The sequence below is a fragment of the Bradyrhizobium sp. AUGA SZCCT0431 genome (assembly GCF_018131065.1).
In the GTDB taxonomy this organism is placed as follows: Bacteria; Pseudomonadota; Alphaproteobacteria; order Rhizobiales; family Xanthobacteraceae; genus Bradyrhizobium.
Genome location: NZ_JAFCLR010000006.1, coordinates 173,015 through 266,404, shown reverse-complemented (window position 1 = coordinate 266,404; position 93,390 = coordinate 173,015). Strand labels below are relative to the sequence as shown.

Here is a 93,390-nt window from a genome sequence, read left to right as displayed (position 1 = left end):
CAGAGGCGTACGGCGAAGGCGCGTGGTCCTGACACCCCGTTGCTGGTGTCAAGTTCCTGAGAGGCCAAAAGCTGATCAGGGGCGACGGTGGCAAGAAAGCCCGTTCACCGGGGAGATCGCGTTATAAGTCGTAAAGCCATTGCGCAGGGAAGGCCGGGTGTTCTCCGCTGCCCTGTATGCTCGTGTGCACTTTGTTTTGTGCAGGCCGCACGCGAGACCGCGGGTGCAGCGCGCACCCGGTCTTCCCTGCGCCCTCTTACGAGAGGGCGGGAAGTTTCTGGCAAAGCTCGGGCGCAATGCGTCGCGAGAATGCGAAACTGTATCCTTGTCGTCCCGGCGAAGGCCGGGACCCATACGCCGCGGCTTCTCGATTTTGAAAGGTCGGAGTTGATACCTTGCGCGATGACTTTGGCCGGTGGTTATGGGTCCCGGCCTTCGCCGGGACGACGGATGGGCCTCATTGCGCCGAAACGCAATTCACCCACAGCACCACCGCCTTGGCCTTGTCGGACGGATTGCTGAAGCGGTGCGGGCGGCGGCTGGCGAAACGGAAACTGTCGCCGGTCTTGAGCGTCCAGCTCTCGGCATCGACGGTGAGTTTCATTTCGCCTTCGAGCACGAGACCGGCTTCCTCGCCGTCATGCGTATACAATTCGTCACCGGTGCTGCCGGCGGGCTCCATGTGGACCAGAAACAGATTGAGACGGCCTTCAGAACCCGACGGGCTGAGCAACTGCTTGGAGATGCCGGTGCGCCACAAATTCAACTCGGCGCGCTGCGGTTCGCGGGTGACGATGGCTTCCGAGCCGCTCCCGGCAGCTTCCTTGGCGCCGAACAGGCCGGCGATCCCGACGCCCAGCACGTCGGCGATGGTCGCCAGCACCCGCAACGAGGGCGAGGAGAGACCGCGTTCGATCTGGCTGAGAAAGCCGATCGACAGATCGGTGCGGGCGGCAATCGTTTCGAGCGACAGCTTGCGGCTTCGCCGCAGGTCGCGGAGGCGCTGCCCGACCGCGACGTCCACCGCCGGTTCGGCCTTGACGGCCTTCTTGCTCATGCGCTTGCCGCCGCTCACGTCAGATCGCGTCCTTCATGTGTATGAAAATCCCGCTTGCGCAATTTCGGGCAATGTGTCCATAATTTCATGGTTATGAAAATAGGCTTGGACGGCGAAACCTGCAACTGGCTTGTTGACGACGCCGCCCGGTGCCCAAACTCGTGAGAGGGTACGATGCTTTTCAAACGTCTCGTTCAGGCCGCGACCGCGGCGCTCGTCCTTGCCGCCGCCACGCCTCTATCGGCGCAGCAGGTGCTCAAGGTCGGCTCGACCCCGACCGGCGTGCCCTTCACCTTCCTCGAAACCAGGACCAACAGCATTCAGGGTGTGATGGTCGATCTGATCACGGAGATCGGCAAGGACGCCGGCTTCCAGGTCCAGATCGAACCGATGCAATTCTCCGCGCTGGTGCCGTCGCTGACGTCGAACAAGATCGACATCATCTCGGCGGCAATGTTCGCCACCGCAGCGCGCAAGGAAGTGATCGATTTCTCGGAGGCCGTCTACACCTATGGCGAGGGTCTCGTGGTGCCGAAGACCGACGCCAAGAACTATGCCTCGCAGGAAGATCTGAAGGGCGAGGTGGTCGGCGCCCAGGTCGGAACGGCCTTCGTCGATGCGTTGAAAAAGACGGGATTGTTCAGCGAGGTCAAGGTCTACGACACCATTCCTGATATTCTGCGTGATGTGAATGCGGGCCGCCTCAAGGCCGGCTTCGCCGACTTCCCGATCCTCGCCTACAATCTGAAGCAGGGCGCGTTTGGCGAAGTCCGTCTGGTGGATTCCTACAAGCCGGTCACGGTGGGCACGGTCTCGATCGGGGTCCGCAAGACCGACCAGGAACTGCTCGGCAAGATCAACGCCTCGCTCGCCAAGCTCAAGGCCAACGGCGCCCTCGACAAGATTCTCGACAAATGGGGTCTGAAGCCCAAAGCTTCCTGATCGAGCCCCTTGATGCAGCCTTAGCGTTTTCGAGCGAAGTGGATACCGGTTCGCGTAAAGAAAACGCGTCAAAAAATAAAGCCGGCAACGCGTGATCAACTGATGCAAAATTTCCTGCGCGATGCCGTCGAGTTCATGCCGATCCTGCTGCAGGGCGTCTGGCTGACGGTCGTCGTCACCATCGGCTCGCTGCTGCTGTCGACCGTTCTGGGCCTGCTATGGGCCCTGATGCGGGTCTCCGGCATTCGGGTCCTGACGGGCCTGAGCGCCGGCCTGATCAACGTGATCCGCGGCATCCCGATCATCGTGCTGCTGTTCTACCTCTATTTCGTGATGCCCGATTTCGGCGTCGCGCTGACGGCGCTGCAGGCCTCGATCATCGGGCTCGGCATCGCCTATTCGGCCTACCAGGCCGAGAATTTCCGTGCCGGCATCGAGGCGATCGACAAGGGGCAGATCGAGGCCGCGCAGACCATCGGGATGGGCTGGTGGCTGACCATGCGCCGCGTGGTGCTGCCGCAGGCGGTCAGGATCGTGCTGCCGCCCTACGGCAACGTCATGATCATGATGCTGAAGGATTCCTCGCAGGCCTCCACCATCACGGTCGCCGAACTGGCATTGCAGGGCAAATTGATCGCGTCCTCGACCTTCAAGAACACCAGCGTGTTCACGCTGGTCGCGCTGATGTACCTCACCATGAGCATCCCGCTGATCCTGCTGGTTCGCCATTTCGAGAACAAGGCGAACCGCAAATGATCGAGCTCAGCAACGTCCATAAGAGCTTTGGTTCCAACGAGGTACTCAAGGGCATTACAGCTTCGGTTGAAAAGAGCGAGGTGGTCTGCATCATCGGTCCGTCAGGCTCCGGCAAGTCGACCATCCTGCGCTGCATCAACGGCCTGGAAAGCTACGATTCCGGCGACATTCTGGTGGAAGGCGCGAAGGTCGATAACAAGGCGCCATCGATCGTGGCGATCCGAACCCAGGTGTCGATGGTGTTCCAGCGCTTCAACCTGTTTCCGCATCGGACCGCGCTGGAGAACGTCGTCGAAGGACCGATCTATGTGAAAAAGGAACCGCCGGCCGAGGCGCTTGAGCGCGGCCGCGCGCTGCTGGCGCAGGTCGGCCTTGCCGAGAAGGCCGACGCCCATCCGGGTCAGCTTTCCGGCGGTCAGCAGCAGCGCGTCGCCATTGCCCGCGCGCTTGCAATGCAGCCCAAGGCGATTCTGTTCGACGAGCCGACCTCCGCGCTCGATCCTGAACTGGTCGGCGAGGTACTCGGCGTCATGCGCAAGCTCGCCGATGACGGCATGACGATGGTCGTGGTCACCCATGAGATGGGCTTTGCCCGGGACGTCGCCGATCGCGTGCTGTTCATCGACGGCGGCGTCATCGTCGAGCAGGGGGCGGCGAAGTCCGTGCTTAACGCGCCGCAGCACGCGCGGACCCAGGATTTCCTGCACCGCGTGCTGCATCCTCTCTGACTCAGACCTGCCGGACCTGATGACCGTGACCCACCATCCCCTTGCCCTGCCGCCGAGCCTCTATGCGGACACCGCCGTTGCGCCGGTCGCGACGCCGCCGCTCGATGTCGACAAGACCGTATCGGTGGCGATCATCGGTGGCGGCTTTGCGGGGCTATCGACCGCGCTGCATCTTGCTGAAGCGGGAACCGACGCGATTGTGCTCGAAGCCCAGCAGCCCGGCTGGGGTGCATCGGGCAATAATGGCGGCCAGCTCAATCCGGGACTGAAACTCGACCCCGATACGATCGAGGCGACGTTCGGCGCGGATCTCGGCCGGCGCATGATCGCGTTCAGCTACAACACGCCGGTATTCACGCTCGATCTGATCCGCCGTCTCGGGATACCCTGCGAGGCGCGGCAGAACGGCACCTTGCGCGCCGCCTATCATCCGTCCAGCACCGCGGGGGTCGAAACCACCGCCGAGCAATGCATCCGGCGCGGCATGCCGGTCACGGTACTCGGCCGCGACGCCGTCCGCGAAGCGACCGGGACCGACCGATATCTGCTGGCGATGCGGGACGCGCGCGGCGGCGACGTGCAGCCGTTGAGCTACGCGCGCGGTCTTGCGCGGGCGGCGATGGCTGCCGGTGCTGCCGTTCACGGCGAGAGCCCGGCGACCTCGCTGCGGCGCGAGGGCGGACGATGGCGCATTGAAACCCCGCGCGCGGTGGTCCAGGCCGAAAAAGTCCTGATCGCCACCAACGGCTTTACCGATGATCTCTGGCCCGACCTGCGCCGCACCGTCGTGCCGGTGTTCAGCTCGATCGCCGCGACCGAGCCTTTGCCTGATGAGGTCGCGCGAAAAATCATGCCGACGCGGTCGGTGCTGTACGAAAGCGGGCATATCACCGTCTATTATCGCATCGATGCGTCGAACCGCCTGCTGATGGGTGGCCGCGGCCCGATGCAATGGATCAAGGATCCGGCGCCTGTCTCATACCTCATGCGTTACGCGGAACGGCTTTGGCCTGGAATCTGCGGCGCGCGCTGGACGCACGGCTGGAACAGCCGCCTCGCCATGACGCCGGATCACTACCCGCATGTGCACGAACCCGGTGCGGGCGCGCTGGCCTATCTCGGCTGCAATGGCCGCGGCGTCGCGCTTGCCACCGCGATGGGGCAACAATTGGCGAAACGGCTGATCGGCGGTGAGAAGGCCGAGATCGATATGCCGATTACCGGCTTGAAACCCATTCGTTTTCACGCATTGTGGCCGGTGGCGGTCAAGAGCGTGGTGATGACGGGCCGGATCCGCGATCGCCTGGGATTATAGCGAGATGAAGAATATCACGATCGGCGTGATCGGCGCCGGGCTGATCGGGCGCAAGCATCTGCGCAAGCTCGCCGAGCGGCACGACTACGAGCTCGTCGGCATCGCGGACGTGAATGTCGATGCGGTCTCCGCCGAGCACCCCAGGACGCGCATTTTCGCGGATTATCGTCAGCTGCTGGACGAAGCACGGCCGGAAGCCGTGATCATCGCTTCCCCCAACCAGCTTCATGCCGAGAACGGCATCGAATGCGCCCGGCGGGGCATTCACATCCTGATCGAGAAGCCGGTCACCGATACGCTCGAGACGGCGGCCACATTGATTACGGAAGTACGGAAGGGCGGTGTCAAATCGCTGGTCGGACATCACCGCCGCCATCATTTGCCGGTCAAGACGCTGCAAGCGCTGCTGCGGGATGGCCGGATCGGGGATGTCGTCGGCGTATCGGCGATCTGGGCGACGCATAAGCCGGCGGATTACTTCAAGATCGCGCCGTGGCGGAGTGAGGCCGGCGGCGGCCCGATCCTGATCAACCTGATCCATGAGATCGATTTCCTGCGCTACACCGTCGGCGAAATCGTTGCCGTCGAAGCCATCGCGTCGAATCGCCAGCGCGGCTTTGCGGTCGAGGATAGCGCCGCCGCGCTGATCGAATTCGCCAATGGCGCGCTCGGCACCTTTTTCATCAGCGACAGCGCCGTCTCTCCCTGGACGACGGAGCAGGGTCTGGGTGAGGCGCCGGAATTCCCGTTCAGCGGCGAAAGCAGCTACCGCTTCATGGGCCGTCGAGGTGCGATCGAGTTTCCGGAGCTCGTCCAATGGACGCAGGCGGGCGACGCGCAGGACTGGAACAAGCCGATCCAGGCCCAGCGCCTCCACGCGCCAACGATTGATCCCTATGTCGCCCAGCTCGATCATTTCCGCGACATTATCCGCGGCACCGCTTCCTCATTGCAGCCGGTCGAGGATGGCGCGCGGTCCTTGCTCGCAACGCTTGCGATCGCCGAGGCGGCCACCGCCGGGCGGCGCATCGACTTGCGGGACCGGTATGCGGCGCTTTCGCCATAGGTCCGCTGAGAATCAGTGAAAGTTATCGGAGACCAGAGATAACAATTGGTCCAAATGGTTGAAAAAGAAGATGCTTTAGCTCTATCGTGCGGCCCTCGGGACGCGCCTGGGACCTTCCGGAGCTAATCGCATGACCAAACGCTCGATCGCCACGGTTTCGCTGAGCGGCTCGCTCGACGAAAAGCTGCGCGCCATCGCCGGCGCCGGCTTCGATGCCGTCGAGATTTTCGAGAATGACCTGCTGACGTTCAACGGCAGCCCGCGCGACGTCGGGCAGCTCTGCCGCGACCTCGGCCTTTCAATTTGCGCGTTCCAGCCGTTCCGCGATTTCGAGGGCATGCCCGAACCGCAGCGCGCCCGCAACTTCGCGCGCGCGGCGCACAAGTTTGACCTGATGCAGGAATTGGGGACCGACTTGCTGCTGATCTGCAGCAATGTTTCACCCGCGTCCCTTGGGGGAATCGACCGCGCCGCCGCGGATTTCCGTGCGCTTGGCGAACTCGCGGCTTCGCACGGCCTGCGCGTCGGTTTCGAGGCGCTGGCCTGGGGGCGCCACGTCAATGACTATCGCGACGCCTGGGAAATCGTGCGCCGCGCCGATCACAAGTCGATCGGGATCATTCTCGACAGTTTCCACGCGCTGGCGCCGGGATTTCCGGTCAGCGCTATCCACTCGATCCCGGCGGACAGGATCTTCCTGGTGCAGCTTGCCGACGCGCCGAAGCTTGGTCTCGACGTATTGTCCTGGAGCCGGCACTTCCGTTGCTTCCCGGGGCAGGGCGACCTGCCGGTGGGGGCCTTCATGGACGCGGTGGCCGCGACCGGATACAGCGGCCCGCTGTCGCTGGAAATATTCAACGATCAGTTTCGTTCCGGCTCGCCGGTCCGCACTGCCACCGACGGGTTGCGTTCGCTGATCTTGCTGGAGGATGAGCTGGCCAAGAGTTCGCCCAAAGCATCGGCGCCGAGGCTGCAGCCCAAAGCGCAGAGCCGCGGCGTCGGCTTCGTCGAATTCGCCCTCGATGAAGCCAAAGCGAGGAACCTGTCGGCGCTGTTCGGCCAACTCGGCTTTCGCAAGACCGGTTCCCACCGCAGCAAGGATGTCGAACGCTGGTCACAGGGCCATATCGAGCTGGTCATCAATTGCGAACCGGACGGCTTTGCTCATTCGCATTACGTCACGCACGGCCCGGGCGTCTGCGCCATCGCGATCGACATCGATGACGCCGGGAAAACCATGGCCCGCGCGGAAGCGCTGAAGGCGCACACGTTCTACCAGCCGGTTGGGCCCGGTGAGCTCGAGATCCCCGCGATCCGGGGCGTCGGCGGCAGCCTGCTGTATTTTCTGGAGGCGGCGGGCAAGAACTGGGACACCGATTTCGAAGCGTTGCGCAGCGATGCCGCGAGCGACCGTCTCGACGCGGTCGACCATATCTCGCAGTCGATGCCTTATGACGAGATGCTGTCCTGGCTGTTGTTCTACACCGGCATACTCGATCTGCAGCGCCTGCCGCAGATGGAGATCGCCGATCCGGTCGGGCTGGTGCAGAGCCAGGCGCTGATCAACGGCAATCAGGGCTTGCGCGTGATCCTGAACGGCTCGTCGGCGACGCGGACGCTGTCGGCCCGATTCATCAACGAATTCTTCGGCTCCGGGGTTCAGCATATCGCATTTTCATGCCGCGATATTTTCACGGCTGTCGCGGACATGCGCTCGCGGGGCGCGGATTTCCTGAAGATTCCGGACAATTATTACGACGATATCGAAGCCAAATACGATCTCGATGCCGCGACGATGACAGCCCTGCGCGACAACCAGATTCTGTACGATCGCGAAGGCGACGGCGAATTCTTCCAGGTCTACACCCACACCTTCGATGACCGATTCTTCTTCGAGATCGTCCAGCGGCGGGATTATCAAGGATTTGGTGCCGCCAATGCCGCGGTTCGCCTTGCGGCGCAGACGCGGGAGTCGCGGCCCTTGACCATTCCCCGCGCGTGAAAAAATCTAGAGCGCGATTGATCCGATGCTGGCGCCACCGCAAACATAGAGCGCCTGGCCGGTGATGAAATCGGCATCGCGGCTCGAGAAGAACATCACGGCGCGCGCCACGTCGCTCGGCCGGCCGATGCGGCCGACCGGAATCGAGCGGGCGAGTTGATCGACCTTCGGGCTGCCCTGCGGAATGACTTCGTGGAACATGTCGGTCTCGACCGGTCCCGGAGCGACCACATTGACCGTGATGCCGTGCGCCGCGGTCTCCAGCGCCCAGGTCCGCGCCATGCCGAACATGCCGGATTTCGTAGCCGAATAGGCGGTACGCGTGGCGGCGCCAAGCGCGGCGCGCGAGGCGATCAGAACGATACGTCCGAAATGCCGTTGCTTCATGCCGGGCAATGCGGCCTGCACCAGCGTCAGCGCCGCGCCGAGATGAAGCTGACTGAGCGCTGCGATGTCGTCCACCGTCGCCTGCTCGATCAGGTTGGGCCGGATGATCCCGGCATTGTGAACGATGTGTGAAACTTCATGCCGTTCAGCTACAACCCGGGCAGCATCCGCCGTCGCCTTCGGATCGAACAGATCCACCAGAACCGGCTCCAGCCGTGCATGCGACCAATCCGGCAGGCGCCGGTCGAGCGAGATGATTTGGTGACCGGCCGCAAGCATCGCCTCGGCGATGGCCCGGCCGATGCCGCCGCTGGCGCCGGTGATGATGGCAACGTTGCGCTCGCTCATGATTCCCTCATCCGGCCTTCTGCACCGGCCGCTTCTTCAGCGCCCGTGTATCGATGCACTGATCAGAACCGATCGTCGCAGCAACCAACTCCTTGAGCGCGCCGCGCTGGATTTTCTGCGTCGAGGTCAGCGGCAGCGCCGGCACGAACGCGACATAGCCGGGCGCCTTGTAATAGGCGAGGCGGCTCAAGCTCCATGCGACGAGATCGGCCGCGATCTTGCTGCGCGATGCCGCGGAGTCCGGGGAGGCTCCCTCGCTCACCACGCAGGCGTAGACCTCGTCGCCGCGCACCGGGTCCGGGGCAGGCGCCACCGCAACCTGCCTCACAGCCGGGTGCTGCATCAGCACGCTCTCGACTTCGACCGCCGAGATATTTTCGCCGGAGCGGCGGATCACGTTCTTCTTGCGGTCGACGAAATGAAACGCCCCATCCGGCCCACGCCGCGCCACGTCGCCGGTGTGAAACCAGCCGCCATCCCAGGCCTCCGCGGTGGCTTCCGCGTCCTTGAGATATTCGCGGAAGAAACCGTAGCGCGGCGCTGCGCCGGCATGGCGCACCAGAAGTTCGCCGGGCTCGTCGACACCGGCGTCAGCGCCAGTATCGGTAACGATGCGAGCCTCGAGTTCGGATCCGAGGCGGCCGAAGCAGCTTGTGCCGGTGTGGCGCGGCTCCTGGGAGGCGACGACGACGGCGCCGGCTCCGGTTTCGGTCATGGCCCAGGCCTCGACCAGCGGAAAGCCGAACCGCGCTTCGAACGGATCGTGCAGCGCCTTGTCGACACCGGCGCCAAAACCGAAGCGCACGCCATGGCGCTTGTCGTCGGCGCCTTCGGGCGCGCCCATCAGCATCGGCGGCATCACGCCGAGATAATGCACGATGGTGGCGCGGCTGTCCCTGACGCTGGCCCACCAGCTCTTGGGGTGGAAACGGTCGAGCACGATCAGGCAGCCGCCGGTGGTCACCATCGCCATCGCGGAATAGGCCATCGCATTCATGTGGAACACCGGCAGCGGCGTCAGCATCCGCTCGGAGCCATGGTTCAGCGCGATCAAGCCGCCGACCGTGGCGTACCAATGTCCGGCATAGAGAAAATATTCGTTCGGCAGCACGCAGCCTTTGGGCCGGCCGGTGGTGCCTGATGTGTAGAGCAGGGCGCACTCGCTGTCGCGATCGGGTGCGCCGGGCTGCGGCGCCGGGGCGTGGATCGCCGCCGGTTCGTCATCCGGCCCGACGACAGGAATGTCGCGCCCGATCGCCTTGGCTGCGGCAGCGACATCGTCCTGACGCGATGCAATCACGACCGCCGCGACGATCTCGGAATGGCCGATCAGATATTCCAGTTCGGCTGCGCGCATGTCCGGATTGATGGGCACCAGCGACACGCCGAGCGCATTGAGCGCAAACCAATGCAGGAAGAAGCCGGTTCGATTCTCCATGAGGATGCCGACCCGATGACAGCGGCCATAGCCCTTGACACGATAGGCGTCGGTCAGCGCCGCTATCCGCGCGAACGCCTCGCCATAGCTGATCTCGCCGGCCGCGGTGCCATAGGCCCGCGCCGTCTCGGGCAGCACCGCGAGAAATGGGTTGTCGCCATGGCTCGCCGCGGCGCGCGCGAAAGCCTCAAAGACGGTTGCCGGAGCCTCGATCGGGAGCTGCATCACCGTCTCACATGAACAGCTGGATGTTGCCGAAGGCGGCATCGCAATTGACGATATCGACCCGCTTCAGCTTGATCTGGAGCGCGCCGTCGATCACGGCCAAGGTGTGAGTCGCCCAGGCGGCGTAAAGATCCTGCTGATCGAGGCGGGTCTCGATATAATGCATCGGCGTCCAGGTGACGTATTCGTTGGCTGCTTCGTTGCGGCTGTCGACCTGCGGCGTCTGCAGAACATGATGACAGCGGCTCTTGGGCTTCTGCGAAAAGGTGCGGTTGCCCTTGAGCCGCTCGACGCGGATCTTGAGCAGCAGTTTGTCCTCGTACATCAGCGACGTCGTCAGCCGCGGATCGGTCTGACCCCATTCGAGCGGCATCCAGTAGAAGCCGTCTTCGGCGAACAGATCGAGCCATTCCTCAAACCGGTGCTGGTCGATCAACCGGGTTTCGCGAATGACGAAATCGATCAGTTGCTGGTCGGTGGGCGCGGTCATGGCAGCACTCACATCGACATCGTCATGAACTTCGACCAGGCGCGGAACTGGTTCCGCATCTGCCATTCGGTGGTGCCGTTGGTGACGGCGGTCGTGTCCGGGATTTCGGAGGGGTCGTAGAGCCGCTGCAGGTTGACCCATTGGTTGGCGTCGACATGCAGGCCTTCCTGCGCGCGCTCGTACATTTCGAGGTCGTCATGGCCGACGACGGAGGTCGGCGCGTTGATCAGCCGGTTGTACATCAGGGTGCGTTCCAGCAGCATGTCGGGTGCGTCGACGAGGCGGAAGGTCCAGCTTTCCACCAGCGTCTTGTTGGCCGCGATCGGCTTGAACACGCGCACCAGCTGGATCGGTCCCTTGATCATGATGTTGGGGAAATACACCGTGTTGTGGCGGTTCTCGTTGAGGATCGCCTTGGCGCGTTCCTCGCCATGGGCTGCCGTCATCTTCTCGAAATAGCCGGGCACCGCCGAATAGTCGGAATGGATCGAGTGGTGCACGCCGGTATGGCCGTGACCATTGGGCCAGACGCGGATGCCCATGTTTTCGAAGAATTCGTAGGGCGCCATGAAGGGTGCGTAGATCTCCACCGCCATCGGCTTCTTGGCGCCGGGCGGGGCATTCTTCCATACCTCGATCGCGGTGCCGGCCGAAGATTCATGCGCGACCATGGGATGGCAGGTGTCGGTCTGGTTCTCGACCAGCATTTTCCAATTGCAATTGTGCATGTAGCGCAGCACGCCACCGGCGACTTCGAGCCGGCCGGCCGGTGAACGGTCGACCATGTTGTCAAAGCTCGACAGGCTGTCGCCGAAAAATTCCTCGAAGCCGGGGCCGACGTCGTTGAGCTTGGCGAATACGAAGCCGCGATAATTGTGCACGTGTTTGACGGGGCTCATGCCGCGGCCGGCGTGGCTCTGCTCGACGCCGGTGTTCTCATAGCCCTTCTTCAGGGGGATCGCGAGCAGCGAACCGTCGGTCTTGAAGCTCCAGGCGTGATAGGGACAGCGGAAGAATTTTCCGGTGTTGCCGCAGGATTCGGTGGTGATGCGGGTGCCTTTGTGAGGGCAGCGATTGTGCAGCACCTTCACGGTGTTGTCGGTGTGGCGCACCATCAGGATCGGCTGGGTGCCGATGGTCGTGCCGTAATAGTCGCCCGGTTTCGCCACCTGGCTGTCATGGCCGACATAGGCCCAGGTGTTGGCGAAGACATGCTCCATTTCGAGCTGGAACACCTCTTCGTCGATATAGACGTCGCGATGCACCTCGGTCTCGCGCACGAGGCCCTTGATTGCTTCGAGATTTCCGCGATATCTGGCCATCAACACCTCCTCAGGAATCAAAGATCGAGCACGAGCCGCGGGCTTTTCGACCGCGAGACGCAGATTTGCATGACCTTGCCATCGGCCTTTTCGGTATCGGTCAGGATATAGTCGCGATGGTCGGGCGTGCCTTCGATGACGCTGACCTGGCAGATGCCGCAATCGCCGCGCTGGCAATCATGCATGGGATCTTCACCCGCTTCGATCAGCACGGTGAGAATGGTCTTGTCCGGCGGAATAAGGAAGGTCTTGCCGGAATTGTTCAGCACTACTTCGAAGGGCTGGTCACCGGCGAGGGGGACGGCGGTGGCAAAAATCTCGAACCGCAGGCGGCCGCCGGACCAGCCGAGGTCTTTGGCGCTCTGGATCGCGGTATCGATCATCGGCTTGGGCCCGCAAACGTACAGTGGTTCATCATCGGTGAGCGAGATCATCAGGCGCTTCACGTCGAAGATGCCGCTGGCGTCATCGGTGTGAACGCTCAAATGTTCGCCGCACAGCGCCTCGCTTTCGCTGAGAAAGGCGAGCTGGTCGCGCGAGCGGCCGGCATAGATGAAGCGGTAGGGATGCTTGCTGGCGGTGAGCGTCGTTGCCATCGAGAGTACGGGCGTCACCCCGATGCCGCCGGCAAGAAGCACGATCGGTTTCGACGCCGGCTCCAGCGGAAAATTATTCCGGGGTGCGGTGACCGAAAGGACGTCGCCGACCTTGAGCGCATGCATGAATTGGGAGCCACCCTGGCTTGGTTGCTCCAGCCGCACGCCGAGACGGTAGGCGTGCGGGCGCGTGGTCGCTGCCGGATCGAGCGAGGTGTTGATCAGCGAGTAGGAGCGTTCGCTGCCGTCGGGCAGGCGTATTTTGACATGCGCGCCGGCCTCCCAGGAGGGCAGCGGCTCGGCGTGCGGACGGGCGAGCTTGATCGAGCGGATCAATGCGGTTTCCGCGTGGATATCGGTCACGGCGAGGTCGAACTGGTCCATCGTATCAATCACAGAAATGTTTCAACCGTGGCAAGCGCGCCGTCGAGCGCCTTACCCTCTTCATCGGCGAGGGCGGCCTTGCAAAGGCGGCGCAGCCATTGCGCACCATCCGCGCGACCGGCAAGACGCGGTGCAACCGCAATCACCCTGTCGAATTTCGAGGCGCCGCGCGCGTGGGTGTCGGAATAGCCCTTCACCAGCCGGCGTGTTTCAAGAATGGCGACGGCGAGTTCGTAATCTGTTGGCGCAGTGTTGCGGGCGAGATTGAGCCAGGCGTCGCGATGGGCGACTTCGCGCTTATGACGCAGCGTGCCGCGGCGAAAGCGTTTCAGGCCACCCAGCACATACAGCGGCAAGAACCAGCGCACCGTGCCGGTCTGCACGCGTCGCCCGCGATTGACCACGCGATCGAGCTTCTTGCACAGGCCAGACTTGCCTTCGAGCCACAGGCCAAGGCCCGCGGGAAGCGTACCCAAAACTTCCTCCATGCGCGGATGCATGAATTCGGTGGTGTAGACGAGCTGGTCGGGCTTTGCGAGAACCTCGCCGCGGACGCGTTCGAACCGGCTTGCGCGGGTCTTGAGGTCGGCAACGCGGATGACGTCGTCATAGGCCATGGCCACGGCGACATGTTTTGCCGCCGCCCGCGTCAACGCAGGACCGCTACCGCGTTCCAGACGCATAAAGCCTGCGACGAGATCGAGGTATTCCCGGCCATAGCCGACGTCCTGAAAATCGACGACCTTGCGCAAGCCTGCGGCGATGATGCCGTGCAGGGACGCGGGGAAGGTCGTGCTTGCGTCGGTGACGAGCGCATCGAAGGCGGTATCGCCGATCGGTGCGAGCGTTGGGTAGAGCTTGCCGGCCGAAGCCGGCTTGGGCGGCGCGGGCGGCGTCGCCGACGCGGCATCCGCCTGCGTGTGCTCAAAACCCGCCGCGAACGCGCGCAGGCTCGGTTCGATGCCGATGCCGGCGGCGCGGATGGTCGCTTCATAAGCTTCGCGGCCAAACGGCAGGGCGCCGCTGCCTGCGAGCGCACCGAACAGCACCGCCGAGATGGCGCTGCCGGTGCTGTCTGCGAGCACGGCCATGTCGAAGGCGACAAAACGTTTCGCGGCGGCCTCTGCGGCCTCATAGACCTTGCTGGAATCGCTGATGCCGTCGCCGGGCACCAGCTTCTCCTGGACCGCGAAGGAACGATGCGACGAGGCGATCAGTGTGGTCTTGTCGGGTGTGACGAGGCCGCGCTGGATGGCGCGGCCGGCTTCCATCAGTTCGGCGCCGACCACGACGTCGACTTCGCCGGGAACCGGCATCAGCGACAGCACCGGGTAGGCGGCATCCGGGCGGGCAGGGATCATCTCGACATAATAGATGGTTGCGCCGGTGCGCTGGGCGACACCGGGCACCGAGGTGGACTGCGCGATCCAGTTCTGGCTTTCCGCCAGCGCCACGATCCAGTCGACCAGCACGCCGCCGCCCTGGCCGCCCATCGCGAGCACGGCGATCGAAAGCGGTCGGGTCAGGTCGATGGCGGGGGGCTGCAGCATGATGTTCATCCGGTCATGCCCTCAAACCAACGCGAGACGGCGGCGGTCGCGGCGTCGCTGCAGGAAGCCGATGATGCCGCCGCGCAGCTTTGCCATGAACTGGTCGAAGCCGGTCGGGTTGTGGATGATGTCGGCGCGGTAGAATGACGGGCACAGTACGGCGGCCTCCGCCACCTCACCGCAATTGCCGCAGCCGACGCAGCTATTGTCGATCGCCGCGACCGGATCGTCCTTCAGGGGATCGTCGGTGTGCTTCACCGAAAGCGAGGGGCAGCCGGACAGCCGGATGCAGGCATGGTCGCCGGTGCAGACGTCCTCATCGACACCAAAGCGCTCGCGCACGACGCGCTCGCCACCCTTCACCGCCTTGTTGAACAGCGGCTTGATCCGGCGTTGCTTGTTCAGCATGCATTCGGACGAGGCGACGATGATCTTCGGTCCCTTGTCGGTGCTTGTGAGCGCTTCCTTCAACGTGTCGCGCATCTTGGCGACATCATAGGTCCGGTCGATCTGGCGCACCCATTTGGCGCCGATGCCTTTCACCGCCTCGGTGATCGGGTGGTTGGTCGAGCGCGATTTGTTGTCGGCGCGGGACGACAGGATGTCCTGGCCGCCGGTGGCCGCGGAGTAATGATTGTCGACAACAAGTATGACGCCGTCCTGCTGGTTGTAGACCGCATTGCCGATGCCGCTGGTCAGGCCGTTGTGCCAGAAGCCGCCGTCGCCCATGATAGCGATCGAACGCTTGTCTGCCTTCACGTTAAACGCGGACGCCGAGGCCGGGCCGAGGCCATAGCCCATCGTCGTCGCCCCGATGTTGAACGGCGGCAGGATCGAGAACAAATGGCAGCCGATATCGGCCGCGACATGATGCGGCCCAAGGTCCTTTTCCACGAGTTTCATCGCGGCGAAGATCGGCCGCTCCGGGCAGCCGGTGCAGAAGCCGGCGGGACGCGCCGGCACCACTTCGGCCAAGGCCTTGACCTTGTCGTGGGCGAGGATCGATGGGTCGTTCGGGGCGCGGATTCGATCCGGCAGCGCGCCGGGCGCGGCAGCGGTGAGAAAGTTGCGAAGCCCCGCCGCCATCACGGCTGCGGTATATTCGCCGCCGATCGGCAACTCGCCCTTGCCGTAGATCTTGGTCGGGACATCGGCCTTTCGCAGCACCTTGTGCAGGGCCTGTTCGATGTAATCAGGCTGGCCTTCTTCAACCATCAGCACCGCGCGCTTGGATTGGCAGAAGTCGATCAGCTCATCGTCGATCAAGGGATAGGTCACGTTCATGACGTAGAGCGGAATGCGGGTGTTGCCCCAGACGTCCGCCAGGCCAAGGCCTTGCAGCGCGCGGATCACGCCATTGTACATGCCGCCTTGCAGGATGATGCCGACGTCGTCGATGTCGCCCTCGAACACCTCGTTGAGCTTGCGCTCTTTTATGAAGGAAATCGCGGCCGGCCAGCGCTGTTCGATCTTTTCCTTCTCGTGCATGTAGGAGGCCGGCGGCAGCACGATGCGGTTGGTGTCGCGGCGCGGATTTTCCAGCGCCTGCGCCATCGTGAATGCCGGGCGCTTGTTGTCCTTGGCGGCGAAGCGGCCATGCACATGGCAGGAACGGATGCGCACTTCGAGCATCACGGGCGTGTTGGTCGCTTCCGACAGCTCAAATCCGTCCTCGACCGCTTTCACGATGGATTCGAGGTTGGGGCGGGGATCGAGCAGCCAGATCTGGGACTTCATCGCAAAGGCGTGGCTGCGTTCCTGCATGATGGAGGAGCCTTCGCCGTAATCTTCGCCGATCACGATCAATGCGCCGCCCGTGACGCCGCCGGAGGCGAGATTGGAGAGCGCGTCGGAGGCGACGTTGGTGCCGGCGGTCGATTTCCAGGTCACCGCGCCGCGGATCGGGTACATCACGGAGGCCGAAAGCATCGCGGCCGCCGCTGCCTCGTTCGCCGAGGTTTCGAAGTGCACGCCGAGGTCGCCGAGAATGTCCTGCGCATCGGCCAGCACGTCCATCAGATGCGAAATCGGCGCGCCCTGATAGCCGCCAACATAGCCGACGCCGGATTGCAGCAGCGCCTTGGTGATGGCCAGAATCCCTTCGCCGTGGAAGACATCCCCGTTGCCTAGTTTGAGGTCCTGGACCTCACGGGCGAAAGAGCGTTCAGCCATGACGCATTTCCTTCGGCTTGGGCGATGGCGGCGAGCCGCGCCATCCCGACGGGGCCTGGTGCCAATGACGGCCCGGTGTCGGATCGGCAAAAATGCTAAGCCGACATATTTTAAGTGTCAAATAATTATCCATTACACGGCACCCCGCTTCAGCCGGTAGCCGGCCGCTTCGCGATCCCAGGTCGATGCGGTCACGCCGCGCTCGCGCAGCTCGTATTTCCGGATCTTGCCGTTCTCCGTCCGTGGCAGGTCTGCGACAAAATCGATGAAGCGCGGCACTGCGAAATAGGGCAGCCGCAGCGCGCAGAATTGCATCAGTTCGATGGGCGTGATCGCCGCTCCCGGCCGCACCACCATCGCGGCCATCACTTCATCCTCGGCAAGTTCCGAGCGCACGGGAAAGACGGCCGTCATCTCGATGTCGGGGTGAGCCAGCAGCACCTGCTCGACCTCATAGGACGAGATGTTCTCGCCGCGCCGGCGGATCGCGTCCTTGAGCCGGTCCACGAAGCGGAAATAGCCGTTCTCGTCACGGATTACCCGATCGCCGGTATGGAACCAGAGATTCCGCCAGGCTTCCACGGTCTTCTCGGGCATGCCGAAATAGCCGCTCGCGAACGCAAACGGCTCGTCGGCGCGCAGTACGAGCTCACCAGCCTCGCCATCCGGAAGCTCAACGTCGTTGGCATCGACGACGCGCGCCTGAAAACCGTCGACGATACGGCCCATGGTTCCCGGCTTCTGCGTTTCCGGCGATGCGCCGATTACGAAATTGGTTTCGGTCGAGCCGTAACCTTCGAGCAGCGTAACGCCGGTGCGCGCAGCGAATGCCGCGCCAAGATTAGCGGGAACCCCCGGTCCGAGCCCAGTGCGGACTTGGTGTCGACGTTCGTCGGCGTGCGGTTCACCCGCCAGCAGGATCGGCACCATGGCGCCGAGCAGATAGATCACCGTTGCTTCGTTGCGGATCATGGCCGGCCAGAAGCCGGAGGCCGAGAACCGCGGTTCGAGGACCATGCGCGCGCCGCTAAGAAGCGCCTGCGCAAATGTATTGAGGGCATTGATATGGAACAGCGGCAGGGTTGTGCAAAGCACGTCGTTTGCCGTCAGGCCAAAAATCCGGCCGGAGTGGATGCCCCACCAATAATATTGCGCATGCGGGCACATCACGCCCTTGGATGGGCCGGTGGTGCCGCTGGTATAGATGATCGCGAACGTGTCGCCGGGACTGACGGGCGCCGCCGAAATCGCGGCGGCGCGTGGCGGCATGACCTCCATCGACGGCGCTGCAACCTTGGGCGGGGCATCGCCGCCGATCACCCAGATCGAACCAAGCGAGGCCATGCCTTCGGAGACATGGGCCAGGCGTTCGACGTATTGCGCCTCGATCGCGAACAGCCGCGCGCCGCTATTCGAAAGGTAATAGCCGATCTGCGGTCCCATCGCGGCGGTGTTGATCGGGACCGCGATGGCGCCGATCCAGCCGCAGCCCAAAACGATCTCCAGCATTTCGACGCGATTGGAGCAGAGGATCGCGACCCGGTCGCCGGCCGCAACGCCGGCCGCGCGTAACGTCGCGGCACGGCCGGCCGCGATGTCGCGCGCCTCGCGGAACGTCCATGAATCAGTTGCGCACGAGACCAGCGTCCGGTCGCCGTGGCTGCCGGCCTGAATCTCGAGCATGCGCGGCAGCGTCCGGTCTTCCGGTGGCAGCGGAATCATCCCGGGCGCATGGAGGCTCATGGGCGCGACGCTCCGGCCTGACTTGAAGGCACCAGTGCCAGCACGCGCAATGGGCTGCCGCTGCCCTGCTGGATCTTCAGCGGCGGCGCGATCAGCGAACTGCCGGTCGGCGGCAGCAGGTCGAGATTGGTCAGGCATTGCAGGCCATAGCGTCCGGCACCGTGCATGTAGTAGTGGCACGGATAGGGGGGCAAGAAATGCGCCGCCTGGCCCGCATCGGTGCCGATGGTTTCAGTGCCGAAGCCGAGCACGTCGCGCTTGTTGAGCAGGAAACGCACGGCGTCAGGATCGGGACCTGGCGTGTGCTGCCCGACGTCGTCGAAATTCTGATAGGCCGCCGGATCGCTCTTCTTCGACCAGTCGGTGCGCATCAGCACCCAGCATCGCGGCGGGATCTTGCCGTGCACGGCTTCCCATGCCTTGATGAAATCCGGCGTCAGCAGGAAGTCGGCATCCTGTGCGGATTCCTTCGAGCAGTCGATGACCACGGCGGGCGCAATGAAATCGCCAACCGGGATCGTATCGGTAGAGCTGTTGGGAAGGTCGCGGCCCGAGACCCAATGGATCGGGGCGTCGAAATGCGTGCCGGTATGTTCGCCAAAGGACAAATTGTTCCAGTACCAGGCGCCGCCGCGTTCGTCGTAACGCGAAATCTCTTCCATACGGAATGCGCGGCTCTGGCCTATTTCCGGCGGCATCACGATGCTTGGAAAATCGGGACCAAGCGTCTGCGTCAGATCGATGATGCGGATCGCGCCGGTCGCGAGTGCTGCGGTGAAGCCCGCCAGGATTTCAGGGCCGGGCGCTGGATCATGCGGTTTCATCGGCCAAGCTCCCGTTCCAGTGCCTTCGGATTGTCGCGGAAACGGGCGAGCCAGTCCTGCGCGATATCGCCGGGATAGACGTCCTCGACCGATCCCTTCAGCGCGCCGACGATGGCGCGGGCGACCGCCGATGGCGCCAATTTCGGCGGCAGCAGCAGCTGATTCCATTCGTCGTCGATCGGTCCCGGAAAGATGTTGACGACCCTGATGCCGGCGACACGCATTTCGGCGCGCAATGCCTGTGCGACCGAAAGGGCCGCGGCCATCGATGCCGAATAAGTCGCGTGCTGCGGAAAATTGGACAGCGCATAGATCGACAGCAGATTGACCCAGGCCACCGCGCTTGTTTCGCCATCGGCGCCGCGCGACTGCATCACCGGACCGAACGCCTGGGCCAGCCGCAACAGGCCGAAGCAGTTGGTCTCCATCTCCGCACGTGCGGTTTCGACGCCGGCGCGGCCGAAAATGCCAAACGTGCGATGATGCTCTGCAGTGTTGATCACGATGTCGACCTTGAAGCCGAGTTCGGCGGCAAGCTCATTGACCGACTTGGTGTCGGTGACATCGAGCGGGACCAGCGTCACCTTGGGCAGTTCGGCGATCGCTGGCCAGCCCGGCGGATTCTTCCAGGGTTCGCAATGGCCGGCCCAGACGAGGTCGGCGCCGGCCTCCAGCACCGCTTTCACGACAGCCTGGCCGACCGGTGACTTGGCGTCGGTGACCAGCACTTTGCGGAATCTCGGATCCGACGTGAAATTGCGCAGCTTCGGCTCGTCGGCGAGTGCGGTATTGCCACCATCCGGCTTGGCGACAAGCGCGGCCTGGCCGGCGCGGTCGAGCACGGCTTCCACGATGACCGGAGACGGTGCCGGACCACAGCGCGTATCGAGGTGGACGACGAGGCTGACGCCTTCGGCCAGACGGACCAGTCCAAGCCGCCAGGGCATGCGTTCGCGAAAGAACAGTTCCTGGGAATGATGCAACGTGGTCTCGCTGACGAGTTCGCCGCGTCCGCTCATCACGGTCCATTCGAGTTCGGCCGACAGACAGCGAACGCAGGCCTCGCGCGGCGGATATTGCACGGCGCCGCAGGCCGCGCAGCATTGCAGTTCGAGGTTACCAAGCGCCGCACCGCGAACGAGGCCGAGCGCAATCCGGCTGCGGCGGTCCGGCGGCAGTGTCGGCGCGCGCGTCTTCAGGATCGGGTTCTTGCGCTTCGGCCGTTTGATTGTTTCACTCATCATCAAGTCCCAATCATGTTGCGGCGAGAATGGCGGCGCCGGTGCATAGTCCCCGGTCGAAGTTGATCATGCCGAATCCGGAGACCAGCGCATGACGCGCGTTCTCGACCCGGGCGCCAAGCGACTGTCCCGTGACCTGCCGGAGCGCTTCGACGATCCCGAGCGTGCCGCCGGCGGCACCGGCCTGGCCGACAGATAGTTGGCCACCCGATGTGTTGAAGGGAAAGCTGCCGTTCGCTTCGAAAGTGTTGCGACGAATGAAGTCGGGCCCTTCGCCCTTGCCGCAGAAGCCGAGATCCTCGATCTGCAAGACGCAGATGACCGGATAATCGTCATAGGCCTCGAGCAGGTCGATGTCTTCAGGCCCGATGCCTGCGCTTTCGTACAGACGATCGCGGTCCATTGCCCAGCCGCCGCGGTGCTGCACCGGATCGTCAGGGAAGGCGTTGTGCCGCTCGATGGCGCCGGTCAGCCGCGCGTGCGGCAGGGCGAGGCGCCGTGCCCGGTCCTCGCTCATGACGAGAAAGGCCTCGGCGCCGGCGCAAGGCATCACGCAATCGAACAGCCGAAGCGGGTCGGCCACCGGCCGGGCGTTAAGATACTCGTCCAGGGTCAGCGGCTTTTTGAACAGCGCATGGGGGAACTGCAACGCGTTCGAGCGCTGCGCGACGCAGAGCTTGCCGAAATCCTCAGGCTTCGCCCCATAGGTTCGCATGTAATAGGCCGTGAGGAAGGCGAAACTGGTATTCGGCCCACCGGCGCCATAGGGATAAACCGCGTCCTGCGCGAACATGCTGAAGGTCGCCGTGCTGAGCCGGAAGCTGTCGACGTGGTTGGTGTCGCCGGCGATGCAGGCAACGATCTCGGCGTCACCGGCCTGAACCGCGCGCGCGGCGCGGCGGAGGCTGACTATGCCGGAAGCACCGCCCATCGGCACGTGATCGAGCCAGCGCGGCGAAAGGCCGAGATGCTGGGTCAGGCCGACGGCGCTGTCGGGCGCCAGCGTGAAGCTCCCCACGCACAGGCCGTCGACCTCGTCCTTGGAAATCCCGGCGCCATCAACCAGGGCCTTCAGCGCGCGGGCGATGAACCAGTGCGCGCCGCGGATGGAGAAGCGCTCATAGGGCACGGTGACGGGTACCGCGACGGCGACCCCGTCGTAACTTGCAATGCGGTTTGCCATGGCGGTCAATGCCCTCCGCCAAGATAAGTTGCCTGCACGCGGGCATCGCCGAGCAGGCTGGCGGCTTCACCGTCGAGCACGATCTCGCCGGTTTCCAGCACATAGCCGTAGTCGGCGATTTCGAGTGCCGCCTTCGCATTCTGCTCAACCAGCAGGATCGAGACGCCGGCGTCGCGCAGGCCAGCGACGATGCGCAGGATGTCGCGCACGATCAGCGGCGCGAGGCCGAGGCTGGGCTCGTCGAGCATCAGGAGCCGCGGCGCCGACATCAGCGCGCGGCCAAGCGCAAGCATCTGGCGTTCGCCGCCGGAAAGCGTGTCGGCGCGTTGCGCCCGCCGTTCGGCAAGACGCGGAAACCGCCCATACGTCTCGTCGAGCGCGCGGGCGACGAAGGCACGATCCGAACGGCGCGGGTAGGCTCCGAGCACGAGATTGTCGTAGACCGTTAACTCTCCGAACAGCTCCCGCGTCTCGGGCACCAGGCAGAAGCCGTGCTCGACGCGCGCCTCGACGTCGAGCTTCAACAGATCCTGGCCTTCGAAGATGAGCCGGCCGCGCGATGGCAACAGGCCGATGGTGGCGGCGAGCAGGGTGGTCTTGCCCGCGCCGTTCGGCCCGATCACCGTGACGATCTGGCCTCTCTGCAGCGATAGCGAAACGCCGCGCACGGCTTCGACCTTGCCGTAAGCCACATGAAGATCTGTTATTTCGAGCATCGCGCTCATAATACGCCTCCGAGATAGGCTTCCTGCACCTTCGGATCGGCGCGGACCGCTGCCGGATTTCCCTCGACCAGTTTGCAGCCGAACTCCATGACCACCAGCCGGTCGACCAGGCCCATGACGAAATCCATGTCATGCTCGACGATCAGGATCGTGACGCCCTCATCGCGGATCTGGCGCAAGACCTTGGCAAGGGCTTCCTTCTCCGGCGGCCGCAAGCCTGCGGCCGGCTCATCCAGCACCACCAGCACGGGATCGGCCGCCAGCGCGCGGGCGACTTCCAGAATGCGCTGTCCGCCGAGCGGAAGGTTGCCGGCGAGTTCGTAAGATTTGTCGCCGAGGCCGACGCGCTGCAATTGCCGCTGGGTCTCGTGCAGCGTCCGCCGCTCTTCGGCGCGATCGAGCCGAAGTGCGCTCTTCAGGAAGCCGGTCGCGGTGCGCGCATAGGCGCCGAGCGCGACGTTGTCGATCAGGCTCATGTTCGGCCGCAGCTTCACATGCTGGAACGTGCGCGCGATGCCCATGCGCGCGATTTCCATCTGTGGACGGTACGTGATGTCCTCGCCCAGAAAACTGATCCGGCCGGCGTTGGCCTGCAACGCGCCGGTCAAGAGGTTGAACATCGTGCTCTTGCCGGCGCCGTTCGGACCGATCAGGCCCAGGATCTCGCCGGCCTTGAGATCAAAACTCACTTTGTTGACGGCGGTCAGTCCACCGAACGTCCTCACGGCGTCTTCGACTTTCAGGATCAGCGTGCCATTTTCGGGCAGCGCGCGGCGTGCCATCGGCTCCGCCGCCGCAGGCGCCGGGCGCGTGCCCTTGGGCAGGCGCTTGGCGATGAACGCGATGAGGCCGCCCCGGGCGTTTTGCAGCAGCAGGACAAGGAGAACGCTGAAAGCGATGATCTCGAATTGCGCCGGGTTCTTCGTCACCAGCGGCAACACATCCTGCAACCAGTTCTTGAGCAGCGTGATCAAAGCGGAGCCGGCGACGGCGCCCGCGATATGGCCGGCACCGCCCGCCATCGCCATCAGCAGGTATTCGATGCCGGGCTTGACGTCGAACGGGGCCGGGCTGATGAACCGATTCATGTGCGCATAGAGCCAGCCGGCCAGTCCAGCGAGCAGGGCGGCAATCACGAAGGTGACAAGGCGAATTCGGAAGATGTTGACGCCAAGGCTCGCCAGCAGAATTCCGCCGCCGCGCAGGCTTCTGATGGCACGGCCCTCGCGGGAATTGAGCAGGTTGGCGCTCGCCAGCATGGCGAGCCCGACCATCAGCCAGATCAGATAGAAGATGGTTTGCGAGGAAATCAGTGGGACCGACGCGATGGTGATCGGCGGGATGCCGGCCATGCCGGTGTTCTGCCCGAGGCCCGCGACATTGCCGAACAGGAAATAGATCGAGATGCCCCAGGCGATCGTGCTGAGCGAGAGAAAATGCCCGCCGAGCCGCAGCGTCAGCGCGCCGATCGCCAGCGCCGCAAGCCCGGTCATCGCCAACGCCAGCAGCAATCCGAGCCACGGCGACAAATCGAGCGTCACGGTTGCCCAGGCCGTCGCATAGGCGGCGATGCCGACAAAGGCGGCTTGCCCGAACGACGTCATGCCGCCGATGCCGGTCAGCAACACCAGCCCGAGCGCGACCAGCGCGGAGATGCCGATATAGTTGAGAAGCGTAATGGCGAAGCTGCCGAGCAGTGCAGGTGCAATCAGCAGGGCGATGACGGCGGCGCTGATCAGGCCGATGCGAAGCGGCGCGCTCAGCGCGATCGCGTCGGGCATTTCCATTTCCTCGCCTTCCTCATCGGCATGCCCGGCCGATTTCCAGGATTGCCAGAGCAGCACCGGGATCAGTAGGCCGAACACGATCACTTCCTTGTAGGAACTGCTCCAGAACGAGGCGAAGCTTTCCATGATGCCGACAAACACGGCGCCGAGCGCTGCAATCGGATAGCTGGTGAAGCCGCCGATGATGGCGCCGATAAAGGCTTTCAGCCCGATCATGAAACCGGAATCGTAATAGATCGTCGTGGTCGGGCCGATCAGGATGGCGGAGACGCCGGCGAGCAGCGAGGCAATGAAATAGGCGATGGTGCCGGTGCGTGCCGGCCGGATACCGACGAGCCGCGCGCCGATGCGGTTGACCGCGGTGGCGCGCAGCGCCCGGCCCGACATCGAGCGCTCGAAGAACAGGAAGAAGAGCAAGCTGAGCAGGGCGGCGGTGACCAGCATCAGCAGTACCTGCGCCGATACGATGACGCCGCCGAAGCTGTAGATGCCATTGACCAATGGACGAATGCGGAATCCTTCGGCGCCAAAGGCCATCAGGCCCAGTCCGCTGATCGCGAAATGAACGGCCAGCGCGATGATGAGCAGGACCAGCACGGAAGCATCGGCGGCGGGCCGAAACGCAATACGGTCGAGCAGCGGGGCGATCGGCAGCACGAGCACCAGCGCAAGGACGATCTGCACCGCCTGGGGCAGGGCGTATGATGCGGCGACCCAGGCCAGCACGCAGGGAACAAGCGGCAGCAGGCCATACAAGAATACCGAACACGGGATCCGCGCGTGTTCGCCTGATCGGTAATGACCGGCCGCATCGACAACGGTTGCGATGATGGCCAGGATCGCGACCACCCAGATCGTGCCCGGCACCCGGCCAAGTTCGAACGCGGCGATCGAGAGCACACAGAACGCCGTGATATCGCCGAACGGCACGAACACGACGCGGGTGACCGAAAAGATCAGCACGAGGCCGAGGCCCGCCAGCAGATAGATCGCTCCATTGGCGATCCCATCGAGCAGCAGAATGATGGCGATTTCAGTCGTCATGCGATCCAGCACCTTGATTAGTCAGGTTAATACATTAAATTGCTGTTTGAAATTGATATTTGAGGAGGCGTTCTGTGGCCAAAAAACAAGCAGTTTCGGCGCAAATAGCGGCAGTAGTCACGGAGCCGGCCGCCGAAATTTCGCCGATCGAGCAGACCGTGAACGCGTTCGAATATGCCGCCTGGCATTTCGGTTCGGCGTTCGCCCGCTGGCGGCGCGACTGTCTGGGCGCCATGCCAACGAACGCGCTGGGCGGCACAGAGGCCTCGATCCTGCACGTGCTTCACCTGAATGGCACGCCGAAGGGCCTGAGCGACGTGGCGCGGCTTCTGCATCGCGATGATCTTGCCAATCTGCAATACGGGCTGAAAAAGCTGCTTTCGCTGGGCTTTATCGAGAAAGCGAGCAATGGCGCCTCGCGCCGCAACACCACTTACGTACCCACCGAGTCCGGCCGTGCGATCGTCGACGCTTATCTGCAGCACCGGCGCGACACCCTGGTCCGTCTGGTCGGCAGCATGTCGGGCACCCAGGACGCACTGCAGCAGGCGACGTCGATCCTGCATGTGATGACCGGACTCTACGATCAGGCCAGCACGATCCTTTCCAGCCAGATCGGCGACACCCTCGGCCTTCGGCCATAAGGCATGAATTGCAACTTTAATCGGTAAGTTGATCATGTGAATTGCCTCTTGACGGAGGCCATACTGCACGCTTTTATATTTTATGTCTAAAACAATTTTTGTCCGGAATGGCGGATGGCGCGGCTGTGAACAGTAAATCAAGCCACGACGCGGGGATGAGCCGGCGGCCATGCCGCCGTCGGCCCGCCATCGCTCCGGTCTCCCACTTCTTCAGTAGCCCGGCCCCCGTCGACTGACCGGCGGCCCAACAGGAGGTAGCGACGATGAGCAGACAGATGATTTCGCGCCGAAACGTTCTCGTCGGCGGTGCAGCACTCTCCGGTTTCGTCGCGGCTCCCGCGATCCTTCGGGCGCAGTCCGCTCCCATCTCCGTCGGTTTCGTGACCGGTCAGACCGGACCGGGCGCCTCCATCGGCATTCCCTATTCAAGGGGAATTGCCGCTGCCATGGCTTACCTCGACACGATCGAAGGCCATAAGATCAGGCTGGTCCAGATGGACGATGGCGGCGATCCATCGGCTTCCACGCGCAATGCCCGCAAGCTAGTCGAAGAAGAAAAGGTCGACCTGTTGATCGGGACGTCCGGCCTGCCGGGCTCGGTCGCGATGGCGGCGGTCGCCGGCGAGCAGAAGGTGCCGTTCGTTTCCATCTCGCCGCTTCCGCCGACAGCGGGCAAGGGTGACGGCGGCTTCTGGGCGATTTCGATTCCGCAACCGCCGCCGCTGATGGTCGCAGCCGTGGTCGCGCAAATGCAAAAAGCCGGCATCAAGAGCCTCGGCTATATCGGCTTCAGCGATGCCTGGGGCGATCTTGTCTTCAACGCGCTGTCCAAGACGGCCGCGCCCATTGGCATCAAGATCCTGACAGACGAGCGCTATGCGCGCCCCGATACCACGGTGACCGCACAAACGCTCAAGATCATCGCCGCTCAGCCTGATGCCGTCATGACCGGCGGTTCGGGAACGCCGGGGGCGCTGCCGTTTTTGGCGCTGCGCGAGCGCGGTTTTCGCGGCCCGATCTATGGCACGCATGCCCTGATCAACCCTGACTTCATCCGGGTCGGCGGCGCGGCGGTCGAAGGCGTTCTGGCGCCAACCGGGCCGGTGATCGTCGCCGAACAATTGCCCGACAGCAACCCGGTGAAGAAGGTCGGTCTGGAATTCCGGGCCGCTCACCTCAAGGCCAACAACGTCGCCTCGACCGATGCCTTCTCGGCCTATTCCTTCGACGGCTGGCTGGTTTTCGCCGCCGCGGCCAAGCGCGCGCTCGCGTCGACACCGCCCGGTACGCCGGCCTTCCGGGCGGCGTTGCGCGATGAGCTCTACCGCACCAAGGACGTGGTGGGCTCGCATGGCGTCTACAACTATACCCAGAACGACAATTCCGGTGTTGACGAACGCGCACGCGTCATCGTCACGCTCGAGAAAGGGGCGTGGAAGTTGCTGGCCTGAGCCACGGTCTCGACGATCGCGCCGCATTCATCAAACGCCGCGCCGTCCGCACGACGCGCGCGGAAGGAGACGCCTGCCATGAAGCCGATCCGCATCTGGTATCAGAGCTACGTCGATTACGAGAACGGCAAGACCTATTGGGATCGTTTGCGCAAACATCTCGATGACATTGTGGAGCCCGGCACCACGATCGACATCAAGGGCATTACGCCGCACGATTCCTATGCCCACGCGATTGTCGAATTTCGTTGCGCGCGCGAAGTGATCTGCAATGCGGTGCGGGCTGAGCGCGAGGGATACGATGCCTTCGTGATCGGCCACTTCCAGGATGCCGGTCTCTACGAAGCCCGCTCGGTGGTCGATATTCCGGTTCTGGCACTCGGCGAATCGTCGATGCTCCACGGCTGCCAGCTCGGCCAGCGCAGCGGCATCATCACGATCAATCCCCGCTACATACCCTGGTTCCATCACCAGATCACCAAATACGGGCTGGAGCGCCGGGTTGCGGGCACCCACGCCATGACATTCGAGCCAGGGCAGATCTTGAAGGCCTATGAATCGGAAGCGCTGGCGCGTGAGGTCGAAGAGCTGTTCGCCGAACAGGCGCGGCCGCTGGTGGCCAAGGGCGTCGAAGTGCTGATTCCGGGCGGCGGCATCCCGATGCTGCTGTTTGCCGCGCTCCGCAATCACGCGATCGACGGCGCGCCTGTTATCAACGGCATCCCGATCGTGGTGAAGATGGCTGAAATGGCGGTCAAACTTCGCCGTCTCACCGGCCTCGGCGTCAGCCGCGCGGGAGAATTCGTCAAGCCGCCAGTGGAGATCATCGAGGAATTCATGACGCATCCGAAGCTCGGCTAGCGATCACAACTCAGCAGGCTAGCCCGGAGTACGGGTCCCGCATATCGCTGCGCTCGTGCGGGCTACTTGCTAAAGCTCGGTTCTTACTTTCCAAAGTTCCGGGAAAAGTTCGACCTCGAGCATCTTGCGCAAATAGGATACGCCCGACGTGCCGCCGGTTCCGCGCTTCAGGCCGATAATGCGCTCGACCGTGGTGACGTGGTTGAAGCGCCAGCGGCGGAAGTAGTCTTCGAAATCGACCAGTTTTTCGGCCAGCTCGTACAGCATCCAGTGTTTCTCGGGAGATGCGTAGACGGTTTTCCAGGCATCCAGCACCTTGTCATTTGCGGTTCGCGTCAGGCGCCAATCCGGTCGATGCGCATCTTCGCCGATGTCGAAGCCGTTGCGCGCGAGCAGAAGCAACGCTTCGTCGTAGAGACTGGGCTGGCTCAAAATCTCCTCCAGCTTCGCGACGATGTCGCCGCGGTGGGCATGAGGACCGAGCATTGCAACATTGCGGTTGCCGGCGAGGAATTCGATCGCCCGGTACTGGTACGACTGGAAGCCTGACGACTGGCCGAGCTGGTCGCGAAATTCGGTATACTCGCTCGGCGTCATCGTCCGCAAAACATCCCAGGCGCCCGTGAGCTGCTCGAAGATCCGGGCGATGCGCGACAGCATCTTGAAGGCGGGTTGGAGCTTGTCGTTGCGGATGGCCTTGATGGTGGCGCGGATTTCATGGATCGCCAGCTTCATCCAGAGTTCGGAGGTCTGATGCTGGATGATGAACAGAAGTTCGTCGTGCGCATCTGAAAGCGGTTCCTGCGCGTCCAACACGCGTTCCAGATGCAGATAATCGCTGTAGGACATCCGCCCGTCGAACGACATCTGGGCTCCCTCGCGGGAGGGGTCGTAAGGTTTTTCGGTCATGTCACGACAGCCATTTTGCGATACTCCGCGGCATCCCAGCGGCGATTGTTCACGACGTTCTCGATCGCATCGACCGCCGCGCGAACCTCGGCCTCGCCGATGTAAAGCGGCGTGAAGCCGAAGCGTATCGCGTCGGGAGCGCGAAAATCGCCGATCACGCCGCGCGCGATCAGCGCCTGCATGATCGCGTAGCCGCTCGGGTGGCGAAACGACACCTGGCTGCCCCGCTTGTTGCCGTCCCGCGGCGAGGCCAGCGCCAGTTCCGGACAACGGGCTTCGACTTCGCGGATGAACAGGTCTGCCAGCGCGATCGACGCCTTGCGGACCTCGTTCATGCTGACGCCCTCCCAGACATCGAGCGCGGCGTCGAGCGCGGCCATCGCAATGACGGGAGGCGTTCCAACCCGCATTCGTTCGATGCCGGCGCCCGCCCGGTAATCAAGATCGAACGCAAACGGCGCCTGATGCCCCAGCCATCCGGAAAGCGCCGGCCGCGCCGTGTCGGCATGTCGAGGCGCGACATAGATGAAGGCCGGCGCGCCAGGACCGCCATTGAGATATTTGTAGGTGCAGCCGACCGCGAAGTCGGCTTTGGCGCCTGACAAATCGACCGGAATGGCGCCCGCGGAGTGGGCGAGGTCCCAAACCGTCAATGCGCCGGCGGCGTGCGCTTTCTGCGTCAATGCCTTCATGTCGTGAAGGCGGCCGGTGCGATAGTCGACTTCGGTCAGCATCAGCACCGCAATCGTTGCGTCGATGGCGTCTTCGACTTCCTCGGGGGCGACAATTTTGAGCTGATATCCCCGGTCGAGCGATCTGAGCAGACCCTCGGCCATGTAGAGATCGGTCGGAAAGTTGCCGTTGTCGGACAGGACCACCCGCCTGCTGGAATTGAGTTCGAGCGCTGCGGCAAGCGCCTGATAGACCTTGATCGACAGGGTGTCGCCGATCACCACGGTGCCCTCGGGCGCGCCGATCAGCCGGCCGACGCGGTCTCCGATGCGGCGCGGCTGGGCCATCCATCCGGCGCTGTTCCAGCCCCTGATAAGCTGTTTTCCCCATTGCTCGGACATCATGCCGCGGACGCGATCGGTCGCCGCAACGGGCAGGGGACCGAGCGAGTTGCCGTCGAGATAGATGACGCCATCCGGCATATGAAACAGGGATCTCGTTCGCGTGAAATCGGTCATCATTGGCCTCGTTCGCAGGCGGCGGATACATACTCGCATGGCGGCGAATTGTTTCAAGCCCATAAGTTATATGTCTAAAATACTTTTGGACTTGTCCTGCAGGCGGCCGATGTGAGTAGATATCGTCGAACTGAATCCTGATCGTAGGCGCCTGCGCCGGCTACTCAAGACCAAACGGAAACCGACCCGCATGATCTTTCACCAGATTTCCGACTGGAACGACGCCTACGCCAACGGCCCTAACATCCCCGGTGGCGAACGCTGGCCGGCGGCCTGGGTGCAACCCGCCCAGACCTATCGCGATGAATTAGGGGGTCGTGGCCGCGCGACGCTTGATATCGGCTATGGCGAGCGGCCGCGAAACCGCTTCGATCTGTTCCGTCCCGAGGGCCAACCCAAGGGACTGGTCGTTTTCGTCCATGGCGGGTTCTGGCGCGCCCTCGACAAGAGTTTTTGGTCACACCTCGCGCGTGGCGCCGTCGAAAGCGGCTATGCGGTGGCGATGCCTTCCTACACGCTTTGTCCGGCGGTTCGCGTGGCCGATATTACGCGCGAAATTGCCGCCGCGATCGCGCAGGCGGCCTCGATGGTGGAAGGCCCGATTTTCCTGACAGGCCACTCCGCAGGCGGACATCTGGTCACGCGCATGATTTCGGCGACTTCGCCGCTGTCGGAGGTCGCCCGCGCGCGTATCCGCAATACCGTCTCGATCTCTGGCGTCCATGACCTTCGCCCAATGCTGAAGACCGCGATGAATGCCGAACTGCGGATCGACGACGCCGAAGCGCAAACTGAAAGCCCCGTGCTGTTGCGGCCTTTGCCTGGTGCCCGGGTGACCTGCTGGGTGGGCAGCGCGGAGCGCCCGGAATTCGTCCGCCAGAATGCCTTGCTAGCCAATATCTGGACCGGGCTCGGCGCGCAAACCTGCACGGTCGAAGAACCCGGTCGCCACCATTTCAACGTCATCGATGGCCTGGCCGATCGGAATCATCCGATCGTCCGGACCCTCTTGGCCGATGCCGTGTAGTTCACCATGACTTTGCGGGCACCGATGGACCTATTCGGTCGCGGAAGGTCCACGATGAAGCCGCGCGACGAGGGCCGCGCGATTGCCCACCGCGAGCTTCTCGAAAATATGGTCGAGATGCGAACGGACGGTCCAGTAGCTGATCTGCAGTGATCTGGCGATGGCGCGATCGGTTAAGCCGTTCACGACGCCCGCAGCTATCTGCCGTTCCCTGACCGTCAGTTGCTGAAAGCAAAACGAGGCGGGGGCGAGGCTCTGGTTGCGCACCTCTCGGGTCGCCCGCAGCAGCACCGGCTGCAATAGTCCCAGCAGCAACATCTCGCGCGACCCGACCGGCGTGCGGCCTCGATCGCGCCAGAACCTGAAGTCGCCAACGTTCGTATCGCCGGCATAGAGATGGAGATCGATACCGTCGGTGGTCCGGTAGGTCCGCAAGAATTCGTGAAAGTAGCGCGTGCGCTCGAGTTCATCGCGGCGGATCACCGAATAGATCGGCGTCGGACCCTTGCGGTGCCGAAGCCGCGGCGAAATAGGGTCACAGCTCTGAAATTCCACGACATAGGCACGCGCCATGTCCATTCCGCGGCCGACGCACATGGCGTTTTCGTAGCGGCCACTGGCGGGATTCCACAGGGTGGTCCCGATGAAATCCATCGATAGCAGGTGCTGCAGATCCGAGGCCACGCCTGGCGCTGTCAGCAGCCAATCGGGAGCCAATGGCTCGAGCAGGGCCTCGCTTACCCGCTTCAGGAGCGTCACATCCTTCGAAGAAAAGACTAAGCGCCATGGCGATGCCGGGGGCTCCTGTCGTGCGGCGAGGCGCATCCCAGAAAACAGGGATAGTGAGCAAATATTGTGAAAGCTAGCGTGGGGTGCGTCAAGCGCGGGAGGGGAGCCCCATCACCTCCCGGTTGGATCAAGACGAGGAACGACATGAAGATCTCAATGCCGGATGGATGCGGACTCCATGTCGAGTCGGAAGGACATGGCGATACGGCCATCGTGTTTCTGCACGGCATCATGATGAGCGGTGCCGTCTTCAAGCGGCAGGTCAGTGCGATGTCCGCCGACCATCGGGTCGTCACCGTCGATCTCCGCGGCTTCGGCCAGTCCGACAAGCCGGAAACCGGGTACTCCGGAGAGAACTTTGTCGCTGATCTGAAGGGCGTCATCGATCATCTCAATCTGACGCGGCCGATCATTGCCGGCTGGTCGATGGGCGGAGCCATCGCGCTGGCATTTGCGGCCACGTTTCCGGGGATAGCCTCGCGGTTGGTGCTGATCGGTACGACGCCATGCTTGATTCAGCGACCCGATTGGCCGCACGCGGTGCCGCCGGCGGCCGCCGAGCAACTCGGGCAGGCGCTGGCGACCGACTATGACGCGGGTGTCGACGGCTTCTGTCGCATGATGTTCCCGGAAGCCAATTCTGACGACGATATGAACTTTGTCAGGCAGATCATGCTGGCGACACCGCCGCGTGTCACGCTGGCCTGCATGCAGAATCTCGGGGGCAGCGATCTTCGTCCGCTGCTAGGTTCGATCCGTGAGCCGGTTAGCGTCCTCTGTGGCGCCAAAGATATGGTTTGCCCGCCAGCGGCAAGCCGGTTCCTGGCCGAGACGCTTGGCGGAAAAATCGCACTCATACCCGGCGGCGGGCACTGCGCGTTCCTGACCAGGGCCGAGGAATTCAACAGCGTGCTCCGCGCGGCACTTTGATCGCCAGCCTATTTGGTGCCATAGGCACGGTCCCCGGCATCGCCGAGACCGGGCACAATGTAGGCGTTTTCGTCCAGCCCCTGGTCGATCGCGGCGAGCCAGATCGGAACGTCCGGGTGAATGCCGCGCATGCGCTCGACGCCTTCCGGCGCGCCGATCAGGCACACCAGTCGAATGTCGTTGGCGCCGCGCTCTTTCAGCCGGTCGACCGCGGCGACGGCGGAGTTCGCCGTTGCCAGTACCGGTGAGATCACGATCACCAGCCGTTCGTGCAGATCGCTCGGGGCCTTGAAGAAATATTCGACGGCAACGAAGGTTTCCGGTTCGCGGTAAAGACCGATATGCGCGATACGCGCGGTCGGCACCAGATCGAGCATGCCTTCCGCAAAGGTCACGCCGGCACGCAGTACCGGCGCGAACACCAGCTTCTTGCCCGCGATCTGCGGCGACTTCATGTGCGCGAGTGGCGTTTCGATTTCGACGTCGGCCAGCGGCAGGTCACGCGTGACCTCATAGCAAATCAGCATCCCGATCTCCTTGAGGAGCTCGCGAAACGACTTGGTCGAAATGTCTTTTCTCCGTAACAGCGTTAGCTTGTGCTGCACCAGCGGGTGACTAACGATCGTGACGCCGTCCATGTTGCTAATCCCAAATCTAGAAAACAGTGCCGTCGCTGATAATTTTCACCGGCGGCGAAGCGTCGGCGCGGCGTTCGCGCGCCAACAATCGACCCGCCGCCCAGGTGCCACCCTCGAGAATTTTTGCCAATGGCATCGAGGTGGCATCGACTTTGAGCCGGTGTCGTAAACCATCGGCGATGCGGTCAAGCAGCGCCACCGTCAGCGCACGCCATTCCACGACCAGCGGTGACGCGACCTCGTGTTCCTGCTGCGCGGATTCCGGATCGCGAAACGCGAGCACGCCGGTATCGATGAACAGTCCGCCATTGCGATATTCGGCGAGGCCGGTGAGACCATCGATATCGGTCACGGTGATGCCGGCCGTTTGCAGCGGCTCGATCAGGGAGTAAGCCAGCCATTGCGAGAGCTTGTGCAGCGGCACGAGGCCACTGGTCGCATCTGCGGTCGTCAGCATCGGATGCTTCCAGCAGTCGCCGAGCGGGATTCCGCCCAGCGTCAGCCGCGATGGCCAGATTGAGCCGAGCTGTTGCAGCAACTCCGCAAGAATAGTTGGGGCGGGAAGCTTTCCGCCGTCGGTGAGCTTTGCCAGTCGATCGAACAGGCCGCCGGGCCGCGGCGCGTCCTGGCTGCCGAACACATCCGGCTTCGAGGTCACCAGCCGGCCCAGCCGGCGCAGCAGCTCAGCGCGACCGTCCATTCCGACCAGTGGATTGGTATCTGAGACCTGCATGCCATGCTCGAGATCGGCGACGGTCAGATTTGCAAGGATTTCGCCATCGGAGCGCAGCGGTTCCTGCGGATCGGCGGAGAATGCGCCGCCCGCGAACATCGCGAGGCTGGCGAGCCCCAATCCTTCCGAACGGCCGATCGCCGATCCGGTTTTCGGATCGTGGTAGCGCCACGCCGGCCCGGCGCCGGCATCGAGAAAGACGCTGACGATCGCCAGATCGAATTCGGCCCGGGCGCGGGCCGCCCGGCCGGGCCATTTGGTCCGGCCGGCGATATCGGCCCAGCGATTGTCCCCATTGGTGACGAAGTGCCGCCAGCGCGAATGAAAGGGAACGTCGAAGGAGGGATAGGCCTTGCGCGTGGTCTCCAACACCAGATCGACGGCGCTGTCCATGCGATCGAGATGAACACGGAAATTCGGCAGCCTGTCGTCAAGGCCGATTGCGAGCATGCGATGCGCCCGCTCACGGACCGCGCTGGCGTTCAGCAATGACAACGCGGCCGAAATCTCCGGATCTGCGGGGGACACGGCGCCCTCTCAATATTTTTCGAGCGGACGGCCGACCGGATTGTCCGGACTTTCTTGCGGCTCGGGCGTGTAGTAGCCGGCGGCTTTCTTTGCCGCGATTTCCACATGCGCGTCGGCTGGGATCATGTCGTCGGGGATAGGCACACGCTCGACGATTTCGATGCCCTGGCCGGTCAGCGCATCGTGCTTCATGTCGCTCATGGATACGAAGCGATCGATCCGCTTCAGGCCGAGCCAATGCACCACATCCGGCATCAATTGCTGGAACCGGGCGTCCTGCACGCCGGCGACGCATTCGGTGCGCTCGAAGTACTGGGCCGCGGCATCGCCGCCTTCCTGACGCTTGCGCGCGTTGTAGACCAGAAACTTCGTCACTTCGCCGAGCGCGCGGCCTTCCTTGCGATTGTAGATGATGATGCCGAGACCGCCGGTTTGGCCGGCGCGCGCGCATTCCTCGATGCCGTGAATGAGGTACGGACGGCAGGTGCAGATATCAGAACCAAACACGTCGGAGCCGTTGCACTCGTCATGCACGCGGCAGGTGATCTTGGTATGGTGGTCCGGCAGCTTGGTAACGTCGCCGAACAGATAGGCCGTGGTGCCGCCGATCGGCGGCAGAAAGACCTGCAGATCGGGCCGTGTTACCAGCTCCGGAAACATGCCGGCGGTCTGCTCGAACAATTGCCGCCGCAGATTGTTTTCGGTGGTCGCGAAGCGCTCCGCCAGGCCCGGCAGATACCAGACCGGGTCGATCGCGACCTTGACCACGGAGACGCTGCCGTTCTTGTGCACGAACTCGCCGTCGTGCTTGAGCCGTCCGGCTTCGATCGCCGCCTGCAACTCGGGCAGGTCAAGGCGCGCGCGGGTGATGGCAATGCTCGGGCGGATGTCGATGCCCTCGGCGATCTCGGTTGCAAAATTTTCCGCGGCGAGATGTCCCCAGGGATCCAGCGAAACGATCCGCTGCGGATCGGTCCATTGCGGAAACGGCCCAATGGTTTCGGCGGGGTGGGTGTTGGTGAGATCCGGGCGCCGGATCGGATCGAGCGCGCCGGAGGAGACAGCGAGCGCGCGATACACCGAATAGGAGCCGCCATGGGTGCCGATGACGTTGCGGTCCTGCGGGCGCGACACCGTGCCGATCACCGGTCCGCGCTCGCGCGCGCTGGCGGCGCCCCAGCTGATTGGAAAGTTGAGCTTGGCACCCGGAGCCGGGTGCGACGTAATGCGAATATGATCAACCCGATTGGAACGAGTCATCGCTACGAACCCTGAAACGGCGACGGCCCGCCTGAACAGACGGGCCTGGTCACACCAACGTTAAATTCAGCAGCGGTTGCAGCTGAGAGAGCAATATAATCAAATCTTGGCCGATTACAACGGCGATCAGAACGTGCCACGGAGGCCTTCCCGGCCTGTTAACCTTTTGGGTGCGGTGCCGCGATGCCTGTTCTTATGCCCCCGCGGTATTGCAGGGCAGAAATCGGCATCGGTCGATGCCTCCCGACTTTACGATCCCGTGTTTCGCGGCGAAGGTGACGTTCAATTGCGGAATCAGCAACGCCCAGGAGACCGCCATGCCAACCGTCGACCTCAATTCCGATCTTGGCGAAGGATTTGGAACTTATCGCTGCGGCGACGATGACGCTATGCTCGCCATCGTCACCTCGGCCAACGTGGCCTGCGGGCTTCATGCCGGCGACCCCGAGGTGATGGCGCGGACGTTTGCCATCGCGCGCAAGCGCGGCGTCGCGGTGGGGGCCCATCCCGGGTTTCCCGATCTGTGGGGTTTTGGTCGCCGCCGTCTCCCGTTCTCGAATGGCGAGATCGAAAGGCTCATCGCCTACCAGATCGGGGCGGCCATGGCGCTTGCGGCTTACGCCGGTCATCGCATCACCTATGTGAAGACCCACGGCGCGCTCGGCAACATCGCCTGCGAGGAACGCGACGTTGCGGACGCGGTAGCGCGGGCGGTGCGGGCGGTCGATCCCAATCTGGCATTGCTGGCCATCGCGGTGACGGAGCTGGTCGCGGCCGGTGAAGCCGCGGGACTTGAAATTCATCAGGAGATCTATGCCGACCGCGGCTACACCGAAACCGGGCAATTGATCCCGCGCGGCCAGCCCGGCGCAATGATCGAGGGCGCGGAAGAAGCTGCCGCGCGCGTGCTCGCGATGGTCGAGGCGGGGGCTGTGATCACGGCAAGCGGCAAGCATTTGCCGACCCCGATCCGTTCGATCTGCGTTCATGGCGATTCCGACCATGCGGTCGCGACCGCCAGCCTCGTGCGCGCGCGATTGGAGCAGGCCGGTATCGCGCTGAAACCTTTTAAACCGATGGCCGTATGACACTGCAGATCGACCCGCGCTTTCTCGACGCGGGGGAAGCCGCCCTCGTCGTCGAATTCGGTGACACCGTTGATCCCGTGATTAACGACAGGGTGCTCGCCCTCGACGCGGCTTTGCGTGCCGATCCTCCGACAGGAACGCGTGAATTCGTGCCGACCTATCGCTCGCTGATGATTCACTATGATCCGCTTGGGATCGACAGGGAAACGCTGGTTGCCATTGTGCGCCGTATGATGACGGGTGTTACCGAATGGCGGGGCGAGGGCACCATTTGGACGTTGCCTTGTTGTTACGATCCCGCGCTGGCCGAGGATCTCGACGAGGCCGCCAAGATCCTTGGCCTCACACGGGATGACGTCGTCGCTTTGCATACGAAGGCGACGTATCGCGTCTACATGTGTGGATTCACGCCTGGCCAGATCTATCTGGGCGGCGTACCCGAGCAGCTAAAGATTTCGCGCCGCGCGACACCAAGACCGCCGCATCCGGCCGGTGCGGTGTCGATCGGAGGTGGTCTTGGCACCGTTGTGCCGTTCGTGATGCCGACCGGTTGGTATGTCATCGGCCAAACGCCGGAGCGTCTCTATGCCGCGGAACGCCAAGATGCCTTTCTGATCCAGGCCGGCGATCTCGTGCGGTTTGAACCGATCGATCTCGCGACGTTTCGCGATCTGGCGCAACGCGCCGGGAGCGGCGAAATCGTTGCCCGCAAGCGTGCCGCATGAGGGCTGACGCTTCGGAGGCGATCCTTCGCATTCTGTCGGCCGGGCCGGGTGCGACGCTGCAGGACGCCGGCCGGCACGGCTATCTGCGCTTTGGTGTCACCGCCGCAGGCCCGATGGATCCGCTGGCGCATGCCACGGCAAACCTTGCGGTTGGCAATCCCGCGGGCGCAACCGCGATCGAAGTGTCCGTCGGTGGGTTAGAAGTGACCGCCGAAGCCGGAGCGCTCCATGTCGCCGTTGCCGGCGGCGAATTCTCGCTCAGCCTCGACGGCAAGTCGCTCCCGCCGGCGGTGGTACTCAATCTGGAGGCAGGCGCCGTACTGAAAATTCGCGCCGGCGGTCGCGGCTGCTGGTGTTATCTGGCGGTGGCGGGCCGCTTTATCGTGCCAAAGGTGCTGGGCTCTCACGCCACCCACACGCGCACCGGCTTCGGCGGCGTGAATGGCCGCGCACTTGCCGCGGGCGATCGTCTCGCCATCGAACGATCCGCTTCTTCGACACCGTCGCTGAGCGCCATCGCAGCACCATGGCTCGACCGTCCCCTCGACGCTATTCGCGTGGTCCTAGGCCCTCAGCACGACTACTTCGCCGACGACCAGATCGCCGCCTTTCTCGCCGGGCCCTGGACCGTCTCCGCCAAGGTCGATCGCATGGCGTATTACCTCGACGGACCCCAACTGGCGCACGCGCGTGGCTACAACATCGTGTCCGACGGAATTGCCATGGGGGCGATCCAGGTGCCGGGAGACGGCCGTCCGATCGTTCTGATGGCCGATCGTCAATCCACCGGCGGTTATCCCAAGATTGCGACCATCATCGGTCCCGATCTTGGCCGGCTGGCGCAGGCGCGACCGGGAGCGGTGTTCAGATTCGCGGCTGTCACGATCGGGCAGGCGGTCGAAGCGCGCCGCAGCGAGGCGACGTTGCTGGCGCGCGGCATTGTCGTCGAACCGCTGACGCGCACCCATCTCAGTTCAGAGTTTCTGCTCGGCCTCAATCTGATCGACGGTGTCGTTGGGGGTTGAGGGCTCCGGATGACGTCCCGGACACAAAATCGCGAAAACAACCCCATGCAAAGTAAGAATAAGCCCCGGCTCGCAGCCCTCATGCTGCGTTGCGTCCGGGTTCCGTCTACCGCGCAACTTAATCTCATCCCGCTCTAAGCGCCGTCCCGGTCCAGGGCGCGGCTCGCCTGCCGGACTTCGTTCAGGAACGCCTTTGCCAGACGCGATAGAGGCTCCGCCTCAGACCACAGCATATACGCCACGGCCACGGTCTTGGGCGTGAAAGGCCGGACGATAAGGCCTTGGCCGCCGCCCTGGCGCGGCGAAAACGGATCGACGACCGCGGCGCCCACGCCGGCGGCCGCCAGCACGCAGGCGGTATTGCAATATCGCACCTCGACGGTCGGCTGGAACGGCGCGCCGGCTTGCGCAAAACTCTCGCGCACGGCTTCACCCAGTCGCGTGCCGCGCTCCAGCCCGATGAAGGGCAAGCCGACGAGGTCGGTGGCTGAAATGACCGGCCGTTCGGCCAGCGGATGGTTAGGCGGCAAGACGCAGACCATTTCGCCGGTGTGAACCACCTCGTGCGCGATGCCGGGATGATGTGACAGCCCAAGCGCGAAGCCGAGTTCTGCGACCCTGCTCGTAACGCCGTCGATGATTCCCTCATAGCGCCGTACGTCGAAGAAGACGCGGGTCTGCTGACGGCGGCGCAGGAAGTCCGATAGAGCGTGTGGAATGATGCTGTAGGCCAGCGGCGGCGTCGCCACGATCGATAGAAGGCCGGTGCGGCACTCCCGCAAATCGCGCACGCGATTTTCGAGCTTGGCGTGGAGCGCAAAGATCGCTTCACTTTCCTTGTAGAGCGTCATCGCCTCTGATGTCGGGAACAGCCGGTTGTTGACGCGCTCGAACAGCGCGAAACCAGCCTGTGCCTCCATCGCCTTCAGCGCATTGCTGATCGCCGGCTGCGACAGCGCCAGTTCGTCCGCCGCCGCGACCGTCGTCCGATGGCGGATGACCGCCCGCAGGATCTCCAATTGGCGCAGGTTCATATAACTACCGGTTATTGTCCCAGTGAAAATATCATAGCACGAGTGATTGCATTTAGGCCTGCGCTTTCGCGTAATCACCTCTGCATCGGTGCGCTGTCAGAGCGGGCTTGTCCGCCTCCTGCGTAAGCAATCCGCTCAGATTGGAGGCAATGTTGGTTCGAGTTCTCCGCGCCGCCGCCGCTCAGATGGGGCCGACGCAAAAAACGGACTCGCGGGAACACACGCTTGGCCGGATGCTGGAATTGCTGGAGGCAGCGGCGGCGCAAGGCGCCACGCTGGTGGTCTTCCCCGAACTGGCGTTTACGACGTTTTTCCCGCGCTGGCTGATCGAGGGCGAAGCGCTCGATCATTATTTCGAGCGCGGCATGCCGAATCCGGCCGTGCAATCCCTGTTCGATCGCGCCCGGGCGCTTCGGGTCGGCTTCTATGTCGGTTACGCCGAACTGACAGCGGACGGTCAGCGCTTCAACTGCTCGATCCTGGTCGATAGCGACGGCGAAATTATCGGCCGTTATCGCAAGGTGCATTTGCCGGGTTCGGTCGAGCCGCGGCCCGGCGCACGCTACCAGCAGCTCGAAAAACGCTATTTCGAATACGGTGATCTCGGATTTCCTGCCTTTCGGGCGGGGGCGGATTGGCGCCACGCCATCATGGGCATGATGATCTGCAACGATCGCCGCTGGCCGGAAGCCTGGCGCGTGCTGGGCCTGCAGGGCGTCGAGCTGGTGTGTATCGGTTACAATTCCGCGGCCTACGATCCCAACGGGGGCCTCACCGAAGATGCGGCGCTGCGTACCTTCCATTCAAAGCTCGTAACGCAGGCCAACGCCTACATGAACGCGACCTGGGCGATCGCGGTCGCCAAGGCGGGGAACGAGGACGGCTCCGGGCTGATCGGCGGCTCCTGCATCGTCGATCCGAATGGCCGGATTGTTGCAGAGGCGCAGACACTCGCGGATGAGATCATCGTCGCGGACCTCGACCTCGATCTCTGCCGCCAGGGCAAGGACAAGATGTTCAATTTCGCCGCGCATCGGCGGCCGGAGCAATACATGGCCATTACGGAGCGCGCGGGCGTCGTCGAACCGGCCGATCTCGATGCAATTTAATATGCTGCGTCCAGTCGCGGCCGCGGGCCGAAGGAGCTGATATGACACGCCTCAGGTACTTCGTTGGTTTCGCCGCTCTCCTTGCAGCTGCAGCGGCTCAGGCCGCCGAACTGCCTGAAACAATCAAGCAGGCGGGCACGCTGCGGCTGACGGTCAATTCGACCTACGCGCCCATGGAGTATCGCGATCCGGCAACGAACCAGCTCGTCGGACTCGACATCGATCTCGCGAACGAGCTAGCGAAACGCCTCGGCGTGAAGATCATCTGGAGCGAAACGCCGTTTGCCGAGCTCATCCCCTCATTGCAGACCAAGCGCGCGGATTTCATCATCAGCGGCATTTCGGATCGCGCCTCGCGGCGCGAGACCGCCGATTTCATCGACTATCTGGCGACAGGCCCGCAGTTCTTCGTTCTGGCTGAAAATGCGGCGAAGACCGCCATTGATCTCTGCGGCAAGAAGGTCGGGACGACGCGCAGCACCAGCTTCCCGATCGAGATCGAGAAATGGAGCAAGCAGAACTGCGAAGCAACCGGCAAACCCGCCGTGCAATATGTCCCGGGCGAAAACAGCATCGACGTCCGCAACCAGCTCAAACAGGGCCGCGTCGACGCCGCGGTGCAAGGCAGCGAAACCTTGCCCTACGCCCAGGCACAGGAGGCCGGGAAATACCGTATTGTCGGTGAGCCGTTCTCCACCGGCTATCAGGGCATCATGTTCCGGAAGGACGATGCGGCGCTGCGCGAGGTGGTGACGGAACATCTCGCCGCGATGATGAAGGATGGTTCGTACAAGGCCATCCTCGACAAATGGGGGCTCGGTGCGAACGCGGTCGCCCAGCCGATGATGAATGCGGCCACGCAATGAGAACGGCGCCCGCGCTGGCCGGAGGCTTCCCCGACATTTCTGGCATGACGGTCGCGCGTCAAGCGCATTGGCAGCGTTGGCTTGCCGCGGCGGCTATTCTCGTGGTGCTGGCTGCGATCGGCCGCGCCTTCGTCAACGGTCAGATCGAATGGAGCTATGTTGGCCGCTTCCTGACTGCGAAGGCGATCCTCGAAGGCATTGTCAACACCATGGTGATGGCGGTGCTCGCGATGACCCTCGGCATCGTTCTGGGCGTCGTCGCCGCGATCATGCGGCTGTCGCCCAATCCAGTGCTCAAATCGGTCGCAGCCGGCTATACTTGGCTGTTCCGCGGCACGCCGCTGATCCTGCAGCTGCTGCTCTGGTTCAACATCGCGCTGGTGTTTCCGACGATCGGCATTCCCGGCCTGTGGGAGGCCCGGGCGGTCGACGTCATGACGCCGTTCCTTTCAGCCCTTCTCGGACTCGGCATCAATCAGGGCGCCTATACGTCCGAAGTAATGCGGGCGGGCATGCTGTCGGTCGACGTCGGACAATATGAGGCCGCGCAGGCGATCGGCATGGGGCGGCTGCGCGCGCTGCGCCGGATCATTCTGCCGCAGGCGATGCGGGTGGTGATCCCGCCGCTCGGTAATGAATTCATCGGTATGGTCAAGGCCACCTCGCTGGCGAGCGTCATTCAGTATCCGGAGGTGCTGCACGCTGCGGAGAACATCTATTACGCGAATTCGCGCGTGATCGAACTGCTGATCGTCGCCGGCTCGTGGTATCTGCTCGTCGTATCAATTTTGACGCCTCTGCAGATGCTGCTCGAGCGACGCTTCGCGCGTGGCGCATTGCAGATCACCCGATGACCCAGCCCCTCGTCGCCATCCGATCGGTCAGCAAGAATTTCGGGGAGTTTCAGGCCCTGAACAAGGTCTCGCTGGACGTCCGGGCAGGCGAGGTGCTTTGCCTGATCGGTGCTTCAGGGTCGGGCAAGACGACGCTTCTGCGTTGCATCAACCAGCTTACGCCCGTCGACAGCGGCGGCATCTGGCTCGACGGTGAGCTACTGGGCGTGCGGGAGGAGGGCGGGCGATTGCATCGCCTTACTGAGCGGCAGATTGCGCGCCAGCGCCTGAAGACCGGCATGGTGTTTCAGCGCTTCAACCTGTTTCCGCACAAGACAGCGCTGGAAAACATCACCGAAGGTCCGGTGCAGGTGCAGGGCTGCAGCCGCGAGGACGCGCAAGCGGAAGCGATGGAACTGCTGCGGCGCGTCGGACTGGTGGCGAAGGCCGATGCCTATCCCTCCCAGCTTTCCGGCGGGCAGCAGCAGCGGGTGGCGATCGCCCGTGCGCTTGCCATGAAGCCGATGCTGATGCTGTTCGACGAGCCGACCAGTGCGCTCGATCCCGAACTGGTCGGAGAGGTGCTGACCGTCATGAAGGAGCTTGCCCGCAGCGGCATGACGATGATGGTGGTGACGCACGAACTCGGCTTCGCGCGCGAGGTCGCCGACACCGTCATCTACATGGACCATGGCGCGATCGTGGAGTCCGGGCCCGCTGCCGAAGTTCTCGGCGCGCCCCGTGAAGTGCGCACAAAATCGTTTCTTTCCGCGGTGATCTGATGGGGACATTTTCATGATCAAACGTATTCTTGCAGCGGCGTTCCTCTGTGCCGCCGATAGCTCAGCCATGGCGGTCGAGCTGCCTCCGGAAATCGCAAAGCAGGGCAGCATCAAGGTTGCCATCGTGCCGAACTATCCCCCGTTGGAATTCAAGGATCCCGCGACCAACATGCTGGCCGGTTTCGACGTCGAGCTTGGCGAGGCGCTCGGCCGCAAGCTCGGACTCAAGATCGTGTGGCAGGAGACCAGTTTCGACCAGATGATGCCCGCGATTGCGACGGGCAGGGTGGATGCGATCCTGTCCGGGATGACCGACATGGCAAGCCGGCAGGATACGGCGACCTTTGTCGACTACCTTCGCAACGGTCCGCGCTTCTTTGTGCAGCAATCGCGCGCCGCCGAGTTCAAGGACACGAAGGCGTTCTGCGGGAAAAAAGTCGGCGCCAGCCGGCGCACGTCGTTTCCGAAACTGATCGCGGCCTGGAGCGATGCGAATTGCGGCGGCAATCCGATCGTATACGTCGGCACCGAAGGCTCGGCCGATGCCCGGACCCAGCTCAGGCAGGGGCGGCTCGACGCGGCCGTTCAGGGCGGCGAGACGCTTCCCTACATCATGGATCTCGAACCGAACACCTATGTTCCGATCGGTGAGGTTTTCGCGGTGCAGTTCACCGGACTTGCATTGGGTGTGAAGGAGACGGTGCTTCAGCAGGCGTTCGTGGAGGCCCTCGACGGCTTGATCGCCGACGGCTCCTACCGCGCATTGCTGGCGAAATGGAAATTGACCGACTACGGCGTAGAAAAGGCGATGATCAATGCAGGACAGTAAAGCGCTCGCGAGCATTCCGCTGGTGCCGGCGAACACCGCGCCGATGGCGCCGGAGTATCCCTGGCCAAAGCCCTATACCTCGGCGATGTTTCTCTCCTTCGACGTGGACGCGGAGAGCGCCTGGACCAGCAAGGATGCAGCCCATGCCCAGCGTCTGATCACGATGAGCTACGGCGGCTACGAGGCGCGCGTCGGCACGCCGAAACTGCTGGAACTGCTCGATCAGCTTGACCTGAAGGGTACGTTCTTCATCACCGGCTGGTCTGTCGATGCGCACCCCGCGATGGCCGAGGCCATTCTCAAGGCCGGCCATGAAATCGGCCATCACGGCTATCACCATTTGCTGCCGGACCCGGGCGATCCCTGGATCGAGGAAGAACTGGAGCGAGGTTTTGAGGCGCTGAAGCGTCGCCTTGGTGTCAAGCCGACCGGTTACCGGGCGCCTTACGGCGAATTCACGGAAGAACTGCGCGTCGCGCTGGTGCGGCACGGCATTGTCTACACCTCCTCATTTCGGGATGACGTGCGGCCTTACCGCCATCAGCTGGCGGATGGCCGGCCGGGCACGATCGAGCTTCCGGTGACCGCAAGCTATGACGACTGGATGCACGGGCTGTCTGCCCGGTTCAGCCCGCGGCCGATCTTTCCCAAGGAGCATGTGCTCTCGATTTGGAAGGATGAACTCGACGAGGTCCGCGATTGGGGCGCGATGGTCACGACCGTGCTGCATCCGCAATGCAGCGGTCGCCCGATGCGGCTGCGTCTGCTGCGGGAATTTCTTACCTACGCGAAATCCTGCCCGGATCTGTGGATCACGACCGGCGAGGCGATCGCGGCGAATTTCGGCCGTCACGAAGCCGCCAGCCGCTGAGAGCGGTGCTTACTGAATATCCCAGGAGTCTTCGATGCTTGTTTCCCGCCGTTCACTGTTGAAGGCCGCCGCCGCGGCGCCGGCACTGACGCTGCCGGGAATCGTGCGGGCGCAGTCGCAGACCACACTGCGCTTCATTCCCGTGATCGATCTGACCTTCATCGATCCGATTTACTCCACGGCGCAGGTCTCCCGTAACCATGGATTCATGGTCTACGACACCCTCTACGGCATGAATTCGGCGCTCGAGGTCTCGCCGCAGATGGTGTCCGGGCATGTCGTCTCCAATGACGACCGGCAATGGGATCTCACGTTGCGCGACGGCCTGCTATGGCATGACGGCGAGCGCGTGCTGGCGCGGGATTGCGTCGCCAGCATTCGCCGATGGGCGGCTCGCGACGGATTCGGCGCCGAACTGATGGCGGCGACCGATGAATTGTCGGCGCCGGACGACCGCACCATCCGCTTTCGGTTGAGCAGGCCTTTCCCTCTGTTATCAGCGGCGCTCGGCAAGGCCGCGATCCAGGCGCCGTTCATGATGCCGGAGCGGCTGGCGAGCCAGGATCCATTCAAGCCGCTGACCGAGGTGGTGGGCAGCGGTCCTTTCCGTTTCGTGGCAGATGAGCGGGTGCAGGGCGCGCGCAACGTGTACGCCCGCTTCGATCGCTATCAGCCCCGGCAGGATGGCAAGCCGGATTGGACCGCCGGTCCCAAGATCGTTCACTATGACCGCGTGGTCTGGACGACGATGCCGGATGCGGCGACAGGGGTCGCTGCGCTGCAAACGCGCGAACAGGATTGGCAGGAAACGACGCCGCACGATCTGCTGCCGGTGCTGAAGCGTACCGGCGTCACCACGCGGATCCTCGACCCGCGAGGCTACACCTGCATGTTGCGGGTGAACCATCTGCAGCCGCCATTCGACAATCCGGCTATCCGCCGCGCGCTGCTCGGCGCGATCGACCAGTCCGCCTTCATGACGGCGGTTGCGGGCGACGATCCCGCCTATCAATCCGCGCCGATCGGCTTCTTTGCGCCGGGGACGCCGATGGCGAGCGATGTCGGCCTGAACGTGTTCCGCGGGCCGCGCGACATGGCGAAGGTCAAGGCCGATCTGAAAGCTGCCGGTTACAATGGCGAGAAGGTGGTGCTGCTCGTTCCCACCAACTCGCTGGCGCAAAAGCCGCTCGGCGACATCGCCGCCGACATGCTGCAGCAGGCCGGCATGAACGTCGAATATGCCGGACTGGATTTCGGCATCGTGCTGCAGCGGCAGTTGAAAAAGGAGCCTGTCGCCCAGGGCGGCTGGAGCGCGGGCGTCGGCAACTGGCAGGGCATCGATTGGCTGAACCCGGCCGGCAATTCGAACCTGCGCGGCGACAGCAAGGTGGCCGGCTGGTACAAGAGCGAGAAGATGGGCGCTCTCCGAAGCCAATGGCTCGCCGCTCCCAATCTTGCCGAGCAACAGCGGATCTGCCGCGATATCCAGGCATTGTCGTTCGAGGAAATTCCCTATTTCCCGATCGGCCAGTATAAACAACCGACCGCCTACCGTTCTGGTATCACCGGTATCCTCGACGGCACGGCCGTGTTCTGGAATGTGAAACCCGCATGAGCACGATCGCGATCTTCGGCAGCTATGTGTTGTCACGCAAAGATGGTGGGCAGGAGGTGCTGCGCGATCATTGGGTGCTGCTCGAAGGCAAGCGGATCGCCGCCGTCACGCGCGACCGCCCGTCCGCCACCGAGGTGTTCGACAAACCGGGCCGCTTCGTGCTGCCCGGGCTTCTGAACCTGCACAACCATTGCTTCAGCGAAGCTGTCGCCCGGACCCATACGGAGGACGGCAATGGTCGCAAAAACAACCAGAGCATCGTCTATACGGTGCTGCTGCCGTTGACCAAACGCGGCGCCGACCTGCTGTCGCCGTCAGAGCGGCTCGCCATCGCGCGGCTCGGCATTCTGCAATTGCTGAAGGGCGGCGCCACCACGGTCATGGAGCCGTTCCGCAACACCATTCCTGAAATGTTCGACGCCGCCGAGGAGATGGGCATCCGCTTCTATGGCGCGCCGTATCTGTTCTCCACATCGGATGCCAAGGCCGGGCCGGACGGCGTGGTGCGCTACGCGGGCGATGATGGCCAGGCCGATATGGATACCTGGAACGCGCTGTACCATCGCTGGAACGGTCGCGGCGATGGGCGGATCGGCCTTGCGATGAGCCCGCACGCGACCGACACCTGTGGTCCGGATCTGCTACGGGCGTGCGCCGCCCGCGCACGCGAGCTCGGCGTTCCCATCACCACCCATCTGGCGCAAAGCCAGGCCGAAGTCGCGACGATCGGCAGCCGCCACGGCGGCCGCACGCCGGCCGAATATCTCGACTGGCTCGGCCTGCTGGCGCCAGACCTTCTGGCTGCGCATTGCATCGCGAGCAGTGATGGGGATTTGAAGCTGATGGCGGCGAGGGGCGCCACGGTGCTGAACTGCCCGCGCGTGTTTGCTCGCGCAGGCGTTACCGCGGCGTTCAGCCGGTTCGCCGATCACGGCGTCCGGACGGTGGTCGGAACCGACGGCTACAACATGGACCTGCTCGGCGAACTCAACGCCGCGTCGATGATCTCGAAGATCGTGTCTGCTCGGCCCGACGTCGCCAATGCACCCGAATTGATCGAGTCGGTCACGGCAACCGCGGCCGCGGTCATCAAGCGACCGGATCTCGGGATCATCACCCCGGGCGCAACAGCCGACCTCACCGTCGTCGATTTGACCCATCCCCATCTGCAGCCGCTGTTCGATCCGCGGCGCGGGCTGGTGGCGCTTGGCAATCGCGCCAATATCGACCAGGTCATTGTTGACGGGCGTGTGCTCATCGATGGCGGCCAATACATTCATGGCGACGAGGCCGCGACGATCTCGGCTGGAACCGCGGCGATCGGCAAAATCTGGGATTTGCCGGAAGCCCAGGCGGCCTTTAATGGCTGACATCCCGTCGACACATGCGCAATGTTGGAAAGGCGAGACGCGCTCCCGCTGCTTCCGTTACTGTCTTATCAGGGGTTCGCAATGCCTTTCGACTTGATCCTGCGCGGCGGCAGGGTGATTGACCCGTCGCAAAAACTCGATGCGGTGACGGATGTCGCCTTCGCCGGCGGCAAGGTGGCCATGGTCGGAAACGAGCTCAAGGCCGATCCCGTCACCGACGTGCGCGACGTGTCGGGTCACATCGTCACGCCAGGTCTGATCGATCTGCATACCCACGTTTATTGGGGCGGCACCTCGCTGGGCATCGACGCGGAAGAATTCTGCCGTACTTCGGGCGTCACCACGGCGGTCGATACCGGCAGCGCCGGCCCGGGGAATTTCGCGGGTTTCCGCAAGCATGTGATCGAGCCGAGCCAAGTCCGCATTCTCGCTTATCTGCACGTCTCGCACGCCGGCATCTTCGGCTTCTCGCATCGGGTCATGGTCGGCGAGAGCGAAGAGCTCCGGCTGATGAATCCGATCGACGCCGCCACGGTGGCGGATCAAAATCGTGATCTCATTGTCGGCATCAAGGTGCGGGTCGGTCTCCACGCCTCCGGTACCTCGGGGATCGTGCCGCTCGACATCGCGCTTGAGGTCGCCGAACAGGTCGGCATGCCGCTGATGGCGCATATCGACCATCCGCCGCCGAGCTACGAGGAGGTGCTCGCGCGGCTGCGTCCGGGCGACGTCCTCACCCACGCATTCCGGCCCTTTCCCAATACGCCCGCCACGGCCCAGGGCACGGTGAAGCGGGCGGTACTGGAGGCGCGCGAACGCGGTGTGTTGTTCGACATCGGCCACGGCAAGGGCTCCTTCGCCTTCAAGACCGCCCGGGCGATGCTCGCCAACGGCTTCTATCCCGACACCATCTCTTCGGATGTCCATCTGTTGTGCATCGACGGCCCAGCCTTCGATCAGGTGACGACCATGTCCAAGTTCCTCTGCATGGGCATGCCGCTCCCGGACGTGGTCGCCGCTTCAACCGTCAATGCCGCGATGGCGCTGCGGCGTCCCGAACTCGGCAGCCTCAAGCCGGGCAGCGCCGGAGACGCCACCCTGATCTCGATCGCGCAAGGGCAGTTTGACTATGTCGACGTCATCGGCGAGCATCTGATAGGCGACCGCAAGATCGTGTCCGAAGGCGTCGTCATTGGCGGTCGCTGGTGGCACCCGAAACCATCGGAGAAGTTCAGGCAACTCGCAGCAGGTTAATCGGCCCTGGATGATGCATCGTTCGAAGATGTGATCGCTCGAAAAATGTTTCTTCGTTCATGATCGACCTGACTTTTGGCAGCGGAACAACCTGGCCCCGCTGGCATACCATTTGCACGCAAAGGAAGCTGATCGCTATCATCTGATTGGCCTGTTTCACCTCACCGGCGCCGAACCCTCGGCCCATGAAACGGGCGGAATCGTTCATCACAACCCAAAACTGGGGAGAGCACCATGGATCGCAGGACGCTGTTGAAGGGATTTGCCGGGGTGGGCAGCCTGGCCGCAACGGGTGGCTTGTCGATGCCGGCCCTTTCCCAAGGCGCCGCGGCGCGCACCTTGCGCTTCGTGCCCCAGGCCAATCTTGCGAATTTCGACCCCATTTGGGGGACCCAGTATGTCGTGCGCAACGCCGCCGCGATGGTGTGGGACACCCTCTATGGTGTCGACGCGACCCTGCAGCCGCAGCGCCAGATGATCGAGTCCGAGCAGACCTCCGATGACGGTCTGGTCTGGACCTTCCGGCTCCGGCCGGGGTTGAAGTTCCATGACGGCGAGCCGGTGCTGAGCAAGGATGTGGTGGCAAGCCTGACGCGTTGGTCGGCGCGCGATCCGATGGGGCTGATGCTCAAGGCGCTCCAGAACGAGCTGGTCGCCGTCGACGACAGGACCTTCAAGTGGTCGCTGAAGGCGCCTTATCCGAAGATGCTGCTGGCGCTGGGCAAGAACAGCACGCCCTGCGCTTTCATCATGCCGGAGCGCATCGCGCAGACCGATCCGTTCAAGCAAATCCCCGACTATATCGGCTCGGGCCCGATGAAATTCGCGAAGAGCGAGTGGGTGCCCGGCGCCAAGGCGGTGTTCGAGAAATTTGCCGATTACACGCCGCGGCAAGAGAAGGCGTCCTGGCTGGCCGGCGGCAAGCAGATGCTGATCGACCGCATCGAATGGGTGGTGATCCCGGATCCCGCTACGGCGGCCGCAGCACTTCAGAACGGTGAGGTCGATTGGTGGGAAAATCCGATCACCGATCTGGTGCCGTCGCTGAAGAAGAACCGCAACATCAACGTCGACATCGCCGACCCACTCGGCAACATCGGCTCGTTCCGGATGAACCATTTGCATCCGCCCTTCAACGATGTGAAGGCGCGGCGCGCCGTGCTCGCTGCGCTGAGCCAGGAAGATTACATGCGCGCACTGGTTGGAGATGACCCCGCGCTCTGGAAGCCGCTGCCGGGGTTCTTCACGCCGGATACGCCGCTCTACAGCGAGGCGGGCGGCGAGATACTGAAGGGCAAGCGCGACCTCACAGTGGCCAAGAAGCTCTTGGCCGAGAGCGGTTATTCGGGACAGCCGGTCACTTGCCTGGTGGCGCAGGATCAACCGATCACCAAAGCGTTCGGCGATGTCACCGCCGATCTTTTGAAGCAGATGGGGATGAACGTTGATTTCGTCGCAACCGACTGGGGCACGGTCGGTTCCCGCCGCGCCCAGAAGACGCCTCCGGGCCAGGGGGGCTGGCAAGTATTTCACACCTGGCACGCCGGCGCGGATTGCGTCAATCCGGCCGTCTACAATGCTGTTCGTGGCACTGGCGACAAGGCATGGTTTGGCTGGCCCACGAGCGTGGCCGTGGAAAAGGAAGTCTCGGCCTGGTTCGGCGCCAAGAATCTCGATGAGGAAAAGGCCGCGGTGGGACGCCTCAACAAGGCGGCGCTCGAGGACGTCGTCTATGCGCCGACCGGCTTCTTCCTGAGCTATACAGCGTGGCGCAAGAATGTCTCCGGCATCGCGAAGGGGCCGCTGCCGTTCTTCTGGGGCGTGTCGAAGACCGCATGATGGGACAGTGAATCGACATGCTCTCGTATATCCTGCGGCGCATTCTCTCGACCTTGCCCGTAATGGGGATCGTCGCGCTGTTCGTCTTCAGCCTGCTTTACATCGCGCCGGGCGATCCGGCGGCGGTGATTGCAGGTGACCAGGCAAGCCCCGCCGACGTCGAGCGGATACGCCAAAGCCTCGGACTCGACCGGCCGTTTCTGGTCCAGTTCGGCAACTGGCTATGGGACATCCTGCACGGGAATCTCGGCACCTCGATCTTCACCAATTTGCCGGTCGCCAAGATGATCGCGCAGCGGATCGAGCCGACGTTCTCGCTGATGGCGATTACGCTGGTGCTGACCATCCTTGTCGCGGTGCCGCTCGGCGTGGTGGCGGCATGGAAAGCGGGAAGCTGGATCGACCGCACCATCATGGCGTTCGCCGTGTTCGCGTTCTCGCTCCCGGTCTTTGTGGTCGGATACGTGCTTGCCTATGTGTTCGCGTTGCAGTTCGAATGGCTTCCGGTGCAGGGCTATACGCCGCTGTCCAATGGCGTCTGGCCATGGTTCCAGAATCTGATTCTTCCGGCACTTGCCCTCGGCTCCGTCTACATCGCGCTGATCGCGCGCATTACCCGGGCCTCGATGCTCGAGGTGTTGCAGCAGGATTATGTCCGCACCGCCCGCGCCAAAGGCCTTGACCAGCGCAGTATCCTGTTCATTCACGCGCTAAAGAACGCGGCCGTTCCGATCGTGACGGTGATCGGTATCGGTATCGCGCTTTTGATCGGCGGCGCGGTGGTGACCGAAAGCGTGTTCGCCATTCCGGGCCTTGGCCGGCTGACGATCGACGCGATCCTGCGCCGCGACTATCCCGTCATCCAGGGCATCGTTTTGCTGTTCAGCTTCCTCTATGTGCTGGTCAACCTGATGGTCGACGTCACCTACACCTTGGTTGACCCGAGGATCCGCTATTGACCGTCATGGAAGCCAACACGGTACGGATACCGCCGGGTCTTGTGGTCGCGCCGCATTTGCCGGATCTGCTGTCGCCGGTCAAGATTCGTCGCGGCGTCCTCGGTTTCCTGCGCAACCATCCGACGGTGGCGATCGGCGGTGCTTTGCTGCTCTGCCTCGTCCTGGTCGGAATCTTTGCGCCTTATCTCTGGACCGTCGACCCGACGACGATCGCGCCCGCCAAACGTACGCGCGTACCATCAGCGGATTACTGGTTCGGTACCGACGTGCTGGGCCGCGACATTTATTCACGCGTGATCTACGGGGCGCGGGTCTCGCTCACGGTCGGTCTTTCGGTGGCGGTACTGGCCTCGCTGGCCGGTCTCGCCATCGGCCTTGTCTCCGGGTTCGTACGATGGGCCGACGGCATCATCATGCGGTTCATGGACGGGCTGATGTCGATCCCGCCGATCCTGCTTGCGGTTGCGCTGATGGCGCTGACGCGCGCCAGCGTCGGCAACGTGATCCTGGCGATTACGGTAGCCGAAATCCCGCGCGTCTCGCGCCTGGTGCGCAGCGTCGTGCTGTCGCTGCGTGAGCAGCCCTATGTGGACGCCGCGACGGCTTCCGGTACGCGAACGCCGATGATCATCCTGCGCCACATCCTGCCCAACACGCTGGCGCCGATGCTGGTTCAGGCGACCTATATCTGCGCCAGCGCCATGATCGTGGAGTCCATTCTCTCCTTTATCGGCGCCGGCACGCCGCCCACCATTCCGTCCTGGGGCAACATCATGGCCGAGGGCAGGGCGCTGTGGCAGGTCAAACCCTACATCGTATTCTTTCCCGCCGCGTTCCTGTCCGTCACCGTGCTTGCCGTCAACCTGCTCGGTGACGGCCTGCGCGATGCGCTCGATCCGCGCATGGCCAAGAGTCTCTGATCTGATGGCATTGCTCGAAGTCGAAAATCTGCAGACCCATTTCCGCACCCCCGAGGGCATCAACCGCGCCGTCGACGGTGTTTCCTTTCATGTCAAGGAAGGCGAGACGCTGGCCATCGTCGGCGAATCCGGTTGCGGCAAGTCGGTCACCTCGATGTCGTTGATGCGTTTGATCGCTGAGCCTCCCGGCAAGATCGCAGGCTCGATCCGTTTCCAGGGCAAGGATCTGCTTCAACTCTCCGAGCGCGAAATGCGCGCCATCCGCGGCAACGACATTTCGATGATCTTCCAGGAGCCGATGACGAGCCTCAATCCGGTGCTGACCGTCGGCCGTCAGATCGGAGAGACGCTGCGCATGCATCAGGGGCTCGACAAGCAGGCCGCAGAGGCCCGCGCCGTCGAGATGCTGAATCTGGTTGGCATCCCGGAGTCGGTGCGGCGCGTGCGCGAATTTCCACATCAGCTTTCCGGCGGCATGCGCCAGCGCGTGATGATCGCGATGGCGCTGGCCTGCAACCCCAAACTCCTGATCGCCGACGAGCCGACCACGGCGCTCGACGTCACGATCCAGGCGCAGATCCTGCAGTTGATGCTGGACCTCAAGCGCCGGGTCGGTGCAGCGATCATTCTGGTCACCCATGATCTCGGCGTGGTCGCCGAAATCGCCGAGCGCGTCATGGTGATGTATGCCGGCCGCAAGGTCGAGGAGGCGCCGGTGGCCGAGCTGTTCCGCGCGCCGCGTCATCCCTATACGCAGGGCCTGCTCGGCGCGGTGCCGAAGCTCGGCTCCTCGCTGACAGGGGCCGCGCGGCGTCTCGCCGAAATCCCGGGCCAGGTGCCCAGCCTCAAAGGACGGATCGAGGGCTGTGTGTTCGCGGGGCGGTGCGCACTGGCGACCGATCTCTGCCGGCAGGTCGCGCCGGGTCTTGAAGAGAAGGGCCCGCGCCATATCGCTGCCTGCCACTATGCCGCCAAGGAGGCGGCTGCGGCATGAACGCGCCACTGCTCCAGGTCCCGTTGCTGCAAGTCCCGTTACTGCAGGTCAACGATCTCAAGAAACATTTTCCGGTCCGCGGCGGTTTGTTCAGCCGCAAGTCCAAATGGGTCTATGCGGTGGACGGCGTGTCCTTTGAGGTCGCGCGCGGCGAGACGCTGTCGCTGGTCGGCGAGTCCGGTTGCGGCAAGTCGACGGTCGGCCGCGCGATCTTGCGCCTGTTCGACATCACGTCGGGCCAGGTGGTGCTCGATGGCCAGCGCATCGACGACGCTTCACCCGCAGCCCTGCGCAGCATGCGCCGCCGCGTGCAGGTGGTGTTCCAGGATCCGTTCTCCAGCCTCAATCCGCGCATGCGCGTGCGCGACATCCTGGCCGAGCCGATCCGCAATTTTGGTCTGGCCAAATCTTCCGCCGAACTCGACGCCAAGGTTGCCGCGCTGATGGACACCGTGCGCCTGCCGCGTGACGCGCTGGGCCGCCGGCCCCACGAATTCTCGGGTGGCCAGCGCCAGCGCATCGGGATCGCCCGGGCATTGGCGGCGGAGCCCGAACTGATCGTCTGCGACGAGGCGGTCTCGGCGCTCGACGTTTCGGTCAAGGCGCAGATCGTCAACCTGCTGCAGGATCTGCAGCGCGAGTTCGGCCTCGCGCTGCTCTTCATCAGCCACGATCTGGCGATCGTCGAGCACATGACGCACCGTGTCGCGGTGATGTATCTCGGCAAGATCGTCGAGATGGCGCCCAGGCAGCAGATCTTCACCGCACCCAGGCATCCCTACACCAGGGCGTTGCTGTCGGCCGTGCCGGTGCCGGAGCCTGGGGCCATCCGCAACCCGATCATCCTGAAGGGTGACGTTCCGAGCCCGATCAATCCGCCGAGCGGTTGCCGATTCCACACGAGGTGTCCATACGTGTTCGATCGCTGCCGGACCGAGGAACCAAAACTTCGCTCGGGTGGCGACGAGCAGTGGGCCGCGTGTCATCTCGACGCGCTGCCGGCCTGATTCCGCGAGTCCACAAATCGTCGAAGTCCAGTTGTTCGCCCTGATTTGACTGTCCGGCGATCCATGCGCAAACTTGTCGTGTCGGCTCACGTCGTGACCGGCGCGGAAGCAACGAGAGACAGCCGGGCCTCGGCTTCTGTCCCAATCTCCGAAGGTCGGTATGGATCGGCTGGCAAATTTGAAGCGATTGGGGTTTTTCACGCGACTGCTCGACGATGTGGATCCGGCGGAACGATATCGCCTCGCGGCAGCGCAGATCGTTCACGCGGAAACAGCAGGTCTTGATTCTGCATGGATCGCGCAGCACCATTTTCATGAGAGTGAGGGCGGGCTTCCGGCGCCCTTCGCTTTTCTCGGCTTCGTCGCGGCACAAACGTCTCGCATTCAGCTCGGCACCGGCATCGTTACCCTGCCGCTGGAAAATCCTGTACGGGTGGCGGAGGACGCCGCGGTGCTCGACCTGTTATCAAATGGCCGTTTTGAGCTTGGTGTCGGCACCGGCGGAAACCCGTCAGCCTTTGCAGCCTTTGGGCTGGACAGTGCGCAGCGTGCGGAGATTTTTACTGACAATCTCGACATTGTCCGCAACGCCCTGGCCGGCGCGCCGCTGGCCGGCGGCGATACGCTCTATCCACCGAGGCCGCAACTGTGCGACCGGATCTGGCAGGCGACCTTTTCCGTCAGCGGCGGGACGAGGGCCGGCAAAGCGGGCGACGGCTTGCTGTTGTCGCGAACGCAGCCGCGGCCAAGGGAGACGCCGCAGGCGTCGCTTGGCGAGATTCAGCATCCCATCATCGACGCCTATCTCGCCGCACTGCCGCCGGGGCGCGAGCCCCGGATCATGGCATCGCGCAGTGTCTTCGCCGCCGATGATCGGCAGGAGGCGCTACAGCTGGCGGACATCGGGCTGCGGCGTGCGCGCGGGAGCTTCATTGCAGGCGGTCATGCCCCGCCGGGGGAGGAGTTGAGCGACATGATCGCCGCATTTGATACCCATGTCGGGACGCCGGATGACGTCATCGCCTCGCTGCGCGCCGACAGCATTTTGGAGCGGGTGACTGATCTTGTGTTTCAGGCGCATTCGGTCGATCCGCCGCACCCCTTTATTCTGCGATCGATCGAGCTGATCGCCGAAACGGTCGCGCCGGCGTTGGGGTGGACGAAAGGGACTGCTGCTGCGGGTCCAAACACAAAACTACGAAAATAACCCCATGCAAAGTAGAATGGGTCACGGTTAGCGGTACTAGAATGCCTTCGTCCGAGGCGCGAAATCGGCAAGGCAGCGAGCGTCCGTCAGGCATCAACCGCCACCTTCAATGCCTCGGCACGGATCTCCTCCACCAGCCGTTCCTTCAGCTGGACGAATTCGGGCGCGGTCTTGATCTTGTAGGATCGCGGGTGGGGCAGATCGACCGCGATCTCGGCCTTGATGCGGCCGGGGCGGGCGCTCATGACGATGACGCGGCTGCCGAGAAAGATGGCTTCCTCGATATCGTGGGTGACGAACAACACGGTTTTCTGGTCGCGCTCCCAGATGCCGAGCAGCATTTCCTGCATCAGCACACGGGTCTGGTTATCGAGGGCGCCGAACGGCTCGTCGAGCAGCAGGATCTTGGGATCGTTGGCAAGCGCACGGGCGATCGCCGTGCGCTGCTGCATGCCGCCGGAGAGTTGCTTCGGCCAGTGATTCTCAAAGCCGGACAAACCAACCCGTTGGATGAAGCCATCGGCGATCTTGCCGCGCTCCGCCTCGGATATTCCGCGCTCGCGAAGCCCGAACGCGATGTTTTCGCGCACCGTCAGCCATGGGAATAACGTGTAGGATTGAAACACCATCCCGCGGTCCGCGCCGGGGCCCGTTACCTCTTGCCCGTCGAGAATGACGCGGCCGCTGGTCGGCCGGTCGAGCCCGGCGATGATACGTAGCAGCGTGGATTTTCCGCAGCCCGAGGGCCCGAGGATGGTGACGAAGTCATTGTTGCCGACGTCAAGATTGGTCGGTTCCAGCGCCCGTGTCGGCGCATTGCCCTGGCGCGCAGGGAAGGTCCGTGAGACCTGATCGATCTTCAGCGTGATCACGCTAGTCTCCACGGAAACAGCCAGGCGTTGAAGGCCTTGAACAGGAAGTCCGAGACGAGGCCGATTAGCCCGATGACGATGATGCCGAAGATGATCTGCCCGGTGTTGAGCAGCGCCTGGCTGTCGGTAATCATGTGGCCGATGCCCGAGGATGAGCCGATGAGTTCGGCGACGATGACGTAGGTCCACGCCCACCCCAGAACGAGTCGGAGAATTTCCGCGATCTCGGGGGCGGACGAGGGCAGCAGGACGCGGCGGATGATGCCGCTGTCGCCGGCGCCAAGCGTGTAGGCGGCTTCAACGAGATCGCGCCTCGTGTTGCCGACATTCACCGCAATCATCAGGATGATCTGGAATACCGAGCCGATAAAGATGACCAGCAGCTTCTGCAACTCGCCGATGCCGGCCCACAGGATCAACAGCGGGATGAAGGCCGAGGCGGGCAGGTAACGGGCGAACGACACGAACGGTTCGAGAAAAGCCTCGATCGGTTTGTAAGCGCCCATGAGAACGCCGAGCGGCACCGCGATGATGGCCGCCAGCACGAAGCCGCCGATCACCCGCCATATCGTCATGCCGATATCGTACAGGAAGCCATGCTTGATCAGCAGTTCCCAGCCCTCCTGCAGCATGGTCAGCGGGTTGGCGAGAAACGTTTTCGACACGTAGCCGCCAAACGTTGCCCATGCCCACAGGGCAACGAACAGGACGAAGAACGCGAAGCCATAGGCCACACGCTGCTTCGACGTCACGGGATCGAGGGGTCTTATCAAAGGCTAATCCTCAGGGCGGAGCGCAGAGCGCGAAATGTCCCGCTTCCAAACCGTGAAGCGGGACCGTCGCGGCGTCGCCTGGTCTACTTGATGAAGCTCGCGTCAAAGAGGTCTTCGGTCTTCGGGATCGCCTTGATGATACCGATCTCGAGCAGCAGCTCCCCGGCTTCCTTGGTGAACGCCTGGAACTCGCCCGCGAAGAATTTCTGGTTCGCGGCCTTGTCCTGCCAGCGCAGATATTTTGCCGAATTGCCGAACTGCTCGCCGGACTGCTTCACGTCCGATCCCATGATCTCGTAAGACTTGGCCTGGTCCTTTTCGATCAGGGCCACGGCCTCGAAATAACTGTCGGTCAGCGCTTGCGCGGCCTTCGGATTCTCGGTCAGGAATTTCGGCGTGCAGCCGAACGTGTCCATGATCATCGGGTAGTCGAGCGTGGTGGCGATGATCTTGCCCTTGTCGGGCGCGGCACGCACTGTCGAGAGGTAAGGCTCATACGTCATGGCCGCATCGTTCTGGCCGGCCACGAAGGCCTGCGCGGCCGCGGCGGGCTCCAGGTTCACCACGGTCACGTCCTTGACCGTGAGACCATTCTTCTTGAGCATCCAGGCCAGGGTGAAATAGGGGGCGGTGCCGGGTGCGGACGCGGCGACCGTCTTGCCCTTCAGGTCCTTGATCGCGGCGACGTCGTTTCGTGTTGCCATGCCGTCAGCGCCGTAGCTCTTGTCGAGCTGGAAGATCTGCTTGGTCGCGACGCCATTGGCATTCCAGGAAATCCAGGTTTCCACCGTGGTTGCCGCGCACTGAATGTCACCTGACGCTACGGCCAGATGCCGGTCCTTCTGCGGGATCTTCTTGATCGTCACATCGAGGCCGTTCTTCTTGAAGATGCCGGCCTGGTTTGCGAGCGTGAGCGGTGCAAAGCCGGTCCATCCCGAGATGCCGATGCCGACCTTCACGTCCTGGGCGACGGCTGGTGCGGACACCAGGAGAGCTGCGGTTGCGGCAAATACTCTAAAACTAAGCATGGCTGTATCCCTTTTCTGGTTCATGGATTGCGTCTTGCTCGTCTGTGCAGCGTTGCTGCTTTGTAAGCTGGTGTTGCATAAATTGTGCCGGACCTTAGGAGCATTGATATCCCTCTCAGCCGCCCTTGAAGCGGGCAACCAGTTTGTGGGACTCGCCCGGATAAACGAGCCTCACGGCCGTCAGTGTCCGCGCACTGCGCCAAGTGTGGCGGTCGATCACGAGGCAGGGCGCACCGATCGCAATGTCCAGTGCGGCTGCGGCCTTGTCGTCGGCCACGATAGCGCTGATCGAATGCTCCGCTTCCGTCCATGGGACATGGTGAAGCAACCACGTACCGGGTGGCTCGACCGCAAAATCGGCCGTGGCGGCTTCGGGCACCGCGTCGAGATCGATCAGCCTGTCCTCGATCGCGAACGGCACGCCATCGGCGCTGTGGCGACAGGCAATCGCGATCACTTTCCCGGTTTTCCGCACACCAAGACGCACGCGGTCGGCGGCATTTGCCGCGCGGCGCGAGCACTGGATCAGCTGATAGCCATAGCTGCGGCCGAGCGCGGTGATCTCCGCGCGGATGTCGGGAATCGTCAGGACTGCTGACAGAAATTTGGGACGGCGTACAAAAGTGCCGGCCCGCCGCCGCCGCTCGATGAGATCGGCTTGGGCCAGTTCCGATAGCGCCTTGCTCACGGTCATTCGCGCGCAGCCATAGTGCGCCATGAGTTCGTGTTCGAACGGGATGCGGTGACCCGGCGGCCATTCGCCGGTCAGGATGCGGCGTTCGATGTCGAGGCGTATCTGCTTGTACAGCGTCGGCTTGTCGGTTGCATGGGCCTTGTCGCGATCGATCGAAAGGCTCATGTGACGAGCCTTCGAACGGCAGCGTTGAAGGTCTCGCGCGCTTTCTGGCGAAGCCGGTGACGCCCGCCCTCGACGACCTTGTTGCCGCCTGTCCAGACACAGTCGACGGCACCCGCATTGGTGGCGAAAATCCAACCGTCGAGAACGGCATCCCTGCGACGCCCGGCGAGCGAGGGATGCTCGGTGTCGAGGGTGACGATATCGGCGCGTGCGCCTGCCTGGATTCCTGTGGACGGCTGTGCGAGCGCCTGGGCGCCGCCGGACAGCGCGGCGTCGAACAACGCTCGTCCGGTCGAAATACCGGGACCGCCGGACAACACATTGCGCTCGCGGTGTTTGAGCCGCTGGCCATATTCGAGCTGACGCAACTCGTCGGCAGCGCCGACGAGGACATTGGAATCGGTGCCGACGCCGAAACGGCCGCCGGCGTCGAGGAATTCGCGCGCCGGAAAAGTACCGTCGCCGAGGCTTGCTTCGGTAACCGGGCAGAGGCCCGCGACGGCGCTGCTTTTGGCAAGTGCAGCGATCTCGGTCGGCGTGGTGTGCGTCGCATGGATCAGGCACCAGCGCTGATCGATCGGCGCATGTTCGAGCAGCCACTCAACTGGCCGCCGGCCCGACCAGGCGATGCATTCCTCGACTTCCCTGGTCTGCTCGGCGGCGTGGATATGGATCGGCCCGCCTTCGGCCAGTGGCACGATGGCCGCCAACTCGTCCGGGGTCACGGCGCGCAGGCTGTGCGGGGCGATGCCGACATTGCCCCCGGGCAATTCGCGGACAGCCTGCTTTGTAGCGTCGATCAGTTTGGCAAACTGGTCGACCGAACAGATGAAGCGGCGCTGACCGGCATGGGGCGCGGCGCCACCAAAGGAGCCGTGTGCGTAGAAACTCGGCAGCAGGGTGAGCCCGATGCCGGTGGTCTCGGCGGCTTGCGCAATTTGTGTCGCCATCTCGGCCGGATTGGAATAGGGCGTGCCATCGTGGTCGTGATGGAGATAGTGGAATTCCCCGACGCGCGTAAAACCTTGCTCCAGCATCTCGACATAGAGCAGTGTCGCGACGGCTTCGGCATCGTCGGGGGTCATGCTCAGCGCGAAGCGATACATCGTCTCGCGCCATGTCCAGAAGGTATCGGCGGTATTACCGCGCGTTTCGGCAAGGCCCGCCATGCCACGCTGGAACGCGTGACTATGCAGGCTCGCTATTCCCGGGACGGCCAGCTGGTGTCGCTCATCTTCGGCTTCGGGCGCCGTGCCGACGATAACCTTGGTGATGATCCCATCGGTCACAGCCACCTGCACGTCATCGGCCCACCCGGATGGGAGCAGCGCTGACGCGAAATGCAGAGTGGACATGTTTTCCAAACCGGCTGGACAGAACACCGGCACGATAATATGTATAGACATATCGTCCCGTCAAGCTTCTGCCGTTGAGGGAATGCTGCATGGCCGAGCGCTTTGATCGAATTTGGCATAATGCCCGGCTCGCCACCGTTCGGGAGGATCTGCCCGACCTCGGCGTGATCGAGCAGGGCGTGATTGCCGCGCGGGATGGCCGGATCGTCTTTGCCGGCAGCCGTTCCGATTTTCCATCTGATGCCGATGCGACTGAGTGGATCGATTGCGCGGGGCGGTGGATCACGCCGGGACTGATCGATTGTCATACCCATCTGGTGTTCGGTGGAAACCGCGCGCACGAGTTCGAGCTGCGCCTGCAGGGCGCAAGCTACGAAGAGATCGCACGGGCGGGTGGCGGTATTGTCTCGACAGTCGCTGCGACGCGAGCCTCCAGCGAGGCTGACCTGGTTGCCGGTGCGCTGCCGCGGCTCGATGCGCTGATCGGCGAGGGCGTGACGACGGTCGAGATCAAATCCGGCTACGGGCTCAACACCGAAATTGAAATGCGGCAGCTGTCAGCCGCGCGTGCGCTAGGCCGCGACCGCCCAGTCAGCATCCGAACCACGTTTCTCGGCGCGCACGCACTGCCGCCGGAAGCCGATGGCGACAAGGATCGCTACATCGAGCTTGTTTGCCGCGAGATGCTGCCCGCGGTGGCGCAGGCCGGGCTTGCCGACGCCGTTGACGCCTTCATGGAAGGCATCGCCTTTTCGGGTGATCAGACGGCGCGGGTGTTCCGTGTGGCCAAGGCGCTCGGACTGCCGGTCAAACTGCATGCGGATCAGTTGTCGAACCTCGGCGGAGCGGCCCTTGCTGCGAAATTCTCTGCTCTGTCCGCCGATCACCTGGAGCACACGGATGAAGCCGGCGCCGCTGACATGGCGCGGGCGGGCACGGTCGCCGTACTTCTGCCGGGCGCGTTCTATTTCATTCGCGAGACGACCAAGCCGCCGGTCGAGCTTTTTCGTGCCCACGGCGTCAACATGGCGCTCGCGACCGACTGTAATCCCGGCAGCTCACCACTGACGTCGCTGCTGCTGGCCATGAATATGGGCGCGACGCTGTTCCGGATGAATGTTGCCGAATGCCTGGCCGGTGTGACGCGGGAAGGGGCGCGCGCGCTCGGCGTTCTCGGCGAGACCGGCACGCTCGAAGCCGGCAAATGGTGCGATCTCGCGATTTGGGATATCGAGCGGCCCGCCGAACTCGTCTACCGGATGGGCTTCAACCCGTTGCATTCGAGGGTGTGGAGGGGACGATGAGCGACCGCGCCGCATCCATTGTAGTTTCGCCCGGCAGGGTTGGGCTCGACGAACTGGCCCAAGTGCTTGCGGGCGCGGCCGTCGCGCTCGATCCATCCTTCTTGCCGCGCGTCGAGGCGGCTTCGGCCATCGTTGCGAAGGCCGCGGGCGCTGACGTTCCGGCGTACGGCATCAATACGGGGTTCGGAAAACTGGCGTCGAAGCGAATTCCTCCGGACCAGACGACGCTGCTGCAGCGAAACCTGATCGTATCGCATTGTTGTGGAGTAGGGCCGCCGACGCCCGAGCCGATCGTGCGCCTGATGATGGCGCTGAAGGTCGTCTCCCTGGGGCGGGGCGCGTCAGGTGTTCGCCGCGACATCATTGAGCAACTGCAGGCCATGCTGGCGTGCGGTATTTATCCGCTGGTGCCGCAGCAGGGATCGGTGGGCGCGTCGGGCGATCTGGCGCCGCTGGCGCATATGACAGCCGTCATGATCGGTGAGGGGCAGGCGCTGATTGATGGCAAGGTCATGCCGGGCCTTGATGCGCTGGCTGCCGCCGGCCTCGCGCCGGTGACGCTCGGACCGAAGGAAGGCCTCGCTTTGATCAACGGCACGCAGTTTTCGACGGCCTATGCCATTTCCGGACTGTTGCGTGCCTATAACCTGCTCTGCGCGACGCTGGTGACCGGCGCGTTGTCGGTCGATGCGGCGATGGCTTCGACGGCGCCGTTTCGCGCCGAGATCCAGCTGTTGCGAGGGCATGCCGGGCAGATCGCCGCCGGGGCGGCGCTGACAGCGTTGCTGGAGGGCAGCGATATCCGCAACTCGCATCTCGAGGGCGACGAGCGCGTGCAGGATCCGTATTGCCTGCGTTGTCAGCCGCAAGTGGCCGGCGCCGTACTTGACCTGCTGACACAAGCCGCCCGCACATTGACGATCGAGGCCAACGCGGTCACCGACAATCCGCTGGTGCTGGTGGAGACCGGAGAGATCGTCTCGGGTGGAAATTTTCACGCCGAGCCGGTCGCGTTCGCCGCTGACCAGATTGCGCTGGCCTTGTCGGAGATCGGCGCGATCAGTGAACGGCGCATCGCTACGCTGGTTGATCCTGCGCTGAACTTTGGTCTGCCGCCATTTCTCACCCCGGAGCCCGGCATCAATTCCGGCTTCATGATTGCCGAAGTGACGGCCGCCGCACTTTACGCCGAGAACAAGCAACGTGCCGCGGCCTGCTCGATCGATTCGACACCGACCAGCGCCAACCAGGAAGATCATGTGTCGATGGCCGCGCACGCCGCCCGCCGGTTGTCTGACATGGCGGATAATCTTGCGACCATTCTCGGCATCGAGCTGCTGGTGGCGGCGCAGGGCATCGGGCTGCGCGCGCCGCATACGACCAGCCCCGCACTTGCTGCGGTGATTGCTACGCTGCGCGAGCAAGTACCGGCGCTCGGTGGCGATCGCTACATGGCCGACGACATTGCGAAAGCAACGGCGCTGGTCGCAGCCGGTGCATTGCCATCAGCCGCGATTTCGGTACTCAACAACAACCCGTTTCCAATGCTTGCCTAAACAAGACTTGCCGAGAAAGGTCATCTGTCATGAACCGCCGACTGGACAACGACCGCATCATCCGATCGCCGCACGGGTCCGAGATCAGCGCCAAGAGCTGGCTGACGGAAGCGCCGCTCCGAATGCTGATGAACAATCTCGATCCTGACGTTGCCGAACGGCCGAGCGAACTCGTCGTCTATGGCGGCATTGGCCGCGCCGCCCGCGACTGGGACAGTTTCGACCGGATCGTTGCGTCACTGCGCAAGCTGGAAGCCGACCAGACGCTGGTGGTTCAGTCCGGCAAGCCGGTCGGAATTTTCCGTACCCATCCCGATGCACCGCGCGTGCTGATCGCGAACTCGAACCTGGTACCGCACTGGGCGACACTCGATCACTTCAATGAACTCGACAAGCAGGGCTTGATGATGTTCGGCCAGATGACGGCCGGATCGTGGATCTACATCGGCAGCCAGGGCATCGTGCAGGGGACGTACGAGACGTTCGTCGAGGTGGGCCGACGTCATTATGGCGGCAGCCTCGCAGGCAAATGGATTCTCACAGCCGGTCTCGGTGGCATGGGCGGCGCCCAACCGCTTGCCGCGACGATGGCCGGTGCATCGATGCTCGCGGTCGAATGCCAGCCGAGCCGCATCGAGATGCGGCTGCGCACGGGTTACCTCGACCGTCAGGCCAGCACGCTCGATGAGGCGCTCGCGATCATGGCGGAGGCGGCGCAAAGCGGGAAACCGGTCTCGGTCGGCCTGCTCGGCAACGCCGCCGATATTTTTCCCGAGCTGGTGCGCCGCGGCGTCAGGCCGGACATTGTCACCGACCAGACCAGCGCGCACGATCCGATCAACGGCTATCTGCCGAAGGGTTGGACGCTCGCGGAGTGGGCGTCCAGGCGCGAGGCCGACCCGAAGGCGGTTGAGGCGGCCGCCAAGACCTCCATGGTCGGCCACGTCCAGGCCATGCTGGATTTCCATGCGCAGGGCATTCCCACACTCGACTATGGCAACAATATCCGCCAGATGGCGAAGGACATGGGATTGAAGAACGCATTCGATTTCCCCGGCTTCGTTCCGGCCTATATCCGTCCGCTGTTCTGCCGAGGCGTCGGGCCATTCCGGTGGGCGGCGCTATCGGGGGATCCCGAAGACATTTTCCGCACCGATGCCAAGGTCAAGGAGCTGATGCCTGACGACAAGCATCTGCACAACTGGCTCGATATGGCCAGAGCGCGGATCAAGTTCCAGGGGCTGCCGGCGCGGATCTGCTGGGTCGGCCTTGGCGATCGCCACCGGCTGGGTTTGGCGTTCAACGAAATGGTGGCAAGCAGCGAACTGAAGGCGCCGATCGTGATCGGTCGCGATCATCTCGACAGCGGCTCGGTAGCGAGCCCGAACCGCGAAACCGAAGCGATGCGCGACGGCTCGGATGCGGTGTCCGACTGGCCGCTGCTCAATGCGCTGCTCAATTGTGCGAGCGGGGCCACGTGGGTCTCGCTGCATCACGGCGGCGGCGTCGGTATCGGCTATTCGCAGCACGCCGGCATGGTGATCGTCGCTGACGGTACGCCGGAGGCCGCGCGCCGCCTCGAGCGGGTGCTTTGGAACGACCCGGCCACGGGGGTCATGCGCCATGCCGATGCGGGCTACGAGAGCGCGATCGAGTGTGCAAGGACCAACGGTCTCGATCTGCCTGGCTTACCGTCGTAGCCGGAATCGTCAGCTTCACTGAGGTACGATGCCGGCTTCTTTGGTCAGCGTTGCCCAACGCTCGATGTCGGCAGCCACGTGCTCGGCGAATTGTTTCGGCGAGAGCCACTGCGCTTCGAAGCCGATTTCGGCGAGGCGCTGGCGGACCGCGGGTTCGTCCAGAACTTCTCGGAGCGCCCCCGACAGCTGTTCAACCACCTCCGGCGGGGTCCCCTTGGGGGCGAACACGCCGGTCCACGCGGAGAGATTGCCTAAATCAACTCCCTGCTCCTGTATGGTCGGCAGTTCGGAGAGCAGCTTGGTCCGGTCCTTGGTGATGGTCACGAGCGCGCGAAGCTGGCCCGATCGCGCCAGCGGCAGGGTAGAAGTCACATCGTTGAACATCAGGGAAACGCGACCGGCAATGACGTCCGTAATGGCTTCCGGACTGCTCTTGTACGGTACGGCCTGGAGATCGATACCGGCGCGCCGTTTGAACATTTCACCGGCGAGCTGGCCGAGCGCATTTGAATAGGCAAACGACATCGAGCCGCGCTTCTGCTTTGCAAGCGCGATCAGCTCGCCGACGCTTTTGGCATCGATCCCGGGATTGATGACGAGGATATAGGGGAACAGGCCGACACGGGAGATGGGCGCAAAGTCGTCCTTGGGGGAATACTGGATGGACTTGAGCAGACTGGGGTTGGCGGCATGCGTGGATGATCCGCCGAACATCAGCGTATAGCCGTCCGGTGCGGAACGCGCGGTCGCAACTGCACCGATCGCGCCGCTCGCGCCCGGCCGGTTTTCCACCACGATGGTCGTCTTGAGCACCTCGGCGAGCCGTTGCGTGACAACTCGCGCCACGCCGTCTGTGCCGCTGCCCGCGCCGAACGGCACGATCACAGTGATCCGACGGGAGGGGTATGTTTCCGCTGTTGCGACGCTACTGGCGGCAAGAAGAGTTGCGAACGCAAGCACGGTACGGCGCACGGATCTGCTCCAAATGTCCACTGTCGATTCCCTCGGGTGATGAAAGCCGGTTTGGCCGTGAAAAAATGCAACGGCGCGCAGTGTTTTGGCTGAAGACGTCGGTTGCGCCAGATGTCCGGCGCGGGCGCTCGAAACGCTTTTTTCGACCGACGATGCGGTTACCCGCAGGTCGCCGTTCATACCGGTTCGCTGACGTAGTGTCTACAGTTGTCAGTTTGTCCCACAGGGTGTGGAAACTGTTGACATGGCGTGCCGCGCCAAACGCGCGCCTTTGCGCAAAGCCGTGACGTAGACCGGAGGCCTTGAGGATACAGAGCGGCTAATCGAAGAAAGTCATACTAATATGATAATATGCTATACAAGGCTTGAGGGTTGTGGCATGGGGAGATCGCGCCGGCTTGATCTCGCCCGAAGAGGCGGGACGGTCCGCAACAGTTAGGGAGCGAAACCAGCCATGACTCTCAAAGACCTGTCATGAGGTCCGACCGGGTTGTGATTGCGCCGGGCCGCGGTCATTTCAGCCAGGTGGAAGTGACCCGGACGATCGGGATCGACATCATTGTCGGCCGCTATCCGGAAGGCGCCAGTCTGCCGCGCGATGCGGAATTGACCGCCATGTTCGACGTCTCGCGCACCGTATTGCGTGAAAGCGTCAAGACGTTGTCCGCCAAGGGATTGCTCAACGCCAAGGCGGGCGTCGGCACGCGGGTCAGGGAACGTTCGGCCTGGAACATGTTCGATCCCGATGTGCTCGGCTGGCACCTCGAAGCCGGGATCGACAAGCGGTTTCTTCGTGATCTCGCCGACATTCGCCTCGCCGTGGAGCCACATGCCGCAGCCCTTGCCGCCGAGCGACGGGCGGATGATGCGATCGCTCACCTGCGCGACAGCATCGCCAGGATGCGCAGCTTTGCTTCGGACAGCATTGAATTCGCCGACGCCGATCTTCGGCTGCACCTCGACATCGCGACCAGTTCGGCAAACCCGTTCATGCGATCGATCGGCGCCGTGATCGAGGCGGCATTGCGCGCGTCGTTTCGGCTGAGCGCGCCCACCGAGGAGCGGGAGCGCGAACTCACCATCGCGGCCCACGAACGAATTGTCGACGCAATCGCCGAGCGAAATGCCGAGGCGGCTTCCGCGGCGATGAGGGAAGTCATCTTCAACGGCCTGCGCCGCCACGGCGCAGCTGGTTAAGGCGAAAGCGGAGAATGGTCATGGCAGGTTCCACCGTTCAACGGCCCTATAAGGGGGTGTTTCCAGTCGTGCCGACGGTGTTCGACGGCGACGGCCGGCTCGATCTCGACGGCCAGAAACGTGCCGTCGATTGCATGATCGATGCCGGCTCGCAGGGACTGTGCATCCTCGCCAACTTCTCCGAGCAGTTCGTGCTTGATGATGCCGAGCGCGACACGGTACTCGACGCCGTATTGAACCATGTTGCGGGACGCGTCCCCGTCATCGTCACGACCACGCATTTTGCTTCGCACATCTGTGCTGAACGTTCGCGGCGGGCGGAGCAGGCCGGCGCCGCCATGGTGATGGTGATGCCGCCCTATCATGGCGCGACCATCCGGGTCGGGGAAAACGCCATCTATGAGTTTTTCCGCACTGTTTCGGATGCGATCTCGATTCCGATCATGATCCAGGATGCGCCGGTCGCCGGCACGGCACTGTCGGCGGCCTTTCTCGCCCGCATGGCACGCGAGCTTGAGAACATCGCCTATTTCAAGATCGAGACGCCTCAGGCCGCCGCCAAACTGCGCGAGTTGATCGCGCTCGGCGGCGCGGCGATCGAAGGTCCGTGGGACGGCGAGGAGGCGATCACGCTGATGGCCGACCTCGATGCCGGTGCGACTGGCGCCATGACCGGCGGTGGTTATCCCGATGGCATTCGCCAGATCACCGATCCGTATTTCGCCGGCCGCCGCGCCGAAGCGGTTGCGGCCTATGAACGCTGGCTCCCGCTGATCAACTATGAAAACCGCCAATGCGGTCTGATCGCATGCAAGGCGCTGATGAAGGAAGGCGGCGTTATCCGCCACGAGACCGTTCGTCTTCCGCTCCAGCCGCTGCATCCGGCCGTCCGGGCGGGCCTGATCGAAATCGCGCACCGGCTGAACCCGCTGGTGCTGCGCTGGGGCAAGTGAGCCGCTGACATCGTTCCTCGAACGTCGGGAAGAGTTGACGTGACGACCATTCGCATTGCCATCGTCGGCCTCGGCAAGATCGCCAGGGATCAGCATATCCCGGCGATAACAGACACCGACGGAATCGAACTTGCGGCGATTGCCAGCCGCAACGCGTCCATCGACGGGACAGCGCATTTTGCGACGCTTGACGAACTGCTCGACGCCAGGCCCGACATCGATGCCGTTGCGCTGTGCACGCCGCCCCAGGTGCGCCATGCGCAGGCGGCGGCTGCGCTGAAGGCCGGCAAGCACGTGCTGCTCGAGAAGCCGCCGGGCGCCACCGTCAGTGAACTCGATCCTCTGGTCGCGGCCGCGCAGCAAACCGGGCGAACGCTGTTTGCAACCTGGCATTCGCGTTTTGCGCCGGCCGTCGAACCCGCGAGAAATTTTCTCGCCGCTCGACAGATCAAGTCGGTGGTCGTCGAATGGAAGGAGGATGTCACAGTCTGGCATCCCGGTCAGGCCTGGATCTGGGAGCCGGGTGGGCTTGGCGTGTTCGATCCCGGCATCAACGCGCTCTCGATCTTGACCCGCATCCTGCCGCGGCCGTTCTTTCTGACCGAGGCCGAACTGTCCTTCCCGCGCAATCGCGCGGCGCCGATCGCGGCCGATCTCGTCTTTTCGGACCAGACGGGCATTCCGATCCGGGCGGAGTTCGACTGGCGCCAGACCGGTCCGCAGACCTGGGATATCCGGGTCGAGACCGATGCCGGGCGCTTGACGCTCTCTTCCGGCGGCAGCCATCTCTCGCATGATGGCCATGTCCTGGTTGACGAGCAGCAGGCGGAGTATCGCGGCATCTATCGGCGCTTCGTCGAGCTGATCGGGGGCGGTGTGTCCGATGTCGATCTGTCGCCGCTGGTCCATGTCGCTGATGCCTTCATGCTCGGCCGGCGCCGCGACGTCGAACCATTCATCGAGGTGTGACGTGACGCAGTCAGGCAAATCACAGACGGCGAAGATTGCTCGCGAGATATTCGGGCATCTTCCGGACGGCACCGCGATCGAAATGGTGCGGCTGCGCGGTGAGGACGGCTTCGAGGTGCGCCTCATCAGCTACGGCGCGGCGCTGCAGTCGATCTTCGTGCCTGACCGGGCAGGGCGCCTTGCCGATGTGGTCCTCGGCCGCGATGATCTTGCAGGCTATCTGGCGGTTCGGCGTTTCCTCGGCGCCACGGTCGGGCGCTATGCCAACCGGATCGCGGGCGGCACGTTCGAACTCGATGGCGAACGCTTTCAGCTGCCCACCAATGACGGAGCCAACGCGCTGCATGGCGGGCTGCTAGGCTTCGATCGCAAACCATGGACCATCACGGCAATGGGTGAGGACCCGGCGCCGTTCGTCACGCTGTCCTATGTCAGTCCGGATAGCGAGGAGGGCTATCCCGGCACGCTGAAGACCGAGATCACATATCGCATTTCCGGTGGCAGCGAGTTCGCGCTTGAATTCTCAGGGGTGACCGACAAGCCGACCATCGTCAATCTGACCAACCACAGCTTTTTCAATCTGGCAGGCGTCGAGTCCGGTGGCGGCGTGCTCGATCATCATCTGACCATCGCGGCGGACACCTATCTGCCGATCAGTGCCGCCGGCATTCCGTTCGGCGCGCCCGGCAAGGTCGATGCAACGCCGTTTGATTTTCGCAAATCCTGCCCTGTCGGCGCCCGCTTGCACGACGCGAATGAACAGGTTCTGATCCGGCAAGGGTACGACCACAATTTCTGTCTGCCCGGCGGCGCGACCACGGAGCCGCGCTTTGCCGCCCGCGTGGAAGACCCAAAGTCGGGCCGGGTTCTCGAACTCTGGACCAACCAGCCGGGCGTCCAGTTCTATTCCGGCAATTTTCTCGACGGGTCCCTGACCGGCAAGTATGGCCGCGTTCACCGACAGTATGACGCGCTCTGCCTGGAACCACAGGTCTATCCCGACACGCCAAACCGTCCCGATTTTCCATCGGCGCGGCTCGATCCCGGGCAGACCTATCGTCACATATCGCTGTATCTATTTTCCGTGAGTAAGGTTGCAGAGGAATAAGGGAGCTCGCGTGGAAGAAGTCGGCACCAGCATCCTGAGCGATTGGCATTGCCATCTCGGCGAGGGCTGCACCTATGATGCGGCGACCGATACCGCATGGTGGTTCGATATCATCGAGCGCAAATTGTTCCAAGCCGAGCTTGCATCCGGCGCGGTCACTTCGCACGCGCTTCCGCTGATGGCCAGCGTCCTGGCATTCATCGATGACCAGCGCCAATTGCTTGCGACAGAAGATGGCCTCTATGTCCGCGACATCGCGGATGGCCGCCTTTCGCTTCATATACCGCTCGAAGCGGACAATGCGGCAACGCGCTCCAACGATGGACGCGTTCATCCCTGCGGCGCGCTCTGGATCGGGACCATGGGCCGCAATGCAGAGAAGGGAGCCGGCGCGATCTATCGCTTTTACGGCGGTGAGCTGCTTCGGCTCTATGCCGGAATTACCATCCCGAACGCGATCTGCTTTTCGCCCGATGGCGCCACGGCCTATTTCACCGATAGCAGCAAGGGTGTCCTTTACCGCGTCGCGGTCGACCCGGCGAATGCGCTGCCGACCGGAAATCCCGAGACGCTCTATGATGCCAGCGGCGGGGTAGGCAGCCTGGATGGCGCCGTGGTCGATGCTGAAGGGTTGATCTGGAATGCGCGCTGGGGCGGATCGTGCATCGACGCCTACACCCCGGAGGGCGATCGGGTTCGCACCATCAGGATTCCGGCGAAGCAGCCGAGTTGCCCGGTCTTTGTCGGACGCAATTTCGCTTCGCTGCTGGTCACCACGGCCTGGGAGGGCATGGACGAGCATGCCCGGGCTGCCGACCCGCACCACGGCCAAACCTTCATTCTCGACGTCGGCGCGCGCGGGCGGACGGAACCTCGCATCAGGCTCGGTTCGACATGATGGGTCGCTTCACGATACGGCGCATGAGCGCTGCATGTACTTGCGGAACCACAAGGTGTGACCGATCATCCGTTCACGTCTCTGCCGGCCTGACGGCCCCCAATGATGCGCCGATACGTTACCGGCGCCAAAAGCAAACCGCTGATAACGCGGCGATTAACGCTCAACACCTGGGAGTGAAACATGAAACTGCTCAAATCTGCTCTATCGGCCATCTTGCTCGGCGCGGTCGCCCTTGCAGAACCCGCGCTCGCGCAAACCAAGCCCACGGTCGGCATCGCCATGCCCACCAAGGCTTCGGCGCGCTGGATCGATGACGGCAACAATATCGTCAAGGTGCTGAAGGAGCGCGGTTATAATACCGACCTGCAATACGCCGAAGACGATATTCCGAACCAGCTCTCCCAGATCGAGAACATGGTGACCAAGGGCGCCAAGGTACTGGTGATCGCTTCGATCGATGGCACCACCCTGTCCGACGTGCTCAAGCAGGCCAAGGACAAGGGCATCACCGTGATCGCCTATGACCGGCTGATCCGCGACACGCCCAACGTCGATTATTATGCGACGTTCGACAATTTCCAGGTCGGCGTGCAGCAGGCGCAGTCGATAGAGCAGGGGCTGAAGCTGAAGGAAGGCAAGGGCCCGTTCAACATCGAGCTGTTCGGCGGCTCACCCGACGACAACAACGCCTATTTCTTCTACAACGGCGCGATGTCGGTGCTGCAGCCCTATATCGACAGCGGCAAGCTCGTGGTCGTGAGCAAGCAGATGGGAATGGACAAGGTCTCGACGCTGCGCTGGGACGGCGCCACGGCGCAGGCCCGGATGGATAATCTGCTCAGCGCGTTCTACACCACCAAGCGGGTCGACGCGGTGCTTTCGCCCTATGACGGCCTCTCGATCGGCATCCTGTCGTCGCTCAAGGGTGTCGGCTACGGTAGCGGCAATATGCCGATGCCGATCGTGAGCGGTCAGGACGCCGAAGTGCCTTCCATCAAATCGATGCTGCGTGGCGAGCAATACTCCACGATCTTCAAGGATACCCGCGACCTTGCCAAGGTCACCGCCGACATGGTGGACGCGGCGTTGAGCGGCAAGACCGTAGCTGTCAACGACACCACCACCTACAAGAATGGTGTCAAGGTCGTGCCGTCCTTCCTGCTCAAGCCGGTAGTCGTCGACAAGACCAATTGGGAGAAAGTCCTGATCGACGGCGGTTATTACAAGAAGGCGCAAATCAACTAAGACAAGTTGTGACGAAGCGGATGGCTGGGGGACCTATGCCCCGGCCATCCATGCCTTCCTGCCTGTTCCAGGGAACTTGAATGGCCACATTGCTTGAAATGCGCGGTATCGGCAAAGCCTTCGCCGGCGTCAAAGCGCTCGACGACGTCAATTTCACGGTGAAGCAGGGCGAGATCCACGCGCTGGTGGGCGAGAACGGCGCCGGCAAGTCGACCTTGATGAAGGTGCTGAGCGGCGTCTATCCCCATGGCAGCTATGACGGCAGCATCGTCTATGACGGCGAGGAGCGCCACTTCCGCGACATCAACGATTCCGAGGCGCTCGGCATCATCATCATTCATCAGGAGCTTGCGCTGATCCCGCTGCTCTCGATCGCGGAGAATATCTTCATTGCCAACCCGCCCTCGCGGTTCGGCGTGATCGATCGCGACGCGGTCTACCGGCGGTCGCAGCAGCTGCTGGCGAAAGTGGGGCTCAATGAGGCGCCGGACACGCTGGTCACCGATATCGGCGTCGGCAAGCAGCAACTGGTTGAGATCGCCAAGGCGCTGTCCAAGGAAGTGCGCCTTCTGATTCTCGACGAGCCGACCGCCAGCCTCAACGAAAGCGACAGCGCGGCGCTGCTGGATCTTCTGCTCGAGTTCCGCTCCCATGGCATGTCCGCGGTCCTGATCTCGCACAAGCTCAACGAGGTGGCCCGCGTCGCGGACCGCATTACGGTGCTGCGCGATGGCCGTACTGTCGATACGCTGGATTGTGAGCTAGGTGCGGTCGAGGAAGATCGTATCATCCGCAAGATGGTGGACCGAGATCTAGAGCATCGTTTCCCGAAGCGGGAGCCTGCGATAGGCGAGGTGGTGTTCAAGGTCGAGAACTGGTCGGTCTATCATCCCCAGCATGCCGATCGGCAAGTCATCAAGAATGTGGACTTCCAGGTCCGCCGCGGCGAGATCGTCGGCATCGCCGGTTTGATGGGCGCCGGCCGCACCGAATTCGCCATGAGCCTGTTCGGCCGCTCCTGGGGCCGCAACATCACGGGCCGCGCCTTGCTGCATGGTCGCGAGATCGATCTGTCGACCGTGAGCGGCGCCATCGACGCCGGTCTGGCCTACGTCACCGAGGACCGCAAGCAGCTCGGCCTGCTGCTCGCCGAAGACGTGCGCAAGAACATCACGCTTGCCAATCTCGATAGTGTTGCAGCCGGCCGCGTCATCGACGACATCAAGGAGTTGCAGGTGGCGAGCGATTATCGCAACCGCATGCGCATCCGCTGCTCCGATGTCTATCAGATGTCCGGCAACCTGTCCGGCGGAAACCAGCAGAAGGTGGTGCTGTCGAAATGGCTGTTCACCGATCCGGAAATCCTGATCCTGGACGAGCCGACGCGCGGTATCGACATCGGCGCCAAATATGAGATCTATTGCATCATTAACGAGCTGGCCGATGCCGGCAAGGCGGTCATCGTGATCTCGTCGGAAATGCCGGAGCTGCTCGGGATTTGTGACCGCATCTGCGTCATGAACGGAGGGGCCTTTGTCGGCGAGTTCGATCACGCCGAGGCGACGCAGGAAAAAATCATGAGGGTCATCGTGCGCAAGGGCGAACAACTGGTCGACAGAGACCTGGAAAGAAAGCTGGAAGAGAAGTTGTTGGGAGAGGCGCATCCATGAGCGACAACACCGTAATGCTTCCCGAGGCGCGCAAGCATGCGGGCTTTCTCAAGGCCAATCTGCGCGAATACGGCATGTTGCTGTCGCTGTTCGCGATCATGCTGTTCTTCGAGGTCGTTACCGACGGCACGCTGCTGCGCCCGCTCAACCTCACCAATCTGGTGCTGCAGAACAGCTATATCGTGATCATGGCGCTCGGCATGCTGCTGGTGATCGTCACCGGGCACATCGATCTGTCGGTCGGATCGGTCGCGGGCTTCATCGGCGCGATCGCTGCGGTGCTGATGGTACGTTACGGCATGCATTTCATTCCAGCCGCGATCATCTGCCTCGCGCTCGGTGGACTGATCGGTGCGGCGCAGGGTTACTGGGTGGCCTATTTCAAGATTCCGTCCTTCATCGTCACGCTGGCCGGGATGCTGGTGTTCAAGGGGCTGGCGCTGGCGGTGTTGCAAGGTCAATCGGTTGGCCCGTTTTCACCGACCTTCCAGAAACTCTCCTCCGGCTTCATTCCTGAACTGTTTCCCGGCGCCGGCTCGCTCAACCCCACCTCACTCCTGATCGGCGCCGTGCTGGCGCTCGGCCTGGTATATGTCAGCGTCACCACCCGCGCCCGGCGCGCAAGCCACGGTGTCGAGGTCGAGCCGACCGGCTTTTTCGTGTTCAAGAACGTAGTTCTGTTCGGCGTGATCGTCTATTTTACCTATCTGATCGCCTCGCATCGCGGACTGCCCAACGTGCTCGTGATCATGATCGCACTGATCGCGCTCTACGGCTTCATCACCGCGCGCACCACCATCGGCCGGCAGATCTATGCGGTAGGCGGCAATGAGAAGGCCGCAAAACTCTCCGGCATCAAGACCGAACGGCTGACCTTCTTCACCTTCGTCAACATGGGCGTGCTTGCGGCGCTGGCCGGTCTGGTGTTCGCAGCAAGGCTCAACACCGCGACGCCAAAGGCCGGGGTCGGCTTCGAGCTCGACGTGATCGCCGCCTGCTTCATCGGCGGAGCGTCGGCCTATGGCGGTGTCGGGCGCGTCGCCGGCGCCGTGATCGGCGCGCTGATCATGGGGGTGATGAACAATGGCATGTCGATCCTCGGCATCGGGATCGACTACCAGCAGGTGATCAAGGGCCTCGTGTTGCTGGGCGCGGTATGCCTTGACGTTTATAACCAGCGACGCTGAGGCGCGAAGCAATCCAATTCCTCAATCAGCAGGCGATCCGGCATGCGCGCGGCCGTAGTTGCGGCGCGGATACGTCTGCGATCGCTTCATTCTCGAAGGCGACGCGCCGGACCAACGTCACAACCGCCGCTCCGAGGCCTCGGCAAATGCACGGCAGGTAGTCGTTGCGACATGAGCAGCGCGCCCCACACGGCATGGACATTGCTTGATCAAGCACCTGCTTGCGGGGGTGCGTTTCTCGGCTTCCGAAGCCTCGCAGACTCTCCTCACGAACCCAAAAAAGGCATCCATGTTCAAATTGAAGGCTTTCATCGCTGCTACGTTTTCGCTCGCGCTCGGCGCGGCTCCGGCGATTACGCCGTCCTATGCCGGCGGTAATCTTGTCGCGGTGCTGGAAGCGGAAATCGCCACGCTCGACCCCCATTTTACGCCGGCCTATATCTCGCGGACCTTCGGGTTCATGGTGTTCGACACCCTGTTCGCAAAGGACACCAAGGGTGAGATCAAGCCGCAGATGGTGCAGGACTGGAAGGTTTCGCCGGATGGCCTGGTTTACACGTTCACACTGCGTGACGGCCTGAAATGGCATGACGGCCAGCCGGTCACGGCAGCGGATTGCGTCGCTTCGCTGCGCCGCTGGGGACAGCGCAACGCGCTTGGCCGACGAATCTTCTCTATCACCACTTCGCTCGAGCCTGCTGACGCCAAGACGTTCGTGCTGTCGCTGAAAGAACCTTCGGGCCTCGTGATCGATGCGCTCGGAAATCCCGTCAGCCCCGTGGCCTTCATGATGCCTGAGCGGGTGGCCAAGACGCCGGCCGATCAACGCATCACCGAAATCGTCGGTTCCGGCCCGTTCGTCTACAGCAAGGCCGATCACCGCACCGGCGACCGCATGATCTTGAAGAAGTTCGCCGGTTATGTGCCGCGTTCCGAACCCGCCGACTTCCTGGCCGGCGGCAAACGGGTCAACATCGATACGCTGGAAATTCGCGTCATTCCGGATGGATCCACCGCGGCGTCGGCGCTGCAGACCGGCGAAGTCGATTACATGCAGTACGCGCCGTTCGATCTGCTGCCGGTTCTGGAAAAGAACGCCCGCGTCAAGGTCGTCAATTTCACCGGCGGCAACATGTTTGCCGGCGCCTATCGCCTGAACGCCACGCAGAAGCCGTTCGACGATCCGGCTATCCGGCGCGTACTGTGGAAGCTGGTCGATCAGCGCGAGGTGATGGACGGGCTGGGCCTCGATGCCAAATACGCCACACCTTGTGCAACCTTCTTCACCTGCGGCACCACCTATGACAGCAAGGCCGGAACCGAAGCTGCCGCAAATCCGTCGGTCGAGGCGGCGCGCGCGGCGCTCAAGGCCACGAAATATGCCGGCGAGCCTGTGATCGTGATGCAAGCCAGCGACCTCGAGGCGCCGCGCATTTCGGCACAGGTCCTTGCAGAGAAGCTGAAGCAGGCCGGCTTCAATGTCGATCTGCAGGTGATGGATTGGGCCTCGGTGCTTGCCCGTCGTACCAAGAAGGAGGGCTGGAGCGTTTATGGGGTTCACGCCGGCGGCTTCGATCTGGCGTCACCTTTGACCAACGTCATGGTGGCGTTCAACTGCGCCGACTTCACGGGCTGGCAGTGCGATCCGCGCATCACTCCGCTGCTGGACGCCTTTGCGAAGGCACCCGCCGAGGAGGATCGCAAGAAGATTGCTGCCGAGATCCAGACCGTGATGTACGATCAGGCACCCGGCATTCCGTGGGGACAGTTCGCTCAGCCGGCGGCCTATCGCGCCAATCTGCGCGGTTTGATACCCTCCGCGATTCCGATTTTCTGGAACATCGAGAAGTAACGCCATGTATGACGTCATTGTAGTCGGCGGCGGTTCCGCCGGCGCCGCGGTTGCCGCCCGGCTCTCCGAGGATCCTGCCAGGCGTGTGCTGCTGCTGGAAGCTGGCCTCGACTGGCGCGCCGATGAGGCGCCCTGGGAAGTCCGGACGCCGAATCCGATTCCAATCATTCACATGCGCGAATATCAGGAGAAATGGCAGTGGCCTAACCTGCTGACGCGCCGGGTGGCGGGGCAGGAGGCGCGCTTTTACTGGCGCGGCAAGGGCCTCGGCGGCAGTTCGATGATGAACGGCCAGATCGCTATCCGCGGTGTGGCTGACGCGTTCGACGAATGGGCGGCCGGCGGTTGCACCGGGTGGTCGGCAAAAGAGGTGATGCCTCTGTTTTCGGTCATCGAGGATGATTTCGAGTTCGGCGACCGCGCAGGTCATGGCCGCGGCGGGCCGTTGCCCGTCTACCGCGCGCCGCCGGAGAAATGGGGGCCGATCGATCGTGGACTCCGCGACGCCGCGCTGGCAACGGGATATCCTTGGTGTGCCGATCTCAACGGACCGGATGGCGAGGGCGTCGCCTGCTATCCGATCAACAGCCGCGACAGCCGCCGCGTTACCACCAATGAAGCCTATCTTGAACCGGCGCGCGGCCGTGGCAACCTGGAAATCCGGGGGCACGCGCTGGTCGATCGCCTCTTGATCAAGGACGGCCAGGCCACCGGCGTGCTGGTTCAGATCGAAGGGCAGGGCAGTTTCGAGATCAAGGGGCGCGAGATCGTGCTGTGCGCCGGCGCCATCCATAGCCCGGCGATATTGCTACGTTCGGGCATCGGCCCGGCCGACGAACTGAAGGCGATGGGCATCGCGGTCGAGCGCGACCTGCCGGTCGGCAAGCATTTCTTCGACCATCCGCTGTTTCGCGCCACCATACAGCTGCGAGAGGAATTTCGGCCGACAGATCCGGATACGCGTCATACCAATTGCTGCGTGACGTATTCGTCCGGGCTTGCGGATGGCGGCAAGCGCGACATGATCCTGATTGCTTTCAACCATCGCGGCATCGGCAACCCCGGCGCCATCGGTGCGGGGCTGTTCAACGCCTATTCGCGCGGCAATTTGAAGCTGGCTTCGACCGATCCGTCGATCGATCCGATCGTCGAGGAAAACATGCTAGCCGATGACCGTGATCTGCTGCGCATGGTCGATGCGGTGAAGCGACTGGCTGTGCTCACCACCCAGCCGGCGCTGGCTGGCATCAGCGACTGGATTCGCCTGATCGATACCGATCTGACGCTGCCGCAAGCCGCGGCGCTGCCGAACGGGGAACTCGAAGCGCTGCTCCGCCGCGACACCGGCGACATCCAGCATGCCGCCGGTTCGTGCCGCATGGCGGGCTTCAACGACGCCAACGGCGTCGTGAATCCGGATGGCACCGTGAAGGGCATCGCAGCGCTACGCGTGGCGGATGCTTCGATCATGCCGTCCGATTGCCGAGCCAACACCCATTTCACCACGGTGGTGATTGGCGAGGCGATTGCCCGCATGATGATGAAGACGGGCGTGTCAAACAACGCCGTCGCCATGGCGCTATAAGAATGGCACTTTAGGAATTGGCGCTGTAAGAAACGAGAGCGACTCGAGGGGGCGCCTCGAATGCTGCAACTTGGATAGGTTTACGAAGGAACTGCCATGCCCGCCAGTACCGAAGCGCAGATCACCGAATGGATCGCGTCGCAAAAGCAAACCATGATCGATCTGTTGCGCGACGTCGTGAATATCGATTCCGGCTCTTATGACAAGGCGGGCGTCGATGCGGTGGGCGCGCGGTTCGAGCAGCATTTTGCCGCGCACGGCATCGAGGCGTGGCGCGAACCTCATGACGTGTTCGGCGATGCCGTCCATGCGCTGGTGACGGAGCCGGGCAGCAACGAAAAGCCTGTCTTGTTGATGGGCCATCGCGACACGGTGTTTCCCAAGGGCGAGGTGGCGCGCCGGCCGTTCACCATCGAGGGCGGCAGGGCCTATGGGCCAGGGGTTGCCGACATGAAGGCCGGTCTGGTGATCAACGCCTTCGTCGCCGCGGCATTCCACAAATTCGGCGGCGCGCCGTGCCCGATCAAGCTGCTGCTCACCGCTGACGAGGAGATCGCTTCCCCGTCGTCGCGGCCGGTGATCGAGCGAGAAGGCCGTGCAGCGCGTGCGGTGTACAATTCCGAGCCCGGCCGACCGACCGGCAACGTCGTCACCAGCCGCAAGGGTGGCGTGTTCATGCGCTTCGAGATATCAGGCAAGGCCGCGCATTCCGGCGGCAATTTTGCGGAAGGAATCAGCGCGATTGGCGAGCTCGCGCACAAGATCGTGCAGATCCATGCTTTGACCGATCTTGCAAAAGGCATCACCCTCAATGTCGGGCTGGTCGCTGGCGGCCAGTCGGTCAACACCACTGCGCCGTATGCCGAGGGCCAGATCGACATGCGCTACATCGATCCCGCCGATCGCGCCACCACGCTGGCGGCGATCGAGGCGATTATCGCCACGTCGACGGTGCCGGGCACGACGGCGAAGCTGCACATCAACGGCGAATTCCTGCCGGTGGTGCAGAGCGAGACGTCGAAAATCCTGTTCGATATCTATCGCGGAGCGGCGAAGGACGCCGGTTTGTCTGACCTGCAGGGCGAGTTCGCCGGCGGTTGCGCCGATTCCGGCTTCACCGCGAGCGTCGGCACCCCGACGATTTGCGGAGTCGGCCCGGTTGGCGGCAATGCCCATACCGCGCAGGAGTATCTCGAGCTCGACAGCATCGTCCCCCGCGCCCAGGCCCTCGCACTGGCGATTCTCCGGACTGGCGTCGATTGATCTGCCGCTTCCTCGACCGCGACCGCAGTTGCACCGTGGGCGTCCATGAAGGTTCAACTCAGTTTCTGACGACGGTAGCGATCCTGAATTTCGACATGCCTGGTTGGACCGTTAACGTCGCAAACGACGATATAAGATGTTGAAACGACGTCAGGCAGCCTCCGTCATCTGCTCATCGGCCGTCCACGGTTCTCCAAAGTAAAGGTCAAATTATAGATCAGCATGCTGCCACATTGAGCAGGCCGCGATTTACATTAGTCGTCCTTATACGTGGAATTTTAACTTCCGATTTTACAATCGGATTTCTCCCTCGCTACGCTTCATCATCAACACGGTCGCGCAAACGAACGAGCCGGTTGGGGTGCAGGCTGGTCAACCAATACGCGAACGGAGAAAACCATGTTTGATGACGACAAGGACGTTGCGAAGGCCGGTTCGTCCAAGCTTCCGGTAAAGAAGAAAGGCCTTTCGAGGCGGGCACTTCTCAAAGCTGGTGCGGCTGCGGCCGGCGCAGCCGTAGGCTCCGACGCGTTTCGCGGCTTCCCGACGATCTGGGCGCAAGAGATCAAGGACATCGAACTCCGGCATGTCGGCGTCTCCTACTCGGTGGTCAAGGCGATCGGCGATCAGGCGGCAAAGGACCTTGGCTTCAAGGTCACGATGCAGAACCTCGATACGTCGGCCTCGATCAACCGCTTCATCAGCCAGCCGGACTCGGTGGATATCGCGGACCTCGAGGGATGGCAGGCCAAGCTCGCCGCCAAGCGCGGCGTGATCCAGGGCATCGAAGTCAAGAAGATCAGGGAGTTCGACAACATCCTGCCGATCTTCACCAAGGGCGAGATCGACGGCCACAAGATTCCGCGGCAGGGCATTTCCCCCTATGAGGCGATGTATATCGCCAAGCCGAATTCGACCGAGTTGAACGACGGCGTGACGGAATGGGCGACCTTCCTGCCGCAGGTCTATAATGCGGACTCGATCGGCTATCGTCCCGATCTCGTCGGCCGCGAAATCACCGAGTGGAAGGACCTGATCGACCCGAAGTTCAAGGGCAAGGCGGCCATCCTCGACGTTCCCGCCATCGGCATCATGGACGCAGCGTTGTGCTTCGAAAGCGCCGGGCTGATCAAGTACGGCAACAAGGGCAACATGACCAAGGAGGAGATCGACTTTACCTGCAACAAGTTGATCGAATTGAAGAAGGCGGGGCAGTTCCGTGCGACCTGGACCACCTTCGACCAGTCGGTGCAGTTGATGGCGGCAGGTGAGGTGGTGATCCAGTCGATGTGGTCGCCGGCGGTCGCCGCCGTCCGCGTCAAGGAAATTCCCTGCGTCTATGCGCCGGTCAACGTCAAGAACGGCAAGGAAGGCTATCGCGGCTGGTGTAATGGCATGGGCCTGATGAAGCATTTGTCGGGCAAGAAGCTTGGCGCCGCCTACGACTATCTCAACTGGTATCTCTCGGGCTGGCAGGGCGGCTTCGTCGGACGCTACGGCTATTACAGCCCGGTGCCATCGACGGCCAAGAAGTTCCTGACCGCGGCGGAGTGGGACTTCTGGTACGACGGCAAGCCGGCACCCTCTGTCATCAACGATCCCTACGGCGTGCCGATGGAGAAGACCGGCACCAAGCGGGACGGCGGTTCATTCCTCGATCGCGTCAAGAACATCTCCTGCTGGAATACGCTGATGGACGAGGCGGCCTACATGAACAAGCGCTGGAACGATTTCAAGATCGCTTGAGGCGAATTAGCTCGCCGGCGCCGCCCGAGCGCCGGCAAGCTCGAATGGCTAGCCCCCGGAGATCCAGAATGAAGTCCAGTCAGGCCAGGTGATGCGGCAACCAAATTTGAGCGCATGGCTCTACGTGACACCGCTGATGCTGGTGCTGGTCCCGTTTTTCCTGCTGCCGACCCTTGTCGTTCTGGTCGCGAGCTTCTTCGAGACCGACGGTTTTGGCGGGCTGCTGCCGACGTTCACGCTGGCAAACTACGCTGACGTACTCACATCGGCGCAGACGTTCCATCTCTATGTCGCGACGCTGAAGTTCGCGGTGCTGACCTGGTTGTTTACCCTGATCATCGGCTTTCTGGTCGCTTATTTCCTTGTCTTTCACGTCAAGAATCAGCTGCTCGCGATCGGCTTGTTTCTGATCTGCACGATTCCGTTCTGGACCTCGAACATCATCCGGATGATTTCCTGGATTCCGCTGCTTGGAAAGGAAGGACTCGTCAATTCGGCGTTGCTCGGCGTCGGCCTGATCCGCGAACCGCTGGAAGTGCTGCTCTATTCCGGTCTCGCGGTCGTCATCGCCTATGTCCACCAGCTGACGATCTTCATGGTGGTGCCGATCTTCAATTCGCTGGCGCGCATCGACAAGCGGGTGGTGGAGGCGGCGCTCGACGCCGGCGCCAGCCGCCTCGACGTGATGCGCTACATCATCATCCCGATGTCGAAGAGCGGCATCGCGCTGGGATCGACCTTCGTGATTTCGATCGTGATGGGCGACTTCTTTGTGGTCAAGGTGATGTCCGGCGGCGGGTCGGCTTCCGTCGTCAGCGCGTTCTACGAGAACGTCGGCGTGCTGCAATATCCGATCGCTGCGGCCAGCGCCGTGCTGCTGACCGTGGTTCTGATTGCCGTCATCGCCCTGATCCTGCGCGTCGTCGATATTCGCCGGGAGATCACGCAATGACGGTCGCTCTCGGCGAGGCTGATATGGCTATGGTCAGAACCCGGCGTGTCCCCGCTGTCACGCGCGGCGATCGCCGCCCCTGGACGTTCTACGCGCTCGCGGCCGTTTTCACGCTTTATGTGGCCGCACTCTACGGGCCGATGATCTGCATCTACATCCTGTCGTTCCAGGATATCCGCGGCGGGCTGGTGTTTCCGATGAAAGGCCATTCGCTGCACTGGTTCGTCGACCTGTTTACGCAGGTGCGTACCGGCGACGTCAAGGGATCGTTCGACCGCTCGATCAAGCTGGCGGCACTGGTGACGGTGATTACACTGGTCGTGTCGCTGATGGCGGGGCTGGCGTTCCGCCGCCGCTTCTTCGGTGACACCTTCGTGTTCTATTTGATGATCGGCAGTCTGGTGGCGCCTGGGCTGGTGCTCGGCCTTGGCATCGGTCTGTTGTTTCAGTGGCTCGGCATCAACGCGAGCTGGTACACCTCCGCGCTGGGTGCGCAGTTGTCGTGGACGCTGCCGTTCGGCGTGCTGGTGATGTTCGCCGTGATGTCCCGCTTCAACAGCGTATGGGAAGAGGCGGCCCGCGATCTCGGTGCCACCCGCTGGCAGACCATCCGGCTGGTGGTGATTCCGGTGCTGGCGCCCGGCCTGGTCGCGGTCGCGCTGTTCGGCTTCACGCTGTCTTACGATGAGTTCGCCCGCACGCTGCAGACCGCGGGTTCGCTCAACACCCTGCCGCTCGAAATCTGGAGCATGACGCTCAACGTGACCTCGCCGTCGCTGTATGCGCTCGGCACCGTCACCACGATCGTGTCCTTTGCGATCATCGGCGGCTGCATCGCCGCCATTGTTTTCATCAACAAGCGCCGCGGCGTGCGCGCGACAACGCACTGAGGGCTTCGGAATGCGCGCAGGCGCCGGCGATATCGAATTGGCAGGTCTCTGCAAGAGCTATGACGGCACGACCAACGTGGTCGATGGTGTCAACCTCAAGATCCCCGACGGCGCCTATTGCTGCTTTCTCGGGCCCTCCGGCTGCGGCAAGACCACGATCCTGCGGATGATTGCGGGTCACGAGGATCCGACCGCGGGCGAGATCGTGATCGGCGGCGAGAATGTCGCCGGAATGGCGCCGGTCGAGCGGCGCACTGCGATGATGTTCCAGTCCTACGCGTTGTTTCCGCATCTGAACGTGCGCGATAACATCGCCTTTGCGCTGCGGGTGCGCGGCCAATCCAGGGCCGAGCGCTACAAAGCCGCCGACCTGATGATGGATAAGGTGCGCCTGACCGAGCTGGCGGACCGCCTCCCGGCCAATCTGTCGGGTGGACAACAACAGCGCGTGGCACTGGCGCGCGCGGCGATTACCGAACCGCGGGTGCTGTTGCTTGACGAGCCATTGTCGGCACTGGACGAGCAGCTTCGGGTGCAGATGCGCCAGGAGCTGCGCCGGATGCAGCGCGAACTCGGTATCACCTTCATTCACGTCACCCATACCCAGCTCGAGGCGATCGCACTCGCGGATATCGTCGTAGTGATGGAGAAGGGCAAGATCAAGCAATCGGGGCCGGCGCGCGACGTCTACGCCTACCCGCGGGACCGCTACGTTGCTGAATTCCTCGGCGGGCAGAATGTGCTGTCCGGCAAGGTCGAGAAGATCGGCGACGGCCACGTCGTACTGTCGCAGCCGAACCGCAGCGGAATCCAGGTCGGACTGTGTGCCGATACGCGAATTTCCGTCGGCGACCGGATCGATCTGGCGGTGCGGCGTGACGATATCGAACTGATGCGGGTCGACGCCGGCGGTCTCGGCGATGGCGCGACGGCGCTGCCGAGCCGCGTCGTCGCCATCGAGTACCAGGGATCGTTCGTCAAGGTCATGCTCGACACGCTGCCTGACGAGGATTTTGTCGCCTACATCCCGGAGCGGACCTTCTTCCGCGATCCCTTCGATGTCGGCGATATGCTGCTTGCCACCTGGTCGGCCGGCCGCGCCCGCGTTCTTGCCTGATGTCAGCCCCAGCCCCGGAGATGCCAGATGAAAATCAGTTTTGCGCTTAACGGCCGGCCCCGGACGGTCGATGTCGAGCCCGCGACGCTGGTCACCGAATTGCTGCGCGAGAACCTCAACCTGACAGGGACCCATGTCGGCTGCGACACCAGCCAGTGCGGCGCCTGCGTCGTGCTGTTCAACGGCGAGGCGGTGAAGAGCTGCACTCTGCTCGCGCCGATGCTCGACGGCGGCACACTGACGACGATCGAGGGATTGTCGGGGCCGGGCGGCTCGAACGCCCTGCATCCGATGCAGCAGGCATTTCATGAAAATCACGGCCTGCAGTGCGGCTTCTGCACGCCCGGCATGGTGATGACTGCAGTGGCGCTGACCGCGAAGAACCCTGCGCCGACGGAAGCCGAAGTCCGCCATGGCCTCGAGGGCAATATCTGCCGCTGCACTGGATATCAGAACATCGTGGCATCGGTGCTGGCCGGTGCAGCCGCCATGAACGCGTCAGGGATCGGAGAATAGCCATGTCCAACATTATCGGAATTGGCGCCGCGCCCCGCCGCAAGGAAGATTTCCGGTTTCTGACCGGCCGCGGCAATTACGTCGCCGACGTCAAGCGCGCCGACATGACGTTCGGCGTGTTCATTCGCTCCCAGCACGGCCATGCTGTCATCCGTGGCATCGACAAGACGGCGGCGCTGGCAATGCCGGGCGTCGAGGCCGTGCTCACCGGCGCCGACGTCGCCGCCGACGGGCTCGGTTCGCTGCCGTGCGGCTGGGGCATCCACGGCTCGGACGGCCTGCCGATGAAGGAGCCGGCGTTTCCGATGCTGGCGCAGGGCAAGGTGCGCTTCGTCGGCGACATGGTCGCCTTCGTGATCGCCGATACGCTGGAACTCGCGCGCGCGGCCGCGGAGGCGGTGGTGATCGACTATGACGTGCTGCCGGCGGTAGTCGGCGTGCTCGAGGCCGTTCGCCCTGGCGCGCCGCAACTGTTCGACGACGTGCCGAACAACCTCTGCTGCGATTGGGAGCTCGGCGACAAGGCCGCGGTTGCGACTGCGTTCAGGAAGGCCGCGCATGTCGCGCGCCTCAGCCTCGTCAACAATCGCCTGATCGGCAACCCGATGGAGCCGCGCGCGGCGATTGCCGAGTATAATGGCGGCACCGGCCATTATACGTTGTGGACCACCAGCCAGTTTCCGCACGTGGTGCGGTTCCTGATGAGCGCACTGGTGCTCAAGATTCCCGAGCAGAAAATGCGCGTGGTGGCGCCTGATGTCGGCGGCGGGTTTGGCGTCAAGCAATTCCATTACGGCGAGGAGGCCGTGATCACCTGGGCGGCCAAACGCGTCGGCCGCGCCGTCAAATGGGTAGCGGACCGTTCGGAAGGGTTTGTCTCGGACCGCCACGGAAGGGATCACGTCACCGAGGCTGAACTCGCGCTCGACGAGAACGGCAAATTCCTGGCGCTGAAGGTGGTCACGCTCGCCAATATGGGCGGCTATCTCTCCACCTTCGGCCCCAACATCCCGACCAACCTCTATGGGCCGCTGCTCGGCGGCGTCTACACCACGCCCGCGATCTATTGCAACGTGAAGGTGGTCTTCACCAACACGGTGCCGGTCGATGCCTATCGCGGCGCCGGGCGGCCGGAAGCGACCTTCGTGGTCGAGCGTTTGGTGGATGTCGCGGCCAAGGAGATGGGCATCGATCGCGTCGAACTGCGCCGTCGTAACATCATCCCCAAGGAAGCCTATCCGTACCAGACGCCCGTGCTGGTCGAATATGATTCGGGCGATCCGATGGGTTGCCTTGAGGGGGCGCTGGTGGCGGCGGATGTCGCCGGCTTTGCGGAACGCAAGACGGCGTCGGAACGCGACGGCAAGTTCCGCGGGCTGGGTTATTCGACCTATGTCGAAGCCTGCGGTCTCGCGCCGTCGCGCTTTGCCGGCCGGCTCGGCGCCCGCGGCGGTCTCTACGAAAGCGCCACGGTGCGGGTGCATCCGACCGGGCAGGTGACCGTACTGATCGGAACCCACAATCACGGCCAGGGTCACGAGACCACCTTCGCGCAGATCGTATCGGAAAAGCTCGGGGTGGCCTTCGACAATGTCGACATCGTGTTCGGCGATACCGACCGTGTGCAATTCGGCATGGGCACCTATGGCTCGCGTTCGCTGGTGGTCGGCGGCGCCGCGCTCTCGAAGGCCAGCGACAAGGTGGTCGTCAAAGGCAAGAAGATTGCTGCCCACCTGCTCGAGGCCAGTGAGCAGGACATTCAGTTCGAGGCCGGCGTCTTCTCGGTTGCCGGTACCGACCGCAGCAAGACGTTTCAGGAAATCGCGGGCGCCGCCTATGTGCCGCACGATTATCCGCTCGAAATCCTCGAACCCGGGCTGGAGGAGCAGGCCTATTACGATCCCGTCAATTTCACCTATCCCGGCGGCTGTCACATCGCTGAGGTCGAAATCGATCCCGAGACCGGGATCGTGACGCTGGAGAAATATACCGCGGTCGACGACGTCGGCACCGTCATCAACCCGATGATCGTCGAAGGCCAGCTGCATGGCGGCATCGTTCAGGGTGTCGGCCAGGCGCTCTATGAGAACGCCGTCTATGACGACGTCTCGGGACAGCTGCTGTCAGGATCGTTCATGGACTACACCATGCCGCGCGCCGATCATCTGCCGAACATGACGATCAAGACCCATTCCACGCTGTGTACGCACACACCGATGGGTGTGAAGGGTTGCGGCGAGGTTGGCACCATCGGCTCGCCCGCGGCCGTCATCAACTCCGTCATCGATGCCTTGTCACATCTTGGCGTGATGCATGTCGATATGCCGGCGACGCCGAACCGGATCTGGCGCGTCATTCAGAATGCCGCGATGCCGCAGGCCGCAGAGTAGGAGAAGTCGAAATGAGATCATTTGCATTTCACAGGCCGAGCACGCTTTACGAGATGTCGGTGCTGCTTGGCGGTGTGGCAGACAGCATGCCACTGGCCGGCGGGATGACGTTGCTGCCGACCATCAAGCAGCGGCTGGCAGCGCCGGCAGCATTGATCGACCTGTCGAAGATCCCGCAGATGTCGGGGATTTCCTTCAAGGACGATGTCCTGACGATCGGCGCGATGACCAGGCATGTCGATGTCGCGGAATCAGAACTGGTGCGCAGCAAGATCCCGCTGTTGGCCAGTCTCGCCGCTGGTATCGGCGATCCCGCGGTTCGCAACCGCGGCACGATCGGCGGTTCGGTCGCCAACAACGATCCCTCGGCCGACTATCCGGCCGCCGTGCTCGCGCTCGATGCGATTGTGGTGACCGATCGCCGGGAGATCGCCGCCGACGCGTTCTTTCGCGGGCTGTTTGAAACGGCGCTCGAACCGGGCGAGATCATTACGGCGCTGCGTTTCCCGGTACCGACGGCCGGCGGCTATGCCAAGTTCAAATCCCCGGCGTCGCGCTATGCGGTCGTCGGCGTCTGTGCGGCGAAGAAGGCCGGAAAGGTCCGGGTCGCAGTGACCGGGGCGGGGCCTGGCGTGTTTCGCGTCGGAGCGATGGAAGCTGCGCTCGAAGGCTCGTTCACGCCAGGTGCAGTCGCCGCCATCAAGGTGAGTTCGGAAAACCTCAGCTCCGATATCCACGCGGATGCGGAATACCGCGCCCATCTCGTGACTGTGATGGCAAAGAAGGCCATAGCGGCCGCTCTCCAGACGTTGTGAGGTTGCCGTGAAAGCTGGAAAGGCCCGCGCCGACGGCGCCACTGAAGTCAATGCGTTGGCCAGGCTGTCAGCCGTTGAATTACTGGAGGGCTATCGCACCAGGCGGTTCACGCCGCGCGACGTGATCGAGGATGTGATTGCCGCACTGGAACTGACCAATGCATCCTGCAACGTGGTCGTGACCGAGACTTTTGATCAGGCGCGCAAGGCGGCTGACGTGGCGACGGCTGCCTGGTCCGCCAGACAGCCGGCAGGCAAACTGACCGGCGTGCCGGTCAGCATCAAGGACCTCGTCTATGTCGCCGGTGTGCGCGCGCTCGGAGGCGCGCCCGCCAACAGGGATCTGGTACCGACCGTCGACGGCGCGGTCGTTGCGGCGTTGAAAGCGGCAGGTGCAATCGTGACCTGCAAGACCACGACCTGCGAATCCGGTTACAAGCTGACGGCCGACAGCCCGGTGTCCGGTATCACGCGCAACCCCTGGAACACGAAACGAACCAGCGGCGGATCGAGTGGCGGGGCCGCGGCCTCGGTCGCTGCCGGATGTGGTCCGCTCGCGATCGGCACCGACGGAGTTGGATCGATACGCGTGCCATCCTCCTTCTGTGGCGTGGTCGGTATCAAGCCGACCTTTGGGCTGGTTCCGAGGTCGCCGGGCTTCGCGCCGCCGTCATGGGCGTCGCTCGCACATACCGGACCGATTGCGCGTACGGTCGCCGACGCGGCCCTGCTTCTCGAAGTGATCGCGGCCCACGATCTGCGTGATGCCGCCAGCCTGCCGGTGCCGGCGCGCAGCTTTGACGCCATAGCGGTAAAGCTCGACGGGATCAGGATCGGAAGCAGTGTCGACTTCGGTTATGCGGCGGTGGCGCCCGACATTCGCAAGGCCTTTCAGTCGGCGGTTGAGACGCTCGGTTCGCTTGGCGCCGGCATCGTTCCGGATTGCGTTCATTTCGAACCTGATATGCTCGAACGAATCTTGAAGCCGATCGCTTACACCGAGCAGGCCGCAGCCGTCGCGGCCCGCGACGCCAGCGCGCTCGCAGGCTCGGATGGCGACTACCGTGACGTCGTGGCAAAGGGAACAACCTATAGCGGCGTCCAATATGTCGAGGCCAGCTATCGCCGCAACAGCCTGCGCGGCTCGTTTTTGGAAATGTTTAGCAAGGTCGATGCGATCGTCACGCCGACGGTGGCCGTGACGGCATTTCCGGCCGGCGCACTTGGGGTCGATGAAGTCGACGGTGTTGCCGTCGACCGCCACCTAGGTTGGTCGCCGTTCTCTTGGCCGATAAATCTGACCGGGCTGCCTGCCGCCACGATTCCTTGTGGTTTCGACAGCGACGGGCTTCCGATTGGACTTCAGATTATCGCGCCGTGGCTCGATGAGGGGCTCATCATCCGCATCGCCGCTGCCTTCGAGCGGGCGAGGCCCTGGACCGAGTTTCGGCCCCAGATGAGCTGATCGGCTGGGGCTGCTGTCGTTTTCGGATAGCGGAAGCTCCTTGCCCAGCAGGAGCTCGTCTTCGAGATTGAGATAGTGTGCGAGGTAGTCGTGCAGGGCGCTCGCGGCCTTTGATGTCGCGGTCGGAGACTTGTACAGCAGGAGATCGACCTTCGGCAGCGTCGGCAGCCCCTCCTTGTCGCCGATCTCGCGCATGTTGCGCACCAGTGCGGAGCGGCCGAGGACGGTGACCGCCATGCCGGCGAAGGCGGCGGCCTGCAGACCGCCGACGCTGGGACTGACGCAGGCAATGCGCCATCGGAGTCTTGATGCTTCCAGCCGCTCGATCGCATGGTCGCGAAAGATATTGCCCGGCGGCAGCAGCGCCAGGGGGATCGGCTTTTCGTTATGCGCCGTGGATTGCTCTCCGGTCATCCAGACTAACTGCTCCTGCCGCACCACCTGTCCGCCAGTGAAATCGTTCATCCGGGTCACCAGCGCGATATCGACTTCGCCGCGCTTCACGCATCCGACGAGTGGTGTCGAAAGAGAGCAGTTCAGCTCGAGCTGAACGCGCGGAAAGGCTTTGCGGAAAATCCTCAGGATCGAGGGGAGCATGAAGGCGGCATAGAGGTCCGGGGTGCCGAGCACCACGTGACCCTCGATGTCCGGAGAGGCGAGTTGCGACAACATTTCGTCGTGAAATCCGACGATCGATCGCGCGTAACTCAGGACCGTCTCGCCTTCCGCCGTCAGAAACAGCCGGCGGCCCTCGTGGATGAAAATCGCCTTTCCGGTGAGCTCCTCCAGCCGCTGTAGCTGAAGGGTAATCGCGGGCTGGGTACGACCAAGCCGCCGCGCCGTCTCGGTGATGCTGCCGGTTTCGACGACCGACATCAGCGAACGCAGCATGCGGATGTCCAGATTGATCAGGTTCATGGCGTTGCTCGCTGTGCAGGCAGGCAGGGCCGTTCTATGCAATTTTCGTGCTTGGGTGGGAAAATAAGGAGTCCTGGGCCGGTGCTAATAAAGAGCGGGGTGTGCTTACGACTGGCGCGGAGCGCCGCGTTCTATTCTCGAAAGATTCGCGCGCCAGCGATCACGGATTAAGCAGTAGGCCAAAAAGACAGCAGTCGGTGCGATTCAAGCTGGACGTCGGCAGGAAACGACCGGATTACGGCTTGTCAGCACGCGCGCCGAGTAGGGGACTGTGGGCTTCCTGTCGTCGCTGCCTGACGAACGAAAGCTATTTCTTTCTGGCGGCATCTGTCAAAGCGGTTTGCTGCGGCGCGCGGCTTAGTTCATTGCCCGCAGCGATGGCCTTGCGCAGGAGCCGCATGAGTGTCGCGGCCTCGGCATTGGACAGGCCAGCCAGTATGATCCGCTGCGCGGCCTCGACTGCCGGCTCTATCCCGTCGAGGGTCCGATGTCCTTCATCGGTGATCTGCAACGCGTGGGCGCGCCTGTCGGTGCGGCTAGCCTGCCGAACCAACAAGCCTTTCTGCACCAGCCGATCCACAACACCGGTGATGGTCGTCCGGTCATAGGCGATCAGCCCGGCAAGCGTCGCCTGATCGATTCCCGGTTGCGTCCCGATGGTGGTGAGCGCTGCGTATTGAACGGGGGTGAGGTCATAGCCGGCTTCCTCGACCGCGGCATGGAAGACCGCCACCGCAATCTGTTGGAACCGGCGCGCCAGGTGCCCCGGCTTGTCGTCGTTCTCGGTCACCAAAACCCTCCAGGTAGTTCGCTTGACAAGTATACTGATAATAAGCATACTGATTAAATTCGGCAACGGCTTTTTAGAGCCCCAGCAAGCTGATGGCCCGGAAGTCGCGTCAGGCGCGGGGAGGGTTTCGTGCAATTTCATCTGAACGGATTCGAACCCGGCGACCCCGAGATTCAAGACCCTGCACAACGGGTTGTTGCGTCAGGATCTGCCGGCGCCATTCCGGCGGAGGTCGACATCCTCATCGTCGGCTGCGGTCCGGCCGGGCTGACGCTGGCGGCTCAACTCTCCGCCTTTCCCGATATCAAGACCTGCATCGTTGAACAGAAGCCGGGCTCTTTGCTCCGCGGCCAGGCTGATGGCGTTGCCTGCCGCACGATGGAAATGTTCGAAGCCTTTGGCTTCAGCGAGCGTGTGCTGAAGGAAGCCTGCTGGATCAACGAGACGACCTTCTGGAAGCCCGACCCTGCGCAGCCCGACAACATCGTCCGCAGCGGATGGGTGCAGGACACCGAAGACGGGCTGTCGGAGTTTCCGCACGTGGTCCTTAACCAGGCGCGGGTGCATGATTTTTACCTCGACGTCATGCGCAAATCGCCGTCGCGGCTCGAGCCGTATTATGCACGACGCCTGCTCGATCTTCAGGTCGACCCTGCGACCAGCTCCGGCGACGATGCCGGTCCCCATCAGGTGACCGCCAGGCTCGAACGGCTCGATTCCGCGCACGAAGGACAGATCGAGACCATCAAGGCGCGCTATGTTGTCGGCTGCGACGGCGCGCGCAGCACGGTGCGCGCGAGCATCGGGCGCACGCTGCACGGCGACTCCGC

The 93,390-nt window shown here is 63.1% G+C and carries 80 protein-coding genes and 1 pseudogene (1 of these 81 running past the window's edge); 52 read left to right on the top strand and 29 right to left on the bottom strand.

Annotated features, from left to right (window positions below):
* Positions 1-457: 457 nt before the first annotated feature.
* Positions 458-1,057: a cupin domain-containing protein gene (locus JQ567_RS08020; protein ID WP_212263674.1), complete on the bottom strand. Its 600-nt coding sequence runs from the start codon at positions 1,055-1,057 to the stop codon at positions 458-460.
* A gap of 174 nt (positions 1,058-1,231) precedes the next feature.
* On the opposite strand from JQ567_RS08020, the gene JQ567_RS08015 reads away from it, so the two are divergent.
* The 6 genes from JQ567_RS08015 to JQ567_RS07990 all read left to right on the top strand — a co-directional run bounded on the left by JQ567_RS08015 (position 1,232) and on the right by JQ567_RS07990 (position 7,866).
* The gene (locus JQ567_RS08015; protein WP_212438308.1) at positions 1,232-1,999 is read left to right on the top strand and encodes an ABC transporter substrate-binding protein; all 768 of its coding nucleotides are present in this window, start codon (positions 1,232-1,234) and stop codon (positions 1,997-1,999) included.
* Between the two features lie 102 nt (positions 2,000-2,101).
* A complete protein-coding gene (locus JQ567_RS08010; RefSeq protein WP_212438307.1) occupies positions 2,102-2,755 on the top strand; it encodes an amino acid ABC transporter permease in 654 nt (217 codons plus the stop codon).
* Positions 2,752-3,483 (top strand): amino acid ABC transporter ATP-binding protein, encoded by a 732-nt coding sequence (locus JQ567_RS08005; protein WP_212438306.1) that lies wholly within the window; start codon positions 2,752-2,754, stop codon positions 3,481-3,483. The genes JQ567_RS08010 and JQ567_RS08005 overlap by 4 nt, the downstream gene beginning before the upstream one ends.
* A gap of 25 nt (positions 3,484-3,508) precedes the next feature.
* Positions 3,509-4,798 carry an NAD(P)/FAD-dependent oxidoreductase gene (locus tag JQ567_RS08000; protein ID WP_409363581.1) on the top strand — a complete coding sequence of 430 codons (1,290 nt, stop codon included), beginning with the start codon at positions 3,509-3,511 and terminating at the stop codon, positions 4,796-4,798.
* Positions 4,799-4,802: 4 nt separating this feature from the next.
* A complete protein-coding gene (locus tag JQ567_RS07995; RefSeq protein WP_212438304.1) occupies positions 4,803-5,864 on the top strand; it encodes a Gfo/Idh/MocA family protein in 1,062 nt (353 codons plus the stop codon).
* Between the two features lie 130 nt (positions 5,865-5,994).
* Complete coding sequence (locus JQ567_RS07990) at positions 5,995-7,866, top strand: bifunctional sugar phosphate isomerase/epimerase/4-hydroxyphenylpyruvate dioxygenase family protein (protein WP_212438303.1); 1,872 nt, start codon at positions 5,995-5,997, stop codon at positions 7,864-7,866.
* A 6-nt stretch (positions 7,867-7,872) separates the two neighbouring features.
* Here the strand turns inward: JQ567_RS07990 and JQ567_RS07985 are convergent, their stop codons facing one another.
* The 13 genes from JQ567_RS07985 to JQ567_RS38835 all read right to left on the bottom strand — a co-directional run bounded on the left by JQ567_RS07985 (position 7,873) and on the right by JQ567_RS38835 (position 25,325).
* Positions 7,873-8,601 (bottom strand): SDR family oxidoreductase, encoded by a 729-nt coding sequence (locus JQ567_RS07985; RefSeq protein WP_212438302.1) that lies wholly within the window; start codon positions 8,599-8,601, stop codon positions 7,873-7,875.
* A 7-nt stretch (positions 8,602-8,608) separates the two neighbouring features.
* On the bottom strand, positions 8,609-10,264 hold the full coding sequence (locus JQ567_RS07980) for an AMP-binding protein (protein WP_212438301.1): 1,656 nt from the start codon (positions 10,262-10,264) through the stop codon (positions 8,609-8,611).
* Positions 10,265-10,271: 7 nt separating this feature from the next.
* Complete coding sequence (locus JQ567_RS07975; RefSeq protein ID WP_212438300.1) at positions 10,272-10,754, bottom strand: aromatic-ring-hydroxylating dioxygenase subunit beta; 483 nt, start codon at positions 10,752-10,754, stop codon at positions 10,272-10,274.
* Between the two features lie 8 nt (positions 10,755-10,762).
* Positions 10,763-12,076: an aromatic ring-hydroxylating dioxygenase subunit alpha gene (locus tag JQ567_RS07970; protein ID WP_212438299.1), complete on the bottom strand. Its 1,314-nt coding sequence runs from the start codon at positions 12,074-12,076 to the stop codon at positions 10,763-10,765.
* A 17-nt stretch (positions 12,077-12,093) separates the two neighbouring features.
* The gene (locus JQ567_RS07965; RefSeq protein ID WP_212438298.1) at positions 12,094-13,056 is read right to left on the bottom strand and encodes a PDR/VanB family oxidoreductase; all 963 of its coding nucleotides are present in this window, start codon (positions 13,054-13,056) and stop codon (positions 12,094-12,096) included.
* An 8-nt stretch (positions 13,057-13,064) separates the two neighbouring features.
* Complete coding sequence (locus JQ567_RS07960; RefSeq protein ID WP_212438297.1) at positions 13,065-14,615, bottom strand: indolepyruvate oxidoreductase subunit beta family protein; 1,551 nt, start codon at positions 14,613-14,615, stop codon at positions 13,065-13,067.
* 12 nt (positions 14,616-14,627) lie between these two features.
* Positions 14,628-16,778, bottom strand: coding sequence for an indolepyruvate ferredoxin oxidoreductase subunit alpha (locus JQ567_RS07955; RefSeq protein ID WP_212438296.1), 2,151 nt, complete (start codon positions 16,776-16,778; stop codon positions 14,628-14,630).
* A gap of 132 nt (positions 16,779-16,910) precedes the next feature.
* Positions 16,911-18,521, bottom strand: coding sequence for an ATP-dependent acyl-CoA ligase (locus JQ567_RS07950; RefSeq protein WP_212438295.1), 1,611 nt, complete (start codon positions 18,519-18,521; stop codon positions 16,911-16,913).
* The gene (locus JQ567_RS07945) at positions 18,518-19,345 is read right to left on the bottom strand and encodes a cyclase family protein (protein ID WP_212438294.1); all 828 of its coding nucleotides are present in this window, start codon (positions 19,343-19,345) and stop codon (positions 18,518-18,520) included. The genes JQ567_RS07950 and JQ567_RS07945 overlap by 4 nt, the downstream gene beginning before the upstream one ends.
* The gene (locus JQ567_RS07940; RefSeq protein WP_212438293.1) at positions 19,342-20,586 is read right to left on the bottom strand and encodes an SDR family NAD(P)-dependent oxidoreductase; all 1,245 of its coding nucleotides are present in this window, start codon (positions 20,584-20,586) and stop codon (positions 19,342-19,344) included. The genes JQ567_RS07945 and JQ567_RS07940 overlap by 4 nt, the downstream gene beginning before the upstream one ends.
* Before the next feature lie 13 nt (positions 20,587-20,599).
* Positions 20,600-21,769: a thiolase family protein gene (locus JQ567_RS07935; RefSeq protein ID WP_212438292.1), complete on the bottom strand. Its 1,170-nt coding sequence runs from the start codon at positions 21,767-21,769 to the stop codon at positions 20,600-20,602.
* Positions 21,770-21,774: 5 nt separating this feature from the next.
* Positions 21,775-22,494 (bottom strand): ABC transporter ATP-binding protein, encoded by a 720-nt coding sequence (locus JQ567_RS07930; RefSeq protein WP_212438291.1) that lies wholly within the window; start codon positions 22,492-22,494, stop codon positions 21,775-21,777.
* Positions 22,491-25,325 (bottom strand): ABC transporter permease subunit, encoded by a 2,835-nt coding sequence (locus tag JQ567_RS38835; RefSeq protein WP_312017369.1) that lies wholly within the window; start codon positions 25,323-25,325, stop codon positions 22,491-22,493. Before JQ567_RS38835 ends, JQ567_RS07930 begins: the two co-directional genes overlap by 4 nt.
* A 158-nt stretch (positions 25,326-25,483) precedes the next feature.
* On the opposite strand from JQ567_RS38835, the gene JQ567_RS07915 reads away from it, so the two are divergent.
* The 3 genes from JQ567_RS07915 (at position 25,484) to JQ567_RS07905 (ending at position 28,281) form a co-directional block, all read left to right on the top strand.
* Positions 25,484-25,969 carry a winged helix DNA-binding protein gene (locus tag JQ567_RS07915; RefSeq protein ID WP_212438290.1) on the top strand — a complete coding sequence of 162 codons (486 nt, stop codon included), beginning with the start codon at positions 25,484-25,486 and terminating at the stop codon, positions 25,967-25,969.
* 263 nt (positions 25,970-26,232) lie between these two features.
* Complete coding sequence (locus tag JQ567_RS07910; RefSeq protein ID WP_249165309.1) at positions 26,233-27,420, top strand: ABC transporter substrate-binding protein; 1,188 nt, start codon at positions 26,233-26,235, stop codon at positions 27,418-27,420.
* A 78-nt stretch (positions 27,421-27,498) separates the two neighbouring features.
* The gene (locus JQ567_RS07905) at positions 27,499-28,281 is read left to right on the top strand and encodes an aspartate/glutamate racemase family protein (RefSeq protein ID WP_249165308.1); all 783 of its coding nucleotides are present in this window, start codon (positions 27,499-27,501) and stop codon (positions 28,279-28,281) included.
* Between the two features lie 69 nt (positions 28,282-28,350).
* Here the strand turns inward: JQ567_RS07905 and kynA are convergent, their stop codons facing one another.
* Both kynA and kynU read right to left on the bottom strand, forming a co-directional pair.
* The gene (kynA, locus tag JQ567_RS07900) at positions 28,351-29,190 is read right to left on the bottom strand and encodes a tryptophan 2,3-dioxygenase (RefSeq protein ID WP_212438289.1); all 840 of its coding nucleotides are present in this window, start codon (positions 29,188-29,190) and stop codon (positions 28,351-28,353) included.
* Positions 29,187-30,380 (bottom strand): kynureninase, encoded by a 1,194-nt coding sequence (gene kynU / locus JQ567_RS07895; RefSeq protein ID WP_212438288.1) that lies wholly within the window; start codon positions 30,378-30,380, stop codon positions 29,187-29,189. Before kynU ends, kynA begins: the two co-directional genes overlap by 4 nt.
* 190 nt (positions 30,381-30,570) lie before the next feature.
* On the opposite strand from kynU, the gene JQ567_RS07890 reads away from it, so the two are divergent.
* Complete coding sequence (locus tag JQ567_RS07890) at positions 30,571-31,407, top strand: alpha/beta hydrolase (RefSeq protein ID WP_212438287.1); 837 nt, start codon at positions 30,571-30,573, stop codon at positions 31,405-31,407.
* 30 nt (positions 31,408-31,437) lie between these two features.
* On the opposite strand, the gene JQ567_RS07885 is transcribed toward JQ567_RS07890, so the two are convergent.
* A complete protein-coding gene (locus tag JQ567_RS07885; protein WP_212438286.1) occupies positions 31,438-32,232 on the bottom strand; it encodes a helix-turn-helix transcriptional regulator in 795 nt (264 codons plus the stop codon).
* A gap of 108 nt (positions 32,233-32,340) precedes the next feature.
* Here JQ567_RS07885 and JQ567_RS07880 point away from each other — a divergent pair, with 108 nt between their 5' ends.
* Complete coding sequence (locus JQ567_RS07880) at positions 32,341-33,126, top strand: alpha/beta fold hydrolase (protein ID WP_212438285.1); 786 nt, start codon at positions 32,341-32,343, stop codon at positions 33,124-33,126.
* Positions 33,127-33,134: 8 nt separating this feature from the next.
* On the opposite strand, the gene upp is transcribed toward JQ567_RS07880, so the two are convergent.
* The 3 genes from upp to JQ567_RS07865 are packed head-to-tail and all read right to left on the bottom strand — an operon-like array spanning position 33,135 to position 36,285.
* On the bottom strand, positions 33,135-33,764 hold the full coding sequence (gene upp, locus JQ567_RS07875; RefSeq protein WP_212438284.1) for a uracil phosphoribosyltransferase: 630 nt from the start codon (positions 33,762-33,764) through the stop codon (positions 33,135-33,137).
* A gap of 16 nt (positions 33,765-33,780) precedes the next feature.
* A complete protein-coding gene (locus JQ567_RS07870) occupies positions 33,781-35,004 on the bottom strand; it encodes a URC4/urg3 family protein (protein ID WP_212438326.1) in 1,224 nt (407 codons plus the stop codon).
* Between the two features lie 30 nt (positions 35,005-35,034).
* Complete coding sequence (locus JQ567_RS07865) at positions 35,035-36,285, bottom strand: GTP cyclohydrolase II (protein ID WP_212438283.1); 1,251 nt, start codon at positions 36,283-36,285, stop codon at positions 35,035-35,037.
* 317 nt (positions 36,286-36,602) lie between these two features.
* On the opposite strand from JQ567_RS07865, the gene JQ567_RS07860 reads away from it, so the two are divergent.
* Genes JQ567_RS07860 through JQ567_RS07850 form a run of 3 tightly spaced genes read left to right on the top strand, consistent with a single transcriptional unit; the run spans position 36,603 to position 39,123 of the window.
* On the top strand, positions 36,603-37,373 hold the full coding sequence (locus tag JQ567_RS07860; protein ID WP_212438282.1) for a 5-oxoprolinase subunit PxpA: 771 nt from the start codon (positions 36,603-36,605) through the stop codon (positions 37,371-37,373).
* Positions 37,370-38,098 (top strand): allophanate hydrolase subunit 1, encoded by a 729-nt coding sequence (locus JQ567_RS07855; protein WP_212438281.1) that lies wholly within the window; start codon positions 37,370-37,372, stop codon positions 38,096-38,098. The genes JQ567_RS07860 and JQ567_RS07855 overlap by 4 nt, the downstream gene beginning before the upstream one ends.
* Entirely contained in the window at positions 38,095-39,123 is a 1,029-nt protein-coding gene (locus tag JQ567_RS07850) for a biotin-dependent carboxyltransferase family protein (protein WP_212438280.1), read from the top strand. Before JQ567_RS07855 ends, JQ567_RS07850 begins: the two co-directional genes overlap by 4 nt.
* Positions 39,124-39,257: 134 nt before the next feature.
* Here the strand turns inward: JQ567_RS07850 and JQ567_RS07845 are convergent, their stop codons facing one another.
* Entirely contained in the window at positions 39,258-40,157 is a 900-nt protein-coding gene (locus JQ567_RS07845; protein WP_212438279.1) for a LysR family transcriptional regulator, read from the bottom strand.
* Positions 40,158-40,306: 149 nt separating this feature from the next.
* Between JQ567_RS07845 and JQ567_RS07840 the strand changes: the two genes are divergently transcribed.
* From JQ567_RS07840 to JQ567_RS07770, 15 genes are all read left to right on the top strand, one after another.
* The gene (locus tag JQ567_RS07840; protein ID WP_212438278.1) at positions 40,307-41,266 is read left to right on the top strand and encodes an N-carbamoyl-D-amino-acid hydrolase; all 960 of its coding nucleotides are present in this window, start codon (positions 40,307-40,309) and stop codon (positions 41,264-41,266) included.
* A 41-nt stretch (positions 41,267-41,307) separates the two neighbouring features.
* Complete coding sequence (locus tag JQ567_RS07835) at positions 41,308-42,132, top strand: ABC transporter substrate-binding protein (RefSeq protein ID WP_212438277.1); 825 nt, start codon at positions 41,308-41,310, stop codon at positions 42,130-42,132.
* Complete coding sequence (locus tag JQ567_RS07830) at positions 42,129-42,986, top strand: amino acid ABC transporter permease (RefSeq protein WP_212438276.1); 858 nt, start codon at positions 42,129-42,131, stop codon at positions 42,984-42,986. The genes JQ567_RS07835 and JQ567_RS07830 overlap by 4 nt, the downstream gene beginning before the upstream one ends.
* A complete protein-coding gene (locus tag JQ567_RS07825) occupies positions 42,983-43,747 on the top strand; it encodes an amino acid ABC transporter ATP-binding protein (protein WP_212438275.1) in 765 nt (254 codons plus the stop codon). Before JQ567_RS07830 ends, JQ567_RS07825 begins: the two co-directional genes overlap by 4 nt.
* Before the next feature lie 16 nt (positions 43,748-43,763).
* On the top strand, positions 43,764-44,576 hold the full coding sequence (locus JQ567_RS07820) for an ABC transporter substrate-binding protein (RefSeq protein ID WP_212438325.1): 813 nt from the start codon (positions 43,764-43,766) through the stop codon (positions 44,574-44,576).
* Complete coding sequence (locus JQ567_RS07815) at positions 44,563-45,447, top strand: polysaccharide deacetylase (RefSeq protein WP_212438274.1); 885 nt, start codon at positions 44,563-44,565, stop codon at positions 45,445-45,447. Before JQ567_RS07820 ends, JQ567_RS07815 begins: the two co-directional genes overlap by 14 nt.
* Positions 45,448-45,481: 34 nt before the next feature.
* Entirely contained in the window at positions 45,482-47,062 is a 1,581-nt protein-coding gene (locus JQ567_RS07810) for an ABC transporter substrate-binding protein (protein ID WP_212438273.1), read from the top strand.
* Positions 47,059-48,432, top strand: a complete 1,374-nt coding sequence (locus tag JQ567_RS07805; RefSeq protein ID WP_212438272.1) for an amidohydrolase family protein — start codon at positions 47,059-47,061, stop codon at positions 48,430-48,432. The genes JQ567_RS07810 and JQ567_RS07805 overlap by 4 nt, the downstream gene beginning before the upstream one ends.
* Positions 48,433-48,513: 81 nt before the next feature.
* Positions 48,514-49,686: an amidohydrolase/deacetylase family metallohydrolase gene (locus JQ567_RS07800; RefSeq protein ID WP_212438271.1), complete on the top strand. Its 1,173-nt coding sequence runs from the start codon at positions 48,514-48,516 to the stop codon at positions 49,684-49,686.
* Positions 49,687-49,920: 234 nt separating this feature from the next.
* On the top strand, positions 49,921-51,525 hold the full coding sequence (locus JQ567_RS07795; RefSeq protein WP_212438270.1) for an ABC transporter substrate-binding protein: 1,605 nt from the start codon (positions 49,921-49,923) through the stop codon (positions 51,523-51,525).
* Between the two features lie 17 nt (positions 51,526-51,542).
* On the top strand, positions 51,543-52,484 hold the full coding sequence (locus tag JQ567_RS07790; RefSeq protein ID WP_212438269.1) for an ABC transporter permease: 942 nt from the start codon (positions 51,543-51,545) through the stop codon (positions 52,482-52,484).
* Positions 52,485-52,489: 5 nt separating this feature from the next.
* The gene (locus JQ567_RS07785; RefSeq protein WP_212438324.1) at positions 52,490-53,404 is read left to right on the top strand and encodes an ABC transporter permease; all 915 of its coding nucleotides are present in this window, start codon (positions 52,490-52,492) and stop codon (positions 53,402-53,404) included.
* Positions 53,405-53,408: 4 nt separating this feature from the next.
* Positions 53,409-54,398 carry an ABC transporter ATP-binding protein gene (locus JQ567_RS07780; RefSeq protein WP_212438268.1) on the top strand — a complete coding sequence of 330 codons (990 nt, stop codon included), beginning with the start codon at positions 53,409-53,411 and terminating at the stop codon, positions 54,396-54,398.
* 26 nt (positions 54,399-54,424) lie between these two features.
* Complete coding sequence (locus JQ567_RS07775; protein ID WP_212438323.1) at positions 54,425-55,405, top strand: ABC transporter ATP-binding protein; 981 nt, start codon at positions 54,425-54,427, stop codon at positions 55,403-55,405.
* Between the two features lie 160 nt (positions 55,406-55,565).
* Entirely contained in the window at positions 55,566-56,612 is a 1,047-nt protein-coding gene (locus JQ567_RS07770; RefSeq protein WP_212438267.1) for a putative FMN-dependent luciferase-like monooxygenase, read from the top strand.
* An 86-nt stretch (positions 56,613-56,698) separates the two neighbouring features.
* On the opposite strand, the gene JQ567_RS07765 is transcribed toward JQ567_RS07770, so the two are convergent.
* The 5 genes from JQ567_RS07765 to JQ567_RS07745 all read right to left on the bottom strand — a co-directional run bounded on the left by JQ567_RS07765 (position 56,699) and on the right by JQ567_RS07745 (position 61,499).
* A complete protein-coding gene (locus JQ567_RS07765; protein ID WP_212438266.1) occupies positions 56,699-57,484 on the bottom strand; it encodes an ABC transporter ATP-binding protein in 786 nt (261 codons plus the stop codon).
* Positions 57,481-58,254: an ABC transporter permease gene (locus JQ567_RS07760; RefSeq protein ID WP_192734745.1), complete on the bottom strand. Its 774-nt coding sequence runs from the start codon at positions 58,252-58,254 to the stop codon at positions 57,481-57,483. The genes JQ567_RS07765 and JQ567_RS07760 overlap by 4 nt, the downstream gene beginning before the upstream one ends.
* Positions 58,255-58,340: 86 nt before the next feature.
* A complete protein-coding gene (locus JQ567_RS07755) occupies positions 58,341-59,285 on the bottom strand; it encodes an ABC transporter substrate-binding protein (RefSeq protein WP_212438265.1) in 945 nt (314 codons plus the stop codon).
* 115 nt (positions 59,286-59,400) lie between these two features.
* Entirely contained in the window at positions 59,401-60,144 is a 744-nt protein-coding gene (gene hutC, locus JQ567_RS07750) for a histidine utilization repressor (RefSeq protein ID WP_212438264.1), read from the bottom strand.
* Positions 60,141-61,499, bottom strand: coding sequence for a formimidoylglutamate deiminase (locus JQ567_RS07745; protein ID WP_212438263.1), 1,359 nt, complete (start codon positions 61,497-61,499; stop codon positions 60,141-60,143). The genes hutC and JQ567_RS07745 overlap by 4 nt, the downstream gene beginning before the upstream one ends.
* 89 nt (positions 61,500-61,588) lie before the next feature.
* On the opposite strand from JQ567_RS07745, the gene hutI reads away from it, so the two are divergent.
* Genes hutI through hutU form a run of 3 tightly spaced genes read left to right on the top strand, consistent with a single transcriptional unit; the run spans position 61,589 to position 66,059 of the window.
* Entirely contained in the window at positions 61,589-62,803 is a 1,215-nt protein-coding gene (gene hutI, locus JQ567_RS07740; RefSeq protein ID WP_212438262.1) for an imidazolonepropionase, read from the top strand.
* The gene (gene hutH, locus JQ567_RS07735; RefSeq protein WP_212438261.1) at positions 62,800-64,359 is read left to right on the top strand and encodes a histidine ammonia-lyase; all 1,560 of its coding nucleotides are present in this window, start codon (positions 62,800-62,802) and stop codon (positions 64,357-64,359) included. Before hutI ends, hutH begins: the two co-directional genes overlap by 4 nt.
* A gap of 29 nt (positions 64,360-64,388) precedes the next feature.
* A complete protein-coding gene (gene hutU, locus JQ567_RS07730; protein WP_212438260.1) occupies positions 64,389-66,059 on the top strand; it encodes a urocanate hydratase in 1,671 nt (556 codons plus the stop codon).
* Between the two features lie 15 nt (positions 66,060-66,074).
* On the opposite strand, the gene JQ567_RS07725 is transcribed toward hutU, so the two are convergent.
* Positions 66,075-67,211, bottom strand: coding sequence for a tripartite tricarboxylate transporter substrate binding protein (locus JQ567_RS07725; protein ID WP_212438259.1), 1,137 nt, complete (start codon positions 67,209-67,211; stop codon positions 66,075-66,077).
* 294 nt (positions 67,212-67,505) lie between these two features.
* Here JQ567_RS07725 and JQ567_RS07720 point away from each other — a divergent pair, with 294 nt between their 5' ends.
* The 19 genes from JQ567_RS07720 (at position 67,506) to JQ567_RS07630 (ending at position 90,852) form a co-directional block, all read left to right on the top strand.
* A complete protein-coding gene (locus JQ567_RS07720) occupies positions 67,506-68,228 on the top strand; it encodes a FadR/GntR family transcriptional regulator (protein WP_212412708.1) in 723 nt (240 codons plus the stop codon).
* A gap of 20 nt (positions 68,229-68,248) precedes the next feature.
* Entirely contained in the window at positions 68,249-69,181 is a 933-nt protein-coding gene (locus JQ567_RS07715) for a dihydrodipicolinate synthase family protein (RefSeq protein ID WP_212438258.1), read from the top strand.
* A gap of 39 nt (positions 69,182-69,220) precedes the next feature.
* Complete coding sequence (locus JQ567_RS07710; RefSeq protein ID WP_212438257.1) at positions 69,221-70,150, top strand: Gfo/Idh/MocA family protein; 930 nt, start codon at positions 69,221-69,223, stop codon at positions 70,148-70,150.
* Position 70,151: 1 nt separating this feature from the next.
* On the top strand, positions 70,152-71,258 hold the full coding sequence (locus tag JQ567_RS07705; RefSeq protein ID WP_312017368.1) for an aldose epimerase family protein: 1,107 nt from the start codon (positions 70,152-70,154) through the stop codon (positions 71,256-71,258).
* Positions 71,259-71,268: 10 nt separating this feature from the next.
* Entirely contained in the window at positions 71,269-72,156 is an 888-nt protein-coding gene (locus JQ567_RS07700; protein WP_212438256.1) for an SMP-30/gluconolactonase/LRE family protein, read from the top strand.
* 183 nt (positions 72,157-72,339) lie between these two features.
* Entirely contained in the window at positions 72,340-73,404 is a 1,065-nt protein-coding gene (gene chvE / locus JQ567_RS07695) for a multiple monosaccharide ABC transporter substrate-binding protein (RefSeq protein WP_212438255.1), read from the top strand.
* Between the two features lie 80 nt (positions 73,405-73,484).
* The gene (gene mmsA / locus JQ567_RS07690) at positions 73,485-75,074 is read left to right on the top strand and encodes a multiple monosaccharide ABC transporter ATP-binding protein (protein WP_212438254.1); all 1,590 of its coding nucleotides are present in this window, start codon (positions 73,485-73,487) and stop codon (positions 75,072-75,074) included.
* On the top strand, positions 75,071-76,261 hold the full coding sequence (mmsB, locus tag JQ567_RS07685) for a multiple monosaccharide ABC transporter permease (protein ID WP_212438253.1): 1,191 nt from the start codon (positions 75,071-75,073) through the stop codon (positions 76,259-76,261). Before mmsA ends, mmsB begins: the two co-directional genes overlap by 4 nt.
* A 289-nt stretch (positions 76,262-76,550) precedes the next feature.
* A complete protein-coding gene (locus tag JQ567_RS07680) occupies positions 76,551-78,113 on the top strand; it encodes an ABC transporter substrate-binding protein (protein ID WP_212438252.1) in 1,563 nt (520 codons plus the stop codon).
* A gap of 4 nt (positions 78,114-78,117) precedes the next feature.
* Positions 78,118-79,698 (top strand): GMC family oxidoreductase, encoded by a 1,581-nt coding sequence (locus JQ567_RS07675; protein ID WP_212438251.1) that lies wholly within the window; start codon positions 78,118-78,120, stop codon positions 79,696-79,698.
* A 96-nt stretch (positions 79,699-79,794) separates the two neighbouring features.
* Positions 79,795-80,961, top strand: a complete 1,167-nt coding sequence (locus tag JQ567_RS07670; protein WP_249165306.1) for a M20 family metallopeptidase — start codon at positions 79,795-79,797, stop codon at positions 80,959-80,961.
* A 399-nt stretch (positions 80,962-81,360) separates the two neighbouring features.
* Positions 81,361-82,707, top strand: coding sequence for a PotD/PotF family extracellular solute-binding protein (locus JQ567_RS07665; protein ID WP_212438250.1), 1,347 nt, complete (start codon positions 81,361-81,363; stop codon positions 82,705-82,707).
* Between the two features lie 91 nt (positions 82,708-82,798).
* Positions 82,799-83,659, top strand: a complete 861-nt coding sequence (locus tag JQ567_RS07660) for an ABC transporter permease (protein ID WP_212263734.1) — start codon at positions 82,799-82,801, stop codon at positions 83,657-83,659.
* Positions 83,660-83,682: 23 nt separating this feature from the next.
* Positions 83,683-84,549 (top strand): ABC transporter permease, encoded by an 867-nt coding sequence (locus JQ567_RS07655; protein WP_409363582.1) that lies wholly within the window; start codon positions 83,683-83,685, stop codon positions 84,547-84,549.
* Positions 84,550-84,559: 10 nt separating this feature from the next.
* A complete protein-coding gene (locus tag JQ567_RS07650) occupies positions 84,560-85,666 on the top strand; it encodes an ABC transporter ATP-binding protein (protein WP_212438248.1) in 1,107 nt (368 codons plus the stop codon).
* 27 nt (positions 85,667-85,693) lie between these two features.
* On the top strand, positions 85,694-86,182 hold the full coding sequence (locus tag JQ567_RS07645; RefSeq protein WP_212438247.1) for a (2Fe-2S)-binding protein: 489 nt from the start codon (positions 85,694-85,696) through the stop codon (positions 86,180-86,182).
* A gap of 2 nt (positions 86,183-86,184) precedes the next feature.
* On the top strand, positions 86,185-88,572 hold the full coding sequence (locus JQ567_RS07640; RefSeq protein WP_212438246.1) for a xanthine dehydrogenase family protein molybdopterin-binding subunit: 2,388 nt from the start codon (positions 86,185-86,187) through the stop codon (positions 88,570-88,572).
* An 11-nt stretch (positions 88,573-88,583) separates the two neighbouring features.
* On the top strand, positions 88,584-89,387 hold the full coding sequence (locus tag JQ567_RS07635) for a xanthine dehydrogenase family protein subunit M (protein WP_212438245.1): 804 nt from the start codon (positions 88,584-88,586) through the stop codon (positions 89,385-89,387).
* Positions 89,388-89,394: 7 nt separating this feature from the next.
* Positions 89,395-90,852, top strand: a complete 1,458-nt coding sequence (locus tag JQ567_RS07630; protein WP_312017367.1) for an amidase family protein — start codon at positions 89,395-89,397, stop codon at positions 90,850-90,852.
* An 87-nt stretch (positions 90,853-90,939) separates the two neighbouring features.
* Here the strand turns inward: JQ567_RS07630 and JQ567_RS07625 are convergent.
* Positions 90,940-91,743, bottom strand: a pseudogene (locus JQ567_RS07625) (LysR substrate-binding domain-containing protein); the annotation flags it as partial.
* 334 nt (positions 91,744-92,077) lie between these two features.
* Positions 92,078-92,560, bottom strand: a complete 483-nt coding sequence (locus tag JQ567_RS07620) for a MarR family winged helix-turn-helix transcriptional regulator (RefSeq protein ID WP_212438244.1) — start codon at positions 92,558-92,560, stop codon at positions 92,078-92,080.
* Between the two features lie 129 nt (positions 92,561-92,689).
* Here JQ567_RS07620 and JQ567_RS07615 point away from each other — a divergent pair, with 129 nt between their 5' ends.
* Positions 92,690-93,390: the start of an FAD-binding monooxygenase gene (locus tag JQ567_RS07615; protein ID WP_212438243.1), read on the top strand. It continues 1,225 nt past the right edge of the window; 701 of the gene's 1,926 nt are visible here — the first part of the coding sequence; it begins with the start codon at positions 92,690-92,692; its stop codon lies beyond the right edge, outside the window.

What these genes read in the sequence shown, in the direction of transcription:
- JQ567_RS08020 (WP_212263674.1), bottom strand. Translation starts at nt 1,057, where the DNA reads ATGAGCAAGAAGGCCGTCAAGGCCGAACCGGCGGTGGACGTCGCGGTC.
- JQ567_RS08015 (WP_212438308.1), top strand. Translation starts at nt 1,232, where the DNA reads ATGCTTTTCAAACGTCTCGTTCAGGCCGCGACCGCGGCGCTCGTCCTT.
- JQ567_RS08010 (WP_212438307.1), top strand. Translation starts at nt 2,102, where the DNA reads ATGCAAAATTTCCTGCGCGATGCCGTCGAGTTCATGCCGATCCTGCTG.
- JQ567_RS08005 (WP_212438306.1), top strand. Translation starts at nt 2,752, where the DNA reads ATGATCGAGCTCAGCAACGTCCATAAGAGCTTTGGTTCCAACGAGGTA.
- JQ567_RS07995 (WP_212438304.1), top strand. Translation starts at nt 4,803, where the DNA reads ATGAAGAATATCACGATCGGCGTGATCGGCGCCGGGCTGATCGGGCGC.
- JQ567_RS07990 (WP_212438303.1), top strand. Translation starts at nt 5,995, where the DNA reads ATGACCAAACGCTCGATCGCCACGGTTTCGCTGAGCGGCTCGCTCGAC.
- JQ567_RS07985 (WP_212438302.1), bottom strand. Translation starts at nt 8,601, where the DNA reads ATGAGCGAGCGCAACGTTGCCATCATCACCGGCGCCAGCGGCGGCATC.
- JQ567_RS07980 (WP_212438301.1), bottom strand. Translation starts at nt 10,264, where the DNA reads ATGCAGCTCCCGATCGAGGCTCCGGCAACCGTCTTTGAGGCTTTCGCG.
- JQ567_RS07975 (WP_212438300.1), bottom strand. Translation starts at nt 10,754, where the DNA reads ATGACCGCGCCCACCGACCAGCAACTGATCGATTTCGTCATTCGCGAA.
- JQ567_RS07970 (WP_212438299.1), bottom strand. Translation starts at nt 12,076, where the DNA reads ATGGCCAGATATCGCGGAAATCTCGAAGCAATCAAGGGCCTCGTGCGC.
- JQ567_RS07965 (WP_212438298.1), bottom strand. Translation starts at nt 13,056, where the DNA reads ATGGACCAGTTCGACCTCGCCGTGACCGATATCCACGCGGAAACCGCA.
- JQ567_RS07960 (WP_212438297.1), bottom strand. Translation starts at nt 14,615, where the DNA reads ATGAACATCATGCTGCAGCCCCCCGCCATCGACCTGACCCGACCGCTT.
- JQ567_RS07955 (WP_212438296.1), bottom strand. Translation starts at nt 16,778, where the DNA reads ATGGCTGAACGCTCTTTCGCCCGTGAGGTCCAGGACCTCAAACTAGGC.
- JQ567_RS07950 (WP_212438295.1), bottom strand. Translation starts at nt 18,521, where the DNA reads ATGAGCCTCCATGCGCCCGGGATGATTCCGCTGCCACCGGAAGACCGG.
- JQ567_RS07945 (WP_212438294.1), bottom strand. Translation starts at nt 19,345, where the DNA reads ATGAAACCGCATGATCCAGCGCCCGGCCCTGAAATCCTGGCGGGCTTC.
- JQ567_RS07940 (WP_212438293.1), bottom strand. Translation starts at nt 20,586, where the DNA reads ATGAGTGAAACAATCAAACGGCCGAAGCGCAAGAACCCGATCCTGAAG.
- JQ567_RS07935 (WP_212438292.1), bottom strand. Translation starts at nt 21,769, where the DNA reads ATGGCAAACCGCATTGCAAGTTACGACGGGGTCGCCGTCGCGGTACCC.
- JQ567_RS07930 (WP_212438291.1), bottom strand. Translation starts at nt 22,494, where the DNA reads ATGAGCGCGATGCTCGAAATAACAGATCTTCATGTGGCTTACGGCAAG.
- JQ567_RS38835 (WP_312017369.1), bottom strand. Translation starts at nt 25,325, where the DNA reads ATGACGACTGAAATCGCCATCATTCTGCTGCTCGATGGGATCGCCAAT.
- JQ567_RS07910 (WP_249165309.1), top strand. Translation starts at nt 26,233, where the DNA reads ATGAGCAGACAGATGATTTCGCGCCGAAACGTTCTCGTCGGCGGTGCA.
- JQ567_RS07905 (WP_249165308.1), top strand. Translation starts at nt 27,499, where the DNA reads ATGAAGCCGATCCGCATCTGGTATCAGAGCTACGTCGATTACGAGAAC.
- kynA (WP_212438289.1), bottom strand. Translation starts at nt 29,190, where the DNA reads ATGACCGAAAAACCTTACGACCCCTCCCGCGAGGGAGCCCAGATGTCG.
- kynU (WP_212438288.1), bottom strand. Translation starts at nt 30,380, where the DNA reads ATGACCGATTTCACGCGAACGAGATCCCTGTTTCATATGCCGGATGGC.
- JQ567_RS07890 (WP_212438287.1), top strand. Translation starts at nt 30,571, where the DNA reads ATGATCTTTCACCAGATTTCCGACTGGAACGACGCCTACGCCAACGGC.
- JQ567_RS07885 (WP_212438286.1), bottom strand. Translation starts at nt 32,232, where the DNA reads ATGCGCCTCGCCGCACGACAGGAGCCCCCGGCATCGCCATGGCGCTTA.
- JQ567_RS07880 (WP_212438285.1), top strand. Translation starts at nt 32,341, where the DNA reads ATGAAGATCTCAATGCCGGATGGATGCGGACTCCATGTCGAGTCGGAA.
- upp (WP_212438284.1), bottom strand. Translation starts at nt 33,764, where the DNA reads ATGGACGGCGTCACGATCGTTAGTCACCCGCTGGTGCAGCACAAGCTA.
- JQ567_RS07865 (WP_212438283.1), bottom strand. Translation starts at nt 36,285, where the DNA reads ATGACTCGTTCCAATCGGGTTGATCATATTCGCATTACGTCGCACCCG.
- JQ567_RS07860 (WP_212438282.1), top strand. Translation starts at nt 36,603, where the DNA reads ATGCCAACCGTCGACCTCAATTCCGATCTTGGCGAAGGATTTGGAACT.
- JQ567_RS07855 (WP_212438281.1), top strand. Translation starts at nt 37,370, where the DNA reads ATGACACTGCAGATCGACCCGCGCTTTCTCGACGCGGGGGAAGCCGCC.
- JQ567_RS07850 (WP_212438280.1), top strand. Translation starts at nt 38,095, where the DNA reads ATGAGGGCTGACGCTTCGGAGGCGATCCTTCGCATTCTGTCGGCCGGG.
- JQ567_RS07845 (WP_212438279.1), bottom strand. Translation starts at nt 40,157, where the DNA reads ATGAACCTGCGCCAATTGGAGATCCTGCGGGCGGTCATCCGCCATCGG.
- JQ567_RS07840 (WP_212438278.1), top strand. Translation starts at nt 40,307, where the DNA reads ATGTTGGTTCGAGTTCTCCGCGCCGCCGCCGCTCAGATGGGGCCGACG.
- JQ567_RS07835 (WP_212438277.1), top strand. Translation starts at nt 41,308, where the DNA reads ATGACACGCCTCAGGTACTTCGTTGGTTTCGCCGCTCTCCTTGCAGCT.
- JQ567_RS07830 (WP_212438276.1), top strand. Translation starts at nt 42,129, where the DNA reads ATGAGAACGGCGCCCGCGCTGGCCGGAGGCTTCCCCGACATTTCTGGC.
- JQ567_RS07825 (WP_212438275.1), top strand. Translation starts at nt 42,983, where the DNA reads ATGACCCAGCCCCTCGTCGCCATCCGATCGGTCAGCAAGAATTTCGGG.
- JQ567_RS07815 (WP_212438274.1), top strand. Translation starts at nt 44,563, where the DNA reads ATGCAGGACAGTAAAGCGCTCGCGAGCATTCCGCTGGTGCCGGCGAAC.
- JQ567_RS07810 (WP_212438273.1), top strand. Translation starts at nt 45,482, where the DNA reads ATGCTTGTTTCCCGCCGTTCACTGTTGAAGGCCGCCGCCGCGGCGCCG.
- JQ567_RS07805 (WP_212438272.1), top strand. Translation starts at nt 47,059, where the DNA reads ATGAGCACGATCGCGATCTTCGGCAGCTATGTGTTGTCACGCAAAGAT.
- JQ567_RS07800 (WP_212438271.1), top strand. Translation starts at nt 48,514, where the DNA reads ATGCCTTTCGACTTGATCCTGCGCGGCGGCAGGGTGATTGACCCGTCG.
- JQ567_RS07795 (WP_212438270.1), top strand. Translation starts at nt 49,921, where the DNA reads ATGGATCGCAGGACGCTGTTGAAGGGATTTGCCGGGGTGGGCAGCCTG.
- JQ567_RS07790 (WP_212438269.1), top strand. Translation starts at nt 51,543, where the DNA reads ATGCTCTCGTATATCCTGCGGCGCATTCTCTCGACCTTGCCCGTAATG.
- JQ567_RS07785 (WP_212438324.1), top strand. Translation starts at nt 52,490, where the DNA reads ATGGAAGCCAACACGGTACGGATACCGCCGGGTCTTGTGGTCGCGCCG.
- JQ567_RS07780 (WP_212438268.1), top strand. Translation starts at nt 53,409, where the DNA reads ATGGCATTGCTCGAAGTCGAAAATCTGCAGACCCATTTCCGCACCCCC.
- JQ567_RS07770 (WP_212438267.1), top strand. Translation starts at nt 55,566, where the DNA reads ATGGATCGGCTGGCAAATTTGAAGCGATTGGGGTTTTTCACGCGACTG.
- JQ567_RS07755 (WP_212438265.1), bottom strand. Translation starts at nt 59,285, where the DNA reads ATGCTTAGTTTTAGAGTATTTGCCGCAACCGCAGCTCTCCTGGTGTCC.
- hutC (WP_212438264.1), bottom strand. Translation starts at nt 60,144, where the DNA reads ATGAGCCTTTCGATCGATCGCGACAAGGCCCATGCAACCGACAAGCCG.
- JQ567_RS07745 (WP_212438263.1), bottom strand. Translation starts at nt 61,499, where the DNA reads ATGTCCACTCTGCATTTCGCGTCAGCGCTGCTCCCATCCGGGTGGGCC.
- hutI (WP_212438262.1), top strand. Translation starts at nt 61,589, where the DNA reads ATGGCCGAGCGCTTTGATCGAATTTGGCATAATGCCCGGCTCGCCACC.
- hutH (WP_212438261.1), top strand. Translation starts at nt 62,800, where the DNA reads ATGAGCGACCGCGCCGCATCCATTGTAGTTTCGCCCGGCAGGGTTGGG.
- hutU (WP_212438260.1), top strand. Translation starts at nt 64,389, where the DNA reads ATGAACCGCCGACTGGACAACGACCGCATCATCCGATCGCCGCACGGG.
- JQ567_RS07725 (WP_212438259.1), bottom strand. Translation starts at nt 67,211, where the DNA reads ATGAACGGCGACCTGCGGGTAACCGCATCGTCGGTCGAAAAAAGCGTT.
- JQ567_RS07720 (WP_212412708.1), top strand. Translation starts at nt 67,506, where the DNA reads ATGAGGTCCGACCGGGTTGTGATTGCGCCGGGCCGCGGTCATTTCAGC.
- JQ567_RS07715 (WP_212438258.1), top strand. Translation starts at nt 68,249, where the DNA reads ATGGCAGGTTCCACCGTTCAACGGCCCTATAAGGGGGTGTTTCCAGTC.
- chvE (WP_212438255.1), top strand. Translation starts at nt 72,340, where the DNA reads ATGAAACTGCTCAAATCTGCTCTATCGGCCATCTTGCTCGGCGCGGTC.
- mmsA (WP_212438254.1), top strand. Translation starts at nt 73,485, where the DNA reads ATGGCCACATTGCTTGAAATGCGCGGTATCGGCAAAGCCTTCGCCGGC.
- mmsB (WP_212438253.1), top strand. Translation starts at nt 75,071, where the DNA reads ATGAGCGACAACACCGTAATGCTTCCCGAGGCGCGCAAGCATGCGGGC.
- JQ567_RS07680 (WP_212438252.1), top strand. Translation starts at nt 76,551, where the DNA reads ATGTTCAAATTGAAGGCTTTCATCGCTGCTACGTTTTCGCTCGCGCTC.
- JQ567_RS07675 (WP_212438251.1), top strand. Translation starts at nt 78,118, where the DNA reads ATGTATGACGTCATTGTAGTCGGCGGCGGTTCCGCCGGCGCCGCGGTT.
- JQ567_RS07670 (WP_249165306.1), top strand. Translation starts at nt 79,795, where the DNA reads ATGCCCGCCAGTACCGAAGCGCAGATCACCGAATGGATCGCGTCGCAA.
- JQ567_RS07665 (WP_212438250.1), top strand. Translation starts at nt 81,361, where the DNA reads ATGTTTGATGACGACAAGGACGTTGCGAAGGCCGGTTCGTCCAAGCTT.
- JQ567_RS07660 (WP_212263734.1), top strand. Translation starts at nt 82,799, where the DNA reads ATGCGGCAACCAAATTTGAGCGCATGGCTCTACGTGACACCGCTGATG.
- JQ567_RS07655 (WP_409363582.1), top strand. Translation starts at nt 83,683, where the DNA reads ATGGCTATGGTCAGAACCCGGCGTGTCCCCGCTGTCACGCGCGGCGAT.
- JQ567_RS07650 (WP_212438248.1), top strand. Translation starts at nt 84,560, where the DNA reads ATGCGCGCAGGCGCCGGCGATATCGAATTGGCAGGTCTCTGCAAGAGC.
- JQ567_RS07645 (WP_212438247.1), top strand. Translation starts at nt 85,694, where the DNA reads ATGAAAATCAGTTTTGCGCTTAACGGCCGGCCCCGGACGGTCGATGTC.
- JQ567_RS07640 (WP_212438246.1), top strand. Translation starts at nt 86,185, where the DNA reads ATGTCCAACATTATCGGAATTGGCGCCGCGCCCCGCCGCAAGGAAGAT.
- JQ567_RS07635 (WP_212438245.1), top strand. Translation starts at nt 88,584, where the DNA reads ATGAGATCATTTGCATTTCACAGGCCGAGCACGCTTTACGAGATGTCG.